This is a genomic window from Klebsiella sp. GL120222-02, assembly GCF_003097195.1.
Classification (GTDB): Bacteria; Pseudomonadota; Gammaproteobacteria; order Enterobacterales; family Enterobacteriaceae; genus Klebsiella; species Klebsiella variicola.
Map to the genome: position 1 here is coordinate 171,007 of NZ_QEQO01000003.1, position 112,849 is coordinate 283,855.

The 112,849-nt window shown below is 60.1% G+C and carries 111 protein-coding genes, 2 tRNA genes and 1 riboswitch (2 of these 114 running past the window's edge); of the genes, 43 read left to right on the forward strand and 70 right to left on the reverse strand.

Annotation, left to right across the window (positions count from 1 at the left end; all coding sequences use genetic code 11):
* On the forward strand, positions 1 to 603 hold the 3' portion of the coding sequence (locus N438_RS10760; RefSeq protein ID WP_032740915.1) for an MFS transporter. The gene continues 600 nt to the left of window position 1, outside the view; only the last 603 of its 1,203 coding nucleotides appear in the window; its start codon lies off the left edge, out of view; its stop codon occupies positions 601 to 603.
* Positions 600 to 977, forward strand: coding sequence for a DUF4440 domain-containing protein (locus tag N438_RS10765; protein ID WP_008806216.1), 378 nt, complete (start codon positions 600 to 602; stop codon positions 975 to 977). Before N438_RS10760 ends, N438_RS10765 begins: the two co-directional genes overlap by 4 nt.
* 52 nt (positions 978 to 1,029) lie before the next feature.
* Here N438_RS10765 and rpoS read toward each other — a convergent pair whose 3' ends face one another.
* From rpoS to cysG, 13 genes are all read right to left on the reverse strand, one after another.
* Positions 1,030 to 2,022, reverse strand: coding sequence for an RNA polymerase sigma factor RpoS (gene rpoS / locus N438_RS10770; RefSeq protein WP_002915106.1), 993 nt, complete (start codon positions 2,020 to 2,022; stop codon positions 1,030 to 1,032).
* 157 nt (positions 2,023 to 2,179) lie between these two features.
* Positions 2,180 to 3,316, reverse strand: coding sequence for a murein hydrolase activator NlpD (nlpD, locus tag N438_RS10775; RefSeq protein ID WP_008806218.1), 1,137 nt, complete (start codon positions 3,314 to 3,316; stop codon positions 2,180 to 2,182).
* Positions 3,317 to 3,441: 125 nt separating this feature from the next.
* Positions 3,442 to 4,068: a protein-L-isoaspartate(D-aspartate) O-methyltransferase gene (locus N438_RS10780; protein WP_008806219.1), complete on the reverse strand. Its 627-nt coding sequence runs from the start codon at positions 4,066 to 4,068 to the stop codon at positions 3,442 to 3,444.
* Positions 4,062 to 4,823, reverse strand: a complete 762-nt coding sequence (surE, locus tag N438_RS10785; protein WP_012540737.1) for a 5'/3'-nucleotidase SurE — start codon at positions 4,821 to 4,823, stop codon at positions 4,062 to 4,064. Before surE ends, N438_RS10780 begins: the two co-directional genes overlap by 7 nt.
* Positions 4,804 to 5,853, reverse strand: a complete 1,050-nt coding sequence (truD, locus tag N438_RS10790; RefSeq protein WP_008806221.1) for a tRNA pseudouridine(13) synthase TruD — start codon at positions 5,851 to 5,853, stop codon at positions 4,804 to 4,806. Before truD ends, surE begins: the two co-directional genes overlap by 20 nt.
* Entirely contained in the window at positions 5,850 to 6,329 is a 480-nt protein-coding gene (ispF, locus tag N438_RS10795) for a 2-C-methyl-D-erythritol 2,4-cyclodiphosphate synthase (protein WP_008806222.1), read from the reverse strand. Before ispF ends, truD begins: the two co-directional genes overlap by 4 nt.
* Positions 6,329 to 7,039, reverse strand: coding sequence for a 2-C-methyl-D-erythritol 4-phosphate cytidylyltransferase (gene ispD, locus N438_RS10800; protein ID WP_008806223.1), 711 nt, complete (start codon positions 7,037 to 7,039; stop codon positions 6,329 to 6,331). The genes ispF and ispD overlap by 1 nt, the downstream gene beginning before the upstream one ends.
* A 19-nt stretch (positions 7,040 to 7,058) precedes the next feature.
* The gene (gene ftsB, locus N438_RS10805; protein ID WP_002915156.1) at positions 7,059 to 7,376 is read right to left on the reverse strand and encodes a cell division protein FtsB; all 318 of its coding nucleotides are present in this window, start codon (positions 7,374 to 7,376) and stop codon (positions 7,059 to 7,061) included.
* A gap of 140 nt (positions 7,377 to 7,516) precedes the next feature.
* The gene (locus N438_RS10810; RefSeq protein WP_008806224.1) at positions 7,517 to 7,843 is read right to left on the reverse strand and encodes a DUF3561 family protein; all 327 of its coding nucleotides are present in this window, start codon (positions 7,841 to 7,843) and stop codon (positions 7,517 to 7,519) included.
* A 50-nt stretch (positions 7,844 to 7,893) separates the two neighbouring features.
* Positions 7,894 to 8,499, reverse strand: a complete 606-nt coding sequence (gene cysC, locus N438_RS10815; protein WP_002915158.1) for an adenylyl-sulfate kinase — start codon at positions 8,497 to 8,499, stop codon at positions 7,894 to 7,896.
* Positions 8,499 to 9,926 carry a sulfate adenylyltransferase subunit CysN gene (gene cysN / locus N438_RS10820; protein ID WP_012967340.1) on the reverse strand — a complete coding sequence of 476 codons (1,428 nt, stop codon included), beginning with the start codon at positions 9,924 to 9,926 and terminating at the stop codon, positions 8,499 to 8,501. Before cysN ends, cysC begins: the two co-directional genes overlap by 1 nt.
* Positions 9,927 to 9,935: 9 nt before the next feature.
* A complete protein-coding gene (gene cysD / locus N438_RS10825) occupies positions 9,936 to 10,844 on the reverse strand; it encodes a sulfate adenylyltransferase subunit CysD (RefSeq protein ID WP_002915160.1) in 909 nt (302 codons plus the stop codon).
* Between the two features lie 9 nt (positions 10,845 to 10,853).
* A complete protein-coding gene (cysG, locus tag N438_RS10830) occupies positions 10,854 to 12,260 on the reverse strand; it encodes a siroheme synthase CysG (RefSeq protein WP_165818800.1) in 1,407 nt (468 codons plus the stop codon).
* Positions 12,261 to 12,506: 246 nt separating this feature from the next.
* Here cysG and N438_RS10835 point away from each other — a divergent pair, with 246 nt between their 5' ends.
* A complete protein-coding gene (locus N438_RS10835) occupies positions 12,507 to 13,553 on the forward strand; it encodes an aminopeptidase (RefSeq protein WP_100781398.1) in 1,047 nt (348 codons plus the stop codon).
* A 72-nt stretch (positions 13,554 to 13,625) separates the two neighbouring features.
* Here N438_RS10835 and cysH read toward each other — a convergent pair whose 3' ends face one another.
* The 3 genes from cysH to cysJ form a co-directional block, all read right to left on the reverse strand.
* Complete coding sequence (gene cysH, locus N438_RS10840) at positions 13,626 to 14,360, reverse strand: phosphoadenosine phosphosulfate reductase (RefSeq protein WP_008806238.1); 735 nt, start codon at positions 14,358 to 14,360, stop codon at positions 13,626 to 13,628.
* A gap of 98 nt (positions 14,361 to 14,458) precedes the next feature.
* Positions 14,459 to 16,171 (reverse strand): assimilatory sulfite reductase (NADPH) hemoprotein subunit, encoded by a 1,713-nt coding sequence (cysI, locus tag N438_RS10845; protein WP_008806239.1) that lies wholly within the window; start codon positions 16,169 to 16,171, stop codon positions 14,459 to 14,461.
* Complete coding sequence (gene cysJ / locus N438_RS10850) at positions 16,171 to 17,970, reverse strand: NADPH-dependent assimilatory sulfite reductase flavoprotein subunit (protein ID WP_012540733.1); 1,800 nt, start codon at positions 17,968 to 17,970, stop codon at positions 16,171 to 16,173. Before cysJ ends, cysI begins: the two co-directional genes overlap by 1 nt.
* A 316-nt stretch (positions 17,971 to 18,286) precedes the next feature.
* Between cysJ and queD the strand changes: the two genes are divergently transcribed.
* Entirely contained in the window at positions 18,287 to 18,652 is a 366-nt protein-coding gene (gene queD / locus N438_RS10855) for a 6-carboxytetrahydropterin synthase QueD (RefSeq protein WP_012967329.1), read from the forward strand.
* Between the two features lie 43 nt (positions 18,653 to 18,695).
* Here the strand turns inward: queD and queE are convergent, their stop codons facing one another.
* Positions 18,696 to 19,367 (reverse strand): 7-carboxy-7-deazaguanine synthase QueE, encoded by a 672-nt coding sequence (gene queE / locus N438_RS10860; protein WP_008806241.1) that lies wholly within the window; start codon positions 19,365 to 19,367, stop codon positions 18,696 to 18,698.
* A 475-nt stretch (positions 19,368 to 19,842) separates the two neighbouring features.
* Here queE and N438_RS10865 point away from each other — a divergent pair, with 475 nt between their 5' ends.
* Positions 19,843 to 20,952: an SDR family oxidoreductase gene (locus N438_RS10865; RefSeq protein WP_008806242.1), complete on the forward strand. Its 1,110-nt coding sequence runs from the start codon at positions 19,843 to 19,845 to the stop codon at positions 20,950 to 20,952.
* A gap of 63 nt (positions 20,953 to 21,015) precedes the next feature.
* Here N438_RS10865 and eno read toward each other — a convergent pair whose 3' ends face one another.
* The 5 genes from eno to rlmD all read right to left on the reverse strand — a co-directional run bounded on the left by eno (position 21,016) and on the right by rlmD (position 29,180).
* Positions 21,016 to 22,314: a phosphopyruvate hydratase gene (gene eno / locus N438_RS10870; RefSeq protein WP_008806243.1), complete on the reverse strand. Its 1,299-nt coding sequence runs from the start codon at positions 22,312 to 22,314 to the stop codon at positions 21,016 to 21,018.
* A gap of 80 nt (positions 22,315 to 22,394) precedes the next feature.
* Positions 22,395 to 24,032, reverse strand: a complete 1,638-nt coding sequence (gene pyrG, locus N438_RS10875) for a CTP synthase (glutamine hydrolyzing) (RefSeq protein WP_008806244.1) — start codon at positions 24,030 to 24,032, stop codon at positions 22,395 to 22,397.
* A 280-nt stretch (positions 24,033 to 24,312) separates the two neighbouring features.
* Positions 24,313 to 25,104, reverse strand: coding sequence for a nucleoside triphosphate pyrophosphohydrolase (gene mazG, locus N438_RS10880; RefSeq protein ID WP_047666880.1), 792 nt, complete (start codon positions 25,102 to 25,104; stop codon positions 24,313 to 24,315).
* Positions 25,105 to 25,516: 412 nt separating this feature from the next.
* The gene (gene relA, locus N438_RS10890; protein WP_008806246.1) at positions 25,517 to 27,754 is read right to left on the reverse strand and encodes a GTP diphosphokinase; all 2,238 of its coding nucleotides are present in this window, start codon (positions 27,752 to 27,754) and stop codon (positions 25,517 to 25,519) included.
* Between the two features lie 121 nt (positions 27,755 to 27,875).
* Positions 27,876 to 29,180, reverse strand: coding sequence for a 23S rRNA (uracil(1939)-C(5))-methyltransferase RlmD (gene rlmD / locus N438_RS10895; protein ID WP_008806247.1), 1,305 nt, complete (start codon positions 29,178 to 29,180; stop codon positions 27,876 to 27,878).
* Between the two features lie 112 nt (positions 29,181 to 29,292).
* On the opposite strand from rlmD, the gene barA reads away from it, so the two are divergent.
* Complete coding sequence (gene barA / locus N438_RS10900) at positions 29,293 to 32,043, forward strand: two-component sensor histidine kinase BarA (RefSeq protein ID WP_116696289.1); 2,751 nt, start codon at positions 29,293 to 29,295, stop codon at positions 32,041 to 32,043.
* 229 nt (positions 32,044 to 32,272) lie between these two features.
* On the opposite strand, the gene N438_RS10905 is transcribed toward barA, so the two are convergent.
* From N438_RS10905 to syd, 8 genes are all read right to left on the reverse strand, one after another.
* Positions 32,273 to 33,412, reverse strand: a complete 1,140-nt coding sequence (locus N438_RS10905; RefSeq protein WP_032731169.1) for a glycerate kinase — start codon at positions 33,410 to 33,412, stop codon at positions 32,273 to 32,275.
* Positions 33,413 to 33,484: 72 nt separating this feature from the next.
* A complete protein-coding gene (gene gudD / locus N438_RS10910) occupies positions 33,485 to 34,825 on the reverse strand; it encodes a glucarate dehydratase (RefSeq protein WP_008806250.1) in 1,341 nt (446 codons plus the stop codon).
* 17 nt (positions 34,826 to 34,842) lie between these two features.
* Positions 34,843 to 36,183, reverse strand: a complete 1,341-nt coding sequence (locus N438_RS10915; protein ID WP_116696290.1) for an enolase C-terminal domain-like protein — start codon at positions 36,181 to 36,183, stop codon at positions 34,843 to 34,845.
* Entirely contained in the window at positions 36,180 to 37,538 is a 1,359-nt protein-coding gene (locus N438_RS10920) for an MFS transporter (protein WP_116696291.1), read from the reverse strand. The genes N438_RS10915 and N438_RS10920 overlap by 4 nt, the downstream gene beginning before the upstream one ends.
* A gap of 471 nt (positions 37,539 to 38,009) precedes the next feature.
* Positions 38,010 to 38,453, reverse strand: a complete 444-nt coding sequence (locus tag N438_RS10925; protein ID WP_008806253.1) for a flavodoxin — start codon at positions 38,451 to 38,453, stop codon at positions 38,010 to 38,012.
* Positions 38,454 to 38,457: 4 nt separating this feature from the next.
* A complete protein-coding gene (gene truC / locus N438_RS10930; protein ID WP_008806254.1) occupies positions 38,458 to 39,252 on the reverse strand; it encodes a tRNA pseudouridine(65) synthase TruC in 795 nt (264 codons plus the stop codon).
* Complete coding sequence (locus N438_RS10935; RefSeq protein ID WP_008806255.1) at positions 39,252 to 39,581, reverse strand: YqcC family protein; 330 nt, start codon at positions 39,579 to 39,581, stop codon at positions 39,252 to 39,254. Before N438_RS10935 ends, truC begins: the two co-directional genes overlap by 1 nt.
* Positions 39,582 to 40,213: 632 nt before the next feature.
* Positions 40,214 to 40,759 (reverse strand): SecY-interacting protein, encoded by a 546-nt coding sequence (gene syd / locus N438_RS10940; RefSeq protein WP_012967324.1) that lies wholly within the window; start codon positions 40,757 to 40,759, stop codon positions 40,214 to 40,216.
* A gap of 68 nt (positions 40,760 to 40,827) precedes the next feature.
* On the opposite strand from syd, the gene queF reads away from it, so the two are divergent.
* The 5 genes from queF to N438_RS10965 all read left to right on the forward strand — a co-directional run bounded on the left by queF (position 40,828) and on the right by N438_RS10965 (position 47,464).
* On the forward strand, positions 40,828 to 41,673 hold the full coding sequence (gene queF / locus N438_RS10945; RefSeq protein WP_008806257.1) for an NADPH-dependent 7-cyano-7-deazaguanine reductase QueF: 846 nt from the start codon (positions 40,828 to 40,830) through the stop codon (positions 41,671 to 41,673).
* Positions 41,674 to 41,784: 111 nt separating this feature from the next.
* The gene (ppnN, locus tag N438_RS10950; RefSeq protein ID WP_008806258.1) at positions 41,785 to 43,152 is read left to right on the forward strand and encodes a nucleotide 5'-monophosphate nucleosidase PpnN; all 1,368 of its coding nucleotides are present in this window, start codon (positions 41,785 to 41,787) and stop codon (positions 43,150 to 43,152) included.
* Between the two features lie 509 nt (positions 43,153 to 43,661).
* A complete protein-coding gene (locus N438_RS10955; RefSeq protein WP_032731171.1) occupies positions 43,662 to 44,951 on the forward strand; it encodes an HAAAP family serine/threonine permease in 1,290 nt (429 codons plus the stop codon).
* Positions 44,952 to 45,016: 65 nt separating this feature from the next.
* Positions 45,017 to 46,384, forward strand: a complete 1,368-nt coding sequence (locus N438_RS10960; protein ID WP_012540721.1) for an L-serine ammonia-lyase — start codon at positions 45,017 to 45,019, stop codon at positions 46,382 to 46,384.
* A 138-nt stretch (positions 46,385 to 46,522) separates the two neighbouring features.
* Positions 46,523 to 47,464, forward strand: coding sequence for an aliphatic sulfonate ABC transporter substrate-binding protein (locus N438_RS10965; protein WP_002915261.1), 942 nt, complete (start codon positions 46,523 to 46,525; stop codon positions 47,462 to 47,464).
* A gap of 45 nt (positions 47,465 to 47,509) precedes the next feature.
* Here N438_RS10965 and N438_RS10970 read toward each other — a convergent pair whose 3' ends face one another.
* From N438_RS10970 to N438_RS27960, 9 genes are all read right to left on the reverse strand, one after another.
* Positions 47,510 to 48,733: an acyl-CoA dehydrogenase family protein gene (locus N438_RS10970; RefSeq protein WP_016161727.1), complete on the reverse strand. Its 1,224-nt coding sequence runs from the start codon at positions 48,731 to 48,733 to the stop codon at positions 47,510 to 47,512.
* Between the two features lie 10 nt (positions 48,734 to 48,743).
* Entirely contained in the window at positions 48,744 to 50,165 is a 1,422-nt protein-coding gene (locus N438_RS10975; protein WP_004151071.1) for an MFS transporter, read from the reverse strand.
* 193 nt (positions 50,166 to 50,358) lie between these two features.
* Entirely contained in the window at positions 50,359 to 51,237 is an 879-nt protein-coding gene (locus N438_RS10985) for a MetQ/NlpA family ABC transporter substrate-binding protein (RefSeq protein WP_008806262.1), read from the reverse strand.
* Positions 51,234 to 51,932 carry a methionine ABC transporter permease gene (locus N438_RS10990; RefSeq protein ID WP_008806263.1) on the reverse strand — a complete coding sequence of 233 codons (699 nt, stop codon included), beginning with the start codon at positions 51,930 to 51,932 and terminating at the stop codon, positions 51,234 to 51,236. Before N438_RS10990 ends, N438_RS10985 begins: the two co-directional genes overlap by 4 nt.
* Positions 51,929 to 52,951 (reverse strand): ATP-binding cassette domain-containing protein, encoded by a 1,023-nt coding sequence (locus N438_RS10995; RefSeq protein WP_116696292.1) that lies wholly within the window; start codon positions 52,949 to 52,951, stop codon positions 51,929 to 51,931. The genes N438_RS10990 and N438_RS10995 overlap by 4 nt, the downstream gene beginning before the upstream one ends.
* Positions 52,948 to 54,354, reverse strand: a complete 1,407-nt coding sequence (locus N438_RS11000) for an LLM class flavin-dependent oxidoreductase (RefSeq protein ID WP_012540717.1) — start codon at positions 54,352 to 54,354, stop codon at positions 52,948 to 52,950. The genes N438_RS10995 and N438_RS11000 overlap by 4 nt, the downstream gene beginning before the upstream one ends.
* A 73-nt stretch (positions 54,355 to 54,427) precedes the next feature.
* On the reverse strand, positions 54,428 to 55,825 hold the full coding sequence (locus tag N438_RS11005; protein ID WP_040968836.1) for an FAD-dependent oxidoreductase: 1,398 nt from the start codon (positions 55,823 to 55,825) through the stop codon (positions 54,428 to 54,430).
* A gap of 46 nt (positions 55,826 to 55,871) precedes the next feature.
* Positions 55,872 to 57,044 (reverse strand): FMNH2-dependent alkanesulfonate monooxygenase, encoded by a 1,173-nt coding sequence (gene ssuD, locus N438_RS11010; protein WP_022065017.1) that lies wholly within the window; start codon positions 57,042 to 57,044, stop codon positions 55,872 to 55,874.
* A 77-nt stretch (positions 57,045 to 57,121) separates the two neighbouring features.
* The gene (locus N438_RS27960; RefSeq protein ID WP_165818798.1) at positions 57,122 to 57,238 is read right to left on the reverse strand and encodes a hypothetical protein; all 117 of its coding nucleotides are present in this window, start codon (positions 57,236 to 57,238) and stop codon (positions 57,122 to 57,124) included.
* Between the two features lie 77 nt (positions 57,239 to 57,315).
* Between N438_RS27960 and N438_RS11015 the strand changes: the two genes are divergently transcribed.
* Together N438_RS11015 and xni are read left to right on the forward strand one after the other, a co-directional pair.
* Positions 57,316 to 59,259: a sigma-54-dependent Fis family transcriptional regulator gene (locus tag N438_RS11015; RefSeq protein WP_008806268.1), complete on the forward strand. Its 1,944-nt coding sequence runs from the start codon at positions 57,316 to 57,318 to the stop codon at positions 59,257 to 59,259.
* 96 nt (positions 59,260 to 59,355) lie between these two features.
* Entirely contained in the window at positions 59,356 to 60,111 is a 756-nt protein-coding gene (gene xni / locus N438_RS11020) for a flap endonuclease Xni (RefSeq protein WP_004142871.1), read from the forward strand.
* 70 nt (positions 60,112 to 60,181) lie between these two features.
* Here the strand turns inward: xni and fucO are convergent, their stop codons facing one another.
* A complete protein-coding gene (fucO, locus tag N438_RS11025; protein ID WP_094917287.1) occupies positions 60,182 to 61,330 on the reverse strand; it encodes a lactaldehyde reductase in 1,149 nt (382 codons plus the stop codon).
* Positions 61,331 to 61,357: 27 nt separating this feature from the next.
* A complete protein-coding gene (gene fucA, locus N438_RS11030; protein WP_008806270.1) occupies positions 61,358 to 62,005 on the reverse strand; it encodes an L-fuculose-phosphate aldolase in 648 nt (215 codons plus the stop codon).
* Positions 62,006 to 62,571: 566 nt separating this feature from the next.
* Here fucA and fucP point away from each other — a divergent pair.
* The 5 genes from fucP to fucR all read left to right on the forward strand — a co-directional run bounded on the left by fucP (position 62,572) and on the right by fucR (position 68,409).
* Positions 62,572 to 63,882, forward strand: coding sequence for an L-fucose:H+ symporter permease (gene fucP / locus N438_RS11035; protein ID WP_008806271.1), 1,311 nt, complete (start codon positions 62,572 to 62,574; stop codon positions 63,880 to 63,882).
* A 32-nt stretch (positions 63,883 to 63,914) separates the two neighbouring features.
* Positions 63,915 to 65,690, forward strand: coding sequence for an L-fucose isomerase (gene fucI / locus N438_RS11040; protein ID WP_116696293.1), 1,776 nt, complete (start codon positions 63,915 to 63,917; stop codon positions 65,688 to 65,690).
* 107 nt (positions 65,691 to 65,797) lie between these two features.
* A complete protein-coding gene (fucK, locus tag N438_RS11045; RefSeq protein ID WP_016161733.1) occupies positions 65,798 to 67,216 on the forward strand; it encodes an L-fuculokinase in 1,419 nt (472 codons plus the stop codon).
* A gap of 1 nt (position 67,217) precedes the next feature.
* On the forward strand, positions 67,218 to 67,640 hold the full coding sequence (fucU, locus tag N438_RS11050; RefSeq protein ID WP_012540710.1) for an L-fucose mutarotase: 423 nt from the start codon (positions 67,218 to 67,220) through the stop codon (positions 67,638 to 67,640).
* 58 nt (positions 67,641 to 67,698) lie between these two features.
* The gene (fucR, locus tag N438_RS11055; RefSeq protein ID WP_004142883.1) at positions 67,699 to 68,409 is read left to right on the forward strand and encodes an L-fucose operon activator; all 711 of its coding nucleotides are present in this window, start codon (positions 67,699 to 67,701) and stop codon (positions 68,407 to 68,409) included.
* 48 nt (positions 68,410 to 68,457) lie between these two features.
* On the opposite strand, the gene rlmM is transcribed toward fucR, so the two are convergent.
* The 4 genes from rlmM to N438_RS11075 all read right to left on the reverse strand — a co-directional run bounded on the left by rlmM (position 68,458) and on the right by N438_RS11075 (position 71,459).
* The gene (gene rlmM / locus N438_RS11060) at positions 68,458 to 69,558 is read right to left on the reverse strand and encodes a 23S rRNA (cytidine(2498)-2'-O)-methyltransferase RlmM (protein WP_008806275.1); all 1,101 of its coding nucleotides are present in this window, start codon (positions 69,556 to 69,558) and stop codon (positions 68,458 to 68,460) included.
* Positions 69,551 to 69,946 (reverse strand): DUF423 domain-containing protein, encoded by a 396-nt coding sequence (locus tag N438_RS11065; protein WP_002915543.1) that lies wholly within the window; start codon positions 69,944 to 69,946, stop codon positions 69,551 to 69,553. Before N438_RS11065 ends, rlmM begins: the two co-directional genes overlap by 8 nt.
* A 19-nt stretch (positions 69,947 to 69,965) precedes the next feature.
* Positions 69,966 to 70,883, reverse strand: a complete 918-nt coding sequence (gene gcvA / locus N438_RS11070; protein WP_002915545.1) for a glycine cleavage system transcriptional regulator GcvA — start codon at positions 70,881 to 70,883, stop codon at positions 69,966 to 69,968.
* Positions 70,884 to 71,234: 351 nt separating this feature from the next.
* Positions 71,235 to 71,459: a YgdI/YgdR family lipoprotein gene (locus N438_RS11075; RefSeq protein ID WP_002915549.1), complete on the reverse strand. Its 225-nt coding sequence runs from the start codon at positions 71,457 to 71,459 to the stop codon at positions 71,235 to 71,237.
* Positions 71,460 to 71,656: 197 nt separating this feature from the next.
* Between N438_RS11075 and csdA the strand changes: the two genes are divergently transcribed.
* Positions 71,657 to 72,862: a cysteine desulfurase CsdA gene (csdA, locus tag N438_RS11080; protein ID WP_008806276.1), complete on the forward strand. Its 1,206-nt coding sequence runs from the start codon at positions 71,657 to 71,659 to the stop codon at positions 72,860 to 72,862.
* Complete coding sequence (gene csdE, locus N438_RS11085; protein ID WP_023287946.1) at positions 72,862 to 73,293, forward strand: cysteine desulfurase sulfur acceptor subunit CsdE; 432 nt, start codon at positions 72,862 to 72,864, stop codon at positions 73,291 to 73,293. The genes csdA and csdE overlap by 1 nt, the downstream gene beginning before the upstream one ends.
* A gap of 42 nt (positions 73,294 to 73,335) precedes the next feature.
* On the opposite strand, the gene tcdA is transcribed toward csdE, so the two are convergent.
* A complete protein-coding gene (gene tcdA / locus N438_RS11090) occupies positions 73,336 to 74,157 on the reverse strand; it encodes a tRNA cyclic N6-threonylcarbamoyladenosine(37) synthase TcdA (protein WP_022064578.1) in 822 nt (273 codons plus the stop codon).
* An 87-nt stretch (positions 74,158 to 74,244) separates the two neighbouring features.
* Positions 74,245 to 75,342 (reverse strand): murein transglycosylase A, encoded by a 1,098-nt coding sequence (mltA, locus tag N438_RS11095; protein WP_074194957.1) that lies wholly within the window; start codon positions 75,340 to 75,342, stop codon positions 74,245 to 74,247.
* 210 nt (positions 75,343 to 75,552) lie between these two features.
* Between mltA and N438_RS11100 the strand changes: the two genes are divergently transcribed.
* Both N438_RS11100 and N438_RS11105 read left to right on the forward strand, forming a co-directional pair.
* Positions 75,553 to 75,629 (forward strand) — tRNA-Met (locus tag N438_RS11100).
* 35 nt (positions 75,630 to 75,664) lie between these two features.
* Positions 75,665 to 75,741 (forward strand) — tRNA-Met (locus tag N438_RS11105).
* 93 nt (positions 75,742 to 75,834) lie between these two features.
* Here the strand turns inward: N438_RS11105 and cobT are convergent.
* The 21 genes from cobT to pduF form a co-directional block, all read right to left on the reverse strand.
* On the reverse strand, positions 75,835 to 76,890 hold the full coding sequence (gene cobT, locus N438_RS11110; protein ID WP_116696294.1) for a nicotinate-nucleotide--dimethylbenzimidazole phosphoribosyltransferase: 1,056 nt from the start codon (positions 76,888 to 76,890) through the stop codon (positions 75,835 to 75,837).
* A 43-nt stretch (positions 76,891 to 76,933) separates the two neighbouring features.
* Positions 76,934 to 77,479 (reverse strand): bifunctional adenosylcobinamide kinase/adenosylcobinamide-phosphate guanylyltransferase, encoded by a 546-nt coding sequence (cobU, locus tag N438_RS11115; RefSeq protein ID WP_016161746.1) that lies wholly within the window; start codon positions 77,477 to 77,479, stop codon positions 76,934 to 76,936.
* Positions 77,473 to 78,996, reverse strand: a complete 1,524-nt coding sequence (locus tag N438_RS11120; RefSeq protein ID WP_012540692.1) for a cobyric acid synthase — start codon at positions 78,994 to 78,996, stop codon at positions 77,473 to 77,475. The genes cobU and N438_RS11120 overlap by 7 nt, the downstream gene beginning before the upstream one ends.
* The gene (locus N438_RS11125) at positions 78,993 to 79,817 is read right to left on the reverse strand and encodes an energy-coupling factor ABC transporter ATP-binding protein (protein WP_046621795.1); all 825 of its coding nucleotides are present in this window, start codon (positions 79,815 to 79,817) and stop codon (positions 78,993 to 78,995) included. The genes N438_RS11120 and N438_RS11125 overlap by 4 nt, the downstream gene beginning before the upstream one ends.
* Before the next feature lie 8 nt (positions 79,818 to 79,825).
* Positions 79,826 to 80,503 (reverse strand): energy-coupling factor ABC transporter transmembrane protein, encoded by a 678-nt coding sequence (locus N438_RS11130; protein ID WP_116696295.1) that lies wholly within the window; start codon positions 80,501 to 80,503, stop codon positions 79,826 to 79,828.
* Positions 80,490 to 80,771: an energy-coupling factor ABC transporter substrate-binding protein gene (locus tag N438_RS11135; RefSeq protein ID WP_008806285.1), complete on the reverse strand. Its 282-nt coding sequence runs from the start codon at positions 80,769 to 80,771 to the stop codon at positions 80,490 to 80,492. The genes N438_RS11130 and N438_RS11135 overlap by 14 nt, the downstream gene beginning before the upstream one ends.
* A gap of 1 nt (position 80,772) precedes the next feature.
* Positions 80,773 to 81,510 carry a cobalt ECF transporter S component CbiM gene (gene cbiM, locus N438_RS11140; protein ID WP_008806286.1) on the reverse strand — a complete coding sequence of 246 codons (738 nt, stop codon included), beginning with the start codon at positions 81,508 to 81,510 and terminating at the stop codon, positions 80,773 to 80,775.
* The gene (locus tag N438_RS11145) at positions 81,510 to 82,220 is read right to left on the reverse strand and encodes a cobalt-factor II C(20)-methyltransferase (RefSeq protein ID WP_012540689.1); all 711 of its coding nucleotides are present in this window, start codon (positions 82,218 to 82,220) and stop codon (positions 81,510 to 81,512) included. The genes cbiM and N438_RS11145 overlap by 1 nt, the downstream gene beginning before the upstream one ends.
* On the reverse strand, positions 82,217 to 83,011 hold the full coding sequence (locus tag N438_RS11150; RefSeq protein ID WP_008806288.1) for a sirohydrochlorin cobaltochelatase: 795 nt from the start codon (positions 83,009 to 83,011) through the stop codon (positions 82,217 to 82,219). Before N438_RS11150 ends, N438_RS11145 begins: the two co-directional genes overlap by 4 nt.
* 10 nt (positions 83,012 to 83,021) lie before the next feature.
* The gene (locus tag N438_RS11155; protein ID WP_094285033.1) at positions 83,022 to 83,807 is read right to left on the reverse strand and encodes a cobalt-precorrin-6A reductase; all 786 of its coding nucleotides are present in this window, start codon (positions 83,805 to 83,807) and stop codon (positions 83,022 to 83,024) included.
* The gene (locus tag N438_RS11160; protein WP_008806290.1) at positions 83,804 to 84,529 is read right to left on the reverse strand and encodes a precorrin-3B C(17)-methyltransferase; all 726 of its coding nucleotides are present in this window, start codon (positions 84,527 to 84,529) and stop codon (positions 83,804 to 83,806) included. Before N438_RS11160 ends, N438_RS11155 begins: the two co-directional genes overlap by 4 nt.
* Positions 84,529 to 85,584: a cobalt-precorrin 5A hydrolase gene (cbiG, locus tag N438_RS11165; RefSeq protein WP_116696296.1), complete on the reverse strand. Its 1,056-nt coding sequence runs from the start codon at positions 85,582 to 85,584 to the stop codon at positions 84,529 to 84,531. Before cbiG ends, N438_RS11160 begins: the two co-directional genes overlap by 1 nt.
* The gene (locus tag N438_RS11170; RefSeq protein WP_110220917.1) at positions 85,565 to 86,338 is read right to left on the reverse strand and encodes a cobalt-precorrin-4 methyltransferase; all 774 of its coding nucleotides are present in this window, start codon (positions 86,336 to 86,338) and stop codon (positions 85,565 to 85,567) included. Before N438_RS11170 ends, cbiG begins: the two co-directional genes overlap by 20 nt.
* Positions 86,331 to 86,900 (reverse strand): decarboxylating cobalt-precorrin-6B (C(15))-methyltransferase, encoded by a 570-nt coding sequence (locus tag N438_RS11175; RefSeq protein ID WP_116696297.1) that lies wholly within the window; start codon positions 86,898 to 86,900, stop codon positions 86,331 to 86,333. The genes N438_RS11170 and N438_RS11175 overlap by 8 nt, the downstream gene beginning before the upstream one ends.
* The gene (locus tag N438_RS11180) at positions 86,890 to 87,495 is read right to left on the reverse strand and encodes a cobalt-precorrin-7 (C(5))-methyltransferase (protein WP_116696298.1); all 606 of its coding nucleotides are present in this window, start codon (positions 87,493 to 87,495) and stop codon (positions 86,890 to 86,892) included. Before N438_RS11180 ends, N438_RS11175 begins: the two co-directional genes overlap by 11 nt.
* Positions 87,489 to 88,628 (reverse strand): cobalt-precorrin-5B (C(1))-methyltransferase CbiD, encoded by a 1,140-nt coding sequence (cbiD, locus tag N438_RS11185; protein WP_077139418.1) that lies wholly within the window; start codon positions 88,626 to 88,628, stop codon positions 87,489 to 87,491. The genes N438_RS11180 and cbiD overlap by 7 nt, the downstream gene beginning before the upstream one ends.
* On the reverse strand, positions 88,625 to 89,260 hold the full coding sequence (locus N438_RS11190) for a cobalt-precorrin-8 methylmutase (RefSeq protein ID WP_012540682.1): 636 nt from the start codon (positions 89,258 to 89,260) through the stop codon (positions 88,625 to 88,627). The genes cbiD and N438_RS11190 overlap by 4 nt, the downstream gene beginning before the upstream one ends.
* 10 nt (positions 89,261 to 89,270) lie before the next feature.
* On the reverse strand, positions 89,271 to 90,230 hold the full coding sequence (cbiB, locus tag N438_RS11195) for an adenosylcobinamide-phosphate synthase CbiB (protein ID WP_008806296.1): 960 nt from the start codon (positions 90,228 to 90,230) through the stop codon (positions 89,271 to 89,273).
* On the reverse strand, positions 90,227 to 91,603 hold the full coding sequence (locus tag N438_RS11200; RefSeq protein WP_032755427.1) for a cobyrinate a,c-diamide synthase: 1,377 nt from the start codon (positions 91,601 to 91,603) through the stop codon (positions 90,227 to 90,229). Before N438_RS11200 ends, cbiB begins: the two co-directional genes overlap by 4 nt.
* A gap of 92 nt (positions 91,604 to 91,695) precedes the next feature.
* Positions 91,696 to 91,874: riboswitch (cobalamin riboswitch) on the reverse strand.
* 280 nt (positions 91,875 to 92,154) lie between these two features.
* Entirely contained in the window at positions 92,155 to 93,066 is a 912-nt protein-coding gene (gene pocR / locus N438_RS11205; RefSeq protein WP_012967304.1) for a regulatory protein PocR, read from the reverse strand.
* Between the two features lie 202 nt (positions 93,067 to 93,268).
* A complete protein-coding gene (gene pduF / locus N438_RS11210) occupies positions 93,269 to 94,078 on the reverse strand; it encodes a propanediol diffusion facilitator PduF (RefSeq protein WP_012967303.1) in 810 nt (269 codons plus the stop codon).
* 524 nt (positions 94,079 to 94,602) lie between these two features.
* On the opposite strand from pduF, the gene pduA reads away from it, so the two are divergent.
* The 21 genes from pduA to N438_RS11315 all read left to right on the forward strand — a co-directional run bounded on the left by pduA (position 94,603) and on the right by N438_RS11315 (position 111,379).
* Complete coding sequence (gene pduA / locus N438_RS11215; RefSeq protein ID WP_002915737.1) at positions 94,603 to 94,887, forward strand: propanediol utilization microcompartment protein PduA; 285 nt, start codon at positions 94,603 to 94,605, stop codon at positions 94,885 to 94,887.
* Complete coding sequence (pduB, locus tag N438_RS11220) at positions 94,884 to 95,696, forward strand: propanediol utilization microcompartment protein PduB (RefSeq protein ID WP_008806300.1); 813 nt, start codon at positions 94,884 to 94,886, stop codon at positions 95,694 to 95,696. Before pduA ends, pduB begins: the two co-directional genes overlap by 4 nt.
* 18 nt (positions 95,697 to 95,714) lie before the next feature.
* On the forward strand, positions 95,715 to 97,379 hold the full coding sequence (pduC, locus tag N438_RS11225) for a propanediol dehydratase large subunit PduC (protein WP_002915744.1): 1,665 nt from the start codon (positions 95,715 to 95,717) through the stop codon (positions 97,377 to 97,379).
* Positions 97,380 to 97,389: 10 nt separating this feature from the next.
* Positions 97,390 to 98,070 (forward strand): propanediol dehydratase medium subunit PduD, encoded by a 681-nt coding sequence (pduD, locus tag N438_RS11230; RefSeq protein WP_016161755.1) that lies wholly within the window; start codon positions 97,390 to 97,392, stop codon positions 98,068 to 98,070.
* Positions 98,071 to 98,084: 14 nt separating this feature from the next.
* Positions 98,085 to 98,609 (forward strand): propanediol dehydratase small subunit PduE, encoded by a 525-nt coding sequence (pduE, locus tag N438_RS11235; protein WP_008806303.1) that lies wholly within the window; start codon positions 98,085 to 98,087, stop codon positions 98,607 to 98,609.
* 12 nt (positions 98,610 to 98,621) lie between these two features.
* Complete coding sequence (locus N438_RS11240; protein WP_016161756.1) at positions 98,622 to 100,454, forward strand: diol dehydratase reactivase subunit alpha; 1,833 nt, start codon at positions 98,622 to 98,624, stop codon at positions 100,452 to 100,454.
* Positions 100,444 to 100,794, forward strand: coding sequence for a glycerol dehydratase reactivase beta/small subunit family protein (locus tag N438_RS11245; protein ID WP_023298162.1), 351 nt, complete (start codon positions 100,444 to 100,446; stop codon positions 100,792 to 100,794). The genes N438_RS11240 and N438_RS11245 overlap by 11 nt, the downstream gene beginning before the upstream one ends.
* An 18-nt stretch (positions 100,795 to 100,812) precedes the next feature.
* Positions 100,813 to 101,088, forward strand: a complete 276-nt coding sequence (gene pduJ / locus N438_RS11250; RefSeq protein ID WP_002915806.1) for a propanediol utilization microcompartment protein PduJ — start codon at positions 100,813 to 100,815, stop codon at positions 101,086 to 101,088.
* A 21-nt stretch (positions 101,089 to 101,109) separates the two neighbouring features.
* The gene (locus N438_RS11255) at positions 101,110 to 101,577 is read left to right on the forward strand and encodes a BMC domain-containing protein (protein ID WP_012967299.1); all 468 of its coding nucleotides are present in this window, start codon (positions 101,110 to 101,112) and stop codon (positions 101,575 to 101,577) included.
* Positions 101,577 to 102,209, forward strand: a complete 633-nt coding sequence (locus N438_RS11260) for a phosphate propanoyltransferase (protein WP_008806307.1) — start codon at positions 101,577 to 101,579, stop codon at positions 102,207 to 102,209. The genes N438_RS11255 and N438_RS11260 overlap by 1 nt, the downstream gene beginning before the upstream one ends.
* Complete coding sequence (gene pduM, locus N438_RS11265) at positions 102,206 to 102,697, forward strand: microcompartment protein PduM (RefSeq protein WP_049139872.1); 492 nt, start codon at positions 102,206 to 102,208, stop codon at positions 102,695 to 102,697. The genes N438_RS11260 and pduM overlap by 4 nt, the downstream gene beginning before the upstream one ends.
* A gap of 3 nt (positions 102,698 to 102,700) precedes the next feature.
* Positions 102,701 to 102,976: a EutN/CcmL family microcompartment protein gene (locus N438_RS11270; protein WP_008806309.1), complete on the forward strand. Its 276-nt coding sequence runs from the start codon at positions 102,701 to 102,703 to the stop codon at positions 102,974 to 102,976.
* A 10-nt stretch (positions 102,977 to 102,986) separates the two neighbouring features.
* Positions 102,987 to 104,003, forward strand: a complete 1,017-nt coding sequence (gene pduO / locus N438_RS11275) for a two-domain cob(I)yrinic acid a,c-diamide adenosyltransferase PduO (RefSeq protein ID WP_049139874.1) — start codon at positions 102,987 to 102,989, stop codon at positions 104,001 to 104,003.
* Entirely contained in the window at positions 104,000 to 105,385 is a 1,386-nt protein-coding gene (pduP, locus tag N438_RS11280) for a CoA-acylating propionaldehyde dehydrogenase PduP (protein WP_032755433.1), read from the forward strand. The genes pduO and pduP overlap by 4 nt, the downstream gene beginning before the upstream one ends.
* A gap of 11 nt (positions 105,386 to 105,396) precedes the next feature.
* Positions 105,397 to 106,509: a 1-propanol dehydrogenase PduQ gene (gene pduQ / locus N438_RS11285; RefSeq protein WP_110199829.1), complete on the forward strand. Its 1,113-nt coding sequence runs from the start codon at positions 105,397 to 105,399 to the stop codon at positions 106,507 to 106,509.
* Positions 106,506 to 107,858, forward strand: a complete 1,353-nt coding sequence (locus N438_RS11290) for a 4Fe-4S dicluster domain-containing protein (protein ID WP_016161760.1) — start codon at positions 106,506 to 106,508, stop codon at positions 107,856 to 107,858. The genes pduQ and N438_RS11290 overlap by 4 nt, the downstream gene beginning before the upstream one ends.
* A gap of 2 nt (positions 107,859 to 107,860) precedes the next feature.
* Positions 107,861 to 108,415 (forward strand): propanediol utilization microcompartment protein PduT, encoded by a 555-nt coding sequence (gene pduT, locus N438_RS11295; protein ID WP_023298168.1) that lies wholly within the window; start codon positions 107,861 to 107,863, stop codon positions 108,413 to 108,415.
* Entirely contained in the window at positions 108,415 to 108,765 is a 351-nt protein-coding gene (gene pduU / locus N438_RS11300; protein ID WP_016161761.1) for a propanediol utilization microcompartment protein PduU, read from the forward strand. Before pduT ends, pduU begins: the two co-directional genes overlap by 1 nt.
* Positions 108,766 to 108,769: 4 nt before the next feature.
* Positions 108,770 to 109,210 (forward strand): propanediol utilization protein PduV, encoded by a 441-nt coding sequence (gene pduV / locus N438_RS11305; protein WP_116696299.1) that lies wholly within the window; start codon positions 108,770 to 108,772, stop codon positions 109,208 to 109,210.
* Positions 109,207 to 110,421 (forward strand): acetate/propionate family kinase, encoded by a 1,215-nt coding sequence (locus N438_RS11310; protein ID WP_046621770.1) that lies wholly within the window; start codon positions 109,207 to 109,209, stop codon positions 110,419 to 110,421. Before pduV ends, N438_RS11310 begins: the two co-directional genes overlap by 4 nt.
* Positions 110,422 to 110,512: 91 nt before the next feature.
* The gene (locus tag N438_RS11315; RefSeq protein ID WP_032691454.1) at positions 110,513 to 111,379 is read left to right on the forward strand and encodes an L-threonine kinase; all 867 of its coding nucleotides are present in this window, start codon (positions 110,513 to 110,515) and stop codon (positions 111,377 to 111,379) included.
* 3 nt (positions 111,380 to 111,382) lie between these two features.
* Here the strand turns inward: N438_RS11315 and cobD are convergent, their stop codons facing one another.
* The gene (gene cobD, locus N438_RS11320) at positions 111,383 to 112,459 is read right to left on the reverse strand and encodes a threonine-phosphate decarboxylase CobD (RefSeq protein ID WP_032733763.1); all 1,077 of its coding nucleotides are present in this window, start codon (positions 112,457 to 112,459) and stop codon (positions 111,383 to 111,385) included.
* Positions 112,460 to 112,476: 17 nt separating this feature from the next.
* On the reverse strand, positions 112,477 to 112,849 hold the 3' portion of the coding sequence (gene amiC / locus N438_RS11325; RefSeq protein WP_008806319.1) for an N-acetylmuramoyl-L-alanine amidase AmiC. Its footprint extends 881 nt past the window's final position; 373 of the gene's 1,254 nt are visible here — the last part of the coding sequence; its start codon lies beyond the right edge, outside the window — the gene reads right to left on this strand; the stop codon is at positions 112,477 to 112,479.

The following is a 112,849-nucleotide window of genomic DNA, read 5'->3' on the forward strand; positions in this document are numbered from 1 at the left end:
GATCCCCTGCTGCGCTTCGCGATGCTGATCTACCTCTGCGTACCGGGGATGTTTATTGGCGTCAACGTGGTCGGGATGTTCTACCTGCAACGCGTCACCGGGATGGCGCCGGGGGCCATCGGTGCCCTGATGGTGCCCTGGTCACTGGCCTCGTTCGCCGCCATCACTTTTACCGGCAGGTATTTCAACCGCTTCGGGCCCCGGCCGCTGGTCGTCATCGGCTGCCTGCTTCAGGCGGCGGGGATCCTGCTGCTGCTGAAGATCGATACGCACAGCCCGCTGGCGCTGTTGATTCTGGCCTTTACGCTGATGGGCGGCGGAGGCAGCTTATGCAGCAGTACTGCGCAAAGCAGCGCCTTCCTGCATATGCCTGCCGAAGAGATGCCTGACGCCAGCGCGCTGTGGAATCTGAACCGCCAGCTCAGCTTCTTTGCCGGCAGCGCGCTGCTCGCCCTGCTGCTGAGGGTGTTCCCGCCGGTCTACGCCTGGCAGGGGGTGTTTATTAGCGCCGCTGCCATCACCCTGTTGCCGCTGCTGTTTTGCCTGCGGCTGAACAATCGGGCGATTATCCATCGCCTGCACACCACTCTGGAGAAGTCATGAACCCTTATCTGCAGGAAGTCCTCGACGCCCATGTCCTTATTGAACGCTGGTTAAGCCAGGGGGAAGGAAGCGCTGAGGCGCTGATGACACGTTTTGCCGCCGAATTCATCATGATCCCTCCGGGCGGCGAGAAGATGGACTACCCGGCGGTGAGCCGTTTTTTCCACCATGCGGGGGCAACCCGTCCGGGATTACACATCGTGGTGGATCAGGCGAAAATCATTAGCGAGTGGCACGACGGCGCCGCAGTGCGATACCGTGAAAGCCAAACGCTGGCGGATGGCAGTGAGAACGTACGCTGGTCGACGGCGATTTTTCAGCAAGCGGAAGGAAAAATGATCTGGCGTCATCTGCAGGAAACCCGCCTCGGCTAGCGCAAAGAAAAAGGCCCCGACTGTCGAGGGGGCCTTTTTGAGAGAAAAGATCTTATTCGCGGAAGAGCGCTTCGATATTCAGCCCCTGTCCCTGCAGAATTTCCCGCAGGCGACGTAGACCTTCCACCTGGATCTGCCGCACACGCTCGCGGGTGAGGCCAATTTCACGGCCCACATCTTCCAGCGTGGCTGCTTCATAACCCAGCAGACCGAAACGACGCGCCAGAACTTCACGCTGCTTGGCGTTCAGTTCGAACAGCCATTTGACGATGCTTTGCTTCATATCATCGTCCTGCGTGGTGTCTTCCGGGCCGTTCTCTTTCTCATCGGCCAGAATATCCAGCAGCGCTTTTTCTGAATCGCCACCCAGCGGAGTATCCACGGAGGTGATGCGCTCGTTCAGACGCAGCATACGGCTGACGTCATCGACCGGTTTGTCCAGCTGTTCGGCAATCTCTTCCGCACTCGGCTCGTGGTCCAGCTTATGGGACAACTCGCGCGCGGTACGCAGATAGACGTTCAGCTCTTTAACAATGTGGATCGGCAAACGGATCGTACGGGTTTGGTTCATGATCGCCCGTTCAATAGTCTGGCGGATCCACCAGGTCGCATAAGTCGAAAAACGGAACCCACGTTCCGGGTCAAACTTTTCAACGGCGCGGATCAGTCCGAGGTTACCTTCTTCAATCAGATCCAGCAGCGCCAGACCACGATTGCTGTAACGACGGGCAATCTTCACCACCAGACGCAGGTTGCTTTCAATCATGCGACGGCGTGAAGCGACATCACCACGCAGTGCGCGACGCGCGAAATAGACTTCCTCTTCCGCGGTCAGCAGTGGGGAATAACCAATCTCTCCAAGATAAAGCTGAGTGGCGTCAAGTACGCGTTGTGTTGCGCCTTGCGACAGCAGCTCTTCCTCAGCCAGATCGCTATCACTGGGTTCCTCTTCTACTAAGGCCTTCTCGTCGAAAACCTCAATTCCGTTCTCATCAAATTCCGCGTCTTCATTTAAATCATGAACTTTCAGCGTATTCTGACTCATAAAGGTGGCTCCTACCCGTGATCCCTGAGCAAAGCACCTTCCACGGCACATCAACAAACGACGCCTGGACGATTTCCCCTGCCCTCTCTGCGAGAGGGACATAGACACCGCCCTGGCGCCTGTTAGCTGATGCTTCGCTTATCCGTACTTTGCCAAATTATCGCTGCGGTAAGTACTGCAGCGGGTTGACGGATTTCCCCTTGTAACGAATTTCAAAATGTAATCTTGTTGAGCTGGTTCCGGTGCTACCCATGGTAGCGATTTTCTGCCCCGCTTTGACTTCCTGTTGCTCCCGAACCAGCATGGTATCGTTATGAGCGTAGGCACTCAGGTAATCATCGTTGTGTTTGATGATAATAAGATTACCGTAGCCGCGCAGTGCGTTACCGGCATAGACGACACGCCCATCGGCGGTCGCGACAATAGCCTGTCCCTTACTGCCTGCAATGTCGATACCTTTATTGCCGCCTTCCGCGCCGCTAAAGTTCTCGATAACCTTGCCATCAGTCGGCCAGCGCCATGATGAGATCGGCGAACTGGTTGACGTACTGCTTGCAGTCGGCTGGGTTGTGCTCACCGTTGTTGGTGCCGTCACCGGCGCGACAACCGTTGTGGTCGTGGTCGCTGGTTTATTATTAGGCAACATCTTGGTAGCACTCTGTTCACCTGAAGATTCAGAATACGTAATAGTCGGTTGTGAAGCAACCACCGCGGTCGATTTTTGTGCAGAAGTTGTGGTGGCTGTCGCACCGCCGCTCGCCCTTGCGCTGGCCTGAGAAACGGCGTTTTCACCAGTGATCGGCTGGCCTGAGGCGTTGCCGACCTGCAGCACCTGACCCACGTTCAGCGCGTACGGGGCCGGGACATTGTTGCGTTGCGCCAGGTCGCGGAAATCGTTGCCGGTGACCCACGCGATATAGAACAGCGTGTCGCCGCGTTTGACCGTATAGGTACTGCCGCCGGTGTAGCTACCTTTCGGAATATCGCCATATTTGCGGTTGTAAACGATCTTACCGTTCACCGTCTGCACCGGCTCCTGCGCCATCGGCGTCGGCTGCGGCTGAATGGTCTGGGTCTGTACCGGCTGGATCGGCTGCGCCTGAGGAGCAGACTTGACGCCGGAGGATGGCGGCGTAATCAGCATGCCGGAGTTGGTGCTGGAAGAGGCGGCACCGCCGGCAGAGCTAACCGGCGCTGGCGGATTATTGGTGTTGGTACACCCGGCCAGCCAGAGTGAAACCAGTGAAAGAGCCGCAATACGGCTGACGGTAAATTTGGTGCTTCCCGCGCTCATTTATCCCCCAGGAATATGTTAACTGCCAATATCTTGCTTACCGGGCGGCGCCCGGCCAGGACACTGAAAAATGCGTCCACCCTACGCCTAAAGTCAGGCAAAAAAAACCTGGAATAATCCGGGTCTCAGGCCAGCTCCCCCTTCACCAGGGGAACAAAGCGAACGGCCTCGACGGTATCAATGATAAATTCGTTGCCCCGGCGACGGATCCGTTTGAGAAACTGATGCTCTTCGCCAACCGGCAGCACCAGCACGCCTTCGTCATCCAGCTGCGCCAGCAGCGCGGTTGGAATCTCCGGCGGCGCCGCCGTCACAATAATGGCATCAAATGGCGCCCGTGCCTGCCAACCTTGCCACCCATCGCCATGACGGGTTGAAACATTATGTAAATCAAGTTGTTTCAGGCGACGACGCGCCTGCCACTGTAAACTCTTAATCCGCTCCACCGAGCAAACGTGATGCACCAGGTGCGCCAGGATGGCCGTCTGGTAGCCGGAACCAGTGCCGATCTCCAGCACGCGCGACTCCGGCGTCAGCGTCAGCAACTCGGTCATCCGCGCCACCATGTAAGGCTGGGAGATGGTCTGCCCCTGGCCAATCGGCAGCGCGGTGTTTTCCCACGCTTTATGTTCAAAGGCTTCATCAACAAATTTTTCGCGCGGGACCCGCGCGATCGCCTCGAGGACACGCTCATCGACGATGCCCTGCGTGCGCAGTTGATTCAACAAACTTTCAACACGTTTACTTACCATTGCCCGTCAACCCCGACACGTTCCAGCCAATCGCTGACTACCTCATGCGCCTGATGGGCGGTTAAATCGACGTGCAATGGCGTCACGGAAACATAGCCTTCATCCACTGCCGCAAAATCGGTGCCCGGCCCGGCATCGCGCTTATCGCCCGGCGGGCCAATCCAGTACAGGGTGTTGCCGCGCGGATCTTTTTGCGGGATCACCTGGTCGGCCGGATGGCGGTTGCCGCAGCGGGTCACGCGAATGCCCTTGATTTGATCAAGCGGGAGATCCGGCACGTTGATGTTAAGGATCCGTCCGGTACGCAGCGGCTCGCGGCTTAAGGCGCGCAGAATGGTGCAGGTTACCGCCGCGGCGGTATCGTAATGCTGATAGCCGTTCAGCGACACGGCCAGCGCGGGGAACCCCAGATGGCGACCTTCCATCGCTGCGGCCACGGTGCCGGAATAGATGACGTCATCGCCCAGGTTGGGACCCGCGTTAATGCCGGAAACGACGATGTCCGGACGCGGGCGCATCAGCGCGTTCACGCCGAGATAGACACAGTCGGTCGGGGTGCCCATCTGGACGGCGATGTCGCCATTTTCAAAGGTAAACGTACGCAGGGATGATTCCAGCGTCAGCGAATTCGAGGCTCCGCTGCGGTTACGATCGGGTGCAACAACCTGGACCTCGGCAAACTCCCTTAAGGCCTTTGCCAGGGTCTGTATCCCCGGCGCATGGATCCCGTCATCGTTACTCAGCAATATTCGCATAGTCACCCGTTGTATTGATAAGCTCCCTGACCACGCTGGTGGCGAAGCTGCCCGCCGGCAGCCAGAAACGCAGTTCAACGGTTACGTCATCCCACCAGTTCCAGCTAAGCTGCTGCGGATAGAGGAGCATCGCCCGGCGCGCCGCCTCAACTTTCTCCCGCACCAACAGCGCCTGCAGCGACGTTTCTTCGGCGATGGCGGCCTGCTCGGCGGCCAGAGCGTCGCGCTGGCTTCCCCAGTCGCCGCTGCCCGGCAGCGCAGCCGTGATCATCAGTTCGCGGTTGTGCACCCGCGCCTGCGAAACCTCGAGTTCTTCCGGTGTGACGACAAACCAGCTCCCACGCCCCGCTAATTGTAGCGCATCGCCATCAACAACCTGATTAAATTCCGTTTTTTTTAATCTAATACTGACTTGCTGATTAAACAACGCACTGCGGGCCGCCGACAACCAAAAACTGCGCTTATTGCGATCGCGCACCGGCGCGTCGCTTTCCGCCCAGCGCAACGCGCCCTGCAGATTACTGCCGCCAATGCCAAAGCGCTGCGCGCCGAAATAGTTCGGTACGCCCCGTTCAGCGATGGCCTGCAGACGCGTCTCCACGTCCTGGCGATCGCTAATCTCGCGCAGGATCACGGTAAACTGGTTGCCTTTCAGCGCGCCTAAACGCAGCTTACGCTTATGGCGGGCATATTCCAGTACCTGGCAGCCCTCGAGCTGAAATTTGCTCAGGTCCGGCATCTCTTTGCCGGGCACCCGCGCGCACAGCCACTGCTCGGTGACGGCGTGCTTATCCTTTTGCCCGGCGAAGCTCACTTCTCGGGCGTGGATCTTGAGGAATTTCGCCAGCGCGTCGGCGACAAAGCGCGTATTGCAGCCGTTTTTCAGGATCCGCACCAGCACATGTTCGCCTTCGCCGTCCGGCGCAAAGCCCAGATCCTCCACTACCAGAAAATCTTCCGGATTGGCTTTCAGCAGCCCGCTGCTCTGCGGCTTGCCGTGCAGCCAGGTCAGTTGGTCAAAGGCGATCATTTTTCGGCCTTACGCAGCAGCGCGACCGCTTCGCAGGCGATCCCTTCCCCGCGGCCGGTGAAGCCCAGCTTCTCGGTGGTGGTCGCTTTCACGTTGACGTCGTCCATATGGCAGCCGAGATCTTCCGCGATAAAGACGCGCATCTGCGGAATATGCGGCAGCATCTTCGGCGCCTGGGCGATAATGGTGACGTCGACGTTGCCGAGCGTATAGCCTTTGGCCTGAATACGACGCCACGCTTCGCGCAGCAGTTCGCGGCTATCGGCGCCTTTAAACGCCGGATCGGTATCGGGGAACAGCTTACCGATATCGCCGAGCGCCGCGGCGCCCAGCAGCGCGTCGGTCAGCGCATGCAGCGCGACGTCGCCGTCGGAGTGGGCCAGCAGCCCTTTTTCATAAGGAATGCGTACCCCGCCAATAATGATTGGGCCTTCACCGCCAAAAGCGTGTACGTCAAAACCATGTCCAATTCGCATTAAGCTTTCTCCTGGTGTCGGGAACGGGTGAGGTAAAATTCAGCCAGCGCCAGGTCTTCCGGGCGCGTCACTTTAATATTATCCGCGCGACCGGCGACCAGTTGCGGATGGAAGCCGCAGTACTCCAGCGCCGAGGCTTCATCAGTGATGGTCGCCCCCTCGTTCAGCGCCCGGGTGAGGCAATCCACCAGCAGCTCGCGAGGGAAAAATTGCGGGGTGAGCGCATGCCACAGGTCATTACGATCGACGGTATGGGCGATAGCGGTTTTGCCCGGCTCGGCGCGCTTCATGGTGTCGCGCACCGGCGCCGCGAGGATCCCGCCGACACGGCTGGTTTCGCTGAGCGCCAGCAGACGGCTGAGGTCGTCCTGATGCAGGCAGGGGCGCGCGGCGTCATGCACCAGCACCCACTGCGCCTCCGGCAACGCCTTCAGGCCCGCGAGCACGGAATCGGCGCGCTCGGCGCCGCCATCCACGACGGTAATTTGCGGGTGCTGCGCCAGCGGTAGCTGGCTGAAGCGCCGATCGCCGGGGCTGACGGCAATCACCACGCGCTGGACGCACGCATTCGCCAGCAGTGCGGCGACGGCATGTTCGAGAATCGTTTTGTTACCGATTGAGAGATATTGTTTCGGGCATTCCGTTTGCATGCGGCGGCCAAAACCGGCTGCCGGCACCACGGCGCAAACGCCCGGAAAAGTGGCTGCCATGTCGTAATCCTGGGCCTGGTTATCGATTGTTCTGCTGTTGCCCCGATGCCTGGTTGCGTTTAGACGCATCCGGTACCAGACGATAGAAGGTTTCGCCCGGGCGGGTCATACTGAGTTCATTGCGCGCACGCTCCTCGATCGCTTCCTGCCCGCCGTTGAGGTCGTCAATTTCGGCAAATAGCTGATCGTTGCGTGCTTTTAATTTGGCGTTAGTCGCCTGCTGGGCGGTGACGTCGTCGTTAACCCGCGTGTAGTCGTGCAGGCCGTTTTTACCGAACCACAGTGAATACTGTAGCCAGACCAGCAAAGCTAATAATAGCAGCGTTAGTTTACCCATCCTGCCCCCTGAAAAACGGCATCATCATCCCAAAACTCGCCCGGGTACGCTACCGGGGCGCGCGGACGATGCCGCGTAACGCGGGGACTGTACCATATTTTTGCTGCCGATACCCATGCTTGATTCATCCCGGAAACGGGTTATCCCAACAGCCAGAGGAAGAGTAGCGCAAACATCAGCCCGACGGTCAGGATAGTCGCGCTGGCGCTATAGAGCAGTTTGCCATTGAGCAGAGAGTGCAGCGCAATACCGACCACTACCGCCACCGGCATCAACGCAAGGAAGAACGGCCAGGTGTAAAGGAGGAAGAAGAGCGTATTACTGCCATAGAGAAGGAAGGGAATACCCAGCGCCAGCAGCCATGAAATAAAGCCCACGGCAGCGCCCGACAGAGACCAGGTGGTCTCGTCGCCGATCGCCGGAGGCGGTTCTGAACGAATAATACTGAGGTTCTGGGTATTGCGCATATCGAATCCTGTAGACCGGGCAACCGGCACCCCTCGATGCCGCTGCCGTTTCAGGATCTGATAATATCGCTCTGTTGCAGCAGGTCTAATAGTTGGTGCACCAAATTTGTTACCAATTGTTCACCATCCAGATGAATTTCCGCCTTTTCCGGTGCCTCATAGACCGAGTCTATGCCGGTGAAATTGCGTAATTCCCCTGCCCGCGCCTTCTTGTATAATCCTTTCGGATCCCGCGCCTCGCAGATGGCCAGCGGGGTATCGACGAACACTTCGATAAAGCGTCCCTCCCCCAGGCGCTCGCGCACCATCTGCCGTTCCGCGCGGTGTGGTGATATAAATGCCGTCAATACCACCAGCCCGGCATCGACCATCAGCCTGGCCACTTCGCCGACGCGGCGAATGTTCTCTTTGCGATCCTCATCACTGAATCCCAGATCGCTGCACAGACCATGGCGCACGTTGTCGCCGTCCAGCAGATAGGTGCTGACGCCGCGCTCATGCAGCGCCTCTTCCAGCGCCCCGGCGACAGTGGATTTACCCGACCCCGAAAGGCCGGTAAACCACAGCACCACGCCGCGATGGCCGTGATGCTGTTCCCGCTGCTGCTGAGTCACAGGATGGGCATGCCAGACGACGTTTTCGTCATGCTGGGCCATTATTGGCCTCCCAGCAGGTCGCGGGCGTCCCAGTGTGGGAAGTGTTTACGGATCAGCTGGTTCAGCTCCAGCTCGAAGGCGCTGTACTGCGATGCCGAGGTCGACGCCTGCAGGTGCGGCTCGTTGACCATCCCGGCGCCCACGGTGACGTTGGTCAGGCGATCGATAAAGATAAGACCGCCGGTCACCGGGTTTTGCTGATACGGATCCAGCACTAAAGGTTCGTCAAAGGTCAGCTCCACCAGCCCAATGCCGTTCAGCGGGAGAGACTCGACTTCACGCTGGGTCAGGTTGTTAATATCGACCTGGTAACGGATAGCGTCGACGCGAGCGCGGGTCTTCTTCCCGGCGATTTTGATGTCGTAGCTCTGGCCCGGGGTCAGCGGCTGCTCAGCCATCCACACCACGTCGATGCTGGCGCTTTGCACCGCCGGCAGCGAGGCTTGCGCGTCAACCAGCAGGTCGCCGCGGCTGATGTCGATTTCATCTTTCAGCACAAGGGTAATGGCTTCGCCGGCGGCGGCTTCCTGCAGGTCGCCGTCGAAGGTGACGATACGCGCCACGCTCGATTCGACGCCCGACGGCAGCACCTTCAGACGCTGGCCAACGGTAACCGTGCCAGAGGCGACCGTGCCGGAGAAGCCGCGGAAATCGAGGTTCGGACGGTTAACATACTGCACCGGGAAGCGCAGCGGCTGGCTCTCGACCACCCGCTGGATCTCCACGGTTTCGAGGACTTCCAGCAGGGTCGGGCCGCTGTACCACGGTATATTCGCGCTCTGGCTGGCGACGTTATCGCCTTCCAGCGCCGACAGCGGTACAAAGCGGATATCGAGGTTGCCCGGCAGCTGCTCGGCGAAAGTCAGATAATCTTCCCGGATCTCGTTGAAGCGCGCTTCGCTAAACTCGACGAGATCCATTTTGTTGACCGCTACCACCAGGTGCTTAATGCCCAGCAGCGTAGAGATAAAGCTGTGACGGCGGGTCTGGTCGAGCACGCCTTTGCGCGCATCGATCAGCAGGATCGCCAGGTCGCAGGTTGACGCGCCGGTGGCCATATTGCGCGTGTACTGCTCGTGCCCCGGGGTGTCGGCGATGATAAATTTGCGTTTTTCGGTCGAGAAGTAGCGGTAAGCGACATCGATGGTGATGCCCTGCTCACGCTCAGCCTGCAGGCCGTCCACCAGCAGCGCCAGGTCCAGTTTTTCGCCCTGGGTACCGTGACGCTTGCTGTCGTTATGCAGAGAAGACAGCTGGTCTTCATAGATCTGGCGCGTATCGTGCAGCAGACGGCCAATTAAGGTGCTTTTGCCATCATCGACGCTGCCGCAGGTCAGAAAACGCAGCAGGCTCTTGTGCTGTTGCGCGTGCAGGTAAGCTTCTACGCCGCCTTCATTAGCAATTTGTTGGGCAATTGTGGTGTTCATGGCGGCTCCTTAGAAATACCCCTGACGTTTCTTCAGCTCCATCGAGCCGGCCTGGTCGCGGTCAATCACGCGGCCCTGACGTTCGCTGGTGGTCGATACCAGCATCTCTTCAATAATTTCCGGCAGCGTCTGCGCTTCAGACTCCACTGCGCCGGTCAGCGGCCAGCAGCCAAGGGTACGGAAACGCACCATCCGTTTTTCAATCACTTCGCCCGGCTGCAGATCGATACGGTCGTCATCGATCATCATCAGCATACCGTCGCGCTCCAGCACCGGGCGCTCAGCGGCCAGATACAGCGGCACGATTTCAATATTTTCCAGATAGATGTACTGCCAGATATCCAGCTCAGTCCAGTTGGAGAGCGGGAAGACGCGGATGCTTTCGCCTTTGTTAATCTGGCCGTTGTAGTTGTGCCACAGCTCCGGACGCTGATTTTTCGGGTCCCAGCGGTGGAAGCGGTCGCGGAAGGAGTAGATGCGCTCTTTCGCGCGGGATTTCTCTTCGTCGCGACGCGCGCCGCCGAACGCGGCGTCAAAGCCGTATTTGTTCAGCGCCTGCTTCAGGCCTTCCGTTTTCATGATATCGGTATGCTTAGCGCTGCCGTGGACAAACGGGTTGATGCCCATCGCCACCCCTTCCGGGTTTTTATGCACCAGCAGCTCACAGCCGTAGGCTTTGGCGGTACGGTCGCGGAACTCATACATCTCACGGAATTTCCAGCCGGTATCGACGTGCAGCAGCGGGAACGGCAGGGTTCCCGGATAAAACGCTTTGCGCGCCAGATGCAGCATTACGCTGGAATCTTTCCCGATGGAGTACATCATCACCGGGTTAGAAAATTCGGCGGCCACCTCACGAATAATATGGATGCTTTCCGCCTCCAGTTGCCGCAGGTGAGTGAGTCGTTTTTGGTCCATAACCGTTCCTTAAGCCAGATTGACCACCGAAGCGTTAAACCCTTCGGCGGATGATGTATGTTGAAACCAGGCGAGCTGCTGATGCAGCTGCACCACTTCGCCGACCACCAGCAGGGCGGGCATCGGGGCGTCTTTCGCCAGGTGTTCGAGTTGTTGCAATGTGCCGGTTATTGTCTGCTGATCGTCGCGGGTACCGCGGGAAATCACCGCGACCGGCGTAGCGCTGTCGCGACCGTGGGCGATCAACTGGGCGCTGATTTCCGCCGCCTTCATGGTGCCCATGTAGATCGCCAGCGTTTGTTGGCTCTTCGCCAGCAGCGACCAGTCGAAGGGGGCGCTGTCCGGCTTGTAGTGGCCGGTGACAAAGACGGCGCTTTGCGCATAGTCGCGATGGGTCAGCGGAATACCGGCGTAGGCCGTCGCCCCGGCAGCAGCAGTGACGCCAGGCACCACCTGGAACGGGATCCCCGCTTCGGCGGCAGCCTGCAGCTCTTCTGCGCCGCGGCCAAAAATAAACGGATCCCCGCCCTTCAGACGCACGACGGTTTTCCCCGCCTTCGCCGCCGCCACCAGCAGCTGATTGGTTTCATGCTGCGGCACCGAGTGCTCGCCGGCGCGTTTGCCGACACAGATCAGCTCGGCATCGCGGCGCACCAGCTCGAGAACCGACGGGGTCACCAGATGGTCGTGGAAAACCACGTCCGCCTGCTGGATCGCCTGCAGACCACGAAGGGTCAGCAGCCCGGCATCGCCCGGCCCGGCGCCCACCAGAATAATTTCTCCCGTCTCGCGTTCGGGCTTATCCAGCTCATCCTGCAGCGCCTTTTCCGCCTCCGCATGATTGCCCGCCACCATCAGGCTGGCAAAGCGGCCGGTAAAGACGCGTTCCCAGAAGCGGCGACGCGCTTCGGTGGTCGTCAGACGGGTTTTCAGATGGTTGCGCCAGTAGCTCGCCGATTCCGCCAGCCGCCCGAGGTTCGTCGGCAGCAGCGCTTCAATTTTCTCGCGCAGAATACGCGACAGCACCGGCGCTTTGCCGCTGGAGGAGATCGCCACCAGCAGCGGCGAACGGTCGACGATAGAAGGGAAGACAAACGAGCACAGCGCCTGGTTATCCACCACGTTGACCAGCCGGTAGCGCGCGTTAGCCGCCGCAAACACCCGCTGATTAAGCGCCTCATCCTCCGTGGCCGCAATCACCAGAAAGACATCATCCACCAGCGACTCGCTAAATTCCGTCGCCCGCCAGCTAAGCGCCTGGCGCGCCGCCAGATCGGCCAGCGCCGGAGAGAGCGTCCCGGCGACCACCTGCACCTGCGCCTGAGCGCGCAGCAGGAATTTAATCTTGCGTTCAGCAATCTCATCGCCGCCGATCACCAGCACGGGCCTTTGTTTCAGTTCGGCAAAAAGGGGCAAGTAATCCACGGCGCAACAACTCTCTTACAATCAGCGATACTGCGACTATAGGGTGCGCCTGAGAGCAAATGAAATTACGAAATGGAATGAGTTGTGACGCAAAGGAATAACGCTGTGGAAATACAAATATCAAAAAGTGCTTAACGCGCTATTTTTCCGCTATTTAAGAGCAATTGAAATTGTTTAACCGCGGTCACAGTTTCATACTGTACGCGTCAAATTGTCTTGTTCGTGTAAGGACCCCTTATGTTTTCCGCGTTGTGCCGCCGTCTGCTTCCTGTGGCGCTCGGCACCGGTTTTGTTTTCGCCGCCGCCCCCGCATTCAGCGCGCTGGGCGACACCGCCAGTAGCCAGGCCCGTCATATCGCCACCGTCTTCCCGGGACGAATGACCGGAACACCAGCCGAGATGTTGTCAGCCGAGTACCTCCGCCAGCAGTTCGCCCAGATGGGTTATCAGAGCGACGTGCGCAGCTTCAATACCCGCTACATCTATACCGATAACAATCAGCGTAAGAACTGGCATAACGCCACCGGCAGTACGGTGATCGCCGCCCATGAAGGCCAGTCCCGCCAGCAAATCATTATTATGGCGCACCTCGATACCTACGCGCCGCAGAGCGATAAAGACGTGGAGAACAACCTTGGCGGCCTGACGCTGCAGGGAATCGACGACAACGCGATGGGGCTCGGCGTGATGCTGGAGCTGGCGGATCATTTAAAGAATATCCCCACCCGCTATGGCATTCGCTTTATCGCCACCAGCGGTGAAGAGGAAGGTCGTCTCGGGGCGCAAAATCTGCTGCAGCGCATGAGTGAGGCGGAAAAGAAAAATACCCTGCTGGTGATCAACCTCGATAATCTGGTGGTGGGCGATAAGCTTTACTTCAACAGTGGCCGCCGCACGCCGGCCTCGGTGCGTAAGCTAACCCGCGACCGTGCGCTGGCTATCGCCCGCAGCAAGGGGATTGTCGCGGCGACCAATCCAGGACTGAACCCAGCATACCCAAAAGGCACCGCCTGCTGTAACGACGCCAGCGTCTTCGACAGCGCGGGGATCCCGGTGCTGTCGGTCGAGGCAACCAACTGGTCACTCGGCAAAAAGGATGGCTATCAGCAACGCCAGAAATCCCGCGCCTTCCCGGACGGCACCAGCTGGCATAGCGTGCAGATTGATAATCAGCAGTATCTCGACCACGCGCTGCCGGGACGCATAGAACGCCGCAGCCGCGAGGTAGTGAAAGTGATGCTGCCGCTGGTGAAAGAGCTGGCGAAGGTGGAGAAGAAAAGCTGATACGCACAAAAGAACGCGCGGTATCACCCGCGTGTTCTTCTTGAATTATCACCCAAAGAAAGCGCTAACAGCTTAACCCTCGTGCAATCCGCACTCGCGTTTAAGCCCGAAGAACCGGGTCTCTTCTTCTGCCATGCCCGGCTCCCATTTGCGCGTGGTGTGGGTATCGCCTACCGACAGATAGCCCTGATCCCACAGCGGGTGGTATTTCAGCCCGTGCTTTTGCAGGTACTGATACACCGTCCGGTTATCCCAGTCGATAATCGGCAGCACCTTGAACACCCCGCGCTGGATAGCCAGCACCGGTAAGGTCGCCCGGCTACCGGACTGCTCGCGGCGCAGACCAGCGAACCAGGTCTGGGTATTGAGCTCTTTCAGCGCCCGGTTCATCGGCTCGACTTTGTTGATCTCATTGTATTTCTCAATGCCCTCAACGCCCTGCTCCCACAGCTTACCGTAACGCGCCTCCTGCCAGGCGGCGCTCTCCTGCGCCCGATAGACCTTCAGGTTCAGCTTGAGCTTGTCGGTTAACTCATCGATAAACTGATAGGTTTCCGGAAACAGATAGCCGGTATCGGTGAGGATCACCGGAATATCCGGGCGCAGCTGGTTCACCAGGTGCAGACTCACCGCCGCCTGAATGCCAAAGCTGGAAGATAAAGCATACTCGCCAGGCAGATTTTCCAGCGCCCACGCTACGCGTTCTTCGGCGCTGAGCTTCTCCAGCTTCGCATTGGTCTCCGCCAGCGCCAGGATACGTTCCACTTTCGGCAATGCATTAAGCGCGTTTAGATCGAGTACGGACATATAAACCTCGTTTGCCTGTTTTACCGGGCGGCACTGCGTTTGCCCGGCCTACGGGTTTTACAGGCCCGGGTCGCTACGCGCCACCGGGCACCAGGATGTTATTCCCAGAAATCGCGGGCTGGGTCGAGCACCGGGCGAATGATGCCCGCACGCACCGTAAAGTCGCCGAAGCCTTCACCCGCTTCGCGCTCTTTCGCCCAGCGCCCTACCAGTTCGTCTAGCGAGTCGAGAATTTCCGACTCGGTAATATTCTCACGGTACATCCGCGGGATGCGGGTGCCGCTGCGGTTACCGCCAAGGTGCAGGTTGTAGCGCCCCGGCGCTTTGCCCACCAGTCCCACTTCCGCCAGCATCGCGCGGCCGCAGCCGTTCGGGCAGCCGGTGACGCGGGTGACGATATGCTCATCGCTCACGCCGTGCTTGTTCATCACCCCTTCCACCTTGTCGATAAACGACGGCAGGAAACGTTCGGCTTCCGCCATTGCCAACGGGCAGGTCGGGAAGGAGACGCAGGCCATCGAGTTTTCGCGCTGCGGAGTAACGGCATTCATCAGACCATGATCCCGCGCCAGCTTCTCGATCCGCGCCTTCTGATCTTCCGGTACGCTGGCAACGATCAGGTTCTGGTTGGCAGTGATGCGGAATTCGCCTTTATGGATCTTAGCAATCTCCAGCAGGCCAGTCTTCAGCGGACGACCCGGATAATCGAGAATGCGGCCGTTTTCAATAAACAGCGTCAGGTGCCATTTGTCATCAATCCCCTTCACCCAGCCGATGCGGTCGCCGCGGCCGGTGAATTCGTACGGGCGGATCGGCTCAAACTTAATGCCGGCCCGGCGCTCCACTTCCGCCTTGAAGGTTTCGACGCCAACGCGCTCAAGGGTGTACTTGGTTTTCGCATTCTTACGGTCGGTACGGTTGCCCCAGTCGCGCTGGGTAGTCACGACCGCTTCCGCCACCGCCAGAGTATGCTCCAGCGGCAGATAACCGAATTCGCTCGCCGTGCGGGCGTAGGTTTTCTTGTTGCCGTGTTCGATAGAGAGACCGCCGCCCACCAGCAGGTTAAAGCCTACCAGCTTGCCATTTTCGGCAATCGCCACGAAGTTCATGTCGTTAGCGTGCAGATCGATATCGTTCTGCGGCGGGATCACCACCGTGGTTTTAAACTTACGCGGCAGATAGGTCTGACCGAGGATCGGCTCTTCGTCAGTAGTGGCGACCTTTTTCTGATCCAGCCAGATCTCGGCATAAGCGCGGGTACGCGGCAGCAGATGCTCGGAGATCTTTTTCGCCCACTCGTAGGCCTCAGCGTGCAGCTGCGACTCGTACGGGTTGGAGGTGCACAGCACATTACGGTTCATATCGTTGGCGGTGGCCAGCGCGTCCAGCCCCACCGAGTGCAGCATCTGATGCACCGGCTTGACGTTCTTTTTCAGAATGCCGTGGAACTGGAACGTCTGCCGGTTGGTCAGACGAATACTGCCGTAAATGGTGTTGTCCGCGGCAAACTTATCGATCGCCTTCCACTGGGTGGTGGTGATCACCCCGCCCGGCAGACGGCAGCGCAGCAGCATCGCATGGCGCGGCTCCAGCTTCTGGGCGGCGCGTTCCGCGCGGATATCGCGATCGTCCTGCTGGTACATGCCGTGGAAACGGATCAGCAGGAAGTTATCGCCTTTAAAACCGCCGGTCAGACCGTCGTTTAAATCTTCCGCAATGGTGCCGCGCAGGTAGTTGCTCTCAAGCTTCATGCGCTCGGCATCGGTCAGTTTACCTTCGACCACTAAAGGCCCCGGATGTTTTTCGCTCATTAGTAGACATCTCGCTGATAACGGCGCTCAACGCGCAGCTCACTTAAAAATTCGTCCGCCGCTTCGGCGTCCATCGCGCCGTATTCGGCAATCACTTCCAGTAACGTATGTTCCACGTCTTTCGCCATACGATTGGCGTCGCCGCAGACATAAATGTGGGCGCCATCATTGATCCAGCGCCACAGCTCGGCTCCCTGCTCGCGCAGTTTGTCCTGCACGTAGACTTTTTGTTGTTGATCGCGGGACCAGGCCAGATCGATACGGGTCAGCAGACCTTCCTTCACATAGCTCTGCCACTCTACCTGATAGAGGAAATCTTCAGTGAAGTGCGGGTTGCCGAAGAACAACCAGTTCTTGCCTTGCGCCCCGTCCGCTGCGCGCTGCTGCATAAAGGCGCGGAACGGCGCAATGCCGGTGCCCGGGCCAATCATGATCACCGGCGTCTCCGGGTTAGCCGGCAGACGGAAGTTGTCATTGTGTTCAATAAAGACGCGGACTTCGCCATCTTCTTCCACGCGGTCGGCGAGGAAGCTGGAGGCACCGCCAGCCCGGGCGCGGCCTTCTATTTCATAGCGCACCACGCCCACGGTGACATGCACTTCGCTCTCCACTTCCGCCTGTGAGGAGGCAATGGAGTACAGGCGCGGCGTCAGCGGACGCAGCAGACCGATTAACGCCTCGGCGTCCAGCTGTGCCGGCGAGAAACGGACCATATCGACGATAGGCGTCGCAGCGGCATACTGCTGCAGCTGAGCTTTATCGCCCACCAGCGGCAGCAGCGATTCGCTGCGGGTCAGGGTGGCGTAGTTTTCGACGATAGTCGCGGTGTTAACCGTCAGCTCAAAATGCCACTCCAGCGCTTCCGCCAGCGGCAGAGTTTTGCCATCAACGGTTACCGGCTCGTCGCCCTTCAGCCACAGCAGCTCCACCAGCTCTTTGACCAGTTGAGGATCGTTTTGATACCAGACGCCCAGCGCGTCGCCCGGCTGATAGCGCAGACCGGAATCACCGAGGTCAATTTCGATATGGCGCACATCTTTTTCGGAATCGCGGCCAGTGATTTTCTGGTTGACCGACAGGGTCGCCGACAGCGGAGCCTCTTTGGTGTACGGGCTGGTATGGATGTCGTTCACCGCGCCGCTGGTGGCCAGCTGGGCGGGCGCGGCAACTGGCGCACGGGCTTTCAGCACCTCAACGACGCGCGCGCGCCATTCCGCAGCCGCGGTCTGATATTCGACGTCGGCATCGACGCGATCGAGCAGGCGTTCCGCGCCGAGCTCGGCCAGCTTGCTGTCGAAATCTTTGCCAGACTGGCAGAAGAATTCATAAGAAGTATCGCCGAGGCCAAAGACAGCGAACGCGGTCCCGTCCAGCTTCGGCGCTTTTTTCGAGAACAGGAACTTATGCAATGCGACCGCTTCTTCCGGCGGCTCACCTTCCCCCTGGGTGGACGTCACGACCACCAGCAGTTTTTCCGCAGCAATTTGTTTGAATTTATAATCGCCTGCATTCACCAGCTTCACGTTCAGCTTCGCTGCCAGCAGATCGTCGCGCAGCGCTTCGGCGACGCGGCGGGCGTTGCCGGTTTGCGAGGCGGAAATCAGCGTGATCGAGGGCACCTCAGCGGCCTGGGCAGGAACGGCCACAGCCGCGCCGGACTGCTGATTCAGCACGCCCCAGAAATAGCCAGACACCCAGGCAAGCTGAGTGGGCGTGAAGTCAGTGGTGGCCGCCTGAAGGCGCGCCAGTTGCTCCGGGTTGAGCGGCAGCAAGTTGGAAGGTGTGGCCTGTGTCGTCATGCGTCGTTTGTTCCAGTAAGCAAAGCTGTTGTTCGCGCCCTGTCAGCGCGACAAAAACAGAAGAGAATAGAAGGGTAACGGTGCTGATAGTAACAATTAAAGAAGGGATGGAAATAATAAATAACCAAATGGACTAACCTGTTTTAGTTGTAGTTATTAACAACAAAATCGATTAAATAACCACATGAAATATAACCATTTAATTCAGATAACCCAGATAAATGTGTCCATTTTCTGTTCAGGGCCGTTTTAGTTAATGCGAAAAAATGTGCTTTCCGGTACCCTACGGCGGTTTTTTTCGTCCTGTTGAGAGTCAATGATGTCCACCACGCTGTTTAAAGATTTCACCTTCGAAGCCGCCCACCACCTGCCGCACGTCCCGGAAGGACACAAATGCGGTCGCCTGCATGGCCACTCCTTTATGGTGCGTCTGGAGATCACCGGTGAAGTCGATCCCCATACCGGGTGGATCATGGATTTTGCCGAGCTGAAGGCCGCCTTCAAGCCGACATACGATCGCCTGGACCACTATTATCTGAACGATATCCCCGGTCTGGAAAACCCCACCAGCGAAGTGCTGGCGAAATGGATCTGGGATGAGATGAAACCGAGGGTACCGCTGCTGAGCGCCGTGATGGTCAAAGAGACCTGCACCGCTGGCTGCATCTATCGCGGCGAGTAAGCGAAAAAAAAGCCCGGTCAGTACGCTGCCGGGCTTTTTTTTATCAGGCAATATTCAAATATTTGTGCGTCTGCATGGACAGGCGCCAGTTACGGGCGATGCAGGTGTCGATACACAGGCGCGTCGCGTCTTCTTTCTGACTGATCGGCTGCAGGGCGATGATCCGCGGTTTGTCATCGCTCAGCGTTTCCAGCAGTTCGTCCAGCGCTTCGATGTCGCGGACGCGCCCTACCGGATGCTTGATCTCATCCGCCCGCTGCAGAGCCTGCGACAGCACATCATACCCACCACGCATATTAACCTTCGGGGATACCGTCACCCAGGTGTTGTGGCTGCAGCGCACTTCATGGGTGCCGCTGGTTTCAATCTGACAGCTAAAGCCGTTTTGTTCCAGAAGCGAGGTTAACGGCGTTAAATCATGAATGCAGGGTTCACCGCCGGTAATGACCACGTGGCGGGCAGTCCACCCCTGGCGCCCAATAATCGCCAGCAGATCCTCGCTGCTTGCCGGCCCCCACTTATCGCTCTCTTTGGTTTTCGCCAGGATGCTGAACAACGACACTTCCCGATCGGCCAGCTTGTCCCAGGTATGCTTAGTGTCGCACCACGCGCATCCTACCGGGCATCCCTGCAGACGAATAAAAATGGCAGGCACGCCGGTGAAGTAACCCTCGCCTTGCAGGGTCTGGAACATCTCGTTAATCGGGTACTGCATAGTCATCTCTGTTTAGGGTCATAAACGTCCATTATCGCAGATTTCAGCGCACAGGTCTTGTCCTGCGCTGCGATCCCTTTTTTACCCCTTCGTCAATATCCGTGTCGGGAATAATATTATTGATTAAAGAAACAATCTTTTCTTTTGGCTTAATTTATTAGCATGATAAGAATTAAAATAATTAATATTCTGACACGTGGACTGAAAATGTGTAACAGAAAATGTTATTCCTGTCATTCAGGATAAAATAAAAGGTCCAGACAGCAAAATAAAAAACCTTAAAATACAGTGATGTACAAACTGATACATGAAAGAGTGAATTATCTGGCCGAGCTGCGAGTCCAATTCAATCCGCCGGTGATAATAACCTTAAACTGGTCTTAATAAATCCCTGATCGGGCCCCTTCTTTATTTAATCGTCGTTTACTTTTGCCCGCCTAGAATCCCGCAGACCAACCATAATGAGATAGCGTTTATGACCACATTATTAATTACCGGCGTTACGGGGTTTCTGGGCGGTGCCGCGTTAGAGAAAATACTCCATCAGGAAACCCGGTTAGATCTGCTACTGCTCGTGCGTGCTGATAGCCCCGAGGCAGGCCTCGAACGGGTCAAAGAGAACATGCGTAAGTTCAACATCGCCGAGGAGAAGCTGGCGATGCTTCACCCGCAGCATATCCTGCTGGGCGATCTCGCTTCTCCGGAGCATTTTCTTAACGATCCGCGCCTCGATCAGGTGACGCATGTCCTCAACTGCGCCGCTGTCGCCTCGTTTGGCAGCAACCCGCTCATCTGGAAGGTTAACGTTGAGGGTACGCTGCGCCTGGCGCAACGGATGGCGCAGGTTGAGGGTCTGCAGCGTTTTCTGCACGTCGGCACAGCGATGTCATGTTCGCCTGAGCCGGATTCACTGGTCGCCGAAAGCGCGGAGTTTCGGGAACGCGCTGAGCACCTGGTGGAATACACCCACTCGAAATCAACCATCGAGCAGTTGATGCAGCAGCATTGCCCTACACTGCCGCTGGTCATTGCCCGCCCTTCTATCGTGGTGGGTCATACCCATCACGGCTGCCGGCCTTCCAGCAGTATTTTCTGGGTGTTCAGCATGGGGCTGATGCTGCAGAAATTTTTATGTTCCATGGAGGACCGAATCGATGTCATCCCGGTGGACTACTGCGCTGATGCCCTGCTGATGCTGCTTAACCAGCCGCTGGCTCACGGCGAAGTGGTGCACATCTCTGCCGGGGAGGAGAATAGCGTGAAGTTTGCCGAAATCGACCGGGCGATGGCTCAGGCCCTCGAACAGGCCCCGGTGGGGGATAAGTACGCCCAGGTCAGCTATGACACGCTGGTCAAAATGCGTCGTGAACTGAAAGGGATATTTGGGCCATGCAATGAACGTCTGATGCTGAAAGCCATGCGCTTATATGGCGCGTTCGCTACGTTGAATGTGCGCTTTAGTAACGACAAGCTGTTGAGCATGGGAATGCCAAAACCACCGCGTTTTACGGATTACATCGACCGCTGCGTGGAGACCACTCGCGGGCTGTCGATCCCCCAGCAAATGGCCGTCGATTTTAAATAATCGCCGACGAGGTAAAAAAAATGCCAGCCCTGAGGCTGGCATTATTATTTCACAAAGACAGGATTATGCCTGGCCTTTGATCTCTTTACGACCGTTGAACGGCGCTTGCTCACCCAGCGCTTCTTCGATACGAATCAGCTGGTTGTATTTAGCAACGCGGTCAGAACGGCTCATAGAACCGGTTTTGATCTGGCCTGCAGCGGTACCGACAGCCAGGTCAGCGATGGTCGCGTCTTCAGTTTCGCCAGAACGGTGAGAGATGACAGCGGTGTAGCCAGCGTCTTTCGCCATCTTGATGGCAGCCAGAGTTTCGGTCAGAGAACCGATCTGGTTGAATTTGATCAGGATGGAGTTAGCGATGCCTTTTTCGATGCCTTCTTTCAGGATCTTGGTGTTGGTTACGAACAGGTCGTCACCAACCAGCTGGATTTTGTCGCCCAGTACTTTGGTCTGGTATGCGAAACCGTCCCAGTCAGATTCGTCCAGGCCATCTTCGATGGAGACGATCGGGTACTGTTTGGTCAGGTCTTCCAGGAAGTGAGTGAACTCTTCAGAGGTGAACGCTTTGTTGCCTTCGCCAGCCAGAACGTATTTACCGTCTTTGTAGAATTCAGATGCTGCGCAGTCCATCGCCAGGGTGATGTCTTTGCCCAGCTCGTAGCCAGCAGCTTTAACCGCTTCAGCGATAACAGCCAGTGCTTCGGCGTTAGAACCCAGGTTCGGCGCGTAGCCGCCTTCGTCACCAACGGCAGTGTTCATGCCTTTGGACTTCAGCACTTTCGCCAGGTGATGGAACACTTCAGAACCCATGCGTACGGCTTCTTTCAGGGTCGGCGCGCCAACCGGCTGAATCATGAATTCCTGGATGTCGACGTTGTTGTCAGCGTGCTCACCACCGTTGATGATGTTCATCATCGGAACCGGCATGGAGTATTTGCCCGGAGTGCCGTTCAGTTCCGCGATGTGCGCGTACAGCGGCAGGCCTTTGGACGCTGCAGCTGCTTTGGCGTTTGCCAGAGAAACAGCCAGGATAGCGTTCGCACCGAAGTTAGATTTGTTTTCAGTACCGTCCAGGTCGATCATGATCTTGTCGATGCCAGCCTGATCTTTAGCATCTTTGCCCAGGATTGCCTGAGCGATCGGGCCGTTTACCGCAGCAACAGCTTTGGTTACGCCTTTACCCAGGAAACGGGATTTGTCGCCATCGCGCAGTTCCAGCGCTTCGCGGGAACCAGTAGAAGCACCTGACGGAGCAGCTGCCATACCGACGAAACCACCTTCCAGGTGTACTTCGGCTTCAACAGTCGGGTTACCACGGGAGTCGATGATTTCACGACCGATGACTTTAACGATTTTGGACATTAGGTTTTCCTCAGTACAAGTTAAACTAAAACTCCAGACAAACAATGCACCCAGTTGGGTGCATTGCCGTTCTAACTCTTTTACTTCGCCTGACGCTTCTGGTACTCGCTCGCGGCTTTCACAAAGCCAGCAAACAGCGGGTGCCCATCACGCGGCGTCGAAGTAAACTCCGGGTGGAACTGGCAGGCAACAAACCACGGATGGTTCGGCACTTCGATGATCTCGACCAACTGATCATCCCCGGAACGGCCCGCAACGCGCAGACCAGCAGCTTCAATCGGTTTCAACAACATGTTGTTGACTTCGTAGCGGTGACGATGGCGCTCGGTGATGGTCGGCTCGCCGTACAGCTGGCGCACCAGAGATTCATCATCCAGCTGGCACTGCTGTGCGCCCAGGCGCATGGTGCCGCCCAGATCGCTCTTCTCGGAGCGGACTTCAACGTTGCCATCTTCGTCACGCCATTCGGTAATCAGGGCCACAACCGGGTATTTACAGTCTGGCACAAATTCCGTCGAGTTGGCGTTTTCCATACCCGCTACGTTGCGCGCGAACTCAATCAGCGCAACCTGCATACCCAGGCAGATGCCCAGATAAGGAATATTGTTCTCACGCGCATAGCGCGCGGTGGCGATCTTACCTTCCACACCGCGGTAGCCGAAGCCGCCCGGGATAAGGATAGCATCTAAATCCTTGAGGATTTCGACGCCGCGCGTTTCCACATCCTGCGAATCGATCAGCTTGATGTTGACGGTCACGCGGTTTTTCAGACCACCGTGTTTCAGCGCTTCAATCACCGACTTGTAGGCATCCGGCAGTTCAATGTACTTACCGACCATACCAATGGTGACTTCGCCTGCCGGATTGGCTTCTTCATAGATTACCTGTTCCCATTCGGCCAAGTTTGCTTCCGGACAAGTTAAGCTGAATCGTTTACAAATATAATCGTCCAGCCCCTGAGATTTCAACAGGCCCGGAATTTTATAAATGGAATCGACGTCTTTCAGAGAAATCACAGCCTTTTCCGGAACGTTACAGAACAAAGCAATTTTGGCTCGTTCGTTGGCCGGAACCGCGCGGTCTGAGCGGCAGATCAGGATATCTGGCTGGATACCGATGGAGAGCAGCTCTTTCACGGAGTGCTGGGTCGGCTTGGTTTTGACTTCGCCCGCAGCGGCCATGTACGGCACCAGGGTCAGGTGCATAAACAGGGTATGCTCGCGGCCGATTTCTACCGCCATCTGACGAATGGCTTCGAGGAACGGCAGGGATTCGATATCGCCTACGGTACCGCCGATTTCCACCAGTACGACGTCATGGCCTTCGCCGCCCGCCAGTACGCGCTCTTTGATAGCGTTGGTGATGTGCGGAATAACCTGAACGGTGGCACCCAGATAGTCGCCACGGCGCTCTTTACGCAGTACGTCGGAGTAGATACGGCCGGTGGTGAAGTTGTTGCGACGCGTCATCTTGGTACGGATGAAACGCTCATAGTGGCCCAGGTCCAGATCGGTTTCTGCGCCGTCTTCAGTAACGAACACTTCCCCATGCTGGATTGGGCTCATGGTGCCCGGATCGACGTTGATATACGGATCCAGTTTCATGATGGTCACGTTGAGACCACGGGCTTCAAGAATGGCTGCCAGGGAGGCTGCGGCAATGCCTTTACCCAGAGAGGATACGACCCCGCCGGTCACAAAAATATAGTTCGTTGTCATGCTGAACCTGAGAAGTTAGGGTAAAACGATGGAATAACCAGGACGGGAAAGTAGTATACCCGAACATGCGTGACGCCACAAACTTTCATTCTTCCCCTCCCCTTCGTTCTTCAAGTTGCACCTGTGTTGCGACTCGAACAACTCGAAGAGGCAGGCTACATGGTGTTTCAACGACATAACGGAAAGAGAAAATAGACGCTTTTGGCGAAATGTTTTTGACGTAAATCAAGCGCTTGTTATTTATAAAATCACACAAATCGCGCTTGATCACGAAAACCCGTTAGAGATCAGTTTCCTGGCGTTTTACTTCCTGCCACACTTCTTCCATGGTATCGAGGTCGATGCCGGTCATTTCCAGGCCGCGGGCGGCGACAATGCGCTCGACCTCGCGGAAGCGACGCTCAAATTTGAGGTTTGCTTTCTGCAGCGCCACCTCGGCTTTGACCCCTAAATGACGGGATAAATTCACCGTGGCGAACAGCAGATCGCCCACTTCCTCTTCCAGTTTTGCTTCATCCACCACCGCCTGCTGCGCTTCATGCATCACTTCATCAATTTCTTCATGCACCTTGTCGAGCACCGGTCCCAGCGAGGTCCAGTCGAAACCGACCGCCGAGCAGCGGCGCTGGATTTTGTGCGCGCGCATTAGCGCCGGCAGGCTATGGGGAATATCGTCCAGCGCCGAGTGCTGGGCTTTTTCCGCTCGCTCCGCGCTTTTGATCTGCTCCCAGCGCGCCAGGACTTCGCTGCTGTTTCCTGCGGTAGCATCAGCGAAAATATGGGGATGGCGACGCTCCAGCTTGTCGCTGATGGCAGCGCAGATATCGTCAAAGTTAAAGCGTCCCTCTTCCTGCGCCATTTGCGCATAGAACACCACCTGGAACAGCAGATCGCCCAGCTCACCGCGCAGGTCGTCAAAATCTTCCCGCTGGATAGCATCGAGGACCTCGTAGGTCTCCTCAAGGGTGTAAGGGGCGATAGTGGCAAAGGTCTGCTCTTTATCCCACGGGCAGCCGTTTTCCGGGTCGCGCAGGCGCTTCATAATGCCGAGCAGGCGGTCGATTTGGGTCATGTGAGGATCCTGGAAATGTAAAAAATGGTAGAAATTGATATCGGTTTGCAACTTTTGAGCCCGGGAAAAGCGTTTTTCACGTGTGACTCCAGCGTACTTTGCGCTCCCGGTAAATGTTCTGCCATATGTCTCCTGTGGTACAGGGAGCGCACAGGAGGCGGCCAGTCGCCGCCGCCCCCTGTACCCCCGGGCTCCGGCCAGCAAAATCGCCACTGCGTGGTACCTTCGACTTATCCCTGCAGGCTTCGGGTCGGGCCGAGGCAGCGTCCCTGCAAAACACGGCCCTCAGCCCGCATCCATGCGGGCTGCCCCTGCCTTCCGGGAACGTCTCAGCGATTTTGAGGCCGCCAACGCCGGCAGTTTCAGCAGCCATTGCCTCAGCGGTCATTCATTGACCTGGCCTGGAGAGGGCTTAACCGCCGTGCAGACGGCGCGCGTCAATGACATCGGGCACCTGGTTCAGCTTACCGAGCACCCGGCCCAGCACCTGCAGGTTGTAAATCTCAATGGTCATATCGATGGTTGCCAGCTGCTGACGGGTATCGCTGCGGCTGGCGACACCCAGCACATTCACCTTCTCATTGGCGAGGATGGTGGTGATATCGCGCAGTAAACCGCTGCGATCGTTCGCCTCCACCCTGACCACCAGCGAGTAGCCCGCCGAGTAGCTTTCACCCCATACCGCATCGACGATGCGCTCCGGAGCATGCGACTGCAGTTCAGCCAGCTGATCGCAGTCGGCGCGATGCACGGAAATCCCGCGCCCCTGGGTGATAAAGCCGACGATCTCATCGCCCGGGATCGGCTGGCAGCAGCGGGCAATATGGTGCATCAGGTTGCCTACCCCTTCCACCACCACCCGGCCATTGTCCTTGGTGCGGTTCTGTGGGGCGTAGGTTTTCTGCTGCAGCTGCTTCAGCGCGGCCGCATCCTGCTCAGCGGCGCTCGGTTTATTGAACTGCGCCTGCAGGAAATTGACCATCTGGTTGAGACGGATATCGCCGCCGCCAATGGCAGCCAGCAGTTCATCGAGCTCGTTGAAGTTGTAGCGCGGCAGCAGGTGTTTTTCCGCATCCTTAAGACTGATGCCCAGATGCTCCAGCTCGTCGTCGAGGATCTGCCGACCAGCGAGAATATTCTTGTCGCGGTCCTGTTTACGGAACCAGGCGTGGATCTTCGAGCGTCCGCGACTGGTGGTCACGTAGCCGAGGTTAGGGTTCAGCCAGTCGCGGCTCGGGTTCGGCTGCTTCTGGGTAATAATTTCAATCTGATCGCCCATCTGCAGCTGATAGGTGAACGGCACGATACGGCCGCCAATTTTGGCGCCGATGCAGCGATGGCCGACGTCGCTGTGGATATGGTAGGCAAAGTCGAGCGGCGTCGACCCCGCTGGCAGGTCCACCACGTCGCCTTTCGGTGTAAAGACATACACCCGATCGTCGAAAACCTGACTGCGCACTTCGTCGAGCATTTCGCCAGAGTCGGCCATCTCTTCCTGCCAGGCAATCAGCTTACGCAGCCAGGCGATGCGGTCCTCATAGCCACGGCCACCGCCGGTGCCCGCTCCCGCCCCCTCTTTGTACTTCCAGTGCGCAGCCACGCCAAGCTCAGCATCTTCATGCATCTGCCGGGTGCGAATTTGAATCTCCACCGTCTTGCCGCTCGGGCCCAGCACCACGGTATGAATAGACTGATAGCCGTTGGGTTTCGGGTTGGCCACGTAGTCATCGAATTCATCCGGCAGGTGGCGATAGTGGGTATGGACGATCCCCAGCGCGGCGTAACAATCCTGCAAACGCTCGGCCACGATGCGCACCGCGCGAACGTCAAACAGCTCGTCAAACGCGAGGTGTTTTTTCTGCATTTTGCGCCAGATGCTGTAGATGTGCTTCGGCCGGCCATAGACTTCCGCCTTGACGCCTTCGGCTTTCATCTCCGAGCGCAGGTGACCGACGAACTCGTCGATGTAATGCTCACGGTCGATACGGCGTTCGTGGAGCAGTTTAGCAATGCGCTTGTATTCTGCCGGATGCAGATAACGGAAGCAGTAATCTTCCAGCTCCCACTTCAGCTGGCCGATACCTAAGCGGTTCGCCAGCGGCGCATAGATATTGGTGCACTCTTTCGCCGCCAGCACGCGTTCATCTTCCGGCGCGTCTTTGACCTCGCGCAGATGCGCGATCCGCTCAGCAAGCTTGATGACCACGCAGCGGAAATCGTCAACCATCGCCAGCAGCATGCGGCGAATGTTATCCACCTGCTCGGAAGATACCGAGTCGTTATGGGTGGCTTTTAGCTGGCGGATAGCGGCCATGTCCCGCACCCCGTGAATCAGGGTCACGACCGATTTACCCACGCTCTCCTGCATGACCTCTTCACTAACGACTTCACCGTCCGCCAGTGGGAACAACAGCGCCGCGCGCAGCGTATCGAGATCCATACTCAGGGTGGACAGAATCTCCACCATTTCGACGCCACGCCACAGCAGCAGGTCTGCCTGCGGGTGTCCTTGCGTTTTTTCGCGACAATAATCCCAGGTTTCGGCTAAGCGCTCACACGACTGCTGGCTGGAAATCCCCAGACTCGCGATCCATTTCTTCGGGTCAAATTCACCAGCTTTATTAAGATGTGCACTTCTTACCGCAACCATTGTCCTCTCCTTAAGGGACCGGCCTGCCGAAGTCGGCAAGCCTCAACTTTCTACATGTCATCCTGCAGGTCGCGTCAGCATTGACGGCCAGGGTGGCTCTTCTGCGACGTTGTGAATGACCTTATGTAAGCCTGCGCTCAAACAACACCATTGATTCCAGATGACCGGTATGCGGGAACATATCCAGCATCGCCAGGCGTTGAATCTGATATCCAGCCTGCAACAGGGTTTCGCTGTCTCGCGCCAGCGTCGCCGGGTTGCAGGAAACATACACCACCCGCCGCGGTGCCAGTTTTATAATATGCGGCATCACGCCCGGCGCGCCGGCGCGGGCCGGGTCCAGCAGCACTTTATCAAAGCCGTGCTTCGCCCAGGCCTGACGGGTGACATCCTCTTCCAGATTTTCATGGAAGAAAGTGACATTTGATAAACCATTGAGGGCGGCGTTTTCCCGCCCCTTTTCTACCAGCGCGGGCACCCCTTCCACCCCCACCACGTGGGCGGCTCGCGTCGCCAGCGGCAGGGTAAAGTTACCCATCCCGCAGAACAGATCCAGTACCCGGTCCTCTGGCTGCAGATCCAGCCATTCCAGCGCAGTACGCACCATCTGCTGATTCACGCCGTCGTTGACCTGGATAAAATCCCGCGGACTGAACACTAAGCGTAGTCCGTCTGAGGTATACCATGGCGCTTCGCCATGAATATGTTCCAGTATCTCGCTTTGCGGCGCGAGGTACAGGGAAAGACCGTGAGTTTGCGAAAAGCGTTCCAGTTTTTCCCTGTCGCCCGCTGGCAGGGCAGCGGTATGGCGCAGCACCATCAGCGGGCCGTTGTCCGCCTGCACCAGCTCGACGTGACCGAGGTGGCGTAATGCGCTCAGCGCGCTTAAGCACTCGCGCACGGCAGGCAGCAATGCCTCAAGTTGGGGCACCAAAACAGGGCATTGCACCACATCGACGATCGCTTTGGCGTTGGCCTGGCGAAAACCCATCTGCAATTGTTGGGTCTTTGGCTGATAATTCAAGCTTAAGCGCGCGCGACGGCGGTAGCCCCACGGCACGCCGGCGATGACCTCATCCACCTCACGCTTCATCAGCCGCGCCAGCGCGGCACGTTTACTTTGCTGCTGAAGCGCGACGCTGGCATGCTGCTGTTGGCAGCCGCCGCAGACGCCAAAATGCGGGCAGCGCGGCGCCTGGCGCTGCGGGCTGTCGGTTAGACGGCGTTTCACCTGGGCGCGGGCGTACTGTTTTTTGTCTTCCACCAGCACCACCTCGGCCTGCTCCTGCGGCAGCACACCGCTCACGAACAGCGCCTTTCCCTGGTGGCGGGCAACGCCCTGACCAAAGGGATCGAGGTCATTGACTGTAACGGTTATGATCTGGCGCGTCGTCACACGCCGTTTTGCAGAGTAGAATTGCGCCATCGTAGAGAGTTGTCTCAATCAAATAAAACGAGCTCGTTCAGGGCGGCAGTGCCACGAAGCGCACCGACGCGCACAGAACGATGATGTCTATATTCTCCCATAATGGAACCGCATGACCAACTACAGCCTGCGTGCTCGCATGATGATTCTGATACTGGCGCCAACCGTCCTGATTGGGCTGTTGCTCAGTATTTTCTTTGTCGCTCATCGTTATAACGACCTGCAACGCCAGCTGGAGGACGCCGGCGCCAGCATTATTGAGCCGCTGGCGGTCTCCAGCGAATATGGGATGAATTTGCAAAACCGCGAATCCATCGGCCAGCTGATCAGCGTCCTGCATCGGCGTCATTCGGAGATCGTGCGGGCCATCTCGGTGTATGATTCGCATAACCGGCTGTTTGTCACCTCCAATTACCAGCTCAACCCCAGCGAACTGCAGATCCCGAAAGGCGAGGCATTTCCCCGCCATCTCAGCGTCATCCGCGACGGCGACATCATGATCCTGCGCACGCCGATCGTCTCGGAAAGCTATTCTCCCGATGAGTCCCCCGAATCTGACGCCAAAATGCCGGGCAATATGCTGGGCTACGTCGCGCTGGAGCTGGATCTGAAATCAGTCCGCCTCCAGCAGTACAAAGAGATTTTCATCTCCAGTGTGATGATGCTGTTCTGCATTGGCATCGCGCTAATCTTCGGCTGGCGCCTGATGCGCGACGTCACCGGGCCTATCCGCAATATGGTCAACACCGTCGACCGTATCCGCCGCGGACAGCTGGACAGCCGGGTCGAGGGTTTTATGCTCGGCGAACTGGATATGTTGAAAAACGGCATTAACTCGATGGCCATGTCGCTGGCGGCCTACCATGAGGAGATGCAGCACAACGTCGACCAGGCGACCTCCGATCTGCGGGAAACCCTTGAGCAGATGGAGATCCAGAACGTTGAGCTGGACCTGGCGAAAAAGCGCGCCCAGGAGGCGGCGCGCATTAAGTCTGAGTTCCTGGCCAATATGTCCCACGAACTGCGCACCCCGCTCAATGGGGTGATCGGCTTTACCCGCCTGACGCTGAAAACCGATCTCAACGCCACGCAGCGCGACCACCTGACCACCATCGAACGTTCGGCCAATAATCTGCTGGCGATCATCAATGACGTGCTCGACTTTTCCAAGCTGGAAGCCGGGAAGCTGATTCTGGAGAGTATTCCGTTCCTGCTGCGCACCTCGCTTGATGAAGTGGTCACCCTGCTGGCGCATTCCGCGCACGATAAAGGGCTGGAGCTGACGCTGAACATTAAGAACAATGTGCCGGATAACGTCATTGGCGATCCGCTCCGTCTGCAGCAGATTGTGACCAACCTCGTGGGCAATGCGATTAAATTCACCGAGCACGGCAATATCGACGTGCTGGTGGAGCAGCGGGCCATCAGCAACTCGCGGGTACAGATCGAAATTCAGATCCACGATACCGGCATCGGCATCCCCGAGCGCGACCAGTCCCGACTGTTCCAGGCCTTCCGTCAGGCCGATGCCAGCATTTCACGCCGGCACGGCGGCACCGGGCTTGGGCTGGTGATCACCCAGCGTCTGGTCAAAGAGATGGGCGGCGATATTTCGTTCCACAGTCAGCCGAACCGCGGCTCCACCTTCTGGTTCCATATCAGCCTTGATCTCAACCCGAACGCCATTCCGGATATGCTGAACACCGACGGGCTGACGGGCAAACGTCTGGCCTATGTGGAAGCCAACGCGACGGCGGCGCAATGTACGCTGGAGATGCTGGCCGCCACGCCGCTGGAGGTGATCTACAGCCCTACCTTCTCCTCGCTGGCGGAAGCGCAGTACGACATTCTGCTGGTCGGCATCCCGGTCTCAATGCGCGATTTGTCGCCGCATCGGGAAAAATTAGTCAAAGCCTGCGCGATGTCTGACAACGTACTGCTTGCTCTGCCATGTCATGCCCAGGTCAGCGCCGAAGCCCTGAAGCGCGATGGCGTCGCTGCCTGCCTGTTGAAACCGCTCACTACCACCCGCCTGCTGCCGGCGCTGGTGGCCACCAATCATGCGCCAGCTTCCGCGCCGTTGACGCAGGCCGACAGTCATAAGCTGCCGATGACCGTGATGGCCGTCGACGACAATCCGGCTAACCTGAAGCTGATCGGCGCCCTGCTGGACGACCTTGTGCAGCAGGTGATCCTCTGCGACAGCGGCCAGCAGGCCGTGGACCAGGCCAAGCGGCTGCAGATGGATCTGATCCTGATGGATATTCAGATGCCGGATATGGACGGCATCCGCGCCTGCGAGCTGATTCATCATCTGTCGCATCATCAGCAAACCCCGGTGATTGCGGTCACCGCGCACGCCCTGGAGGGCCAGCGGGAGAAGCTGTTGAGCGCCGGCATGAACGATTATCTGGCGAAGCCAATCGAAGAAGAGAAACTGCACGCTCTGCTGCTGCGCTATCAGCCCAGCCTGCTCAGCGTCGCTCCGGCGGCGCTACCGCCCGCAGAGCCGGTCATCGACCATAACCTGACGCTTGACTGGCAGCTGGCGCTGCGTCAGGCCGCCATGAAGCCGGATCTGGCGCGGGAGATGCTGCAGATGCTGATCGCCTTTATGCCGGAGGTGCGTAATAAAGTGGAAGAGCAGCTGGTGGGCGAGCAGCCGGAAGGGCTGGTGGATCTGATCCACAAGCTGCACGGCAGCTGCAGCTACAGCGGCGTGCCGCGGTTGAAAAAGCTGTGCCACACCCTGGAGAGCCAGCTGCGGTCGGGTACCGCCGCCGAGGACCTGGAGCCGGAGCTGCTCGAGCTGTTAGACGAGATGGATAATGTGGCCCGCGAAGCGTGCCGGATGGGCGTGTAAACCCCGGATAGCGGCGCTACGCGCCTCATCCAGGCTACGCCCTACGGTCCAGTACTCGGTTGGTAGCCCCGGTAAGCGTAAGCGCCACCGGGGACGGTTCCCGGATCGCAGTGTTACGGTCCAGTACCCGATTGGTAGCCCCGGTAAGCGTAAGCGCCACCGGGGATGGTTCCCGGATCGCGGTGCTACGCACCTTATCCGGGCTACAAATACCACTGCGCCAACCGGGTTACCGCTTACCGCCCATCTGCAAAACCGCGGCGACGTTACGCGCCGTCATCCGCAGGTTGGCGGCGGCATTGGCCAGCGCTTCATCCAGGGTACAGATGGTATATAACACGCTGAATACCGCATCCAGTCCGTGCTGATGCACCACCCCGACATCGGCGGTAAGGCTGCCGGCAATCCCAATCACCGGGACGTTAAAACGCTTCGCCACCTTCGCTACCCCCACCGGCACTTTGCCGTGGATCGTCTGGCTATCGATACGCCCTTCGCCGGTGATCACTAAATCGGCATCCGCCACCCGCGTCGCCAGCTGCAGCGCATCGGTGACGATCTCAATGCCCGGGCGCAGCGTTGCGCCACAAAACGCATACAGCGCCGCCCCCATGCCGCCCGCCGCGCCACCGCCTTCCAGGCTCAGCACATCGATATCTAAATCACGGGCGATTATCCGGGCATAGTGCAGCAGGCCGCTGTCGAGGCGGTCGATCATCTGCGTCGTCGCCCCTTTTTGCGGGCCAAACACCGCGCTGGCCCCCTGCGGGCCGGTTAGCGGGTTGGTGACGTCGCAGGCAACCTCAATCCGGCAATCTGCCAGCCGCGGATCGAGTTCGCTAAGGTCGATACGCGCCAGCGTCTCCAGCGCGCCGCCCCCGGAGGCGATTTGCTGGCCGTCGGCGGTCAACAGTTTCGCCCCCAGCGCCTGCGCCATCCCGGCGCCACCGTCATTGGTCGCACTGCCGCCAATGCCAATAATGATCTGCCTCACGCCGGCGTCCAGCGCGTGGCGAATCAGCTCCCCGGTCCCCCAGGAGGTGGTCAGCAGTGGATTACGCTGCGCCGGGGGGACGCTCTCCAGCCCGCTGGCTGCCGCCATTTCGATAAAGGCGCACTGGCGATCGCCGGACAGCCCATAAAATGCCTCAACCGGTTCACCCAGCGGCCCGGTGACCGTCAGCGGAACCTGATGCCCGCCGGTCGCCGCCACCATGGCTTCCACCGTCCCTTCACCACCGTCGGCAACCGGCAGCTTGACGTACTCCGCGTCAGGATAAATCTCGCGAAAGCCTTGCTCTATCGCCGTGGCAACTTCCAGCGCGCTCAGACTCTCCTTCCAGGAATCCGGTGCGATCACTATTTTCATGTGCTGTCCTTACTCTGAGCCAACCCCTGGCGCTGTCGCGCAATGCCAGCCCCCGCAGAGGCCGGCGGCCATTTAGCGCACCATGCATGGACGCTTGTTGTCAAAGGTCCAGCCCGGGATCAGATACTGCATCGCCATCGCATCGTCGCGGGCGCCAAGACCATGTTTCTTATATAGCTCATTTGCCTGCATCACGCGGTCCATATCCAGCTCAACCCCCAGGCCCGGGGTACTCGGTACCTGCACCATACCGCCTTTGATTTCAAAAGGTTGTTTGGTCAGACGCTGATTGCCCTCCTGCCAAATCCAGTGGGTATCAATCGCGGTGATTTTGCCCGGCGCCGCTGCCGCGACATGGGTGAACATCGCCAGCGACACGTCGAAGTGGTTATTGGAGTGCGATCCCCAGGTCAGGCCGAACTCATGGCACATCTGCGCCACACGCACCGACCCCTGCATGGTCCAGAAGTGCGGGTCCGCCAGCGGGATATCCACCGACTGCAGGGACAAGGTATGGCCCATCTGTCGCCAGTCGGTGGCGATCATATTGGTCGCGGTCGGCAGGCCCGTCGCGCGGCGGAACTCGGCCATCACTTCGCGGCCAGAGAAACCTTGTTCGGCGCCGCATGGGTCTTCCGCATAGGCCAGCACGCCCTTCAGCTGTTTACCAATCTGGATGGCTTCCTCCAGCAGCCAGGCGCCGTTCGGGTCGAGAGTGACGCGGGCATTCGGGAAGCGTTTCGCCAGGGCGCTGATCGCCTCAGCTTCTTCAAAACCGGCCAGCACGCCGCCCTTCAGCTTAAAGTCGTTGAAGCCATATTTTTCATACGCCGCTTCCGCCAGGCGGACCACCGCATCCGGCGTCATCGCCTCTTCATGGCGCAGGCGATACCACTCGCACTGCTCATCCGGCTGGCTCTGATAGGCCAGCGGCGTGGCGTGGCGGTTGCCGACAAAGAACAGATAGCCCAGCATTTCGACTTCGCTGCGCTGCTGGCCATCGCCAAGCAGGGAAGCGACATTGACGCCAAGGTGCTGGCCCAGCAGGTCCAGCAGCGCCGCTTCAATCCCGGTTACCACGTGAATGGTGGTACGCAGGTCGAAGGTCTGCAGGCCGCGGCCCCCGGCGTCGCGGTCGGCAAACTGATTGCGCACCGCGCCCAGCACATTCTTGTACTCGCCCAGCGTTTTGCCCACCACCAGCGGCGCGGCATCTTCCAGGGTCTGGCGGATTTTTTCGCCGCCGGGGATTTCGCCGACGCCGGTATGCCCGGCGTTATCTTTGATAATCACAATATTGCGGGTGAAGTACGGGGCGTGCGCGCCGCTCAGGTTCATCAGCATGCTGTCATGGCCGGCAACCGGGATCACCTGCATGGTCGTAACAACGGGCGTTGAAGTGAAAGTCGTCATAGCATCATCCTTTTTAATTAGTGGCGGCCGAAAACGGGACGTTTGCGGTCGAATGTCCAGCCGGGGATCAGGTACTGCATCGGGCCTGCGTCGTTGCGCGCGCCGCCCGGCAGCGCTTTATAGGCCTCATGGGCTTTGCGCACCTGCTCCCAGTCAAGTTCCACGCCGAGTCCCGGCGCGTCTGGCACGGCAATCTTGCCGTGAATAATCTGCAGCGGATTTTTGGTCAGGCGCGCGTCGCCCTCCTGCCAGATCCAGTGGGTGTCAATGGCGGTGGGGTTGCCCGGCGCGGCGGCGCCGACGTGGGTAAACATCGCCAGGGAAATATCAAAGTGGTTGTTGGAATGGCAGCCCCAGGTGAGCCCCCAGTCGTCACACAGTTGCGCCACCCGTACCGCGCCGGAGAGCGTCCAGAAATGCGGGTCCGCCAGCGGGATGTCGACGGCATTGAGCATCACCGCATGGCCCATTTCACGCCAGTTGGTGGCGATCATATTGGTGGCGACCGGCAGCCCGGTGGCACGACGGAACTCGGCCATCACCTCCCGGCCGGAGAAACCTTGCTCGGCACCGCACGGATCTTCGGCATAAGTCAGGACATCCTGCAGCCCTTTGCACAGCGCGATGGCCTCATCCAGCAGCCAGGCGCCGTTCGGGTCGACGGTGATGCGCGCCTCCGGAAAACGCTTTTTCAGCGCCCACGCGGTGTCGATCTCCTGCTCGCCGGGCAGTACGCCGCCCTTCAGCTTAAAGTCTTTGAAACCGTAGCGATCCTGGGCGGCTTCCGCCAGACGCACTACCGCCTCGCTGCTCAACGCCTGCTGATGGCGCAGGCGGTACCATTCATGATCGCCCGGCGTATGGTCCAGATAGCCAAGGTCGGTTTTCTGCCGATCGCCAATATAGAACAGGTAGCCCAGCACGGTGACGGCATCACGCTGCTTACCCGGCCCCAGCAGCTCGCAGACCGGCACCTTCAGCACCTGGCCGAGCAGGTCGAGCAGCGCCGCTTCCAGCGCCGCCACCGCGTTAACCTTCAGTTCGAAGGTCCATGCCCCTTTGCCGAAGGTATCGAAATCCGCCGCCTGATTGCCTTTGTGCACCTGCTGCACTACGCGATTGAGTCGGGCGACCTCCTGGCCCACCACCTGCGGGATCGCCGCCAGCAGCGTCTGGTAGATAACCTCCCCGCCGGGCGCTTCGCCAACGCCGGTGTGGCCGGCGTTATCGGTCAATACCACGATATTGCGGGTAAACCAGGCGTTGTGCGCCCCGCCGATGTTCAGCAGCATGCTGTCGTGCCCGGCCACCGGAATGACCTTCATCTCTGTGATAATCGGGCTGGATTGGGTAGTCATGATGAGCGCTCCACCACAGGTTTCAGTTCGATGCGTTTGATATCGCCCACCAGCACCAGGTAGCTCAGCACCGCCACCAGGGCATGGATGCCGACGTAGATCAGCGCGCCGTTGAACGAGCCGGTGGTGCCAACGATATAGCCGATGGCGATGGGAGTGACGATACCGGAGATATTGCCGAACATGTTGAACAGGCCGCCGGAGAGACCGCTAATTTCTTTCGGCGCGGTATCCGCCATCACCGCCCAGCCGAGCGCCCCGATCCCTTTGCCGAAGAAGGCCATTGCCATAAAGCCGATCACCATCCACTCCACGTTGACATAGTTACACATCAGCATGGTCATGGAGAGCAGCATCCCCAGCACGATCGGCGTTTTGCGCGCGATGTTCAGCGAGCCGGTGCGGCGCATTAACCAGTCGGAAATCACCCCGCCCAGCACCCCGCCGACAAAGCCGCACACCGCCGGAACGGAGGCGACAAAGCCGGCTTTGAGGATCGACATGCCGCGCGCCTGCACCAGATAAACCGGGAACCAGGTGATAAAGAAGTAGGTTAAGGCGTTGATGCAATACTGACCGATATAGATGCCGATCATCATCCGCGATCCGATCAGCTGTCTGATCTGTCCCATTTTGACGCTAAACGGCACTTTCTGCGCGCTACTCTTCTGATCCATGTTGATCAGCGCCCCGCCTTCGGCGATATAGTCCAGCTCTTTCTGGTTCACGCCCGGATGGTTGTTCGGATCGTGGATCACTTTCAACCACACAAAGCTGATCACAATCCCCAGGCCGCCCATAAAGAAGAACACGTGCGACCAACCCACCTCATGCGTCAGCCAGCCCATGATCGGCGCGAAGATAACGGTGGCAAAGTACTGGGCGGAGTTAAAAATCGATACCGCCGTCCCCCTCTCCTGCGCCGGGAACCAGGCGGCGACGATACGGCTGTTGCCCGGGAATGACGGCGACTCGGCAAGGCCGACGAGGAAACGCAGAGTGAACAGCGCGATGATAATGCCAAAGCCGCTGAAGATATCGACGAAGCCCTGCAGCAGGGTAAACATCGACCAGATGAAGATCGACCAGAAATAGACGCGCTTCGAACCGAAGCGGTCAAGCAGCCAGCCGCCCGGGATCTGGCCGATGACATACGCCCATGAGAACGCGGAGAACACATACCCCATGCCAACAGGATCGAGGCCGATATCTTTGGCCATTTCCGAACCGGCGATCGACAGCGTCGCCCGGTCACCATAGTTAAAAGAAGTGACGATAAACAGCATCACCACTATCCAGTAGCGGGCGTTGGTGCGCTTTTCAGCCGCCGTCGCCGCCTGACTTAATGAACTCATTGTTGTACTCCTGAATCATAGCGTTTAGCTACGTTCATTCTGAACAGCACAACCTGTAGGGTAATCAGAATGACGTGGTCGTGTTTTGATAGTTGTCGTTATATCTGGCACTGCATTTATCACTGGCTGGAGCAGTATATGAAGAGGCACACCGCGGCTCACCGTGCATCTACACAGCTTTTACGCCGCTATTGCAGGTGGTTTGTGGCGAATGCCTGAAAGAATGGGGGGAAGTTCACGGAAATGAAAAACCAGCGCCGCTGGAGCCGCAAAGCACAGCAAAAAGGGCCGGAGTGTGAAATACCTCACTTGACCCGGTGAAACTGGCTGGCTTAAGCCATGATATTGCTAAGGATATTGTGGCGTTTGCCTAAAGGCGTGGCGCCAGGAACGCGCTACCATTTTGACGTCCGCGTATCTGGCCGCGACGTATTGAAAGAGCGCCCTCTGCGTAGGGAGAGGGCAGCGCTTTTATTCGAGCAGGGTGGCCCACTGCTCAACCCACGGATTGGAGACGCTCTCCGGCTCCGGGTCTTCGCTGGCGTCAATCTTCAGCATCTCGCCGATGCGCTTCGCGCCCTGCTCCTGCAGTAGCTGGTCGAACTTCAGCCCGCCGCCGCAAAAGTTAGCATAGGTGCTGTCGCCGAGCGCGATAATGCCGTAGCGCAGATGGGGCTGATACATATCTTTCATCCCCTCATACAGCGGAACAATGCTGTCCGGCAGATCGCCCTGCCCGGTGGTGGAGGTGACCACCAGCACATATTTACCCGTATAGGATTCCCAGTCGTTGACCTGCGGATCCTCGTACACGGTTGCCTTGTGTCCCAGTCCGCTGAGGATCGCTTCCGCTTCTTCCGCGACCAGCAGCGAGTTGCCGTACATGGTGCCGACAAAAATTCCGACTTCCGCCATGCTATTATCTCCCTGGATTGACCTTATTCCCTTCATCCTGACCGCAGTCGTCGGCAAACTCAACCCTTTCATTTAGCGGGAGAAGCCCGCGCCAGCCAAACTGCGACAGGGCGCGCATCCAGACCTCGTCAAAACCAGCGCGCAGGGTCAGAGGCTCGCCGGTAAAAGGATGGGTCAACGACAGCTCGCTGGCGTGCAGCATCAGGCGGTGACAGCCGAAATGTTCTGCGGCGCTGCGGTTTTGCCGCAGATCGCCGTGCTTGCTGTCGCCAAGGATCGGATGACGCAGATGAGCAAGATGGCGGCGCAGCTGGTGCTTGCGGCCGGTTTTCGGCTCCAGTTCCACCAGCCCGTAGCGAGTGGTGGGATAACGCCCGGTTGCCACCGGCATCTCCACCGTCGCCAGGCCGCGGTAGTGGGTCACCGCCGGCTGCGGATCTTTGTCCTCACGAGCAAATTTATCGGCGATTTTATCCAGCTCTTCCACCAGCGGGTAATCCAGCAGCGCTTCGTCCATCAGCCAGCCGCGGACGATCGCATGGTAGCGCTTCTGGATCTGATGCTGTTCAAATTGCTGCGCCAGCAGGCGGCCCGCCTCGCTCGACAGCCCCATCAGCAGGACGCCGGAGGTGGGCCGGTCGAGACGATGAGCGGTAAAAACGTGCTGGCCAATCTGGTCGCGCACGGTCTGCATCACCACCACTTTCTCGTCGCGATCGAGCCAGCTGCGATGCACCAGCCAGCCCGAGGGTTTATTGACCGCCACCAGCCAGTCGTCCTGGTAGATAATCTCCAGCATCAGGCCTGCTCACCGGCAAACAGCGCGTCTAACAGCAGAAGTTCCGCCAGCATGGATTCGCGGACCGGGTGGGCCTGATCCAGAGCCATCTCGTAATAAGGCGCAACGGCAAAATTTTGCGGCAGCGGCTGACCGCTCTCCAGCAGCTGGTGCATACGCGGGATCAGGACCCACTGCAGCCACTCCAGCGGCTCCAGGGTATCCAGGCAAAACGGCTTATCGCTGGCGAAGGCGCTGCTGTCCGGCGCCGTCGCCTGCCAGTGCTCTGTTTCGCGCAGCAGGGCTTCAATGGCGCGCAGGCGATCGCGCACGCTATCGTGAAGAGTCATGGGGAAACCTCGATGAGTTAAAAACCGGGCGCAGGATAGCAAATCCGCAGAAGAAATAAAAAAAGGGAGCACTGTATAAACAGTGCTCCCGGTTCGTTTTGCAGCATTCCCGCTACATTGGTGCTCCCTGCTCGTCCTTGAAAACTTTTCCTGAGGTCTCCTGACCAATGTTCATCCATAAACTCGCGCATCCTGCTTTCACACCACCCCGATGCGAAATGACTTATCCTTAAGTTTGTCCCGATCTTCCTGATCCACCGTTCATCCTGAGCGGCTCTCGTTCTCCATCCTGGAGGTGTCCATTACGCGTTCCTGCGTTATCCTTGCTTCATCCTGAAGCCTGTCCTTGCAACGCCATCCTGGCGGGTCCTGCAGAAGCGCCATCATCCTGATGTTCGCTTCATTTCGCGACTTCCTGTCGACAGACATAGGATCACTGATTCTGCCTCGTCTTACAACCCTTCTTGAGACAATCTCTTAAGATTAGTCCCCACTCAAAAGGACGAAAAAATTAAGATCTGATTTGATACCAATGACTTATAAAAAAAAGAAGGGATTAAATTTGCCTTAAATGATGACGATCTCTTACAGGTTTTGTAAGAGATCTCTCACAAACGACCAGGTAGACTGGATTACAGAACCGGCTCAAGGTGGTTGAGGAAACTCGCAAGCGAGGGGGAAAGCGTGATGCGTTTGGCGGTGCCGAGGGTCTCTTTGATCACCTCGCCGCTGAGATTACAGACGGAAATCACATCCCGTTCACTCTCGAGGGTGGCGATAAACAGCGTCGGCGCCAGCTTCAAGCGCTTCTGTACCACCAGGTGCCCGATTAAGTTTTCCTGCACCCGCTGGAAATCCTCTTCACTCCAGGTCTGCAGCAGCGTCAGCGTTTCGTCGGCAAACCGGCCGGTCATGTCGCCGGCAAACTGAGTGGTATAATAAGAATGAAGCGGCTGTTGTACCACAATATCCAGGGCGCGTTCAACCGCGCTGATATTTTGCGCCAGCGAAAACGGCTGCGGCTGCCAGAATACGGCCTCGCCTTGGGTATCAACGACGCAAGGCGACGGAACGCCGTAAAGCTCTTCACTGCGCGGCAGGCTGTTGCGCTGTTGCTGCCAGGCGGCGCAGTAACGTTGGGTAAAAGCGCGCAGCGCTTCTGCGGTCTGATGGTCCACCGGTTTCTCTCTTCACGTTAGACAGGATACACTGGAGAGATAGTGTACCCGCTTTACTATGGTGAAACATGTCTTCTTACGATAATCATCAGGCGCTGGCCGGCCTGACGCTCGGTAAATCAACCGATTACCGCGATACTTATGACGCCTCGCTGCTGCAGGGTGTCCCGCGCAGCCTTAACCGCGATCCGCTGGGCCTGCATGCCGATAACCTGCCGTTCCACGGCGCCGATATCTGGACGCTGTACGAACTCTCCTGGCTGAACGGCAAAGGCCTGCCGCAGGTGGCCGTCGGCCACGTCGAACTCCCCGACACCAGCGTCAATCTGGTGGAGTCAAAAAGCTTTAAGCTCTATCTCAACAGCTTTAACCAGACGCGTTTCGCCAGCTGGCAGGACGTTGCAGAGACGCTGACCCGCGATCTGAGCGCCTGCGCGCAGGGCGAGGTCAAGGTGGCGCTGTATCGGCTGGATGAACTGGAAGGCCAGCCGATTGCCCACCTGCACGGCGCCTGCATCGACGATCAGGATATCGAGATCGATAACTATCAGTTCAGCACCGACTATCTGCAGGGCGCCGCCAGCGGCAAAATCGTGGAAGAGACGCTGGTCAGCCATCTGCTGAAATCCAACTGCCTGATCACCCACCAGCCGGACTGGGGCTCGGTACAGATCCAGTATCGGGGGGCGAAAATCGACCGCGAGCAGCTCCTGCGCTATCTGGTCTCATTCCGCCATCATAACGAATTCCATGAGCAGTGCGTCGAGCGCATCTTTAACGATATTCTCCGTTTCTGCCAGCCGGAATCGCTTTCCGTTTACGCCCGCTATACGCGACGCGGCGGTCTGGATATCAACCCCTGGCGCAGCAACGGCGACTTTTCCCCCGCCACTGGCCGCCTCGCCCGACAATAATAAATAATTTCACAATATGCGTGCGTTTAGGCGCGCGCAAGGTTGTGGAAACGCCGCTCGCAGGGCTATTGTAATCACAGGAAGACCATAAGCGTCCTGTAAGGAGTTCACTTGATTACACATGTTAGCCCGCTTGGTTCAATGGATATGCTGTCGCAGCTGGAAGTGGATATGCTTAAGCGCACCGCCAGCAGTGACCTGTATCAACTCTTTCGCAACTGCTCGCTTGCTGTGCTCAACTCGGGGAGCCTGACCGATAACAGCAAGGAGCTGCTCTCCCGTTTTGAAAACTTCGATATTAACGTGCTGCGTCGCGAACGTGGCGTGAAGCTGGAACTGATCAACCCGCCGGAAGAGGCTTTCGTTGACGGGCGTATTATCCGTTCCCTGCAGGCCAACCTGTTCGCCGTGCTGCGCGATATCCTGTTCGTTTACGGCCAGATCCACAATACCGTTCGCTTCCCGAACCTCGATCTGGAAAGTTCGGTCCATATCACCAACCTGGTGTTTTCGATCCTGCGCAACGCCCGCGCGCTGCACGTCGGCGAAGCACCGAACATGATCGTCTGCTGGGGCGGTCACTCCATTAATGAAAACGAATATCTCTACGCCCGCCGCGTCGGTACGCAGTTGGGACTGCGCGAACTGAACATCTGCACCGGCTGCGGGCCTGGCGCAATGGAGGCCCCGATGAAAGGCGCCGCCGTCGGCCACGCGCAGCAGCGCTACAAAGACAGCCGCTTTATCGGCATGACCGAACCGTCCATCATTGCCGCAGAACCGCCGAACCCGCTGGTCAACGAACTGATCATCATGCCGGATATCGAAAAGCGTCTGGAAGCCTTCGTGCGCATCGCCCACGGGATCATTATCTTCCCGGGCGGCGTCGGCACTGCCGAAGAGCTGCTCTATCTGCTGGGTATTCTGATGCATCCGGAGAACAAAGCGCAGGTGCTGCCGCTGATCCTCACCGGACCGAAAGAGAGCGCCGACTACTTCCGCGTGCTGGACGAGTTTATCACCCATACTCTGGGCGAGTCCGCCCGTCGTCACTATCGGATCATCATCGACGATCCGGCGGAAGTGGCGCGGCAGATGAAAAAAGCGATGCCGCTGGTGAAAGAGAGCCGTCGCGAGACCGATGACGCCTACAGCTTCAACTGGTCGATTCGCATCTCGCCGGACCTGCAGATGCCGTTTGATCCGACCCATGAAAACATGGCCAATCTCAAGCTCTCCCCGGACCAACCGGTGGAAGTGCTGGCCGCCGACCTGCGTCGCGCCTTCTCCGGGATTGTCGCGGGTAACGTCAAAGAGGTGGGCATCCAGGCCATTGAGCAGTACGGTCCTTACAAGCTGCATGGCGATCCGGAGATGATGCGCCGCATGGACGATCTGCTGCAGGGCTTCGTCGCCCAGCATCGTATGAAACTGCCGGGCGGCACCGCCTATATTCCTTGCTACGAAATCATCGCCTGATTTCTCACTCTCCCGCCGGGGTATCTTCTGCAGCCTGCCCCCGGCGGGCTCTCTTCCTCTGACTTCCAGAACGCGCTAAAAACCTTTCTGTTATTATTCAGTCACCTGAATCATTTCTACATAGCCAATCGTTTGCGTTGGTAAAAACTGCGACAATTATCACTGCAAAAAATGGTTTTAAGCGCAAAAACGTCGACTACATCTCTTTTTTACAGTAAATCCCTCGTTATTACGCCGCTCCGCTTTTATCTCATATGCTGCAAATGGTAGCCTGCGCGCCACAAATCGCTGGCTGATCACCAGAAACAGGCTGTTGGACTAAAAATACGCACATTGAAAGTGGATTATTGCATTTGAGATCGCGATCACTGATGCATAAACCATATAAATGTATCTTTCCGGCCCAATTATTACGGAGAAAATTTCTAAAAAAACCGTAATTAAACGAATTTCATGTTACGCAATTGTATTTGTTCATTAGATTTTGTTGATTCCTCCAGGAGATACAGATGGAAACCACTCAAACCAGCACCATCGTTTCGGGCGAAACCCGCAGCGGATGGCGTAAAACCGACACCATGTGGATGCTGGGCCTGTACGGTACAGCGATCGGCGCGGGCGTCTTGTTCCTGCCGATCAACGCCGGCGTCGGCGGCATGATCCCCCTGATTATCATGGCGATTCTGGCCTTCCCGATGACCTTCTTCGCTCACCGGGGTATGACTCGCTTCGTCCTCTCCGGGAAAAACCCGGGCGAAGACATCACCGAAGTGGTGGAAGAACACTTCGGCGTAGGCGCAGGGAAGCTGATTACCCTGCTCTACTTCTTCGCTATCTACCCGATCCTGCTGGTGTACAGCGTGGCGATCACTAACACCGTCGAAACCTTCATGTCGCACCAGCTGCACATGACGCCGCCGCCGCGCGCCATTCTGTCGCTGATCCTGATCGTCGGTATGATGACCATCGTGCGTTTCGGTGAGCAGATGATTGTGAAAGCGATGAGCATCCTGGTGTTCCCGTTCGTTATCGCCCTGATGATTCTGGCGCTGTACCTGATCCCGCAGTGGAACGGCGCGGCGCTGGAGACGCTCTCCCTGAGCAGCGCCTCCGCAACCGGCAATGGCCTGCTGATGACCCTGTGGCTGGCGATCCCGGTGATGGTCTTCTCCTTCAACCACTCGCCGATCATCTCCTCCTTCGCGGTGGCCAAGCGTGAAGAGTACGGCGCAGGCGCCGAGAAGAAATGCTCCAGCATCCTGGCCCGCGCTCACATTATGATGGTGCTGACCGTGATGTTCTTCGTATTCAGCTGCGTCCTGAGCCTCTCTCCGGCGGACCTGGCGGCGGCGAAAGAGCAGAACATCTCGATTCTGTCTTACCTGGCAAACCACTTTAACGCGCCGGTTATCGCCTGGATGGCACCGATCATCGCGATGATCGCCATCACCAAATCCTTCCTCGGCCACTATCTGGGCGCCCGCGAAGGCTTTAACGGCATGGTGATTAAATCCCTGCGCAGTAAAGGCAAATCTATCGAAGTCAACAAACTGAACAAGCTGACCGCGCTGTTCATGCTGGTGACCACCTGGATTGTGGCGACGCTGAACCCGAGCATCCTCGGGATGATCGAGACCCTTGGCGGCCCGATTATCGCGATGATCCTGTTCCTGATGCCGATGTACGCGATTCAGAAAGTGCCGGCGATGCGTAAATACAGCGGCCATATCAGCAACGTCTTCGTGGTGATTATGGGTCTGATTGCCATCTCCGCGATCTTCTACTCGCTGTTCAGCTAATTCAGTCAATACCTCCCCCCGCGCCGCTTAACGGCGGCGCGCTTTCCGACAGCACGGGAATACATATGATCAGCGTATTCGATATCTTTAAAATCGGCATTGGCCCTTCCAGCTCCCATACCGTTGGACCGATGAAAGCGGGCAAACAATTCACTGACGATCTGATCGCACGCGGCCTGCTGGCCGACGTCAGCAAAGTCGTCGTCGACGTCTATGGCTCCCTCTCCCTGACCGGTAAAGGCCACCATACCGACATCGCGATTATCATGGGACTCGCCGGCAACCTGCCGGACACCGTCGACATCGACGCCATTCCGGGCTTTATTCAGGACGTTAACACCCATGGCCGCCTGATGCTGGCCAACGGTCAGCACGAAGTGGACTTCCCGGTCGATCAGTGCATGAATTTCCATGCCGACAACCTGTCGCTGCATGAGAACGGCATGCGCATTACCGCCCTGGCCGGTGACAAGGTGATCTACAGCCAGACGTATTACTCTATCGGCGGCGGCTTTATCGTCGACGAAGCGCACTTCGGCCAGATCGCCGATGCGCCGGTTGCGGTTCCTTACCCTTATAAAAACGCCGCCGACCTGCAGCGTCACTGCCGTGAAACCGGGCTGTCGCTCTCTGGGCTGATGATGCAGAACGAACTGGCGCTGCACAGCAAAGAAGCGCTGGAGCAACACTTTGCCGCGGTATGGGAAGTGATGAGCGCCGGTATCGAACGCGGCATCACCACCGAAGGCGTTCTGCCGGGCAAACTGCGCGTGCCGCGCCGGGCCGCCGCGCTGCGCCGCATGCTGGTGAGTCAGGACACCACCAACAGCGATCCGATGGCGGTGGTCGACTGGATCAATATGTTCGCCCTGGCGGTGAACGAAGAGAACGCCGCCGGTGGCCGGGTCGTTACCGCGCCAACCAACGGCGCCTGCGGTATCGTGCCGGCGGTGCTGGCCTACTATGACAAGTTTATCCGCAAGGTGAACAGCAACTCTCTGGCCCGCTATATGCTGGTCGCCAGCGCGATTGGTTCGCTGTATAAGATGAACGCGTCAATCTCCGGCGCCGAAGTCGGCTGTCAGGGTGAAGTGGGCGTCGCCTGCTCGATGGCGGCGGCCGGTCTGGCGGAACTGCTGGGCGGTAGCCCGGGTCAGGTGTGCATCGCGGCAGAGATCGCCATGGAGCATAACCTCGGCCTGACCTGCGACCCGGTTGCCGGCCAGGTGCAGGTACCGTGCATCGAACGCAACGCTATCGCCGCCGTGAAAGCGGTCAACGCCGCGCGAATGGCGCTGCGCCGGACCAGCGAGCCGCGCGTCTGCCTCGATAAAGTGATCGAGACCATGTACGAAACCGGTAAAGACATGAACGCCAAGTACCGGGAAACCTCTCGCGGTGGCCTGGCGATGAAGATCGTCGCCTGCGATTAATCCTCAGACCCGGCACGCGTCGGCGTGTCGGGTCATCGTCCTGAATAACTCTTTTTGTTATATCAATAAAATTTTAGTTATTTAATGGTTATAAGCGCTGTTTGTTACCTTACGCAAAACCGCTAAGGAGAACAGACAATGTCCAACCGATTCCGCCCTGCCTGGCTGCTGGTCCTCGCCGCCCTCTCTACCTCCGCGCTGGCCAAAGCGCCGGAAACCGTCAACATCGGCTATCAAAAGGCGAATATCTTCGCGCTGCTGAAGTATCGCGGCACGCTGGATGAGAGCCTGAAAAAACAGGGTATTGCCGTACGCTGGGTCGAATTCCCCGCCGGACCGCAAATGCTGGAGGGGCTGAACGTCGGTAGTATCGATCTGGCCGCGACCGGCGATGCGCCTCCGGCCTTTGCCCAGGCGGCGCAAGCCGATCTGGTCTACCTTGCCCATTCCCCCGCTAACCCGAAAACGGAAGCGATTGTGGTGCCTGAACAGTCGGCAATCCACAGCGTGGCCGACCTGAAGGGCAAGCGCGTGGGGTTGAACAAGGGGTCTGACGTCAACTACCTGCTGGTTGCCGCACTGGAAAAAGCGGGCCTCAGCTATAAAGACATCACCCCGGTCTATCTGCCGCCGGCGGATGCCCGCGCCGCTTTCCAGCGCGGGGCGATTGATGCGTGGGTGATCTGGGATCCGTTCCTCGCAGAAGTGGAAACCAACGCGAAAGCCCGACAGATCCGCAATGCCGAGGGGCTGGTGCCGCACTACACCTTCTATCTCGCCAGCCGCAAGTTTGCAGATACCTACCCGGAGACAGCAAAGCAGGTGGTGGATGAACTGGGTAAACTCAGCGCGTGGGCGAACAGCCATCAGGACGAGGCCGCCGGGCTGCTGTCGACCTCAACCGGACTGGATAAAGCCATCTGGCTGAAGACCCTGGCCCGCCTGCCCTACGGTGCCGAACGCATGACCCCGGCGGTGTATAACGAACAGCAGGCGCTGGCGGATACCTTTACGCGCATCGGCCTGCTGCCGGTGAAAGTCGACGTGCGCAGCGCCACCTGGTCGCTGGATAAACCTTGATTTTCCTGACGACGGGAAGCACTGCGCCTCCCGTCGCCGACAGGCTTACCCCGCCGTTTTCTCACCATTGCCTATCTGCCAGATAAAGGTGGGCGCTTCACCGTTCACCAGCCAGTTACCGATATTACGTGCCTTATAAATCACCGGATTATGCGAGGCGACCGTCCGCGCATTGCGCCAGTGGCGATCCAGCGCAAGGCGAGTTCGCGTATCCGACGCCCCGAGGGCATTAAACAGCTCCGTCGCCGCCCGCGGGATCCAGTCGCTGGCGATCACCTGCGCCTGCGCTGCTTCCACTTCCGCCAGCTGGTTACGCCGGGCAATCAATGCTTCGTCGTCGCTGACGTGCGCCACATAGGCCTGCTGCAGCGATTCCGCGGCCTGCAGGACCGCGGCCCGGGTCGCCCATGCCCAGCTGCTGATCTGCCCAACGACCTGCAGAACCTGAGCGTCATCGCGCGGCACGGCGGCGTTGCCGTGGCTGTACATCCGGGAGCGATGTTTGACGCCCTGCGCGGCATCCCGCTCAACCGCCAGGCCAATGCCCGCGAGGGTCGCCAGCAGCACATGCTGGTAGAAGGCGGTCTGATAGCGAAAGCGCTGGGCAAAATCATAGACATGTTCGGTTTCCACCCGAGCGCCGGTAAAGCGGGTGGTCCCGCTGCCGGTCAGCCGCTGGCCAAAGCCATCCCAGTCATCTTCCCGCGCCACGCCGGTCTGCTGGGTGCTGACCAGGGCTATCACATCGCCGGCGGTATCACTGCGTCGGGCAAACACATCGATCCAGTCGGCGTACAGCGCGCCGGTGCTGTAAAACTTCTCGCCGTCGAGTCGCCAGCCGCCCTCTGTCGGCGTCACTCTGGTGTTCACCTCTCCCAGCTTAACCGCGCCGATCTCGGTCCAGCCGCTGCCCACCAGCTCACCGTCGAGGAAGCGACGAAACCAGCGGTCGCGCCCGGCGGAATCCGGCTGATTCAGCTGATCTTCCACAAAGGCAAAGTGCGCACGCAGGGCCTGCGGCAGGTTAGAGTCCGCTTGCGCCAGCTCGATCAGCAGCGCGCTGAGCTGCGGCAGCGAAGCGCCCCAGCCGCCCTTCTCGCGCGGGATACGCAGCGTGCCGAAGCCCGCTTCTTTCAGCCAGCGGATCGGCTCATCGGGCAGAATGCGCTGCTGTTCGCGCTCCGCAGCGCCCTGGGCGATACGGGTGAATATCGGGCGGAAGGCGGCCGCCAGCGCGTCATAATCGGTGCCAGTGGAGAGCAGGGTCATTGTCAGTTCCTTATTCATGGAGTGCGTCGATATCTTCTCGCGTCGGTTCATGACGGACCGCCAGCAGGAAGAAAATGGGAATAATGGCGGCAAGCGAGACCACCCAGAACATCTGCGTGCCGAGGGAGGCCTGCAGCAGCGGCAGAATAAACAACGCCAGCGCGCTGCCGATCCCGGAGAGCGCCCGGCTGAAACCGACCCCAGTGGCGCGAATGGCAGTAGGATAGGAGAGCGCCGGGTAGATCATCAGCTGCGCCCCCGGGCCAAACCCTTCGGCGAACAGCCACAGCCCCAGCATCGCGATAGCCAGCACGATACCTGCCGTCGCGTGCGGTTGCCCCACCAGCGCCAGCACAATCAGCGCCACAAACTGCAGGGCGAAGCCGGCTATCGCCACATGACGCGAAGGATATTTCCACGCCAGATGCATACCGAGCAGCCCGCCGGTAAAAGCAAACAGGGCGTTCAGCCCCAGCGATGCCGAAATAGTTTCGAAGACGCCAGCCCCGAGGAACTGGGCAAGAATTGACGGCAGGAAAAAGGCAATCGCCGTGTACTCGAAGGAGATACAGATATTCATCACCCCGGCGACGATAGTCCGCTCGCGGTAGGGTTTTTCGAACAGCACGCGGAAGCTCACTTTCGGCGCGGGCGCGGGCTTCGCCGCCGGGACCTCATGGGCATGGATCCCCCAGGAGTCGCGTAAAATACGCACTGCAGAGGTCAGATCGCCCTGGTTCGCCGCCCACAGCGGGGATTCATTCATAAATCGACTGCGGACGGCAATAATCAGCAGTGCCGGCACGGCGCCGAACAGCAGGGAGGCGCGCCACAGCCAGTCAAGATGCTCCTGCGGCAGCAGGAAATAGAGGCCGAAGATAATGAGAAAGCAGACGGTTGAGGCGGCGTACCACATCGGGCACCACGCCGCGAGGCGAGCCGCTTTGTTGCCTTTGCCGGCAAAGCGGGAAAACTCGGCCAGATAGGACATCGCTACCGGCAGGTCGATGCCAACGCCGATGCCCATCAGGAAGCGGGCGCCAATCAACACCCAGACGTTCGGCGCCAGCCCGGCGGCGATAGCCGAAATCACGAAAAAGAACATATCGGCCATAAAAACCGAATAGCGACCATATTTATCGGTCAGCCAGCCGCCGATAATATTGCCGACGATAGTCCCGACCATAATGGACGAAGTCACCAGGCCGGTCAGCAGCGGTGAGAGCTGAAATTCACGTACAACGTCATCAATACCGTAGGAGAGCGTGGTTAAGTCATATGCGTCGAGAAAAACGCCCCCCAGCGCGAGGAAGACAATCATCCGCGCATATTTCGCTTGTTCCTTGCCGGAATTAATTAGCCGCGCCACATCCCCGACGCTACTGACCGGTACCGAAGCGATACCGGGATTATCCACTGGTAATGTACTCATTTTTTCACCTTATTATTTTGTGCAGGTCATCAGCGGTTATAGACCGCGCGCGACGAGAATCAAAACAACAAATCATTCTATAAAAATCAATATAATCAATAAGTTAATAAATATTACCAGCACAAAAAGGACGCGCTTTCGCGCATCCTCAAGGGAAATAAATAACAACGAAAATAGACGTCGTGCAGGACGCTTATTCCGCGGACACTGGAACTAATACGTCTTTTACCAGCGGGTCATCGGTGGTTTGTAACCACGTCTGGATCCGCGGGTCAGAAAAAGCCTGTTTTAATTTGACGATATTTTCCTGCGATAAATACGGTGTACCAATCACTAATTGCGAAGCAAAGGTGCGCGGCGCCGGCGGGAATAATATGCCTTTCTCACGCGGCACTTTCCCGGCGTCAAATTGCGAGACATAGCCGATGGCGGCATCCACCGAATTTAACGCCCGCGGCATGGTCAGCAGATCCAGCTCTTTAAAGACAAACTGATGCGGGTTACCGACAATATTTTTCAGCTTCGCCGTACGCGGCTCCACCGCCGGGTCGAGCGAGATCAACCCAATGCGCTGGAGCAGCCACAGGGCCTGCCCCTGATTGGCGCCATCGTCAGGCACGACAATGGTCGCGCCGTTGGGCAACGCCTGTACCGACGAGTAGCGGTCGGAATAGATGCCAAACGCCCACTGGAACACCGGCACCGTGGTCGACAGCGCAAAGCCGTTAGCGTCCACCACCTGTTTAAGCCACCACTGATGCTGATAGATCGTCCCGGCATACTGTCCTTCCGCTACCGCGCGGTCAGCCTGGACCGGATCCTGCACCCCCACCGCCTCCAGTTTCAGACCGTAATCGGGCGCAATATGCTGATTAATATACTCAATGATCCGCTGCTCGCCGGCCATCGCCGGCTCGTAGTGAATTTTTAACGTGCTGCCGAAGACCACCTGCTGGCTTTGGGTATGTCCCCGCCACCACCAGAAGGCGATGGCGAGCAGGATAATCACCGCCAGCGCCGCCAGCCAGGGCCAGCGCCGCGCTTTACGTAACTCAAATTGCTCTGTTGTCATACAAGGTTCCCCTGCGTGTGGCGTAAACGGTTGACCAGACGGTCACCCAAAAATTGAATCAACTGGATCGTGGCGATCAGGGCAACGATCGTCGCGATCATGATGTGGTTGTCGAAGCGCTGATAGCCGTACACCACGGCCAGGTAGCCGATGCCGCCGGCGCCGATGGTCCCGGCGATAGCCGAATACTCAATCATCGAGACCAGGTTTAGCGTCACCGCCGCCACCAGCGCGGGCAAAGCTTCACTGAGCTGCGCGCTGGCAATGATTTGCCAGCGCGACCCGCCGCAGACGACACCCACTGCGGTGACCTCCGCCGGCAACTCGCGCAGCGCGTTCTCCACCAGACGGCCAAAGAACGGGACGCCGGCGGCGATCATCGGCACTACCGCGGCGGGGATGCCAATCGTGGTGCCGGTCAGCCAGTAAGTGAACGGGATAATAGCGGCCATCAGCACCAGAAACGGCAGCGAACGTCCCATATTGACCACCCAGTTCAGCAGGCGGTACAGCAGCGCGTGCGGAAATAAGCCCCGCGGCGAGGCGTTAAACAACACCACCCCCACCAGCCCCCCCAGCGTGACGACAAACAGCATCACAATGGCCACCATCAGCCAGGTTTCGCCATAGGCGGGGAGCAGCAGCGAAGGGATTTCGCCCCAGGGGGTATCCTGACTGATGACTGTCGGTTTCATACCGCCTCCCTGAGCAACGGCGCGCTGTCGAGGATCTCCGCCGTTATGCCGAGCTGCGCCAGCAGGCCCTGCAGTCGCGCGGGCGACAGGCGTTCGCCCTGAAAGCGCACTCCGGCCTGCAGGCGACCGGCCAGCCGACCATTGATCACCTCGACGTGACCGCCAAGGAGATCGATCTGCAGCGCCCACTGCTGGCTCAGGCGGCTGATCCAGTCGGTGGCCACCGGCACATCCCAGCGGTAGCTCAGACGCAGCAGCAGATCGCTGTGGGTCGCTGCCGCCGGCGTCAGCGGCAACAGCTGCTGGCCGAGCAGAGAATCGGGGCGCGCCAGCAGATCTTCGATCCGCCCGTACTGGACGATCGTCCCGTCGCGGATCTCCGCCACCGCATCCGCCGCCGTGCGCACCGCGTCCATTTCATGGGTGATCAGGACGATCGCCAGCTGGTACTCGTCACGCAGCCGCTTGAGCAGAGCCAGCACCGAGGCCGTGGCCTGAGGATCGAGGCCGGAGGTGGCTTCATCCGCCAGCAGAACGGACGGGCGCAGCGCCAGCGCGCGGGCAATGCCGATCCGCTGGCGCTGGCCGCCTGAGAGCTGGGCCGGCCAGGCATCCGCTTTGTGGCTCAGGCCGACGCTCTCCAGCAGCTCGCCAACCCGAGCCTTGATATCGCGATCCACCACACCCAGCCACGCCAGCGGTAGGGCGACATTCTCCCAGGCGGTCCTGCGGCTCAACAGCGCCGAAGACTGGAAAACGGTGCCAATCGCCCGCCGTTCCCGGCGCAGCGCCTCGCCGGACAGCGCCGACAGATCCTGGCCATTGATACGAATGCTGCCGCTGTCCGGTTGCTCCAGCAGGCTGATGCAGCGCGCCAGGGTTGATTTACCGGCGCCGCTCGGCCCCACCACCGCGGTGATGGAGCGCTCAGGCACCTGCAGCGACAGCCCTTTCAGCACCGCGCTGAGCCGGCCATCCGCCGTGCGGTAACTTTTATGCAGGTCATCGATAGCGATCATGTCACCTTCTCCTCTACCGATGCCGCCGTGCGCGCATCGCGGCGGTAGCTGGCGCCCGGGTGAGGCGCGGCCAGACGCGGGCCGGCGCCGAACAGTTTTTCGCGCAGGGTCCCCTCGCGGTACTCCTGCTTAAAGACGCCGCGCTTTTGCAGCTCAGGCACCAGCAGCTCGACGACGTCGCGGAAGGTTTCGTGAGTGACGGCATAGGCGAGGTTAAAGCCATCGACGTCCGTCTCTTCGACCCAGGACTGCAGTTCGTCCGCCACGGTTTGCGCGCTGCCAACCACCAGCGGACCGAAGCCGCCGATCCCCGCCCAATCGGCCAGGGCCTGCACCGTCCACTGGCGGTTCGGATCAGCGGTCGAAAAGGCCTCCACCGCCGACTGAATGGCGTTGGTGTGCAGATACTTCAGCACCTGATCCGGCTGATACTGGCCGAAATCGATCCCCGTCCAGCCGGAGAGCAGCGCCAGCGCGCCTTCATAGCTGACGTACTGCTTATATTCCTGCCACTTCGCCTGCGCCTCGCGGTCGGTGTCGCCGACAATCACCGTCTGCAGGTTGAAGATCAGGATGCTGTGCGGATCGCGCCCCGCCTCAACTGCCCGGCGGCGAATATCCGCCACCGTCTTCTTCAGCAGCACCTTCGACGGCGCTGCGACGAAGACGCATTCGGCATGGCCGGCGGCGAACTGTTTGCCGCGGCTGGACGCCCCCGCCTGATACAGCACCGGCGTGCGCTGCGGGGATGGCTCGCAGAGGTGGATCCCCGGCACGGAAAAGAACTGTCCCTGATGGTTAATGGGATGGATTTTCCGCGGATCGCTGAAGATCTTCCGCTCTCTGTCGCGCAGCACCGCCCCGTCCTCCCAGCTTCCCTCCAGCAGTTTGTAGATCACCTGCAAATACTCATCGGCATAGTCATAGCGGGTGTCATGATCGGTCTGAGTCTGCTGGCCGATATTGCGCGCCCCGCTCTCCAGATAGGAGGTGACGATATTCCAGCCCACCCGCCCTTTGGTCAGATGATCGAGCGTCGACAGACGACGAGCGAAGGGGTAAGGATGCTCAAACGACAGCGAGGCGGTCAGGCCGAAGCCCAGATGCTCCGTCACCAGCGCCATCGGGGTGATCAGTGCCAGCGGATCGTTGACCGGAACCTGCGTCGCCTGGCGGATCGCCGCGTCGCCGCTGCCGTTCAGTACGTCATAGATCCCCAGCACGTCGGCGATAAACAGCCCGTCGAACTTGCCGCGCTCCAGCAGCCGCGCCAGATCCACCCAGTACTCCAGATCTTTATACTGCCAGGAGCGATCCCGGGGATGCGCCCACAGGCCCGGCGACTGATGGCCGACGCAGTTCATATCGAAAGCGTTAAGACGAATTTCACGTTGTGATGACATAGCTATCTCCATAGCGCGGCCCGTCGCCGGGGCGCACGCGGCAAAATGAATCAGGGAAAATAAAGGGAGGTATTCAGTACGCAGGACATCGGGAGTCCTGCGGGATCCCGAGCGTGAGTAACGCTTGCGCCGCCACGTCAGCGGCATGGTCGGCTACCTGCGGCAGGCCCATCAGTTCGCCAAAACGCCCGCGGGCGGCCGGACCGGCCACCAGCACCGGCGGCGCCTCAACGTGCGGCTCAGCCACTGCCCGGGAACGGCTGTCCACCTCCAGGCCCATGCCGAGGGCATCGGCGCGAATCAGGCCGCGGCGGGCGAGGTCCTGTAAAAATGGCTGGCTGTCGGTCAGGGCGCGGTGTGCGGGTCCGGTGGTCAGGATCAGATGATCGACGCTCAGGGTCTGCACACCGCCGCCGCGCCGCGCCAGCGTCAGACGCAGCGTTTCGCCTTCACCGCTTATCGACAGTAGCCTGGCCGCCTGCACCTGCAGACTGCCCGTGCGCTGGCGCGCCTCCAGCACCTCGGCGACCTGCGGCGCCACGCGGTAGCGGTGGACATCCCAGTAATGGCGCAGATGGCGCAGAAAACGCTGGCGATCGGCGACGCTGAGCGCCTGCCAGATCCGCTGCCCCTGCTGACGAACCGCATCCAGCACCACCTGCCAGCTCAGGCCCTGCTGCGCCGCATACGCGACGTCGAGGCGGATCTGACGCAGGCGCTGACGCAGGTTGCCCTGCTGATAGTCGCCGGGCCAGGTTGTCCCCGCGCCGCTAAGGTTGCCGCGCGACAGCAGGCCATGGCGCGAAAAGGCGACGATACTGCCGCGGTGGCCCAGCCGGTCCAGCGTCGCGACCGTATCGGCCATGGTTAATCCGGTGCCCATCACCGCCACCCGGGCGTGCGGGGCGATGGCATCGAGCGCGCCGGGCTGCCACGGGTTGGCAATCAGCGCCGGATGATGACGCCAGGCTTCGGCCTGCGGCGGCAGCGAAGGCGGTGGATGACTGATCGCCAGCACCAGCAGATCGGCCTTAAGCTGCAGGCCGCCGTCGGTGGTCACCGTCCCCTGATGAAAAGCGAGCGCCCGATCGCGCAGGTGGCGAAGCCGTCCGCCGCTGGACGCCACGGCGTCGGCAAAACGCTGCGCCACATAGCGACCAAACTGGCCGCGCTGAGGGTAGACGGAACCGTCCGGGCGCAGCGCCTGCACATCGACGGCAAAGGCAGGCTGATGGCGGTACCAATGATCGAAGGCGCCCTCTTCGTCGCCGGCCAGCTGCATGCGAGCGGCCGGGACGTTAATCCGGTGCGTCGGCTCCGCAGTGGAGTAGGCCACCCCTGCCCCGGGGGACTGGCGCGGCTCCAGCAGTGTCACGCGCACCCCGTTCGGCGCCAGGCGCAGCAGCTCAATCGCCACCGCCGCGCCGCTAAAGCCGCCGCCGATAATCACGATATGCGGTTCTGCACTCATCGCTGCCCTCCTCCGGTATGCTGTCTCATGGTCGCGCTCCGGGCCATCAGCTGGCGCTAACCTGGCGCACCGGGCGCTTATCGCCGCCGATGGTTTCGCCAAACGGACCGGTGTTCACGCTACGCGCCTTCGACGAGGCCGCGTTTTCCAGCGGCAACAGAGGCATCACCAGCTCAGCAAAGCGGTGCGCTTCTTCCAGATGTGGGTAGCCGGAGAAGATAAAGTTGCTGATGCCGAGCGCCTGATATTCGCGGATGCGTTCCGCTACCTGCTGCGGATTACCTACCAGCGCGGTACCCGCGCCGCCGCGCACCAGTCCGACGCCGGCCCACAGATTGGGCGCAATGCGCAGATTATCGCGCGACCCCTGATGCAGGGCGCTCATCCGCGCCTGGCCGGCCGAGTCCATGCGGGCGAAGATCTTTTGCGCCTGGGCAATGGTATCGTCGTCAAGATGGGCGATCAGCCGGTCGGCGGCGGCCCATGCCTCTTCTTCCGTTTCGCGCACAATGACGTGCAGACGAATGCCGTACTGCAGGGTGCGTCCGCGGGCCGCGGCGCGCTCGCGCACCACCGCCAGCTTCTCCGCCACCAGTTCCGGGGGTTCGCCCCACGTCAGATAGCTGTCGATCTGCTCGGCCGCCACATCAATGGCCGCATCAGAAGAGCCGCCGAAATAGAGCGGCGGGCCATTCTCCTGTACCGGCGGGAACAGCACTTCAGCGCCTTCCACGTGAATATGCTCGCCGTGATAGTCCACTTTTTCCCCGCGAAGCAGGCGGGTGTAAACATCAAGAAATTCGCGGGTCACCTGATAGCGCTCGCTGTGGCTGAGGAAGATACCGTCGCCTTTGTTTTCCACCGGGTCGCCGCCGGTAACGACGTTGATCAGCAGCCGACCTTCCGATAAACGGTCGAGGGTGGCCGCCATCCGTGCCGCCAGGGTTGGCGGCTGCAGGCCCGGCCTGACCGCCACCAGATAGCGCAGACGGCGGGTCAACGGCGCCAGCGCCGAGGCCACCAGCCACGAATCTTCACAGCTTTTACCGGTGGGGATCAGCACGCCGTAGTAGCCCAGACTGTCGGCCGCCAACGCCACCTGCTGCAGATAAGGTAAATCGACCGGGCGTCCACCCTCGGTGGTACCCAGATAACGGCCATCGCCATGGGTAGGTAAGAACCAGAAGACATTGATCTTGTCGGGAGCTTGCTGCGTCATTATCTATTTCCTATATAACCATATCCGATATTTATCGAAGAGATGTTTTAATTTGGTTATATGGGTGTTAGCGATAATCATGCCAATGGTGAATAAAAAATTAATCTTTTAAAATCAAGGCACTGAAAACAGCTTCGCCGCGCCACGCTGTTGCAAATCGCGCAGCCGCCGCGCATCCGCTGGCGCATTTGCAACAGCCGCGGGCCTTCCCCCTCTGGTTTCTGCGGCCGCCGCAGGATAAGTTCAGAGCGTCAACGATCGGAGGCCCGCTATGCTGAACCCAGAATCCCCTTCCACCGCTCCCGCGCTGATCGACCCGGCGTCGAAGGCCTTCCAGAGCCTGCTGGACAAGCTCGCGCCAACGGAGGCGACCGTGCTGATCGTGGGCGAAACCGGCACCGGCAAGGAGGTGGTGGCCCGCTATCTCCATCATCACAGCGCCCGTCGCCAGCAACCGTTTCTGGCCGTTAACTGCGGCGCGCTGACCGAGAGCCTCGCCGAAGCCGAACTGTTTGGCCATGAGAAAGGCGCCTTCACCGGCGCGCAGCAGGGACAGCCCGGCTGGTTTGAAGCCGCGGAAGGGGGGACGCTGCTGTTGGACGAGATCGGCGAATTAAGCCTGCCGCTGCAGGTCAAGCTGCTGCGAGTGCTGCAGGAGCGTGAAATTACCCGCGTCGGCTCACGCAAAGCGATTAAAGTGAATGTCCGGGTGATTGCCGCCACCCACGTCGACCTGGCCCAGGCGATCCGCGAGCGCCGCTTTCGCGAGGATCTCTACTATCGACTGAATATCGCGGTGGTGCCGCTGCCGCCGCTGCGCCAGCGTCGGCAGGATATCCCGCTGCTGGCGCACCACTTTTTATCACTCTATGCCCGGCGCCTCGGGCGGCCAACCCTGCGTCTGGCGCCGGAATCACTGGCCCGGCTGATGGACTATTCGTGGCCGGGCAATATTCGCGAGCTGGAAAACACCCTGCACAACGCGGTGCTCCTCAGTAAAGAAGAGGAGATCAGTCCTGCCCAGCTGCGCCTGGCGACGCTCAACGACGCCCCGGCGCCGGCGAGCGATCATGAACTGGACGACTTTATTCGCCACCAGCTGGCGCTTCCCGGCGAGCCGCTGTGGCAGCGAGTGACCAGCGCCCTGATTCGCCACGCCATGGCGCATTGCGACGATAACCAGAGCCAGGCGGCCGCGCTGTTGGGGATCAGCCGGCATACCTTGCGCACCCAGCTCGCTAACCTCGGGCTGATCAAAAGCCGCCGCCGCCCGCCTGCACCGCCGCGGGCGTTCGCCAACGCAGCCGGGGCCGATCGCGAACTGCGCATTGGCTACCAGCGCTTCGGCAGCCTCGGGATCCTGAAAGCCCGTCAGAGTCTGGAAACCGCCTTCGCCAGCCTCGGCGTCAACGTGCTGTGGAGTGAGTTTCCTGCCGGACCGCAGCTCCTCCACGCCCTCGCCTGCAACGAGATCGACTTCGGCACCACCGGAGAAGCGCCGCCGGTGTTTGCCCAGGCCAGCAATAGCGAACTGATGTACGTGGCGTGGGAGCCGCCGGCGCCGCGCAGCGTGGCGATGGTCGTCCCGCAGGAGAGCGACATTCGCCAGCTCAGCGATCTGCGCGGTAAACGCATCGCCCTCAATAAAGGGTCGAATGTCCACTGGCTGCTGCTGCAGATCCTCGAGGACGCCGGCCTGGGTCTGAACGACGTGCGGGTGGTCTATACCCCGCCGAAATATCCGCTGACCGCCAGCGACTACCTGGCGGTTGACGCCTGGATGATGTGGGACCCGCTGCTCAGCGACGCCGAACACACCGGCGAGCTGCGGGTGGTCGCCAGCGGCGAAGGTCGAGTCAACAACCATCAGTTTTATCTTTCGCGACGGGACTACCTCGCTCAGCATGGCGATATCATGCGCCGTCTGTTGACGGAGCTGACCCACACCGGGCAGTTTATCGACTCGCATCGTGGCGAAGCGGCCCGCTTACTCTCGGCAGAGCTGGGGATTGACGCCCGGTCGCTGAGCATGGCCCTCGCCCGCCGCAGCCATCGCCCGCGGCCGATGGATCTGTCGGTGATCCGCGCCCAGCAGACCATCGCCGATCGCTTTTACGCCCTCGGGCTTATCGCCAAACCGGTCCCGGTGCGCGAAGCGGTGTGGTACGGCGAACCCGCGCCGGGCGTCATCAGCCCGCTGATGGCGGTCAGTTAGCGAAATTTGCGCGTTATCTTCCTGATTGTTCAGGCGCAGATAGCCTCGATCCGATGGCGATGTTACCCTAAAGACGCTGAGAATAAGGGGGTATCTGTGGCTGTTCATCTGTTAATCGTCGACGCGTTAAATCTGATCCGCCGCATCCATGCGGTGCAGGGTTCGCCCTGCGTCGATACCTGCCTGCATGCGCTGGAGCAGCTGATCGTCCACAGTCAGCCCACCCACGCGGTGGCGGTGTTCGATGATGAGGATCGTGCCCACGGCTGGCGCCACCAGCGCCTGCCAGAGTACAAAGCCGGCCGCGCGCCGATGCCGGAGACGCTGGTGGCCGAGATGCCAGCGCTGCGGGCCGCCTTCGAACAGCGGGGGATCCGCTGCTGGGCCTCGCCGGGCAGCGAAGCGGACGACCTCGCCGCCACTCTGGCGGTGAAGGTGGCTCAGGCGGGTCATCAGGCCACCATCGTCTCCACTGACAAAGGCTACTGTCAGCTGCTGTCGCCCACCATCCGCATCCGCGACTACTTTCAGAAGCGCTGGCTGGACGCGCCCTTTATCGCCAGCGAGTTCGGCGTCACCCCAGAGCAACTGGCGGATTACTGGGGGCTGGCGGGGATCAGCAGCTCGAAGGTGCCGGGCGTGGCGGGCATTGGACCCAAAAGCGCCGCCCAGCTGTTGAACGAGTTTCAGGACCTGGAGGGGCTGTACGCCCGTCTGGCCGAGGTCCCGGAGAAGTGGCGCAAAAAGCTGGCCGCGCATCAGGAGATGGCCTTCACCTGCCGGGAAGTGGCCCGCCTGCAGACCGACCTCCAGCTGGATGGCAATCTGCAGCAGCTGCGGCTGACGCGCTAACTATCGTTAAGAGGTGCGCCGGTGCAGGGTAACTGCCTCCGGCACTGCCTGCTTTACCCGGGCCAGGCAATCACCAGGCCGCCTGATATAACCCGACGATATCGGCCAGGCTCGCCTCACGCGGGTTACCGCCGGTACACACATCCTCCAGCGCCGCCTGCGCCAGCGCCGGAATATCCTCTTTCCTGACGCCCACCTCGCGCAGATGGCCGGGAATACCGACATCGCGGTTTAGCTGGCAGACCGCCTCCACTGCCGCCTGGCGCGCGGCAGTCAGGCTTAACGCTTCCACCCTGACGCCCATCGCCCGGGCGATATCGCGATATTTTTCCCCCGTCGCCTCAGCATTAAAGCGCATCACGTGCGGCAAAAGGATGGCATTCGCCACGCCGTGCGGCGTGTTGTAAAAAGCGCCGAGCGGATGCGCCATGCCGTGCACCAGCCCGAGCCCGACGTTGGAAAATCCCATCCCCGCGACGTACTGGCCGAGCGCCATGGCTTCGCCCGCGCCGGCATCCCCGGCAACCGAGCCGCGCAGCGCCCCGGCAATGATCTCGACGGCCTTGAGGTGCAGCGCATCAGTCAAAGCCCAGGCGCCGCGGGTGAGATATCCTTCGATAGCGTGCGTCAGGGCGTCCACGCCGGTGGCCGCCTTCAGCGCCGGCGGCATGGCGTCCATCATATCGGCATCGATAAAGGCCACCTGCGGGATATCATGCGGATCGACGCAGACGAACTTACGCCGCTGTTCTTCATCGGTGATGACATAGTTAATCGTCACCTCCGCCGCGGTACCCGCGGTGGTCGGCACCGCGAAGATCGGCACGCTGGGCTGACGGGTGGGCGACAGCCCCTCGAGGCTACGGACATCGGCGAATTCCGGGTTACGCTGAATAATACCGATCGCCTTACAGGTATCCTGCGGCGAACCGCCGCCGATGGCGATCAGGTAATCCGCCCCGCTGCGCTGAAAGGTCTGCAGCCCCTGCTGGACCACGGCAATGGTCGGGTTTGGGATCACGTCGCTGAACATATCCCATGCCAGCCCGGCGGCATCCAGTTTGTCGGTGACTTTCGCCGCCACGCCGCAGCGGGCGAGGGTGCTGTCGGTGACGATCAATGCTTTGCGATAGCCGCGCCGCGCTACTTCATCGGTTAATGCGTTTATCGCCCCCCGGCCAAACCACGCCGTTTCGTTGAGGATCATTCGGTTTGCCATCGCGTCTCTCCTGTTAGCGTTGCGGCATCACTCTTCAATACGTAATCCGTAGGTTTTGAACTTCTCCAGCACGATGGCGATCGCCTCGTCATCCAGCACCGGTACCGGGTCGATAATCGCCAGGGTGCTGAGGTAGAGCTGGGCCAGGACTTCCACTTCATGCGCCAGCCAGAGCGCTTTCTCCAGGCTGGCCTCGCAGGCGATCAGGCCATGATGCTGCAGCAGCGTGGCTTTGCGGTGCTTCAGCGCTACCGCGACATGCTCAGACAGCTCGCGGGTGCCGAAGGTGGCATAGGGCGCGCAGGGGATCGAATTCCCGCCGGCCGCGGCGATCATATAGTGGATGGCCGGGATGGGCCGGTTGAGGATCGACACCGCCGTACAATGGACAGCGTGATTGTGGACCACCGCCTGGGCATCGGGCCGCGTCTGGTAGGCCGCCTGATGAAAACGCCATTCGCTGGAGGGCAGTTTTCCCTGCTCATGCTGGCCGTCGGCATCAATAAAGACGATCTTGTCTTCCGTCAGCTTTTCATACGGGATACCGGTGGGGGTGATCAACATTCCTCCCTGATAGCGCACGCTGACATTGCCGGCGGTCCCCTGATTTAACCCCAGGCGGGTCATTTCCAGGCAGGTATCGATAATCTGCCGGGCCAGTCTGTTTCTTTCCATTGCGTTCCTCTTGTGGTGACTCATCATCCGTCAACGGCAGGGCAACAGAAATATCGTCGGCTACCGTGGGATAGGGTGAATAATGGTCTTCATCATCAACCTGAATAATCAAAGGGGAATTTTCATGACTATATTTTGTGAACCGCGTCAATAATTCCGCCATGAATAAAGCAACCATGCCCATTAAGAGAGTGTTTAAAATGCCCGTTCTTAATAATATTTCATCAAGCGGGCATTTTATTTCTTTGTAACATTTGCCCGTTTTCCACGATATACATTCATTCGGTCATTAGCGTTGTGGTTTTGTGAATTTATTTTCTCAAACGGTCAGCGTTTTTGAAAAATTAAAGTGACAATTATCACATAAAATGGCCCGCAGCGCGTTAAGTGTGACCATCATCATATTAACAGGCGGTTTTTATTTGAAAATGAAGTCATGAGTTCCGCCGTGACTTTCATTTCACTCACCGGCGCGTCACCTGAGCTCACTTAATTTTGCGGTCTGCTGCAGCACCAGACTGCGCCCTGAATGCTGTTGTAAATGCTTCTGAACTGATGAGGACGCTATGGGAAACACAACGATACCAACGCAAAGTTACCGCGCCATGGAGAGCGGGCAGAGTAAGAGCTACATTATTCCTTTTGCTCTGCTGTGCTCCCTCTTTTTTCTGTGGGCGGTGGCTAATAATCTGAATGATATTTTATTACCGCAATTTCAACAGGCCTTTACCCTGACTAATTTCCAGGCCGGATTAATTCAGTCGGCCTTTTATTTTGGCTATTTTATTATTCCCATCCCCGCCGGGATGCTGATGAAAAAATTCAGCTATAAAGCAGGCATTCTTACGGGTCTGTTTTTATATGCCTGCGGCGCCGCGCTGTTCTGGCCTGCCGCCGAAGTGATGAACTACACTTTATTCCTGATTGGATTATTTATTATCGCCGCCGGGCTTGGCTGCCTGGAAACGGCGGCCAACCCGTTTGTGACCGTTCTCGGTCCGGAAAGCGGCGGTCACTTCCGCCTTAATCTGGCCCAGACCTTTAACTCATTTGGCGCCATTATTGCCGTGGTATTTGGCCAGAGTCTTATTTTGTCTAACGTCCCGCATCAGCCGCAGGATGTGCTGGATAAAATGACGCCAGAACAGCTCAGCGCCTGGAAGCACAGCCTGGTCCTGTCGGTACAAACCCCCTATATGATTATCGTGGCCATCGTCCTGCTGGTTGCCCTGCTGATCGTCTGTACCCGCTTCCCCTCCCTGCAGAGCGATGACCACAGCGACAGCGCGCAGAGCACCTTCCTCGCCTCGCTGACGCGCCTGATGCGCATCCGTCACTGGCGCTGGGCGGTGCTGGCCCAGTTCTGCTACGTCGGCGCGCAAACCGCCTGCTGGAGCTACCTGATTCGCTACGCTATCGAAGAGATCCCGGGCATGACGGCCGGTTTCGCCGCCAACTACCTGACCGCCACCATGGTCTGCTTCTTTATTGGCCGTTTCACCGGCACCTGGCTTATCCGCCGCTTTGCGCCGCATAACGTGCTCGCTATCTATGCGTTTATCGCCATGCTGCTCTGTTTGCTCTCCGCCTTCAGCGGCGGCCACGTCGGTCTGCTGGCCCTGACCCTGTGCAGCGCCTTTATGTCCATTCAGTACCCGACCATCTTCTCGCTGGGGATTAAGCATCTGGGCCAGGACACCAAATATGGCTCGTCCTTTATCGTCATGACCATTATCGGCGGCGGGATCGTCACCCCGGTGATGGGCTTTGTCAGCGACGCCGCCGGCAATATCCCGACCGCCGAACTGGTCCCGGCGCTGTGCTTCGCCATCATCTTTATTTTTGCCCGTTTCCGTTCACAAGCGGCGACGAACTAAACCTTTTATCCGCATAACCTGAGGGATCTGTAATGAAAAAAATCAGCTTACCGAAGATCGGTATCCGCCCGGTAATCGATGGTCGTCGCATGGGGGTCCGCGAGTCGCTGGAAGCGCAAACCATGAACATGGCGAAAGCCACCGCCGCGCTTATCAGCGAGAAACTGCGCCACGCCTGCGGCGCCCAGGTGGAGTGCGTGATTGCCGATACCTGCATCGCCGGCATGGCCGAGTCGGCCGCCTGTGAAGAGAAATTCAGCAGCCAGAACGTCGGCGTCACCATCACCGTCACCCCCTGCTGGTGCTACGGCAGCGAAACCATCGACATGGATCCGCTGCGCCCGAAGGCCATCTGGGGCTTTAACGGCACCGAACGTCCGGGGGCGGTCTATCTGGCCGCCGCCCTGGCGGCCCATAGCCAGAAAGGGATCCCGGCGTTCTCCATCTACGGACATGACGTGCAGGATGCCGATGACACCTCGATCCCGGCGGATGTCGAAGAAAAACTGTTGCGCTTCGCGCGCGCCGGCCTGGCCGTCGCCAGTATGAAAGGGAAAAGCTATCTGTCGCTGGGCGGCGTCTCAATGGGCATCGCCGGCTCCATCGTCGACCATAACTTTTTTGAGTCCTGGCTCGGCATGAAGGTCCAGGCTGTCGACATGACGGAGCTGCGCCGGCGAATCGATCACAAAATCTATGATGAAACCGAGCTGGAAATGGCGCTGGCGTGGGCGGATAAACACTTCCGCTACGGCGAAGATCAGAACGCCGAGCAGTATAAGCGCAATGAGGCGCAGAGCCGCGCGGTGCTGAAAGAGAGCCTGCTGATGGCGATGTGCATCCGCGACATGATGCAGGGCAACCCGAAGCTGGCGGAAAAAGGACTGGTGGAGGAGTCGCTGGGCTACAACGCCATCGCCGCCGGTTTCCAGGGTCAGCGCCACTGGACCGATCAATACCCCAATGGCGATACCGCTGAAGCGCTGCTCAACAGCTCTTTTGACTGGAACGGGGTGCGCGAGCCATTTGTCGTCGCTACCGAAAACGACAGCCTCAACGGCGTGGCCATGCTGATGGGTCATCAGCTCACCGGCACCGCCCAGGTGTTTGCCGACGTGCGCACCTACTGGTCGCCGGACGCCGTTGAGCGGGTCACCGGGCAGCCGCTCACCGGGCGGGCGGAGCACGGCATCATTCACCTGATTAACTCCGGCTCTGCGGCGCTGGACGGCTCCTGCCAGCAGCGCGACGCGCAGGGCAACCCGACGATGAAACCTCACTGGGAGATTGAGCAGAACGAGGCGGATGCCTGCCTCGCGGCGACCGAATGGTGCCCGGCGATCCACGAATACTTCCGCGGCGGCGGCTTCTCTTCCCGCTTCCTGACCGAAGGCGGCGTACCGTTCACCATGACCCGGGTAAACATCATCAAAGGCCTGGGGCCGGTGCTGCAAATTGCCGAAGGCTGGAGCGTGGCGCTGCCCAAAACGATGCACGACCAGCTCGACGCCCGTACCAACTCCACCTGGCCCACCACCTGGTTTGCCCCACGCCTGACCGGCAAGGGTCCGTTCAGCGATGTGTACTCGGTGATGGCTAACTGGGGCGCCAACCACGGCGTGCTGACCATCGGCCACGTTGGCGCGGATTTCATTACCCTCGCCGCCATGCTGCGCATTCCGGTCTGCATGCACAACGTGGAAGCGGCGAAAATCTACCGCCCCTCCGCCTGGGCTGCGCATGGCATGGATATCGAGGGCCAGGACTACCGCGCCTGCCAGAACTACGGGCCGCTGTATAAGCGTTAACAGGTTGGTTTCGCCCGGTGGCGCAGGCTTACCGGGCCTACAGATGCGCGCGGTCTGTAGGCCGGATAAGCGCCGCGCCATCCGGCGATGTTGTTTCGGGAGTCACTATGAAGCAAGACGTTATCCTGGTCCTCGACTGCGGCGCCACCAACGTGCGGGCGATGGCCGTTGACCGACAGGGAAACATTATCGCCCGCGCCGCAACGGCGAACGCCAGCGACATCGCGGCGGAGAACAGCGACTGGCACCAGTGGTCGCTGGAGGCCATTATGCAGCGCTTTGCCGACTGCTGTCGGCAGATCCATGACCAGCTGGCCTCCTGCACGGTGCGCGGCATCACCGTCACGACCTTTGGCGTCGATGGCGCGCTGGTGGATGAGCAGGGTGCCCTGCTGTATCCGATCATCAGCTGGAAATGCCCGCGCACCGCGGCGGTGATGGAGAATATCAGCCAGTATATGCCAGCACACCAGCTGCAGCAGATTGCCGGCGTCGGCGCGTTTGCGTTCAACACCCTGTATAAGCTGATCTGGCTGAAAGAGTGCCACCCGCAGCTGCTGGCGCAGGCCCATGCCTGGCTGTTTATTTCGTCGCTGATCAACCATCGGCTGACCGGGGAGTTCACCACCGACCTCACCATGGCGGGCACCAGCCAGATGCTCGATCTCCGGCAGCGCGATTTCAGCGCGCCAATCCTGCAGGCGACCGGCCTGCCGCGCCGCCTGTTCCCGCGGCTGGTTGAAGCAGGCCAGCCGATCGGCGCCCTGCTGCCGGAGGCCGCTGCGCTGCTGGGCCTTCCCGTCGGGATCCCGGTTATCTCGGCCGGGCATGACACCCAGTTCGCTCTGTTTGGCGCCGGCGCCGGGCAGGATGAGCCGGTGCTCTCCTCCGGGACCTGGGAGATCCTGATGGTGCGCAGCGCCCAGGTCGACACTTCGCTGCTCTGCGACTACAGCGGCTCCACCTGCGAGCTGGACAGCCAGCCGGGCCGCTATAACCCGGGAATGCAGTGGCTGGCCTCCGGCGTGCTCGAATGGGTGCGCAAGCTGTTGTGGAGCGCTGACACGCCGTGGCAGACGCTGATTGCCGAAGCGCAGGCGATCCCGCCCGGCGCCCAGGGCGTCAGGATGCAGTGCGACCTGCTCGCCAGCCAGCACGCCGGCTGGCAGGGCGTCACGCTCAACACCACCCGCGGCCATTTTTACCGCGCCGCGCTGGAGGGGTTAAGCGACCAGCTGGCGCAGCATCTGCAAACCCTGGAAAACATCGGCCGCTTCAGGGCGAAAGAGCTGCTGCTGGTGGGCGGCGGCAGCCGCAACGCGCTGTGGAACCAGATCAAGGCCGACCGGCTTGGAATACCGATCAAAGTTCTCGATGATGCCGAAACCACGGTGGCCGGCGCGGCGATGTTTGGCTGGTATGGCGTGGGCGAGTTCTCTTCGCCGGAACAGGCCAGAGCGCAGGTCGCGTACCGCTACCGCTATTTTTGGCCGCAAACTGAACCTGAATTAACAGAGGAAGCCTGAGATGCTCAAAACCATTTCCCCGCTGATATCGCCGGAGCTGCTGAAAGTGCTGGCCGAAATGGGCCATGGGGATGAAATCATTTTTTCCGATGCCCATTTCCCGGCGCACAGCATGGGGCCACAGGTGATCCGCGCCGATGGCCTGCGGGTCAGCGATCTGCTGCAGGCGATTATCCCGCTGTTCGAGTTAGACAGCTACGCGCCGCCGCTGGTGATGATGGCCGCCGTCGAAGGCGATGCGCTGGACCCGACGGTGGAACAGTGCTATCGGCAGGCGCTATCGGCGCAGGCCCCCTGCCCGGATATCGTGCGGATTGACCGCTTTGCCTTCTACGACCGGGCGCAAAAAGCCTTTGCGATCGTTATCACAGGAGAGCGTGCTAAGTACGGAAATATCCTTTTAAAAAAAGGAGTCACGCCGTAATCTCATGCCGGAGCGTCTGCCTGATGCAGACGCTCAATCAATGATGGGATGAGAATAAATGAAAGCAGCCCGCCAGCAGGCGATCGTCGATCTCCTGATCACCCACAGCAGCCTGACCACCGAAACCTTGTCAAAACAGCTCAACGTCAGCAGGGAAACCATTCGCCGCGATCTGAGCGAGCTGCAGGCGCAGGGCAAAGTGCTGCGCAACCACGGCCGGGCCAAAGTGATCCATCAGCGCAGCCAGGACAGCGGCGACCCTTTTCACATGCGGCTGAAAAGCCATTACGCGCATAAAGCCGATATCGCCCGCGAAGCGCTGGCCTGGATTGACGAAGGGATGGTGATCGCCCTCGATGCCAGCTCCACTTGCTGGTATCTCGCCCGCCAGCTGCCGGACCGCCCGCTGCACGTCTTTACCAACAGCCAGCCCATCTGCCAGGAGCTGGCCAAACGCGACCAAATCACGCTCACCTGCTCCGGCGGCACTCTGCAGCGGAAATATGGCTGCTACGTGAACCCGGCGCTGATTTCCCAGCTGAAATCGCTGGAGATCGATCTGTTTATTTTTTCCTGCGAAGGCATCGACCCGCAGGGCGCGCTATGGGACTCCAATGCGTTCAATGCCGACTTTAAATCGATCCTGCTTAAGCGCGCGGCGCAGTCGCTACTGCTGATCGACAAAAGCAAGTTCAACCGTTCCGGCGAGGCGAGAATTGGTCATCTGGATGACGTGACGCATATTGTGTCGGATGCGCCGCAGCCTTAAGGGGAAGGCCGGAGGACACGCACGCGTCTCCGGCCTGAGGGGGAAGGATTAACGCTCGTCGCGACGTCCGCCGACGGCGGCCCACAGGCGACGCACGTGAACGGTCACCTCTTCACGATCGTGATACAGCTGACGCGCCTGGATCTGGGCGTTGATGCCGTGCTCGTCCAGTTGGGCCTGAATATAGGCCAGATTCTGCGACACCTCTTCATAGCGCTTTTTCATCGGCAGCTTGAGGTTGAAGATGGTCTCCCGGCACCAGCCGTTGACCAGCCACTGCGCCATCAGCGCCGCCACCTTCGCCGGTTTCTCCACCATATCGCAGACCATCCACGAGATGTTGTTGCGGTTCGGACGATAGCGGAAGCCATCTTCGCGCAGCCAGGTCACCTGGCCGGTATCCATCAGGCTCTGGGCCATCGGGCCGTTATCGACCGAAGAGACCCACATGTTGCGCTTCACCAGCTGATAGGTCCAGCCGCCCGGGCAGGCGCCGAGATCGACGGCATACATGCCGTTCGCCAGGCGCTCGTCCCACTCGTCCGCCGGAATAAAGACGTGGAACGCCTCTTCCAGCTTGAGGGTGGAACGGCTCGGGGCATCGGACGGAAACTTCAGCCGCGGAATGCCCATATAGAACGGTGAGTTGTTGTTGCTGTACGAGTAGCCGGTATAGCAGCAGCCGGGTGCGATAAAGAACACATGCACCACCGGTCGCTTTGGCGTTTCATAGTTGGTCAGCACGCCCGCCTCGCGCAGCGCCGCGCGTAACGGCACCGTGAACTTGCGGCAGAACTTCATCAGCTCTTTGCTTTCGTTGGTATCCGCCACTTCCACACGCAGCTCGCCACCCTTCTCCACCACGCCCTGCAGCATGCCGACGATCGGGGTAATGCGATCCTCCGGCGGCAGGTCGCGCAGCAGTTCGCCGACCACGAACATCTGACGGGCGAAAATCAGCGAGCTGAACGGCAGATCGCGTACCAGCTTCTCACCGTCGTCTTGCTGATAACCTTCAAAAATCACATAACCAGAGTCTTCTTTGACCCGGGCAAAACCAAACACCTCAAGGCGGGCGGCCTTATCGGTAATTTCTGCTGCGCACTCTTTCTCAAACCCAGGGCGACAATAGAGGACAACCTTATTCATGAACAACGCCCTTACGTTTCAGACGAATTGCACCAATTAACATTAAAACCCAACCGGCGAGGAAGCTTACGCCGCCCACCGGGGTCACGAACGCCCACAGACGTAAATGAGACAGCGCCAGACAATAGAGGCTGCCGCTGAACAGCACGGTCCCTAACGCCAGAAACACGCTGCTCCAGTAGAACCAGATACTGATCCGACGCTGCATCGCCACCGCCAGACCAAAAATCGCCAGGGTATGGAAGGCCTGATACTCCAGGCCGGTATGGATCCAGGCCATCTCCGCCGCGCCGAGCGATTGACTTAATACATGCGCGCCAAAGGCACCCAGAGCCACAAAGATAAAGCCGCTAATCGCGGCGAATATCAGCATAAAACGGCTGGTCATGTTTTTACCCTACAAGTATTTATTGTTCATAACGAAAGCGGAATTTTTCTTGCTCACTTGCCGCTTTCGCCAGGATCCATTGCCGAAAAGCGGCTATTTTACCCAGTTCTGCCTGACTGTCATGGCAAACAAGGTAAAACGCATTCTTACTGACCAGAACATCATTAAACGGACACACCAGACGACCGGCTTCAATTTCGGACTGCGCCATCACGTTGTTGGCCAGCGCCACGCCCTGCCCGTGAATGGCCGCCTGCAGCACCATCGCGCTATGGCTGAAAATCGGCCCCTGTTGCACATTAATATGGCTTAGACCAAGCTGGCGGGTATAAGTTTGCCAGTCGCGGCGGGACGCATCGTGAAGCAGCGTATGTTGCGCCAGATCGGCAGGCGTTTTCAATGCTTTGTCGCCGGTGAGCAAGAGCGGGGAACAGACCGGCAGCAGATACTCGGCGTACAATTTTTCCACACGCAGGCCCGGCCAGTTGCCGCGGCCGTAAAAAATCGCCACATCGACATCGTCCGCCAGCTTATCCTCCTGGCGGTCCACCGCCTGGATCCTGACGTCGATTCCCGGATAAGCTGAGTTAAAGCTTGTCAGTCTCGGCACCAGCCACTGGATGGCAAAACTTGGCAATAAACTGACCGTTAATGCCCCTTTGGCGCTGCGCGCCTGAAGTTTACGCGTCGCTTCCGTCAGTTGCGAAAAAATCTCTTTAATATCCTGAAAATAGCTCTGCCCTTCTTCCGTTAACAGCAGCGAACGATTGCGCCGCCGGAACAGCTTAAGGCCCAGAAAATCCTCGAGAGACTTGATTTGATGGCTGACTGCGGCCTGCGTCACAAAAAGCTCATCGGCTGCCCGAGTGAAGCTGAGATGACGTGCGGCTGCATCAAAAACACGTAATGCATTCAGAGGTGGTAATCGCTTCGACATGGTTATTCTGGCTTAGATGTTAACTCAATTTAACAAATAGGAAACAATGATTAACCTATTAGTTTTTTTTATCTGAGCCATTATAAATTGTCCGTTGAGGTTCTACCAGCAAATACCTATAGTGGCGGCACTTCCTGAGCCGGAACGAGAAGCTTTTTTTGGAATGCGTGTTCCATCAAGCTTTTGGCTTACGGTTGTGATGTTGTGTTGTTGTGTTTGCAATTGGTCTGTCTTTGCAGACCCTGGTAGCAAAGCTACCCCTTTTCACTTCCTGTACATTTACCCTGTCTGTCCATAGTGATTTAATGTAGCACCGCAACGCGCGGTGCTTTTTTTTGCCTTTTTACTGCCTTACTCGTCCAGCTCACCCAGCTGTTTCACGTCAGAGCGATTGATCTGCTGTTTGTTGCCCCACGCGTCCTTATACGAGATCATGCCAGTATCATTATCGGTTTGCGGTTTCCCGTCGGTAACGATGGTTCGCCCATCATTGGTATGCATCACATAGTTAGAGGAACAGGCGCTCAGGCCTAAAGTCAGCATACAGGCAGAGATAATCGCAGCGGCCTTAGTCATTTTCATTTTTCTCTCCTTACGGCTATTTATACTATTCGTGACTCGTTAAGTAATAGGTTAAAACACAAACCCAACACTTTTCAGCATAACCCTCTTTGACCCACCTGGAGTCACATTCGGACAATTCCACAGGGCGCAGAGGCCTTGTCACGCCCGGCAAATTGCGCGACGATCGCGGGATTGATACGAGGAATTCCATGAACGCATTCAACCCGGCGCACTTTCGCGCGCAGTTTCCGGCTCTGGCCGATGCCGGCGTCTATCTCGACAGCGCGGCGACCGCGCTCAAACCGCAGGCGGTGATCGACGCCAGCGACCAGTTTTATCGCCTGAGCGCCGGCAACGTCCATCGCAGCCAGTTCGCCGCCGCCCAGCGGCTGACCGAGCGCTACGAGGCGGCCCGCGAGCGCGTGGCGGCGTGGCTTAACGCCCCGTCCGGCAAAGATATCGTCTGGACGCGGGGAACCACCGAGGCCATCAATATGGTGGCGCAGAGCTACGTCCGGCCGCGCCTGCAGCCTGGCGATGAAATTATCGTTAGCGAAGCCGAGCATCATGCCAACCTCGTGCCCTGGCTGATGGTAGCCGGGCAGACCGGCGCCCGAGTCGTCAAACTGCCGCTTGGCGCCGACCGCCTGCCGGATATCGCCAGCCTCAGCGCGCTCATCACCCCGCGCAGCCGGGTGCTGGCCATCGGTCAGATGTCCAACGTCACCGGCGGCTGCCCGGACCTGGCGCAGGCTATCCGCCTTGCTCACGCCGCCGGGATGGTAGTGATGGTCGATGGCGCCCAGGGCGCGGTGCATTTCCCCGCTGACGTGCAGGCGCTGGATATCGATTTTTACGCCTTTTCCGGCCATAAGCTGTATGGCCCGACCGGGATCGGCGCCCTGTACGGCAAAAGCGAGCTGCTGGCGGCGATGTCGCCCTGGCTCGGCGGCGGGAAAATGATCGCCGAGGTCAGCTTTGACGGCTTTACGCCGCAGCCGGCCCCTTATGGTCTCGAGGCCGGCACGCCGAATGTCGCCGGGGTAATCGGCCTTAGCGCCGCCCTGGAGTGGCTGGCGCAAAGCGATATCGGCCAGGCGGAAAACTGGAGCCGCAGTCTGGCGAGTCTGGCGGAAGAGGCGCTGGCGAAACGGCCGGGCTTCCGCTCTTTCCGCTGCCAGCAGTCAAGCCTGCTGGCCTTTGAGTTCGACGGTGTTCATCACAGCGATCTGGTGACGCTGCTGGCGGAGTCCGGCATTGCCCTGCGCGCCGGGCAACACTGCGCCCAACCGCTGCTGGCGGCCTTAGGGGTCAGCGGCACGCTGCGGGCCTCTTTCGCCCCCTACAATACCCAAGACGATGTTGCGGCGCTGGTCCACGCGGTGGATCGCGCTCTGGAAATTCTGGTGGATTAATGACAACTCTGCACCCCTTCGGCACAACCATTACCGACGCCACGCTGCGCCAGACCTTCGCCCCGCTGAACCAGTGGGAGGATAAATATCGTCAGCTGATTTTATTGGGCAAAAAGCTGCCGACGCTGACCGATGAGCGCAAAGCGCAGGCCCGGGAGATTGCCGGGTGTGAAAACCGCGTCTGGCTGGGCTATGAGGAGGATGCCGAGGGCAGGCTGCACTTCTTTGGCGACAGCGAAGGCCGGATTGTGCGCGGTCTGCTGGCGGTGCTGTTGACCGCCGTGGAAGGAAAAACCCGCGCCGGGATCCTGGCGCAGGATCCGCTGGCGCTGTTCGACGAGTTGGGGCTACGCGGCCAGCTCAGCGCCTCGCGCAGCCAGGGCCTCAGCGCCCTGAGCGAGGCAGTGCTCGCCGCCGCCCGCGAGAGGTAATCTTACGGTTTCGCTTACCCGCCGCCGCGCCCGGCGGGGAAACTACTTGTCAGAAGCCGCAGCGTCACGCTGCGCCTTCGCCAGCATCTTCTTCAGAGCATGCGATACCGCGACGAAGCCAAAGGTCGCGGTCACCATGGTGGCCGCGCCAAAGCCGGAAGCGCAGTCCATCCGTTTCGGCCCTTCCGCCGTGCTCTTCATCGCGCAGACGCTGCCGTCCGCTTGCGGGTAGACCAGCGCTTCCGTAGAGAAGACGCAGTCCACGCCGAGCTTACCTTTACTGTTTTTCACCACTCCAAACTGACTTTTCAGCCGCTCGCGCAGTTTAGCCGCCAACGGATCCTGGATGGTCTTCGCCAGGTCAGCGACCTGGATCTGCGTTGGGTCAATCTGACCGCCCGCCCCGCCGGTGGTGACCAGCGGCACTTTGTAGCGGCGACACCAGGCGATAAGCGCCGCTTTCGGCCGGACGCTATCGATCGCGTCGATAACATAGCTAAAGCCGACGCCAAGATATTCCGCCACGTTTTCCGGGGTCACGAAATCATCCACCACCGTCACCCGACACTCCGGGTTGATGAGACGAATACGCTCTGCCATCACTTCCGCTTTCGCCAGCCCGACGTTGCCGCTCAGGGCGTGGATCTGACGATTGGTGTTGGTGACGCAGACATCGTCCATATCGATAAGGGTGATCGCCCCGATGCCGGTTCGCGCCAGCGCTTCCGCCGCCCAGGAGCCGACCCCGCCGATCCCGACCACGCAGACGTGGGCATCGGCAAAACATTGCAGCGCTTTTTCACCATATAAACGTGCCGTACCGCCAAAACGCTGGCGCCAGGCATCGCTGATAACAACAGACATAGAACCTCAGAACAAAATGACAGCGCCCGGAGGCCGCCGTAAACGGCGTCATCCGGGCGCCCTGGTCAACAGGCATGGCCAGGGGAGTTAGCCGCTAAAAACATTCCCCGCGCCCGGGGCGTTTTTCAGCACCCATACGCGGCCATAGTGGTTATACCAGCCGGCACGGTGGCCTGCGTCAGGCCCAATGCCCTGATAGATGTCGAAATGCTGGCCTTTGATGGCCCCGCCGACGTCGAGAGCGACCATCAGGCGCAGTTCGTACTGGCCGTTAAACTTGCCGTTATTATCCAGCAGAGGCACCTCGGCCAGCAAGGTGGTTCCCGGCGGAATAATCGACCGGTCAGAGGCCACCGAGGCGCGGCCGATCAGCGGCACAGCGCTGGCCCCTTTCACCGGCGCGAAAGACTGCGGTTTAAAGAACACGAACGACGGGTTCTGCTCCAGCAGCTCGCGCACTTCCGCTTCGCTGTGCTTTTCACCCCACTCGCGGATCGCCTGCATCGACATATCTTCTTTCTTCACTTCCCCGCGGTCGATCAGCACTTTGCCGATGCTGCGATAGGGCCAGCCGTTTTTCCCGGCATAGCTAAAGAAATTGAGCGGCGAACCATCGCCAAAGTCGATATAGCCGCTGCCCTGCACGTCCATGATGAAGTTATCCATCAGCGAATTGCTGTACGCCAGCACATAGTTATCGCTCAGCGCGCCGGCATAGATGCTGGCGCGGGACGGCAGCTTACCGCGTTTCGGCGGCATCCGGTAAATGGGGTACTGGAATTCGCCCTGACGGGTGTGGCGCGCCTGCACTACCGGCGTGTAATAGCCGGTAAACTGGACGTTGCCATAGTTGTCGGTGCCCTGCATCTGCCAGGCGTCGATGCCGAACTGGCGCAGCGTGCGGGTGTCGCCGCCGGCGCGCAGCCACTCCTGCAGCGCGTTATAGACGTTGCTCTGGCTATTATAGAGGCGCGGCGAGGCGTTACGAATTTGATTAACCTGCTCGGAGAAGTCGCCGGCGTTGATCGGCGCCCCGACGGCATCCGGCTGGTTTACCAGTGAAAACGGCTGGGTGAACTTGCCATCGCTATATTGCTGACCGCGGTCGGTCGGTTTTGAGGAACAGGCGGCGAGCATGGCCAGCATTGCCCCCGTCGCTACATATTTTACCCAACGTCCTTTCATGGTGTCTCATCTTTTGCTGCGAAGCCTTAGTGCGTGTTGAAGATAACAAAGCGCCGGGGCTATTGAAATGCGCGATCTCATCGATGGCACAGATTTGTGTAAAAAAAGACCACAAGATGGCGTTTTATAAGCCAATTCTTACAAAAATGTCGATTTGGTCGAAAAAAGGTTGCATCATCTCGCTAGCGGAGTATAGTGCGCTTCCACGGACGCGGGGTGGAGCAGCCTGGTAGCTCGTCGGGCTCATAACCCGAAGGTCGTCGGTTCAAATCCGGCCCCCGCAACCAATTAAAATTTGATGAAGTACAAAGCAGTACGGTGACGCGGGGTGGAGCAGCCTGGTAGCTCGTCGGGCTCATAACCCGAAGGTCGTCGGTTCAAATCCGGCCCCCGCAACCAACATCATAAACACCCTCAAGGGTGTTTTTTTGTTTCTGCCCCGGCAAACCTCTGCCGAAAACGGGAACGGCCGTTGCCGCCCCCATCTCCTGCTTACCCCTTAGGTAACACAATATTGCTTGCCGCCAGCATGCCCATGCGATGGTACATCGCGCAGGCTGCCTCGACGATCGGCATCGCCAGCGCCGCGCCGCTGCCTTCTCCCAGACGCATGCCCATATTGAGATACGGTTCGAGGCCCAGGTGCGCCAGCGCGATACGCGCCCCCTTCTCCGCCGAATAGTGGGACGGGATCAGATACGGTTTTACCTCCGGCGCTATCTGGCACGCCGCCAGCGCTGCGGCGTAGGAAAGAAAGCCATCCAGCACCACCGGCAGTCCGCAGGCCGCCGCCCCCAGCATCACCCCCGCCATCCCCAGCAGATCGAAACCACCGACTTTGCTCAGCACATCGAGACCATCATTCGGGTCGGGCTGATTGACGGCGATAGCCCGCCGCACCACCTCCACCTTGTTGCCAACCTTCGCCAACGGCAGATTGGCGCCAATCCCGACCACCTCCTGCGCATCGCTGCCGGTCAGAACGCTGACGATCGCCGCCGCCGGCGTGGTATTGGCCATCCCCAGCTCGCCGACACCAAACAGAGTAACCCCCTCCTGGGCCAGCGCGCGGGTGTAGCGCATCACCTCCAGCAGCAATTCCTGCCCCTGCTCGCGGGTCATGGCCGGGCCGCGGGCAATATTGCCGCAGCCCCGCGCCACCCGCATATTCACCACCCCGGGGAGCGGTTCGCTATCGATACCGACATCAATTACATACACTTGCGCCCCGGCCTGGGCGGCGAGCACGCAGACGCCGGTGGTGCCGCGGGTCATATTTGCCGCCTGGATGGCGGTGACCGCTTTCGGCGAAATCGCCACCCCTTCGTCCCACACCCCATGGTCGGCGCACATCACCAGCAGCGCCTTTTTCGCCACCTGCGGCTGGCCGCCCAGGCCGGGCATTCCCGCCAGCTGAACCGCCAGCGCCTCCAGACGGCCGAGGCTGCCGGGGGGCTTAAGCAAGCCGTCGATATGGTGTTGTGCCCGCACCATGGCGTCAGCGTCCGGCGCGGGGATCGCCCGCAGAACCGTGTTTAAATTTTCCATACAGAATCCCTGCCAGGGCTGGCCCGGTCAGCCAGCGATTGAGTTATTTGATTTTGACGCCGATGCCGGAGACCACCAGCCAGACCGCATCCGCCGCGGCCGCCAGGCGCTGATTGACCCGCCCGGCGATATCGCGAAAATGCCGCGCCAGGCGGTTCTCCGGCACAATGCCCATCCCCACCTCGTTGGTCACCAGCACGACGTGCGCCGGGCAGCGCTGACAGGCGGCAATCAGCACGCCAATTTCGTCATCAATAGCCCGCTCCATGGCGGCGTAATCCCAGCCGTCGGGATCGCTGTCGCCGCCGAGCGCGAACAGCAGGTTGGTGACCATGGTGGTGATACACTCCAGCAGAATCGCCTCCGCTGGGGCGATATCCGGGGTGATCAGTTCATCAAGCTGCTGCCAGCGCTCGGCGGTGCGCCAGTGGGCGGGCCTGCCGTCGCGATGGTGCTGGATCCTTGCGGCCATCTCGTCGTCAAAGATTTGCGAGGTGGCGATATATAACACCTGCGGCGCATCGGCAATCAGCGCCTCGGCATGGCGGCTTTTGCCGCTGCGCGCGCCGCCGGTAACCAGAGTCAGCATAGGGGCTCCTGATGTTGGCGCATGATGGCGTAAATTTTATCGATGGCGATATGTTCGCGCATGGCGTCCGCCAGCCGATCAAACTGCCGGGTTTTATAGCGGGCATACTCCAGGGCGCTATCCAGCGGCGCCAGCCCTTTGCGCTGGCGCAGGCCGTTGAGCAGCGCCCGGGTAAAGGCATCGCTGTCGAACAGGCCATGGAGATAGGTGCCGAATGCCAGGCCGTCGTCGCTTATCGCCCCGTCCTCTACTGACTGTCCCGCTTTATGCAGCTGCAGCAGCGGCGGGCTGCCGGCCTCACGGCGCGTCTCGCCCATATGAATTTCGTAGCCACTGACATGCAGACCTGCCGCGTCGGCTAACCATTCCGGGAGGTTAGTTCCCAGGGTCGCCTGCACCTGGGTGGTGGTTTTGTGCTGGGCGAAGTGGGTCACGGTCTTCAACACCCCCAGTCCGGGCTGGGTGCCAAGGCCAGACTCCACCTCATCGATAATGGTTTCGCCGAGCATCTGATAGCCGCCGCAGATCCCCAGCAGCGGCACCTTGCGCTGCCGGGCCTGCTCGACTGCATGCGCCATGCCGCTCTCGCGCAGCCAGCACAGATCGCCGAGGGTATTTTTACTGCCCGGGAGAATGACCAGGTCGGCGTCGGCCAGCGCCTGCGGATCGCGGACATAGCGCACCCGGACGTCTGGCTGCGCCGCCAGGGCGTTAAAGTCGGTAAAATTGGCGATATGCGGCAGGTGAACCACGGCGATGTCGATGTCGCGCCGGTCGGTGCGATGGTATTTCCCGGCCTGCAGCGCGACGCCGTCCTCATCCTCGAGATCCACGTCAAGCCACGGCATAACGCCCAGCACCGGCACCCCGGTCAACGCCTCGATTTGCTCTATCCCCGAGCGCAGGAGCGCCACATCGCCGCGGAATTTATTGATGATCACCCCTTTCACCCGCGCCCGCTCCTGAGGCTGCAGTAGCGCCAGCGTACCGTAAATCGCGGCAAACACCCCACCGCGGTCGATATCGGCCACCAGGATCACCGGACATTGCGCCATCTCGGCCATGCCCATATTGACGATATCGCGGTCGCGCAGGTTAATCTCCGCCGGACTGCCGGCCCCTTCCAGCACCAGCGCCTCATACTCTCCGGCCAGGCTCTGGTAGACCGCGAGGATCTGCTCGCGCAGGCGCGGCTTGTACTGGTGATAGCTCACCGCGTCCATGCTGGTCGCCACCTGCCCCATCAGGACCACCTGCGCCTGACGGTCGCTGGTGGGCTTGAGCAAAATCGGGTTCATGCGGACATCCGGCGCGATCCCTGCCGCTTCGGCCTGGAAAATCTGCGCCCGGCCCATCTCTTTGCCATCCGGCGTAATGCCGGAGTTCAGCGCCATATTCTGGGATTTAAACGGCGCGGTGCGCAGCCCATCCTGATGAAAAATGCGGCACAGTCCCGCCACCAGTACGCTTTTCCCCACGTCGGAAGCCGTGCCCTGCAACATCACTGCCAGCGTCATGACGCCTCCTTTATCGCGCCTATCGCGTTGTTGTGCATCCGCTGAAAAAACTCCGCTTCGGTTTTACACAGCGGCAATCCCAGTTCGCTATGAAGTTTCACCAGCCACGGCTGCGTCAATCCCGCCTGGGCCATGATCGCCGCGCAGGCAAAGACCTCGCCGGGATCCCCCGCGGCCAGCACTTCGCCGTGACGCAGAACGTAAACGGCGTCGCTCACCTCATAGATCAGATCGATATCGTGGCTGGAGATCACCACGCGCCGCCCCTGCCCGACAATGCGCCGGATGATGGCGATCATCTGCGCCCGCCCCCGGGGATCGAGGCCCGCGGTGGGCTCGTCAAGCAGCAGGTAGCGCGCCTGCAGCACCAGCGCCCCGGCGATCGCCACCCGTTTTTTCTGTCCATGGCTGAGGCACTGGATCGGCTGCTGGCGAAACCCCTGGGCATCGACGAGGGTCAACGCTTCATCCACCCGGCGGGCGATCTCCTCTTCCGCCACCCCGAGGTTGCGCAGACTAAAAGCGATATCGCTGTCGATATCGGTATAGAAGATTTGCTGATCCGGATCCTGAAACACCGTCGCCACCTGCTGGCGCAACGCCAGCAGACCGCGCTTGCTGTAATTCAGCGCCTCTCCCTGCCACAGCACCGCCCCCTGCTGCGGGCGCAGCAGGCCGCTCAGGTTCATAAACAGCGTCGACTTTCCGCAGCCGTTGGACCCCACCAGGCCGGTCACCGCGTGGCGGGAAAAATCCAGCGTCAGCCCTTTGAGTACCGGCTCATCCTGATAGCGAAACCAGAGATCGGTTGTGGCAAGCATACTTATCCTTAGAGGTGAAAATCACCCTGGTACAATTTGATATCCAGCGCCGTGCTCATCTGCTGATAGCGCAGGAGGACGCGGGTGAACAGCAGTCCCACCAGCATCGCCAGCGAGCGATAGCCCTGCGGCACGCTACCATAGCCAAAACGCAAAGTTTGCGCGCGGTGAATCGCCATCGCCTCGTCTAACAGAATAAAAATGAAGCGCCAGGTCAGCAGGATCTGCTCCGTCAACAGACGCGGTACGCGACCGCGCTTGAGCAAGATAATCAGCTGTGGGAAAGGCATATTAAGCACCAGCCAGAGCGTGGCCGCCATCGCCGCCAGGCTGCGCCAGAAGGTCTCCCCGGCCACGGCCAGCCCCTGGGCGGAAATCCCTATCGAGAAAGCGCCCAGCCGCAAGCTCGCTAACAGCATCTGCGGGTCGCGGCTGATGCTGAACAGAATGGTCAGCACGCCGACCAGCAAAAAGCCAAAGGGCAGCGCCATCCAGCGGCACCAGCGCCAGAATGAGACCCGCAGCAGCCAGCAGGTCAGCGCGGCGGTCAGCGCCAGCGTCAGCGCCTGGCCCCACGCCGGCAGCGTAAAGGCCAACACCATCAGCAGCAGCCAGAGCAGAAACTTCCGCTCTGGCGCCACGTGCAACCAGCGGCTCTGGTAGCTGAGTCGGTCAAACCCGGTCATCACGGCGCTGTCTGCCCCTCGCATACCCGAGAATGTAAAAAATCACCGCCGCGCCCAGCGAGCCCTGCAGGGTAAACAGCAGACTCTCAATCTCACCGCTCGCCGGTTCGTACAGCGGCTGGAACCAGGGTTGATAATCCGGCGCCACCACCTGGATCTGGCTCTCCGCTTCACCGTCCGAGCCGCCAAACTCACCGCCGTGGTTAATAAAAAAGGGCAGGATCATCAGGGCAACCACCATCGCCAACAAGATCAGGGGCTTTTTCATATTAATGTCCCTCCGCGGCGATCAGCCGCCGTTTGGTCAGTTGATCGTAGATCATCACGGTAAGCAATCCTTCCGCGATGGCGATCGGGATCTGCGTCAGGCAGAAGATCCCCATAAACTTCAGGATCGATCCACCTGCCCCGGTGGCCGGATCGGGAAAGGCCACCCCGAGCTGGACGGAGGTGACAAAATAGGTCATCAGATCCGCCAGCATGGCGCAGAGAAAGACCCCGACATCGCGACGGATCCCCGCCCGGCAGGCCAGCTTCCACACCAGATAGCCGACCATCGGGCCGATCACCGCCATCGACATCCCGTTAGCGCCAAGGGTGGTCAGGCCGCCATGCGCCAGCAGCAGCGCCTGGAACAGCAGAACGATCGCCCCCAGCACCGCCACCACGCCCGGCCCGAAGAGGATCACCGCCAGACCAACGCCGGTCGGGTGCGAGCAACTGCCGGTCACCGACGGGATCTTCAGCGCCGAAAGAACAAAAATAAACGCCCCGCAGAGGGCCAGCAGCACCTTCTGATTGCTCTCCTCCTGGACGATACGCCGCAGGCGCACCAGGCCGTACCACAGGCAGGGTAAAAACAGCAGCCACCACGCCAGCGCCCACATAGGCGGTAAAAAACCCTCCATGATATGCATGGCGAACGCCTCCTGCGGGACGATGATCAGCAGAACAGCCGCTGCCAGCCCCCCGTACGAAAGCTGCTTCAGCGATTTCACCTGATTCATTACGCCTCCTCCCACTGTTTGTTAACCAGGATGGTCGAGAAATAGGGCAGCGGCTGGTCATCGCTGACCTCGCGCAGACGGCGCCAGCACTGCTCGCCCGGCAGGGTGGCCTCTGACATCATCAGCGCCGCATCCAGCAGCCCCGCCTGCGCCAGCAGCGCCTTAATGCGGGCGAAGCGGCCGTAGACTTTCATCAGCACCAGGCTGTCATGCTGGCGCAGCGCCGCGGCAATGTCCGCTTCCGGCGCGGTACAGGAGATCACCGCCAGCGACTGCTGCTCCATAGCCAGCGGGGTTTTCGCCCGCGCGGCAATGGCGGCGAAGGAGGTAACGCCAGGGACAATCTCCAGCCAGTCCGGGCAGCCAATCCGCTGCAGCAGAAAGACCCAGGTGCTGAACAACATGGCGTCGCCGAGGGTGATAAATCCGACCTGCCTGCCCGCCGCCACCTCCTGGGCCAGCGCCGCGGCAACGTCGTTCCACACCGCCTCTTTTTCCGCGCTGTCGGCGCTCATCGGAAAATGGCAGCAGCGGACCTCCGTGTGTGCGCCAAGGTACTCGCGCACGATGGAGAGCGCGAGGCTGTCGCCGCCTTTGCGGCCGGCTGGCGCATACAGCACATCCAGTTGGCCGAGGATCCGCGCCGCACGCACGGTGATCAGATCGGCCGCCCCCGGCCCGGTGCTCAGGGCGTAGAGTTTGCCGCTCATGCTGCTTTCTCCATCGCGTTATTCAGCGCCTGCTGCAGATGGGCGACAAACATCGCCCGCACCGCCGGATTTTCCCCTAACCCGTTCAGCCACGGCGTGGCAGGAATACCGGCGGCATTAAAGCGGGTTTTCCACGAATCGTCTTCGTCGGAGGCCATATCATTAATGGCATGATCGCCGGCCACCAGCATCAGGGGCATCAGATGCACGCCGGTCACGCCCTGGCGGGAGAGTTCGTTAATGACGATGTCCACTTCGGGATAGCTTTCCACCGCCCCCACCCGCGCCGGAAAACCCTGCACCGCCATCATATGATCCAGACAAGCGTAGGCCGCGAAGGCGTGGTGGCTGGCGCCGTGCCCCATAAACACCACTCGCTCCGTCGCCGCCAGCGGCGGCATCTGCTGGCGCAGGGCCTGCATCAGCTGAACATAATCGCCATGACCGCTCAGCAGCGGCACGCCCAGCGTCAGGCGCTGAAAGCGCGGGCGCAGGCTCTGCACTTCGCGAACGATCTTCTCGTACTCGTCGCCGTTGATAATGTGCAGGGACTGGATCGCCACATCCTGGTACCCCTGCTCAGCCAGCTTTTGCAGGGCCTGCAGCGGGGTATCGATATGGATACCGTCGCGCTGCCGCAGTTTGCGAATAATCATCCCCGAGGTGAAGGCGCGGAACAGCGTGCGATCCGGACAGCTGGCGGCAAGATCGCGCTCGCAGGCGGTAATGTTCTTCTCGCGGGTGTCGTGATAGCTGGTGCCGAAGCTCACCACCAGAAGTGCTTTTTTCATATCCTGTTCCTCAAGTCGCCGACAGCCAGCGCGTCAGCCGCGTAGCGAAATCGGCCTGGCTTTCCAGTAATTCATCGCCCTTCACCAGCGGCGCCGGGCGGGTAATGACGATGCAGGGGATCCCCGCATCAAGACAGGGTTGTACTTTTTCCTGATAGCCCCCTTCCGCGCCCGAGGCTTTCGTGACCACAACATCAGCCCGGCACTGGCGATAAAAGGCGGCGTTAAATTCGGCGCTGAACGGCCCGCAGAGGGCAAAGATTTCCCCGACGCCAAACCCCAGATCGCTACAGTGCTGAACCACCTCCGGCACCGGCAGCACCCGGGCGAGCAGCGTTTTCTCCGCCAGTCCCGCCCGCCAGGCCGCCAGATCTTTGCTGCCGGTGGTCAGCAGGATCCGCTCCCCGAGGCGACGGGCCAGCACGCAGGCCTCGTTCAGATCGCCGACCACGTGAAGTAGCGGATGGCGCAGATCGCTCAGCTGCTCCGGCCTTTGATAGCGGCTGAGCAGGACCCCGACGCTGGCGCAGGCGCGCACAATATTCTGGCTGACCGCCTCGGCGTAGGGGTGAGAGGCGTCAATCACCCAGCGGGTGCGCTGCGCCCTGAGCCACTCCGCCATCTGCTGCCACTCCATGCGCCCGCAGCGTATCCGCCCGCGGATATCGCCGGCCAGCCGCTCGCCGGTGGGGGTCGCCACCGACAGGGTGTAGCGCACGCCGGCGGCGTCCAGCTGCTGGCAGATCGCCCGCGCATCGCTGGTGCCCCCGATAACCAGCACGTCGCCGTGGTTCACAGCGCGTAGCCTCGCGGGGTGATCATCAGACCGTTGTCGATGTAAGTCGCTTTGTTGCCGACGATGACCAGACTGGTCATATCCACCGGGGCAAAATCCATCTCTCCGAGGGTGGTCAGCCATTTCTCCTGCTTTTTGCGCCCGGCGGATTTGACTACGCCGACCGGCGTGTCCGGGCTTTTGCTGGCCGCCAGCAGCGCAAAGGCGCGCGCCAGATGCCCTTCGCGGCCGCGGCTGCGGGGGTTGTAAAAACAGATAACGAAGTCTGCTTCCCCTGCGGCGACAATGCGTTTTTCAATCACTGGCCACGGCGTCAGCAGATCGCTGAGGCTGATATGGCAGAAATCATGCATCAGCGGCGCGCCGAGCAGCGAGGCGGCGGCGATACTCGCCGTCATCCCTGGGATCAGACGGACCTCAATGTCCAGCTGCTGCTTATTGACCAGCTCCAGCACCAGCCCCGCCATGCCGTAGATGCCGGCGTCGCCGCTGCTGATCAGCGCAACGTTGTTCCCGGCCTGCGCCAGCTCAATGGCGGCCTGGCAGCGTTCAATCTCTTTGCACATGCCGGTTTTGATCACCTGCTTGTCACCGGTAAAGGCTTTTACCAGGTGGGTGTAGGTCTTGTAGCCCACCACAATCTCTGCCGCCTGCAGGGCCTCCACGGCTTCCATGGTCATCATCGCCTGCGAGCCAGGGCCAATTCCGATTACGCTTAACATCAGTGTGTTACTCCCAAAGTAATGGTCACGCCCTGCTCGCGCAGGGTTTCGCCGGACAGGTTTCCCTGACTCAGCAGCCAGGCCACCGGACCGGAGACGCTGCCGACGCCGACCGTCTCCCGGACAAAAGACGAGGCCGGAAAGCGGTGCTCGTGCTCGCGCAGCGCCTCGGCGCTGAAGGTTTCGAACGGCACCCGGCAGCGGTGAGCCAACTGGCGCAACCCCGGCTCGTTTGCCTTCAGGCTCACGCTGCCGATCGCTTTCAGCGCCAGCGGGTCAAGACGCTGAGCGGCAAGCTGGCGATCCAGCAACGTACAGAGCAAGGAACAGGGGGTGTCGCGCCGACAGCCGATGCCCGCCACCACCCGCTGGGGCACCAGCTTCCAGTGAGGTACCGGCAGCGACGGCAGCGACCGGCGCAGGGTGACGCAGATCAGCGCGTCGAGCGCCGGCAAGCGCGCCAGGTCGCTTACCGGGATAAAGCCGCGTTGGTCGCACCGGCTTAGCGCCTCGGTGAATTCGCCGTCGCACCACAGCCCCACCCGCATACCGCTCACCAGCATCTGGTTGACGGTTTTCACCGCCGCGCGAAAATCGGTCATCCGGGCGTTCAGCTGGAAGGCCAACGTGTCGAGGGCGGCCAGCTCGTTGACATCGGTGGCGGTGGTGATCACCGGGTCGGCGTCGAGCATCCCGGCCAGATATCGGGTCAGCGCATTCGCCCCCCCGGCATGGCCGGAGAGCAGGCTGATGACGTGCCGGGCGCGCTCATCAATCACCACCACCGCCGGGTCGCTGAACTTGTCATTCACCAGCGGGGCCAGCACCCGCACGGCAATCCCGGTGGCGCCGATAAAAATCAGCGCCGAGAAGCTGCTGAATGCCTCGCGGGCTGCGCTGGCAAAGCCGCCGTTGAAGGGGATAAACCCCGCTTCCTGCAGCGCTTCGCTGGTGTAGCAGGTGAGCGGCAGCATGGCCGCCAGCCGTTTTGCCAACCGCACGCCGCCGGGCGTCAGGCAAAACAGGGCAATGGATTCAGGCTTTACGGTATTCATGGCTAAAATCCGCTGCGTACAGTTTTGAGTAGTGATACTCATCGCCGAGGAAGGGGCCGACCAGGATCAGCGCCGTTTTGCGGATCCCGGCGTCGCGTACTTTGTCGCCGATGTCCGCGAGGGTACCGCGGACGGTCTGGCTTTCCGGCCAGGTGGCCTTGTAAATCACCGCGACCGGGGTGGTCGCGGGGTAGCCGCCCTCCACCAGCCGCTCCGCCACCCGGTGAATACGTTGCACCGACAGGTAAATCGCCATCGAGGTTTGATGGCTGGCAAAGGCCTCCAGCTGTTCGCGCGCGGGAACCGGCGTGCGCCCTTCCAGACGGGTAATAATCAGACTCTGCGAGACTTCGGGCACCGTATACTCCACCCCCAGCTCCGCCGCCGCGCCGAGGAAAGCGCTGACGCCCGGCACCACCTGCCAGCGGATCCCGCGGCGGGTCAACTCTTCGCCCTGCTCGCGCACCGAGCCGTACAGCGAAACATCGCCCGTCTGCAGACGCACCACCGTTTTTCCCGCCTTCACCCCCGCCTCCATCAGGTCGAGGATCTGCTCCAGATGCAGCGCGGCGCTGTCGTGGCACTCCGCCTGTGGCGGACAGTAGACCAGCAGCTCGGTGTTGATCAGCGACCCGGCGTAGATCACCACCTGCGCCTGCTGCAGCAGACGGTAGCCTTTGAGAGTAATCAGTTCGCGATCGCCAGGACCGGCGCCGACGAACCACACGCAATGGGGATCAAAAGTCTCAGCCATGGTTTTCTTCCTTCTGACAGGCGATGACAAAAACGGGATTATGGGGTTTGAAATAGTGGCCGCTGCCCAGCGTGGCCAGGGTGGAGACCGCCAGCTGCTGACAGTCCACCTCGGGAATGCCGCACTGCCACAGGTGCCCCAGGGCGCTATGAAGGTTTTCCTGCAAAATAAAAGTCATCACCAGCCGGCCGCCAGGATGCAGCTGCGCCAGCGACCAGTCGATCAGCGCCGTCAGGTGGCCGCCGCTGCCGCCCATAAAGATCGCGTCGGCTTTGTCGGCGACCGCCAGCGGCGCAACGCCCGCCACGATAGCGATGTTGTCGCAGCCAAAGCGCTGCCGGTTGTCCGCCAGCAGGCGCAGCGCGTCGGCCTGACGCTCAATCGCCGTCACCCGTAGCGCCGGGTTCTGCAGGGCGGCCTCAATGCTGACGCTGCCGGTGCCCGCGCCGATATCAATCAGGTGGCGCGCCCGGTGCAGCTCCAGCTTCGCCAGCGCCAGCGCGCGCACGGCCTCTTTGGTCATCGGCACCTGGGCGCCGCGCAAAAACAGCTCATCTTTCATCGAGGATCACCACCGCATTCATCTCATATTCGTCCTCCACGGCGCTGACCGGCAGCCAGTGGATCCGCTCGTTTTCCATCGCCAGATTTTCGCCGATCACCATCCAGCGGTGGCCTTTGCCGCGGGCCGTCAGCTGGGCGGCAATCTCCCGCGGACCACAGCGGCCGTCGGTCACCATGGCGACTTTCCGGTGGGCGGCCAGCGCATCGAAGCTCACCGCCCGGCCATGGCTGCTGGTCAGCCACATGTCGTTCATGTCGATGCCCGCCCGGGCGCAGAGGTACTGCACCGCGCTGATGCCGGGGATCACCTGCACCCGTTCCCGGCCAAAGTGGGCAATCAGCCGGGTGCCAATGCCATAGAACAGCGGATCGCCGGAGGCCAGCACCACGACGTGGCGCCCGGCGCGGGCCTCGATCCACGCCAGCAGCGCCGGCATATCGGCCCCCAGCGCAAAGCGCTCGCCGGCGAAGGCGGGAAACTGCTGGAGATGGCGGCTGCCGCCCACCAGCGCCTCGGCGGCGGCGATCGCCTCGCGCGCGGCCGGGGTCAGCCACTGCAGCCCCGCCGGGCCCATCCCCACGACCGTCAACATGCCAGCTCCCGGGCAATCGCCTCCAGCGGACGGCTGCTGCCCAGCACCTGGTTATCAAAAGAAAACAGAACCGCGTCGCAGGTGGGCGGGTGCTGAGTGAAGCGCAGCATCTCAAGAACACGCTGGCAGATTCGCTCAGCCAGATGGTTATAGAGGCGCTGGTATCCCCAGGCGTCGATATGCTCCATTGCCGCTTCGGTGGTGTCGCACTCGCTGACCAGCGTCAGCAGCGGCAACGGCGCGCCAAGCAGCGCCAGATGGGCGACGAGGGTTTCCATCCGCGCATCGGCGATATGGCTGTGGGTATGAAAGATCCCGGCGGCGATTTTGATCAGTTTGCCGGGGTGGCCGATGAGCACAATCTGGCGGAAACCGAGCCGGACCGCCTCTTCAATCATGTAGCCGACGAAGTTGCTCATGGTGACGACTATCTGCGGGTCGATGCCCATCTGTTCGCGGACAAAGCGCTCACCGTGGTTGCCCGGCACCAGCACTACGCGATCCAGCCCGGCGGCGCGTTTTATCTCCAGCTCGAGGGAGAGCGAGCGCTTCCAGCTCTCTTCCGACATCGGGGTGACGATCCCGGTGGTGCCGATAATCGAGATCCCGCCGAGGATCCCCAGCCGCGCGTTATAGGTTTTTTGCGCGCGAAGTACACCTTCCGGGGCAAAGATCTCCACCTGCGCGCCACGGGAAGGGCCAATCGCTTCGCGAACGGCGGTCTCGATGGTGTGCCGCGGAGTACGGTTTATCGCCGGGCTGCCTGTCGGCAGACCGATCCCTTTGCGGGTCACCGTGCCGATGCCCTCGCCGCCCTGCAGGCTAATCTCTCCGCTGTCATTGAGGGTCACCCGGGCAAAAATCAGCATGCCGTGGGTGGCGTCGACATCATCGCCGCCGTCTTTACGGATCGCGGCGACCGCCTGCTGCCCTTCGACGTGCGGAGACTCGACGTTCAGGCACAGGGTGACGCCGGAGGGGGTGACGATCGAGACCTGGTGGATCAGATGCTGGCGCATCACCATCAGCGCCGCCACTTTTGCCGCCGCCGTGGCGCAGGAGCCGGTGGTGTAGCCCTTGCGCAGCGCTTTGCCGTGATGCCACACCGGGGCGTCAAAGGTCTGATCGCTCATTGCGCCTCCCGCAGGTGGTAAAGCAGAGCGTTCACAATCGCTGCCGCCACGTTGCTTCCCCCCTTGCGGCCGAGCGCGGCGATGGCCGGCAGGCCGCTCTCGCTGAGCGCCGCTTTCGACTCCGCGGCGCCGACGAACCCGACCGGCACCCCCACCACGCCGCCGATGGCCGTCTCGCGATGTTCCAGCAGGCGAAACAGTGCGGTTGGCGCATTGCCGAAGACGAACACTTTCTCCCCGGGCTCCTGCACCGCAATATCCACCGCCGCCATCGAGCGGGTCATCCCCCGGCTTTGCGCCTCGCGCACCACCCGTGGGTCGCTGATATAGCAGCGGCATTCGCCGCCAAAGCGGGCCAGCAGGTTTTTGTTGATCCCGGACAACGCCATGGTGGTATCGGTATACAGCGTGCAGGGCCGGCTCAACGCCTCGCTCAGCGCGATCAGGGCATCCGGAGAAAACCACAGAATATCCAGCCAGTCGAAGTCAGCGGTGGTGTGGATCACCCGCTTGATAATCGCCTCGTGCAGCGGGCTGGCGAAACGGTAGTCCGGTCGCGTTTCGGCGATGATCTCGCTGATGATGTCGAAGCTTTTCGCCTCGATCGCCTGCGGTTGTTGGATGTACTGCATCAGGTTCTCCTCAGGCCGCGCCGACCAGCCAGTAGCGCACGCCGATAAATAGCGCCAGCGCCAGGCTTGACGCCACCCACATTAATCGAATGGTTCGGGAAATATCGTCCACCGCGATGTCGCGGACGGCGTCGCCTATCCAGGGCTTTTCAACGCGCTGGCCGAAGTAATCGTTCGGGCCGCCAAGGCGGATCCCCAGCGCGCCGGCGACGGTCGCTTCCGGCCAGGCGCAGTTAGGACTGCTGTGCTGATAACGATCGCGCCAGCCCGTACGCAGCGCCCGGGCGCCATCTTCCCGGCATAGCACTGCGGCAAGGCTGAGCAGCAGCCAGCTCAGCCGGGCGGGAAGGAAGTTGGCTACATCATCAAGACGGGCGCTGACCATGCCGATCGCCCGGTATTTTTCGTGTTTATAGCCGACCATGGAATCGAGGGTGTTGACCGCTTTATAGGCCATGGCCAGCGGCGCGCCGCCCAGCAGCAGGAAAAAGAGCGGCGCGATAATGCCATCCACCGTGTTTTCCGCCACGGTCTCCACCACCGCACGGTTGATCTGCGCTGGCTGGAGCTGAGAGGTGTCGCGCCCGACAATCCAGGAGAGCTTATGCCGGCTTTCGGCGAGATCCCCGGCCTGCAGCGGCCGGGCCACCGCCATCGCCGACTGTGCCAGACAGCGTCCCGCCAGCACGGTGAAGATCATCCACACCTCCACCAGCCATCCCAGCCAGGGATGGAGCCCGTGCGCCAGCGCCAGTGCGCCCCAGGCCACGCCCCATGTCAGGCCGGTCACCACCAGCCACATTACCCCGCCGCCGATGCGCAGCGCCCGGTCGCTATGGCAGACGCGCCGCACCACACGCTGGCTGACGGTGATCAGGCGACCTATCCAGCGCACCGGATGCGGCCAGTGCGGCGGATCGCCAATGAGCACATCAAGTATCCAGGCCACACACCAGGCGAGAAGAGTCATTGCGCCCTCCTTGCCGCTCGCAGCCAGTGGTTGAGCATGGTGGGGCGCTGGGCAAAGTGGACATGGAGATAGCTGGCAAAGGCGCTGCCGGACTGCCATCCTCCCGGCCACTGCTGGAGCGTCTTACCGTCTCGCTGTTTACGGCAGGCCAGTACGGCAGGGGTGGCGGGCGAAAAATCGGAGTAATGAAATTCATGGCCGCGCAGCCACTCGCCAGGAGCGGCCAGCAGCGTCTGCTGCTGCGCCTGCGCTTCGCAGTAGCCGAACCGGGTCAGACGCGTCCCCATTCGGCTGTGTCCAGGAATAATATCCGCCATGGCGTAGCGCTCGCCGCCGGTGACTTCCAGGGTCGTGCCCAGATACATCAGACCGCCGCACTCGGCGTAGATCGCCACCCCGCGCCGGTGCGCCGCGCGAAGCTGCGCCAGCATCTCATGGTTGGCGGACAGCCCGGCCGCATGCAGCTCCGGGTAGCCGCCGCCGAGCCAGATCATCTGGCAGGCCGGCAACTGGCGATCGCGCAGCGGGCTAAAGCGCACCATCTTCACGCCGCAGCGCGCCAGCAGCGCCAGGTTATCGGGGTAATAAAAATTGAAGGCCTCATCGTCGGCGAGGGCCAGCGTCAGTCCTTCGCCGGCGTCGGCGGCAAGCTGTTCCCCCCACTCGCCGGCCGGCATGGCGGCCAGTTCGCTGAGGGCCAGTAGCCGGTCTATGTCGAGGGTGCGCCCCAGCAGGCTGGCAAAATCCCGCCATGCCTGCTGATTGACCACCGACTCGCGGGCGGTCACCAGCCCCAGATGCCGTTCGGGCAGCGCCACGCCTTCCACGCGCGGCACATAGCCGAGCACTGGCACCTGACAGTAGCGCTCAATGGCGCTTTTCAGCAGCTGGAAGTGCGCGTCGCTGTTAACCCGATTGACGATAACGCCAGCGATGTTGAGGGCCGGATCAAAGTGTTGAAAGCCCATCACCGTGGCGGCGACGGAAGTCGACACCGCTTTGCCATCCACCAGCAAAATCACCGGGCAGCCAAGCTGTTTGGCCATGGCCGCGCTGCTGCAGTAGTTGGGGTCGATGCCGTACCCGTCATACAGGCCCATCACCCCTTCGATAACCGCGATGTCGGCCTGCTGCAGTTGTTCGGCAAACAGCGCGTTGAGTATCGGGGCGGGAAGCATAAAGCTGTCGAGATTGCGGGAGGCGATGCCGCTGATGGCGGTGTGCCAGGCGGTGTCCAGGTAGTCTGGCCCCACTTTACAGGGTTGCACCCGCAAACCGCGCTGTTGGAGCAAGCTGAGCAGGCCAAGCGTAACGGTGGTTTTGCCACAACCGCTGCCGGTACCCGCAAGAATAAACGCACGCCTGGTTGCCATACCCTGTCCTGTTCAGGTGGTCGGGGTATAGCTGCGCGCATGCCTGGTCCTGCGACCACGCACCGCTAAGCCATCCACTTCCCACCGAAGTTGTTGGTCAGTTACCGGCAGGCAGGTCTTCTGGCTTAGCCTCGTTCTCGCCCGCCCTTCCCAATCTTTCGATCAGTGGTTTTTGCGGGGTCGTCAGCATTACAGCAGCGGGGGCTGCGGGGGATTTACACCCCCTTCCCTGACACCAAACTAGTGTCGAACCTGTCGGTTGTATTCGCCGATGCGCCATGCATCCGCGGTTAATGTTTCACGCTTACTTTTACCGCCTCATCGCCTGCAAAATGACGTCCGCGAGGTGAAACGGTGTTGTGATATTCATCAGTCTCGTATTAACGGACACTCTATCCCATCACAAAAATAAAAACTGGTGTAGTTTATCCCTCGAATATCACTATTTTGTTGCGCTATGACAATTTATTGCTCTACTGTCGTTTTTTTCATTTTATAATGATGAAGATACTCCGGGATATCAAAAATCGGCAATAGCAAAATATTGTCATTTAAAAAGACTCAGTTTGTGATCCGGCATTAATTTGCTGACGAAATGCCTGCGGCGTTACCTGATAGGTCTGGCGAAACACTTTGCAAAAATAGCTGGTTTGCGAAAAACCTAAATTCCGCGCGATGCTGGCAATGCTCCAGTCGCTGTGGCATAGCAGCTCTTTTGCGCTCGCCATCCGCTGCTGATTGACCCAGGCGTTAAAGCCGATCCCCTGATACTTTTTAAACAGTTTGCTGAAGTAGTACGGGCTGAGATAGACGTGCGCCGCCACGTCCTCCAGACGCAGCTCATCGGAGAGATGCGCGTCGATATAGCGCAGCGCCTTCTTCATTTTGCCATCGTGCGGCGAGGCCGCCCGGCAGGCCTGCGCCGGGTCGTTCTGCGGCGGGTTATCTTTGATAACCACAAAGTTGAGCTGTTTTTTCAGGCAATTCTCGACGATCAGCTTCAGCAGATCCGCCGAAGCGATAACCCGCGAATAGTCCATCTCAGGCACATCGCGAAATGCCTGGACCAGCGCCGGATCGTCCTGCCAGCGGTCATCCACGTTCAGAATATCAACCAGTTCAATATCATTGCTCAGACGCACCTGGCCGCACAGCACGAAGCCAACGAGGTGGCCGGCGATCACCAGCGGGATGGAAAAATCAGTTAACCCCGCGTGACAGCGGTAGATACACAGCTGGTCATTTTTCGAGGCTTCCAGCCCGCCGCAGCGGTCGCTCATGCGACAGCGTCCGCTGTGCTCCGGGTGCTGACGCATGAGTTGGCAAAACGGCGTGAAATTAAACAGTTCAGAAATCTCATCACCGTGAATATTGACGACCACAACCGCCAGACTGGTGGCTTGCGCAAAATCCTGTGCGATTTTATTGATGAGTTCTGAGTTCAGGGTACTCGCAGAAATCATGATAAAACCCCTCAGTTAATTTTTTGTTATAAATAAAACATATTATTCATATTTCCCTTTTTTAGCATCAGATCCCGTCGACGATAAAAAAGTGCATTGACAATAACAAAAGTCTCCCAACCCGGGGAGACTTTTTGAGCGGTTCGTGATATCGGTTCATGAAATAGTTTTGCTATTTCAGTAATACATTTTTCACTGGATGCTAACGCGTATTTTTCTCCTCAACGCAGGTATGACAGGGAAGATTATTGGCGATGAGAAAACGATAAATTGCGGCGCCGAGGCAGGCGCCCAGCAATGGCGCGATGATGGGCACGATAAAATAGGGAATATCCCTTCCGCCAGTCATCGCGATGTCGCCCCACCCGGCGAGCCAGGCAAATAATTTCGGGCCAAAATCGCGCGCCGGGTTCATCGCAAAACCGGTAAGCGGCCCGGTCGAGGCGCCGATCACCGCTACCAGAATGCCAATCAACAGCGGCGCCAGCGGGCCCTTGGGTACGCCATTGCCATCATCGGTGAGCGCCATGATCATCCCCATCAACATCGAGGTGATCACCACCTCCACCAGCGCCGCATGCCAGATGCTGAGCTCAGGCGCCGGGTAGGTACTGAAGATACTGGCCAGCTGCAGGCTTTCCAGGCTGCCACGCACCATATGATGTACCGTTTCAAATTGCGTAAACAGGGTGCTGTAAAGTATCCAGGCCAACACGGCGCCGCCAAACGCGCCGGCGACCTGGGCCACGATATAGGGCAACACTTTTCTGCCCGGGAAGCAGGCAAACAGCCACAGGGCGACGGTGACGGCGGGGTTCAGATGCCCCCCCGAAATGCCGGCCGTCAGGTACACCGCCAGAGAAATACCCAGTCCCCAGATAATACAGATCTCCCACAGCCCCAGGCTGGCGCCAGCCAGCTTCAGAGCGCTCAGGCAGCAGATACCAAAAAACAGAAATAGCCCGGTGCCTAAAAACTCGGCGATACATTGCGCGCGTAAAGAACCATTCATTGTGACACCTCTTGACGAAGTTCGTGTCCAGGCCAGCCAACCATCCGCTGGCTCGTTGGGTACGGCGAGGCCCACTATAGAAACCGGCGGCAGCAAAGTGTTGGCATCCTGCGGAAAACGGGCGGCGTAAAGTCGCTGAAGAAGAGCAATTTATTGCTATTTGCTCGCGAATCCATGCAGCAATGGCGGGCGTTCAGGGGATATTTTTATTTCCAACTCAATAATAAAAAATTGCAAAAGCGCAGTGCTTATTTTCCAACAAATATCACACCACGCAAAATATCGCATAGCAAAAACAATTTAAAAAATCACGCCCAAAAATGTAAATACGGAACAGCATCCGCAAGATAATCACATTAATAAGTAAAATAAAAACCAATAAAAACAACAATATAAAATAAATCATGACTATTTATTATTATATAAAAACCACTATTTTTTCGTTCTACACCATCAACTCAGCCATTCTTTTTCGCCGCCCCGCCATATAGTTCCCTCACTGGAACATACCCTGCGAGGTCTTTATGCAACAAGAAGCATTAGGAATGGTAGAAACCAAAGGCTTAACCGCAGCCATAGAGGCCGCTGACGCAATGGTTAAGTCGGCCAATGTTTTATTAGTTGGCTATGAAAGGATCGGTTCAGGCCTGGTGACCGTCATCGTGCGTGGCGACGTGGGGGCAGTTAAAGCTGCTACCGACGCCGGTGCCGCCGCAGCCCGCCACGTGGGCGAGGTGAAAGCCGTACACGTCATTCCCCGCCCCCATACCGATGTTGAAAAAATCTTACCGAAGGGGAATAGCCAATGAGCAGCAATGAGCTGGTTGAACAGATCATGGCGCAAGTCATAGCGCGTGTGGCGACGCCAGAGCAGCAGGCGCTTCCCGATACCCCCCATCCCACAGGAGAGACGGCTATGGCAGAGAAAAGCTGCAGCTTAACGGAATTTGTCGGGACCGCCATTGGCGACACCCTCGGGCTGGTCATCGCCAACGTGGATGCCGCATTGCTGGAAGCCATGAAGCTTGAAAAACGCTATCGCTCTATCGGCATCCTCGGTGCGCGCACCGGCGCCGGGCCGCACATTATGGCCGCCGATGAAGCGGTCAAAGCCACCAACACCGAAGTGGTCAGCATTGAGCTTCCTCGCGACACCAAAGGCGGCGCCGGCCATGGCTCGCTGATTGTGCTGGGCGGGAACGATGTTTCCGACGTCAAACGCGGGATTGAGGTCGCGCTGAAAGAGCTGGACCGTACTTTCGGCGATGTCTACGGCAACGAGGCGGGTCATATCGAGCTGCAGTATACCGCGCGCGCCAGCTACGCCCTGGAAAAAGCCTTCGGCGCTCCGCTGGGCCGCGCCTGCGGGATTATCGTCGGCGCGCCGGCGTCCGTTGGCGTGCTGATGGCCGATACCGCGCTGAAATCAGCCAACGTCGAAGTGGTGGCTTACAGCTCACCGGCCCACGGCACCAGCTTCAGCAACGAAGCCATCCTGGTGATTTCCGGCGACTCCGGCGCGGTGCGCCAGGCGGTGATCTCCGCCCGGGAGATCGGCAAAACCGTACTGGGGACGCTGGGCGCCGAACCGAAAAACGATCGCCCCTCCTACATTTAATACCCGCGAGGCTGATTCATGAGATCGAAAAGATTTGAAGCACTGGCGAAACGCCCTGTGAATCAGGATGGTTTCGTTAAGGAGTGGATCGAAGAGGGCTTTATCGCGATGGAAAGCCCTAACGATCCCAAACCCTCTATCCGCATCGTCAACGGCGCGGTGACCGAACTCGACGGCAAACCGGTTGAGCAGTTCGACCTGATTGACCACTTTATCGCGCGCTACGGTATCAATCTGGCGCGTGCCGAAGAAGTGATGGCCATGGATTCGGTCAAGCTCGCCAATATGCTCTGCGACCCGAACGTTAAACGCAGCGACATCGTGCCGCTCACCACCGCGATGACCCCGGCGAAAATCGTCGAAGTGGTGTCGCATATGAACGTGGTCGAGATGATGATGGCGATGCAAAAAATGCGCGCCCGCCGCACGCCGTCCCAGCAGGCGCATGTCACTAATATCAAAGATAATCCGGTACAGATTGCCGCCGACGCCGCTGAAGGCGCATGGCGCGGCTTTGACGAGCAGGAGACCACCGTCGCCGTGGCGCGCTACGCGCCGTTCAACGCCATCGCCCTGCTGGTCGGTTCACAGGTGGGCCGCCCCGGCGTCCTCACCCAGTGTTCGCTGGAAGAAGCCACCGAGCTGAAACTGGGCATGCTGGGCCATACCTGCTATGCCGAAACCATTTCGGTCTACGGTACGGAACCGGTGTTTACCGATGGCGATGACACCCCATGGTCAAAAGGCTTCCTCGCCTCCTCCTACGCCTCGCGCGGCCTGAAAATGCGCTTTACCTCCGGCTCCGGCTCTGAAGTGCAGATGGGTTATGCCGAAGGCAAATCGATGCTGTATCTCGAAGCGCGCTGCATCTACATCACCAAAGCCGCCGGGGTGCAAGGCCTGCAGAATGGCTCCGTCAGCTGTATCGGCGTGCCGTCCGCCGTACCGTCGGGTATCCGCGCCGTACTGGCGGAAAACCTGATTTGCTCAGCGCTGGATCTGGAGTGCGCCTCAAGTAACGATCAAACCTTTACCCACTCGGATATGCGGCGTACCGCGCGCCTGCTGATGCAGTTCCTGCCAGGCACCGACTTTATCTCCTCCGGTTACTCGGCGGTGCCGAACTACGACAACATGTTCGCCGGTTCCAACGAAGATGCCGAAGACTTCGACGACTACAACGTGATCCAGCGCGATCTGAAGGTCGATGGCGGCCTGCGGCCGGTGCGTGAAGAGGACGTGATCGCCATTCGTAATAAAGCCGCCCGCGCGCTGCAAGCGGTATTTGCCGGCATGGGTTTGCCGCCAATTACGGATGAAGAGGTGGAGGCCGCCACTTACGCCCACGGTTCAAAAGATATGCCTGAGCGCAACATCGTTGAGGACATCAAGTTTGCCCAGGAGATCATCAACAAGAACCGCAACGGCCTGGAGGTGGTGAAAGCCCTGGCGAAAGGCGGCTTCCCCGATGTCGCCCAGGACATGCTCAATATTCAGAAAGCCAAGCTCACCGGCGACTACCTGCACACCTCCGCCATCATCGTCGGCGAAGGCCAGGTGCTCTCGGCCGTGAATGACGTGAACGATTATGCCGGTCCGGCAACAGGCTACCGCCTGCAAGGCGAGCGCTGGGAAGAGATTAAAAATATCCCGGGCGCGCTCGATCCCAATGAACTTGGCTAAGGGGTGAAAAATGGAAATTAACGAAACGCTGCTGCGCCAGATTATCGAAGAGGTGCTGTCGGAGATGAAATCAGGCGCAGATAAGCCAGTCTCCTTTAGCGCGCCTGCCGCTTCCGTCGCGTCGGCCGCTGTTGCGCCTGTGTCCAGCGACAGCTTCCTGACGGAAATCGGCGAAGCCAAACCCGGCACGCAGCAGGATGAAGTCATCATTGCCGTCGGGCCCGCCTTTGGCCTGGCGCAAACCGCCAATATCGTCGGCATTCCGCATAAAAATATCCTGCGCGAAGTGATCGCCGGCATTGAGGAAGAAGGCATCAAAGCCCGGGTGATCCGCTGCTTTAAATCTTCTGACGTCGCCTTCGTGGCGGTGGAAGGCAACCGCCTGAGCGGCTCCGGCATCTCGATCGGTATTCAGTCGAAAGGCACCACCGTCATCCACCAGCGGGGCCTGCCGCCGCTTTCCAATCTGGAACTCTTCCCGCAGGCGCCGCTGCTGACCCTGGAAACCTACCGCCAGATTGGCAAAAACGCCGCGCGCTACGCCAAACGCGAGTCGCCACAGCCAGTGCCGACGCTCAACGATCAGATGGCTCGTCCCAAATACCAGGCGAAGTCGGCCATTTTGCACATTAAAGAGACCAAATACGTAGTGACCGGCAAAAACCCGCAGGAACTGCGCATGGCGCTTTAACAAAGGATATCCCGATGAATACCGACGCAATTGAATCCATGGTACGCGACGTGCTGAGCCGGATGAACAGCCTACAGGACGGGGCAACGCCCGCGCCAGCCGCACCGACAAACGACACCGCTCGCCAGCCTAAAGTCAGCGACTACCCGTTAGCCACCCGCCATCCGGAGTGGGTCAAAACCGCTACCAATAAAACGCTCGATGACCTGACGCTGGAGAACGTATTAAGCGATCGCGTTACGGCGCAGGACATGCGCATTACCCCGGAAACGCTGCGGATGCAGGCGGCGATCGCCCAGGATGCCGGACGCGATCGGCTGGCGATGAACTTTGAGCGGGCCGCCGAGCTCACCGCGGTTCCCGACGACCGGATCCTTGAGATCTACAACGCCCTGCGCCCATACCGTTCCACCCAGGCGGAGCTACTGGCGATCGCTGACGACCTGGAGCATCGCTACCAGGCCCGGATCTGTGCCGCCTTTGTTCGGGAAGCGGCCGGGCTGTACGTCGAGCGTAAGAAACTGAAAGGCGACGATTAACAGGGGGCAAGCATGCGCTATATCGCTGGCATTGATATTGGCAACTCATCGACAGAGGTCGCCCTGGCGACGGTCGATGACGCAGGTGTGCTGAACATCCGCCACAGCGCGCTGGCTGAAACCACCGGTATTAAAGGCACATTACGTAATGTGTTCGGTATTCAGGAGGCGCTAACACAGGCGGCAAAAGCGGCAGGCATTCAGGTCAGCGATATCTCGCTTATTCGCATTAACGAAGCCACGCCGGTCATTGGCGATGTGGCGATGGAGACCATCACGGAAACCATCATCACCGAGTCCACCATGATCGGCCACAACCCGAAGACACCCGGCGGCGTCGGACTGGGGGTCGGCATCACCATCACACCGGAGGCGCTGCTGTCCTGCGCTGCGGACGCCCCCTATATTCTGGTGGTCTCCTCAGCCTTTGACTTTGCCGATGTCGCTGCGATGGTCAATGCGGCGACGGCAGCGGGCTATCAGATTTCCGGCATTATTTTGCAGCAGGATGACGGCGTGCTGGTCAATAACCGGCTACAGCAACCGCTGCCGGTGATCGATGAAGTTCAGCATATCGACCGTATTCCACTTGGCATGCTGGCGGCCGTCGAGGTCGCTTTACCCGGCAAGATTATCGAAACGCTCTCCAACCCCTATGGTATTGCCACCGTTTTCAATCTCAACGCCGAAGAGACCAAAAATATCGTGCCAATGGCGCGGGCGCTGATTGGCAATCGTTCGGCCGTAGTGGTGAAAACCCCCTCCGGCGACGTCAAGGCACGGACTATTCCGGCGGGGAATCTGCTGCTCATCGCTCAGGGGCGCAGCGTACAGGTTGATGTGGCCGCCGGGGCGGAAGCCATCATGAAGGCGGTTGACGGCTGCGGCAAACTGGACAACGTCGCGGGAGAAGCGGGCACCAATATCGGCGGCATGCTTGAGCATGTGCGCCAGACCATGGCTGAGCTTACCAATAAGCCAGCTCAGGAGATCCGCATTCAGGATCTGCTGGCCGTTGATACGGCGGTGCCAGTCAGCGTGACCGGTGGCCTGGCGGGGGAGTTCTCGCTGGAGCAGGCGGTGGGTATCGCCTCGATGGTCAAGTCGGATCGCCTGCAGATGGCCCTGATCGCCCGTGAAATTGAGCACAAACTGCAGATTGCGGTTCAGGTGGGTGGCGCTGAGGCGGAAGCGGCCATTCTCGGGGCGCTCACCACTCCCGGCACCACGCGCCCGCTGGCGATCCTCGATCTGGGCGCCGGGTCGACCGACGCCTCCATTATCAATGCGCAAGGAGAGATCAGCGCCACTCACCTGGCCGGCGCCGGCGATATGGTCACGATGATCATCGCCCGCGAGCTGGGGCTTGAGGACCGCTACCTGGCGGAAGAGATCAAAAAATATCCGCTGGCAAAAGTCGAAAGCCTGTTTCATCTGCGTCATGAAGACGGCAGCGTCCAGTTTTTTCCGTCGGCCTTACCACCGGCGGTATTTGCCCGCGTCTGCGTGGTGAAACCGGATGAACTGGTTCCCCTGCCCGGCGATCTGCCGCTGGAGAAAGTGCGCGCCATTCGCCGTAGCGCCAAATCACGCGTCTTTGTCACCAACGCCCTGCGGGCGTTACGCCAGGTGAGCCCTACCGGCAACATTCGCGACATCCCGTTCGTAGTGCTGGTGGGCGGCTCGTCCCTCGATTTCGAGATCCCCCAGCTGGTCACCGACGCGCTGGCGCACTACCGGCTGGTTGCCGGGCGCGGCAACATCCGCGGCAGTGAAGGCCCGCGCAATGCGGTCGCCAGCGGATTACTCCTTGCCTGGCAAAAAGGAGGTACGCATGGAGAGTAGCCTCGTCACCCCCGCCATCGTCATTGCGGTCACTGACGAATGCAGCGAACAGTGGCGCGATGTCCTGCTGGGCATTGAAGAGGAAGGCATTCCTTTCGTTCTGCAACCGCGGACCGGCGGCGATCTTGTCCATCACGCCTGGCAGGCGGCGCAGCGTTCGCCGCTGCTGGTGGGCATCGCCTGCGACCGGGAACAGCTCATCGTGCACTACAAAAATTTACCCGCATCAACTCCGCTGTTTTCGCTGAGGTATCACCAGGACAGGCTGGCCCGGCGAAACACTGGCAACAATGCGGCTCGTCTCGTCAAAGGGATCCCATTTCGGGATCGCCATGCTTAATCCACAGGAGAACACAATATGAATAACGCACTAGGACTGGTTGAAACGAAAGGCCTGGTTGGCGCCATTGAAGCCGCTGATGCAATGGTGAAATCCGCCAACGTGCAGTTGATTGGTTACGAAAAAATTGGCTCCGGGCTGATTACCGTGATGGTCCGCGGAGACGTCGGTGCAGTGAAAGCCGCCGTTGACGCCGGGAGCGCGGCGGCCAGCGTGGTCGGCGAGGTCAAGTCCAGCCATGTGATCCCACGCCCGCACAGCGATGTTGAGGCCATTCTGCCGAAATCCGTCTGACCTTGAAACAAGGAGCACTGCGTGAAGCAATCACTGGGATTACTTGAGGTCAGCGGCCTGGCCCTGGCCATCACCTGCGCCGACGCCATGGCGAAAGCGGCCGCCATCACGCTGCTCGCCCTGGAAAAGACCAACGGCTCCGGCTGGATGGTGGTGAAGATCGCCGGTGATGTGGCCTCTGTCCAGGCGGCGGTGATGACCGGGGCCGAACTCGCCGACCGGCAGCAGGGGCTGGTGGCGCAGAAGGTTATCGCCAGGCCCGGCGCAGGCCTGCTGCCAGCCCGCGTCGAAGCGCCTTCACCAGCACCTGACGCTGCTCTGGAAGAGGAGAACGCCACCGTAATGGATGAGCGCAGAGATCCCGCAGACACCCTCCCCCGCCCTGCGGAGCAGGTGACCTGCAACCTGTGCCTGGACCCGCACTGTCCACGGCAAAAAGGCGAACCTCGCTCGCAGTGCCTGCACGCCGGTAAACGAGGTGACGCGTAATGGATAAACAACAGCTGGCTTCAACAGTCAACAAAGTGCTGGATGAGATGCGCCAGCGTCCCATCCCTATCGGTATCTCCAGTCGCCATATCCATTTAGCGGCGGCTGACTACGCCAGGCTCTTTCCCGCTCAGCCTATCCAGCCGAAAAAAGCGCTGCTGCAGCCCGGACAGTATGCTGCAGAGCAGACGGTGACCCTGGTTGGCCCCAAAGGACGATTAAACAACGTGCGCCTGCTCGGCCCTTTGCGCCAGACCAGCCAGGTGGAAATCTCACGCACCGACGCCCGGACCCTCGGTATCGCCGCGCCGCTGCGCATGTCCGGCAATCTGCAGGACACGCCGGGGATCCGCCTGATAAGCCCCTTTGCCGAACTGGAGCTGAGCAGCGGGACGATCGTCGCCCAACGACATATTCATATGTCCCCGCTCGATGCCCTGATCCTGCGCGTCGCCCATGGCGATAGCGTCGCGGTGGCGATCGAAGGCAGCGACAGGCGGCTTATCTTCGACAATGTAGCGGTCCGCGTAGCCCCGGATATGCGTCTTGAGATGCACATCGATACTGACGAAGCCAATGCGGCAGGCGCTGACGCTGCGCAGGCCTGGGCTACGCTGGTGACGAAGCCATGAACCACGCGATGCTGCAGCGTATCGTCGAAGAGGTCGCCGCCCGCCTGCGTCGTCGCGCCCGGAGTACGGCCACGCTCAGCGTGGCCCAGCTCGGCGAAGCGGATATCCACAGCCTGCTGTGCCAGCACGCTTCGCTGCGCATCGTGCAGGTGGATTTACCGCTGCTGGAGCAGCTTACCGGCCAGCGCGCACTGACGGCCGCCGGTTGCGCGTTGCATGAGGCGATGGCCTGGGGCGTTCGGGTACAGCTAACGCTGCTTCCCGCCCTGCTCCCCGCGCTGGCGGTAAAAAAACTCGCCCGTTTGCCGCTGACGTTCAGCGACCCGCCTGGCCAGCCCGTCAGACTTCACGCCGCGTCGGTGCTCACCTACGCCGATGTAGCCCGCCTCCACGGAGGTTATCTGGTGCTGCGCCGCCGCCCCATTATCACCGCCCTCGCCCGCGAAGCGGCCGTCGCGCGGCATGTTCAATTGATTACGCAGGAGTGAACTATGCATCTGGCACGCGTGACCGGCGCCGTCGTCTCGACGCAAAAATCGCCCTCTCTGAACGGCAAAAAACTGCTGCTGGTACGCCGGGTAAGCACAGACGACGAACATCCATTTCCGCCCGCGAGCGGCGATGAAGTGGCGGTAGATTCGGTTGGCGCTGGCGTCGGCGAGCTGGTGCTGCTCTGCAGCGGCTCGAGCGCACGCCACGTCTTTAGCGGCCCGAATGAGGCTATCGATCTTGCCGTTGTGGGCATTGTTGACTCACTTTCACGCTAAGGGGGCGCCTGTGGCTATTTATACCCGAACCGGCGATGCCGGCAGTACATCACTCTTTACCGGCCAGCGGGTCAGCAAGACGCATCCGCGCGTCGAAGCCTACGGCACCCTGGATGAACTGAACGCGGTGCTGAGCCTGTGCGTCTGCGCCGTCGCTGAAGAGGAACATCGCGTCCTGCTCGAAGCCCTGCAGCAACATATTTTCTGGTTCAGCGCGGAGCTCGCCAGCGACAGCGAACAGCCATCACCGGGTAAGCGCTATATCAGCAGCGAAGAGATTGCCCTGCTGGAGCAGACCATCGATCGCGAGATGGCCCGCGTGCCGGCGCTGCACCAGTTTGTGTTGCCCGGACGGTGCGAAGCCGCCAGTCGTCTGCACCTGGCCCGCACCGTTTCCCGTCGGGCGGAGCGCCGGCTGGTCGAGCTGGCGGCAGAGGTCACTATCCGTCAGATACTGCTGCGTTATCTGAACCGCTTATCTGACTGCCTGTATGCCCTGGCGCGCAGCGAGGATCAGGCCGATCACCAGCGCCGCCTCGTGGCGGAGATTGCCGCCCGCTACCTGGCCGCCAGCGGGTCGCCTGCGTCCGACGCGCCCAAAGCCCAGGCCGGGTCGCTCTCCTTTCACGAGCTGCATCAGCTTACCCGTCAGGCTATCGAACACGCCCGCCAGCTGCAGGTGCCGGTGGTGGTGAGCATCGTTGACGCACACGGTACCGAAACCGTGACCTGGCGAATGCCCGATGCGCTGCTGGTCAGCAGCGAGCTGGCGCCGAAAAAAGCCTGGACCGCCGTCGCCATGAAAACCGCCACCCACGAGCTCGCGACGACCGTACAGCCAGGCGCTGCGCTGTACGGTCTGGAGAGCCATCTGCAGGGCAAAGTCGTCACCTTTGGCGGCGGATATCCGCTGTGGCGCGATGGCCAGCTAATAGCCGGCCTCGGGATTAGCGGCGGCAGCATCGAGCAGGATATGGCTATTGCACAGGCTGCTATGGCGGCCATTAACGTGAGAACACATCAATGAATACAGCAGAACTGGAAACCCTTATCCGCACCATTCTCAGCGAAAAGCTCGCGCCCGCCCCCGTTTCTCAGGAACAGCAGGGCATTTTCCGCGACGTCGGCAGCGCCATCGACGCCGCCCATCAGGCTTTTCTCCGCTATCAGCAGTGTCCGCTAAAAACCCGCAGCGCCATTATCAGCGCGCTGCGGGAGACGCTGGCCCCCGAGCTGGCGACGCTGGCGGAGGAGAGCGCCACGGAAACCGGCATGGGCAACAAAGAAGATAAATATCTGAAAAATAAAGCTGCCCTTGAGAACACACCGGGCATTGAGGATCTCACTACCAGCGCCCTCACCGGCGATGGCGGGATGGTGCTGTTTGAGTACTCACCGTTCGGGGTTATTGGCGCCGTGGCGCCCAGCACCAACCCAACGGAAACCATTATCAACAACAGTATCAGCATGCTGGCGGCGGGTAACAGCGTCTATTTCAGCCCCCATCCCGGCGCGAAAAAGGTCTCGTTAACGCTTATCGCCAGGATCGAAGAGATCGCCTACCGCTGCAGCGGGATCCGTAACCTGGTGGTGACCGTTGCCGAGCCGACCTTTGAAGCCACCCAGCAAATGATGGCCCACCCGCTGATTGCCGTTCTGGCTATCACCGGCGGCCCTGGCATTGTGGCGATGGGCATGAAAAGCGGTAAAAAAGTGATCGGCGCTGGCGCCGGCAATCCGCCGTGCATCGTTGATGAAACGGCCGATCTCGTCAAAGCCGCCGAAGATATCATCAGCGGCGCCGCCTTCGATTACAACCTGCCCTGTATCGCCGAAAAAAGCCTGATCGTCGTCGCCTCCGTCGCTGACCGCCTGATCCAGCAGATGCAGGATTTTGACGCGCTGCTGTTGAGCCCGCAGGAGACCGATACCCTGCGCGCCGTCTGCCTGCCCGACGGCGCGGCGAATAAAAAACTGGTTGGTAAGAGCCCGGCTGAGCTGCTGGCGGCCGCCGGTCTCGCCGTCCCTTCCCGCCCCCCTCGCCTGCTGATAGCCGAGGTGCAGGCGAACGACCCCTGGGTGACCTGCGAGCAACTGATGCCGGTGCTGCCGATCGTCCGGGTCGCCGATTTTGATAGCGCCCTGGCCCTGGCCCTGCGCGTTGAGGAGGGTCTGCACCACACCGCCATTATGCACTCGCAGAATGTCTCGCGGCTCAATCTGGCGGCACGCACGCTGCAGACCTCCATTTTTGTCAAAAATGGTCCGTCTTACGCGGGTATCGGCGTCGGCGGCGAAGGGTTTACCACCTTCACCATCGCCACGCCAACCGGAGAAGGCACCACCTCCGCGCGGACGTTCGCCCGCCTGCGGCGCTGCGTGTTGACCAACGGTTTTTCCATTCGCTAGCCGGGGGCGCCATGCACACCTTTTCTCTGCAAACGCGCCTCTACAGCGGCCCGGGCAGCCTGGCCGCGCTGCAGCGCTTTAGCCATCAGCACATCTGGATCGTCTGCGACGGCTTCCTGGCGCGCTCGCCGCTGTTCGAGCGGCTGCGCGCCGCGCTGCCCGCCAGCAACCGCGTCAGCGTGTTCAGTGATATTACACCGGATCCGACCATTCACACCGTGGCGAAAGGGATAGCGCAGATGCAGGCCCTGCGTCCGCAGGTGGTGATCGGCTTCGGCGGCGGCTCGGCGATGGACGCCGCCAAGGCGATCGTCTGGTTCAGCCAGCAGGGCGGGCTGCCTGTCGACACCTGCGTGGCGATCCCCACCACCAGCGGTACCGGGTCGGAAGTGACCAGCGCCTGCGTCATCAGCGACCCGGAAAAAGGGATCAAGTATCCGCTGTTCCATGAGGCGCTCTGTCCCGACATGGCGATCCTTGACCCAACGCTGGTGGTCAGCGTACCGCCCACCATCACAGCCCATACCGGGCTGGACGTCCTGACCCACGCCCTTGAGGCATGGGTATCGCCGCAGGCCACCGATTTTACCGATGCACTGGCGGAAAAAGCCGCCAGGCTGGTATTTCGCGCCCTGCCCGTTGCGGTTCGCCAGGGCGACTGCGTTGCGACCCGCAGCAAAATGCACAATGCTTCAACCCTTGCCGGCATGGCCTTTAGCCAGGCTGGCCTTGGGCTCAATCATGCTATCGCCCATCAGCTTGGCGGCCAGTTTCACCTCCCCCATGGCCTGGCCAACGCGCTGCTGCTGACCGCGGTGATCCGCTTTAACGCCGGCGAGCCGCGAGCGGCGAAGCGCTATGCGCGCCTGGCCAGGGCCTGCCGGTTCTGCCCGCCGGAAGCTGGCGAACAGGAGGCTCTCCAGGCGCTGATTGCCGCGGTGGAAACACTGAAACAGCAGTGCGCCATTCCCACCCTCAAGGGCGCCTTGCAGGAAAAATATCCCCTTTTCTTATCGCGAATTCCCGCCATGGTGCCGGCCGCGCTGGCCGACGCCACCCTGCGCACCAACCCGCGTCCGGCCGATGGCGCGGCCATCGCGCAACTGCTGGAGAGCCTGCAATGAGTGAAGCGATAGTGCCACTACCAGACATTGACGCGGCGGAGATCCGCGAGCGCGTCCGGGCCGCCGGCGTGGTGGGCGCCGGTGGGGCGGGCTTTCCGACCCACATCAAACTGCAGGCCCGGGTAGACACCGTGCTGGTGAACGCCGCTGAATGCGAACCGATGCTGAAGGTTGATCAACAGCTGATGGCGCAGCAGGCTGACCGGCTGATTCGCGGCCTGGGTTACGCAATGACCGCCACCGGCGCCCGGGAAGGGATCATTGCCCTGAAGGCGAAATATACTCCGGCGATTGCGGCGTTAACCCCGCGACTACCGGAATGGGCCCGGCTGCATATTCTGCCTGATGTCTATCCGGCCGGGGATGAGGTGCTCACTATCTGGCTGGCGACGGGGCGTCGCGTGCCGCCTGCCGCGCTGCCGGTCAGCGTCGGCGTAGTGGTCAATAACGTGCAGACGGTGCTCAATATCGCCAGAGCCGTGGAGCAGGGCTATCCGGTGACCCGCCGGACGTTGACCGTCAATGGCGCTGTCGCCCGTCCGCTGACGCTGACTGTCCCGCTGGGCATGTCGCTGCGCGAGGTGCTGGCCCTGGCCGGCGGCGCGACGGTTGCCGAACCGGGGTTTATCAACGGCGGTCCGATGATGGGCGCACTCATCACCTCCCTCGAGACACCGGTCACCAAAACCACCGGCGGCCTGCTGGTGCTTCCGGGCAACCATCCGTTGATCCAGCGGCGGCGGCAGGATGAGCACACCCTGCTCGCCATCGCCCGCACCGTCTGTGAGCAGTGCCGCTTATGCACGGATTTATGCCCCCGGCACCTGATCGGCCATGAGCTTTCTCCCCACCTGCTGGTGCGGGCGGTGAACTATCGCCAGGCGGCCACCCCGTCGCTGCTGCTCAGCGCCCTGACCTGCTCGGAGTGCAACGTTTGCGAGAGCGTCGCCTGCCCGGTGGGGATTTCCCCCATGCGCATCAACCGTCTGCTGAAACGTGAGCTGAGGGCGAAAAACCTGCGCTACGAGGGACCGCTACGTCCGGCGGACGAGATGGCGAAGCACCGCCTGGTGCCGGTCAAACGGCTCATCAGCAAACTGGGGCTTGATCCCTGGTATCAGGAGGCGCCGCTGACGGCGGTGGAGCCGGAGGTGGGCTGCGTCACCCTGCCGCTGCGCCAGCATATCGGCATCAGCGCCGTGCCCTGCGTCGCACCGGGAGAGCGAGTAACGCGCGGCCAGCTGCTGGCAGACATCCCTGCCGACGCCCTCGGTGCGCCGGTACACGCCAGTATTGACGGCCAGGTCTCCGCCATCACGGAGCAGGCCATTACGCTTGTAAGAGGTTAATCATGACCCAGGCTATCGGAATTTTAGAACTGACCAGTATCGCCAGGGGAATGGAGCTGGGCGACGTCATGCTGAAAAGCGCGAACGTACAGCTCCTGCTCTGCAGAACCCTTTGTCCCGGGAAATTCCTGCTGATGCTCGGCGGCGACGTCGGCGCCGTGCAACAGGCAATCGCCGCCGGCACGGCGCGCGCCGGGGAGATGCTGGTGGACAGCCTGGTGCTGGCCAACATTCACCCCAGCGTACTGCCGGCGATCAGCGGACTCAACGTGGTCGAGCAGCGGCAGGCGGCGGGGATCGTCGAAACCTGGAGCGTGGCAGCGTGCATCAGCGCCGCCGACCGCGCGGTGAAAGCGGCCAACGTCACCCTGGTGCGCATCCATATGGCGTTTGGTATCGGCGGCAAGTGTTACATGGTGGTGGCTGGCGATATCGCCGATGTCGACAACGCCGTCACGGTGGCCAGCGACAGCGCAGGCGAGAAAGGATTACTGGTTTACCGGGCAGTGATCCCGCGACCGCACGACGCGCTGTGGCAACAGCTGATGGAGGGATAATGGAACCGCAAACCCCTACCGAACGCATGATCCAGGAGTATGTCCCGGGTAAACAGGTCACTCTGGCGCATCTCATCGCCAATCCGGGCAAAGATCTGTTCAAAAAGCTGGGCCTGCCGGACGCGGTCTCCGCCATCGGCATTCTCACCATTACCCCCAGTGAGGCATCAATTATCGCCTGCGACATCGCCACCAAGTCTGGCGCGGTGGAGATCGGCTTTCTCGATCGCTTCACCGGCGCGGTGGTGCTGACCGGCGATGTCTCCGCGGTGGAGTACGCGCTAAAGCAGGTTACGCGCACGCTCGGTGAGCTGATGCGCTTCACCGCCTGCCCGATCACACGGACCTGAGCCCATGAAACGCCTGATGCTTATCGGACCCAGCCAGTGCGGCAAAACCTCGCTGACCCAGGTATTGCATGGCGAAACCCTGCGTTATCAGAAAACGCAGGCCATCGTCTGGACGCCGACCGCCATCGACACCCCGGGGGAATATCTGGAAAACCGCTGCCTGTACAGCGCGCTGCTCACCAGCGCCTGCGAGGCCGATGTCATCGCGCTGGTACTGAATGCCGATGCGCCCTGGTCACCCTTTTCTCCGGGGTTTACCGCTCCGATGAACCGCCCGGTCATCGGGGTGATCACCAAAGCCGATTTGGCCGCCCCGCCCCGTCTGCAACAGGTCCGGGCATGGCTCGAGGCGGCAGGCGCCGAACATATCTTTATCACCAGCGCGTTAACCGGCGACGGGCTTGATGACCTGCTCGCCTGCCTGAACGTAGAGGAATATCAATGACCTATAAAATCATGGCGATCAACGCCGGCAGCTCCTCCCTGAAATTTCAGCTGCTTAACATGCCGCAGGGAGCGTTGCTCTGCCAGGGGCTGATCGAACGTATTGGCCTGCCCGAGGCCCGCTTCACGCTGAAAACGCCGACGCAGAAATGGCAGGAGACGCTGCCCATCGCCGATCACCATGAGGCAGTGACCCTGCTGCTGGAGGCGCTGACCGGCCGCGGGATCCTGAGCAGCCTGCAGGAAATAGACGGCGTTGGCCACCGCGTCGCCCACGGCGGCGAACGCTTCAAAGACGCCGCGCTGGTCTGCGACGACACCCTGCGGGAGATCGAACGCCTGGCGGAGCTGGCGCCGTTGCATAACCCGGTCAATGCGCTGGGCATTCGTCTTTTTCGCCAGCTGTTACCCGCGGTACCGGCGGTGGCAGTTTTTGATACCGCCTTTCACCAGACCCTGGCGCCGGAGGCCTGGCTCTATCCCCTGCCCTGGCGCTATTACGCCGAGCTGGGCATTCGCCGCTACGGTTTTCACGGCACCAGCCATCACTATGTCAGCAGCGCGCTGGCGGAAAAGCTGGGCGTACCGCTGAGCGCCCTGCGGGTAGTGAGCTGCCACCTGGGCAATGGCTGTAGCGTCTGCGCCATCAAAGGCGGGCAGTCGGTGAATACCTCAATGGGCTTTACTCCCCAGTCCGGGGTGATGATGGGCACCCGCAGCGGCGATATCGATCCGTCGATTCTTCCCTGGCTGGTGGAGAAAGAGGGGAAATCCGCCCTGCAGCTCAGCCAGTTGCTGAATAATGAATCCGGGCTGCTGGGCGTCTCCGGCGTGTCTTCTGATTACCGCGACGTCGAACAGGCAGCCGACGCCGGCAACGAAAGGGCGGCTCTGGCGCTGTCGCTGTTTGCCGAACGCATTCGCGCAACTATCGGCAGCTATATCATGCAGATGGGAGGTCTGGACGCGCTGATCTTTACCGGCGGCATAGGCGAGCATTCCGCCCGGGCGCGGGCGACGATCTGCCGCAATTTGCATTTTCTCGGCCTCGCACTGGACGACGAGAAAAACCAGCGGAGCGCGACCTTTATTCAGGCGGATAATGCGCTGGTCAAAGTGGCGGTGATCAACACCAATGAAGAGCTGATGATTGCCCGCGACGTCATGCGTCTTGCCTTGCCGCAGGCGCGCGAGCTGGCGGTGTCGGCCTAAACGACGTACCTCCTCTTGCGGAGAATCATGGTAACCGGCGGGTCGCCATGCCACTATGCGCCATGGCGAAGGTAAGCGGAAAGGTGAAAACGTGGCTGTTGCACAATGTCCCGCCTCGTGCGGAGAACTTATCCAGGGCTGGATCCTCGGCAGCGAGAAACTGGTCTCCTGCCCGGTGGACTGGTACAGCACCGTCGAGGTCGAGACCGGGGTGCCGCGAAAAGATGAGCGGCCGCTGTCACGGGCGATGGTCGACCAGTTGCTGGCCCACTGGGGCTACCCCCCAGCGCTGAGCCAGCAGATCCGCATCACCCTGCACTCAACGATCCCGGTGGCCAAAGGGATGGCCAGCAGCACCGCCGATATCGCTGCCACCGCCGTCGCCACCGCCCATCATCTGGGCCATCTACTGGATGAGCCGACGCTGGCGCGCCTGTGCGTCGCGCTGGAGCCTACCGACAGCACCCTGTTTCGCCAGCTGACGCTGTTCGACCATAATACCGCCGCCACGCAAATCGCCTGTCCCCCTCCGCCAGCGCTCGACCTGTTAGTACTGGAGAGCCCGCTGACGCTGCGCACCACCGACTACCACCAGCTGCCGCGCGAGGCGGGTCTGTTGGCTAACGCCTCCCGACTGCAGCTGGCGTGGGAGAAAGTGCAGCAGGCCTGCCACTGCGGCAGCCCACAGCTGCTGGGCGAAGCGGCGACCATCAGCGCCATCGCCAGCCAGCAGCTGTTGCCCAAACCGGGGTTTGACGCGCTACTGCAACTGGTGGAAAGCGCAGGATTGTATGGCCTTAATGTAGCGCACAGCGGCAGCGTCGTCGGCCTGCTGCTGGACCGCCGTCGTCATGACGTCGAATTTCTGCAATGGCGGCTGGCAGAGAGCGACATCGCCGCCCACTGGCCGCAGCAGCATCTGCTGGCGATGGTGCCCGGGGGCGTCACCCTGCAGTAGGCCTCAGGCCAGCGCCCGGCGCAGCGCCGCCAGCAGCTGGTCGTTTTCGCTGGCGCTACGGATCGCCACCCGGAAATAACGGCTATCCAACCCCGGGTAGTTGGCGCAGCTGCGGATCAGCACATGCTGGCGCAACAGGGCGTATTGCAGGTCAAGCCCTTGCCTGTCGCAGCGCAAGAACAGGTAGTTAGCACGCCCGGGCCACACGGTCAGCCCGGTAATCTCTTTCAGTCGTGAATAGAAACGCGCCCCCTCCTCCTGCAGCCACTGCCAGGTGGCCCGCTGATACGCCCGGTCCTGGAGAATAATTTCCCCGGCCAGGGCGGCATAGGCATTGATGGACCACGGCATTTGTCGCTCGCGCAGTCGGGCCACTGCCTGGGCGTCAGCGTTGAGCAGATAGCCGAGACGCAGCCCAGGAATGGCATAAAATTTGGTGAGAGAACGCAGAACCCAGACGTGCGGGTGCTGCGCCAGCAGAGGAATAAACCCCGGCTGGTCGGGGATAAAGTCGAGGAAGGCCTCATCGAGGATCAGGCTGATGTTCAGCGCCCGACAGCGCTGCGCAATGGCTTCCAGCAGGCCCCGCTCCGGCAGCAGGCCGGTGGGGTTATTCGGGGTGCAAAGAAACAGGCAGTCCAGCGCCGGAGTCAGGGCATCGAGGATGGCGTCAGTCAGCTGCCAGCCATCGCACTCCCTGAGGGCATACTCCACCACCTCGCAGTCCACCGTCTGCAGCGCCCGCCGGTACTCCGCGAAACCAGGAATGACGATCATCGCCCGCCGCGGCTTAAGGCCGTGGACGAGGGTGAAGATCGATTCAGTTTCGCCGTTGCCGGCAAGGATATGCGCCGCCGGCAGCTGATGGTGGGCAGCCAGCGCCTGATGCAGCTGTTGATATTCAACGTCAGGGTAGCGCTCGGCGCAGCCTGGGTTGTCGACGATCGCCTGCCTGAGCGAAGCTGGCATCCCCAGCGGATTGATGTTGGCGCTAAAATCCAGCAGCTCGCCGGGCGCAATACCCAGCAGGGCGGCGGCCTCGCGGATGTTACCGCCATGGGCGCTTTTCAGTAAGGCCATATCCCTTTCCTGTGTGGTTATCCGCGACGGGCCAGCGTCGCGCCGTCGGCGAAGTAGGCTTTAATCCCGGCGAGGATCGACTCGGCTACCTCCTGCTGGAATTTGGCCGTTTTCAGCTTCCGCTCTTCTTCCACGTTACTGATAAACGCCGTCTCCACCAGAATGGAGGGGATATCAGGCGCCTTCAGCACCGCAAAGCCCGCCTGCTCTACCCGATTCTTGTGCAGGTTATTGATATTGCCCATTTTCTCCAGCACCGCCTTGCCAAATTTGAGGCTGTCGGCGATGGTCAGGGACTGCACCATATCGAACATGGTGTGGTCGACATAGCGGTCGCCGCTCTTGCTGACCCCACCGATCAGATCCGAGGCATTCTGCGTCTGGGCGAGA

What these genes read in the sequence shown, in the direction of transcription:
- N438_RS10765 (WP_008806216.1), top strand. Translation starts at nt 600, where the DNA reads ATGAACCCTTATCTGCAGGAAGTCCTCGACGCCCATGTCCTTATTGAA.
- rpoS (WP_002915106.1), bottom strand. Translation starts at nt 2,022, where the DNA reads ATGAGTCAGAATACGCTGAAAGTTCATGATTTAAATGAAGACGCGGAA.
- nlpD (WP_008806218.1), bottom strand. Translation starts at nt 3,316, where the DNA reads ATGAGCGCGGGAAGCACCAAATTTACCGTCAGCCGTATTGCGGCTCTT.
- N438_RS10780 (WP_008806219.1), bottom strand. Translation starts at nt 4,068, where the DNA reads ATGGTAAGTAAACGTGTTGAAAGTTTGTTGAATCAACTGCGCACGCAG.
- surE (WP_012540737.1), bottom strand. Translation starts at nt 4,823, where the DNA reads ATGCGAATATTGCTGAGTAACGATGACGGGATCCATGCGCCGGGGATA.
- truD (WP_008806221.1), bottom strand. Translation starts at nt 5,853, where the DNA reads ATGATCGCCTTTGACCAACTGACCTGGCTGCACGGCAAGCCGCAGAGC.
- ispF (WP_008806222.1), bottom strand. Translation starts at nt 6,329, where the DNA reads ATGCGAATTGGACATGGTTTTGACGTACACGCTTTTGGCGGTGAAGGC.
- ispD (WP_008806223.1), bottom strand. Translation starts at nt 7,039, where the DNA reads ATGGCAGCCACTTTTCCGGGCGTTTGCGCCGTGGTGCCGGCAGCCGGT.
- ftsB (WP_002915156.1), bottom strand. Translation starts at nt 7,376, where the DNA reads ATGGGTAAACTAACGCTGCTATTATTAGCTTTGCTGGTCTGGCTACAG.
- N438_RS10810 (WP_008806224.1), bottom strand. Translation starts at nt 7,843, where the DNA reads ATGCGCAATACCCAGAACCTCAGTATTATTCGTTCAGAACCGCCTCCG.
- cysC (WP_002915158.1), bottom strand. Translation starts at nt 8,499, where the DNA reads ATGGCCCAGCATGACGAAAACGTCGTCTGGCATGCCCATCCTGTGACT.
- cysN (WP_012967340.1), bottom strand. Translation starts at nt 9,926, where the DNA reads ATGAACACCACAATTGCCCAACAAATTGCTAATGAAGGCGGCGTAGAA.
- cysD (WP_002915160.1), bottom strand. Translation starts at nt 10,844, where the DNA reads ATGGACCAAAAACGACTCACTCACCTGCGGCAACTGGAGGCGGAAAGC.
- N438_RS10835 (WP_100781398.1), top strand. Translation starts at nt 12,507, where the DNA reads ATGTTTTCCGCGTTGTGCCGCCGTCTGCTTCCTGTGGCGCTCGGCACC.
- cysH (WP_008806238.1), bottom strand. Translation starts at nt 14,360, where the DNA reads ATGTCCGTACTCGATCTAAACGCGCTTAATGCATTGCCGAAAGTGGAA.
- cysI (WP_008806239.1), bottom strand. Translation starts at nt 16,171, where the DNA reads ATGAGCGAAAAACATCCGGGGCCTTTAGTGGTCGAAGGTAAACTGACC.
- cysJ (WP_012540733.1), bottom strand. Translation starts at nt 17,970, where the DNA reads ATGACGACACAGGCCACACCTTCCAACTTGCTGCCGCTCAACCCGGAG.
- queD (WP_012967329.1), top strand. Translation starts at nt 18,287, where the DNA reads ATGATGTCCACCACGCTGTTTAAAGATTTCACCTTCGAAGCCGCCCAC.
- queE (WP_008806241.1), bottom strand. Translation starts at nt 19,367, where the DNA reads ATGCAGTACCCGATTAACGAGATGTTCCAGACCCTGCAAGGCGAGGGT.
- N438_RS10865 (WP_008806242.1), top strand. Translation starts at nt 19,843, where the DNA reads ATGACCACATTATTAATTACCGGCGTTACGGGGTTTCTGGGCGGTGCC.
- eno (WP_008806243.1), bottom strand. Translation starts at nt 22,314, where the DNA reads ATGTCCAAAATCGTTAAAGTCATCGGTCGTGAAATCATCGACTCCCGT.
- pyrG (WP_008806244.1), bottom strand. Translation starts at nt 24,032, where the DNA reads ATGACAACGAACTATATTTTTGTGACCGGCGGGGTCGTATCCTCTCTG.
- mazG (WP_047666880.1), bottom strand. Translation starts at nt 25,104, where the DNA reads ATGACCCAAATCGACCGCCTGCTCGGCATTATGAAGCGCCTGCGCGAC.
- relA (WP_008806246.1), bottom strand. Translation starts at nt 27,754, where the DNA reads ATGGTTGCGGTAAGAAGTGCACATCTTAATAAAGCTGGTGAATTTGAC.
- rlmD (WP_008806247.1), bottom strand. Translation starts at nt 29,180, where the DNA reads ATGGCGCAATTCTACTCTGCAAAACGGCGTGTGACGACGCGCCAGATC.
- barA (WP_116696289.1), top strand. Translation starts at nt 29,293, where the DNA reads ATGACCAACTACAGCCTGCGTGCTCGCATGATGATTCTGATACTGGCG.
- N438_RS10905 (WP_032731169.1), bottom strand. Translation starts at nt 33,412, where the DNA reads ATGAAAATAGTGATCGCACCGGATTCCTGGAAGGAGAGTCTGAGCGCG.
- gudD (WP_008806250.1), bottom strand. Translation starts at nt 34,825, where the DNA reads ATGACGACTTTCACTTCAACGCCCGTTGTTACGACCATGCAGGTGATC.
- N438_RS10915 (WP_116696290.1), bottom strand. Translation starts at nt 36,183, where the DNA reads ATGACTACCCAATCCAGCCCGATTATCACAGAGATGAAGGTCATTCCG.
- N438_RS10920 (WP_116696291.1), bottom strand. Translation starts at nt 37,538, where the DNA reads ATGAGTTCATTAAGTCAGGCGGCGACGGCGGCTGAAAAGCGCACCAAC.
- N438_RS10925 (WP_008806253.1), bottom strand. Translation starts at nt 38,453, where the DNA reads ATGGCGGAAGTCGGAATTTTTGTCGGCACCATGTACGGCAACTCGCTG.
- truC (WP_008806254.1), bottom strand. Translation starts at nt 39,252, where the DNA reads ATGCTGGAGATTATCTACCAGGACGACTGGCTGGTGGCGGTCAATAAA.
- N438_RS10935 (WP_008806255.1), bottom strand. Translation starts at nt 39,581, where the DNA reads ATGACTCTTCACGATAGCGTGCGCGATCGCCTGCGCGCCATTGAAGCC.
- queF (WP_008806257.1), top strand. Translation starts at nt 40,828, where the DNA reads ATGTCTTCTTACGATAATCATCAGGCGCTGGCCGGCCTGACGCTCGGT.
- N438_RS10955 (WP_032731171.1), top strand. Translation starts at nt 43,662, where the DNA reads ATGGAAACCACTCAAACCAGCACCATCGTTTCGGGCGAAACCCGCAGC.
- N438_RS10960 (WP_012540721.1), top strand. Translation starts at nt 45,017, where the DNA reads ATGATCAGCGTATTCGATATCTTTAAAATCGGCATTGGCCCTTCCAGC.
- N438_RS10965 (WP_002915261.1), top strand. Translation starts at nt 46,523, where the DNA reads ATGTCCAACCGATTCCGCCCTGCCTGGCTGCTGGTCCTCGCCGCCCTC.
- N438_RS10970 (WP_016161727.1), bottom strand. Translation starts at nt 48,733, where the DNA reads ATGACCCTGCTCTCCACTGGCACCGATTATGACGCGCTGGCGGCCGCC.
- N438_RS10975 (WP_004151071.1), bottom strand. Translation starts at nt 50,165, where the DNA reads ATGAGTACATTACCAGTGGATAATCCCGGTATCGCTTCGGTACCGGTC.
- N438_RS10985 (WP_008806262.1), bottom strand. Translation starts at nt 51,237, where the DNA reads ATGACAACAGAGCAATTTGAGTTACGTAAAGCGCGGCGCTGGCCCTGG.
- N438_RS10990 (WP_008806263.1), bottom strand. Translation starts at nt 51,932, where the DNA reads ATGAAACCGACAGTCATCAGTCAGGATACCCCCTGGGGCGAAATCCCT.
- N438_RS10995 (WP_116696292.1), bottom strand. Translation starts at nt 52,951, where the DNA reads ATGATCGCTATCGATGACCTGCATAAAAGTTACCGCACGGCGGATGGC.
- N438_RS11000 (WP_012540717.1), bottom strand. Translation starts at nt 54,354, where the DNA reads ATGTCATCACAACGTGAAATTCGTCTTAACGCTTTCGATATGAACTGC.
- N438_RS11005 (WP_040968836.1), bottom strand. Translation starts at nt 55,825, where the DNA reads ATGAGTGCAGAACCGCATATCGTGATTATCGGCGGCGGCTTTAGCGGC.
- ssuD (WP_022065017.1), bottom strand. Translation starts at nt 57,044, where the DNA reads ATGACGCAGCAAGCTCCCGACAAGATCAATGTCTTCTGGTTCTTACCT.
- N438_RS11015 (WP_008806268.1), top strand. Translation starts at nt 57,316, where the DNA reads ATGCTGAACCCAGAATCCCCTTCCACCGCTCCCGCGCTGATCGACCCG.
- fucO (WP_094917287.1), bottom strand. Translation starts at nt 61,330, where the DNA reads ATGGCAAACCGAATGATCCTCAACGAAACGGCGTGGTTTGGCCGGGGG.
- fucA (WP_008806270.1), bottom strand. Translation starts at nt 62,005, where the DNA reads ATGGAAAGAAACAGACTGGCCCGGCAGATTATCGATACCTGCCTGGAA.
- fucP (WP_008806271.1), top strand. Translation starts at nt 62,572, where the DNA reads ATGGGAAACACAACGATACCAACGCAAAGTTACCGCGCCATGGAGAGC.
- fucI (WP_116696293.1), top strand. Translation starts at nt 63,915, where the DNA reads ATGAAAAAAATCAGCTTACCGAAGATCGGTATCCGCCCGGTAATCGAT.
- fucK (WP_016161733.1), top strand. Translation starts at nt 65,798, where the DNA reads ATGAAGCAAGACGTTATCCTGGTCCTCGACTGCGGCGCCACCAACGTG.
- fucU (WP_012540710.1), top strand. Translation starts at nt 67,218, where the DNA reads ATGCTCAAAACCATTTCCCCGCTGATATCGCCGGAGCTGCTGAAAGTG.
- fucR (WP_004142883.1), top strand. Translation starts at nt 67,699, where the DNA reads ATGAAAGCAGCCCGCCAGCAGGCGATCGTCGATCTCCTGATCACCCAC.
- rlmM (WP_008806275.1), bottom strand. Translation starts at nt 69,558, where the DNA reads ATGAATAAGGTTGTCCTCTATTGTCGCCCTGGGTTTGAGAAAGAGTGC.
- N438_RS11065 (WP_002915543.1), bottom strand. Translation starts at nt 69,946, where the DNA reads ATGACCAGCCGTTTTATGCTGATATTCGCCGCGATTAGCGGCTTTATC.
- gcvA (WP_002915545.1), bottom strand. Translation starts at nt 70,883, where the DNA reads ATGTCGAAGCGATTACCACCTCTGAATGCATTACGTGTTTTTGATGCA.
- N438_RS11075 (WP_002915549.1), bottom strand. Translation starts at nt 71,459, where the DNA reads ATGACTAAGGCCGCTGCGATTATCTCTGCCTGTATGCTGACTTTAGGC.
- csdA (WP_008806276.1), top strand. Translation starts at nt 71,657, where the DNA reads ATGAACGCATTCAACCCGGCGCACTTTCGCGCGCAGTTTCCGGCTCTG.
- csdE (WP_023287946.1), top strand. Translation starts at nt 72,862, where the DNA reads ATGACAACTCTGCACCCCTTCGGCACAACCATTACCGACGCCACGCTG.
- tcdA (WP_022064578.1), bottom strand. Translation starts at nt 74,157, where the DNA reads ATGTCTGTTGTTATCAGCGATGCCTGGCGCCAGCGTTTTGGCGGTACG.
- mltA (WP_074194957.1), bottom strand. Translation starts at nt 75,342, where the DNA reads ATGAAAGGACGTTGGGTAAAATATGTAGCGACGGGGGCAATGCTGGCC.
- cobT (WP_116696294.1), bottom strand. Translation starts at nt 76,890, where the DNA reads ATGGAAAATTTAAACACGGTTCTGCGGGCGATCCCCGCGCCGGACGCT.
- cobU (WP_016161746.1), bottom strand. Translation starts at nt 77,479, where the DNA reads ATGCTGACTCTGGTTACCGGCGGCGCGCGCAGCGGCAAAAGCCGCCAT.
- N438_RS11120 (WP_012540692.1), bottom strand. Translation starts at nt 78,996, where the DNA reads ATGACGCTGGCAGTGATGTTGCAGGGCACGGCTTCCGACGTGGGGAAA.
- N438_RS11125 (WP_046621795.1), bottom strand. Translation starts at nt 79,817, where the DNA reads ATGCTTGCCACAACCGATCTCTGGTTTCGCTATCAGGATGAGCCGGTA.
- N438_RS11130 (WP_116696295.1), bottom strand. Translation starts at nt 80,503, where the DNA reads ATGACCGGGTTTGACCGACTCAGCTACCAGAGCCGCTGGTTGCACGTG.
- N438_RS11135 (WP_008806285.1), bottom strand. Translation starts at nt 80,771, where the DNA reads ATGAAAAAGCCCCTGATCTTGTTGGCGATGGTGGTTGCCCTGATGATC.
- cbiM (WP_008806286.1), bottom strand. Translation starts at nt 81,510, where the DNA reads ATGAATCAGGTGAAATCGCTGAAGCAGCTTTCGTACGGGGGGCTGGCA.
- N438_RS11145 (WP_012540689.1), bottom strand. Translation starts at nt 82,220, where the DNA reads ATGAGCGGCAAACTCTACGCCCTGAGCACCGGGCCGGGGGCGGCCGAT.
- N438_RS11150 (WP_008806288.1), bottom strand. Translation starts at nt 83,011, where the DNA reads ATGAAAAAAGCACTTCTGGTGGTGAGCTTCGGCACCAGCTATCACGAC.
- N438_RS11160 (WP_008806290.1), bottom strand. Translation starts at nt 84,529, where the DNA reads ATGTTAAGCGTAATCGGAATTGGCCCTGGCTCGCAGGCGATGATGACC.
- cbiG (WP_116696296.1), bottom strand. Translation starts at nt 85,584, where the DNA reads ATGAATACCGTAAAGCCTGAATCCATTGCCCTGTTTTGCCTGACGCCC.
- N438_RS11170 (WP_110220917.1), bottom strand. Translation starts at nt 86,338, where the DNA reads ATGGCTGAGACTTTTGATCCCCATTGCGTGTGGTTCGTCGGCGCCGGT.
- N438_RS11175 (WP_116696297.1), bottom strand. Translation starts at nt 86,900, where the DNA reads ATGAAAGATGAGCTGTTTTTGCGCGGCGCCCAGGTGCCGATGACCAAA.
- N438_RS11180 (WP_116696298.1), bottom strand. Translation starts at nt 87,495, where the DNA reads ATGTTGACGGTCGTGGGGATGGGCCCGGCGGGGCTGCAGTGGCTGACC.
- cbiD (WP_077139418.1), bottom strand. Translation starts at nt 88,628, where the DNA reads ATGAGCGATCAGACCTTTGACGCCCCGGTGTGGCATCACGGCAAAGCG.
- N438_RS11190 (WP_012540682.1), bottom strand. Translation starts at nt 89,260, where the DNA reads ATGCAGTACATCCAACAACCGCAGGCGATCGAGGCGAAAAGCTTCGAC.
- cbiB (WP_008806296.1), bottom strand. Translation starts at nt 90,230, where the DNA reads ATGACTCTTCTCGCCTGGTGTGTGGCCTGGATACTTGATGTGCTCATT.
- N438_RS11200 (WP_032755427.1), bottom strand. Translation starts at nt 91,603, where the DNA reads ATGGCAACCAGGCGTGCGTTTATTCTTGCGGGTACCGGCAGCGGTTGT.
- pocR (WP_012967304.1), bottom strand. Translation starts at nt 93,066, where the DNA reads ATGATTTCTGCGAGTACCCTGAACTCAGAACTCATCAATAAAATCGCA.
- pduF (WP_012967303.1), bottom strand. Translation starts at nt 94,078, where the DNA reads ATGAATGGTTCTTTACGCGCGCAATGTATCGCCGAGTTTTTAGGCACC.
- pduA (WP_002915737.1), top strand. Translation starts at nt 94,603, where the DNA reads ATGCAACAAGAAGCATTAGGAATGGTAGAAACCAAAGGCTTAACCGCA.
- pduB (WP_008806300.1), top strand. Translation starts at nt 94,884, where the DNA reads ATGAGCAGCAATGAGCTGGTTGAACAGATCATGGCGCAAGTCATAGCG.
- pduC (WP_002915744.1), top strand. Translation starts at nt 95,715, where the DNA reads ATGAGATCGAAAAGATTTGAAGCACTGGCGAAACGCCCTGTGAATCAG.
- pduD (WP_016161755.1), top strand. Translation starts at nt 97,390, where the DNA reads ATGGAAATTAACGAAACGCTGCTGCGCCAGATTATCGAAGAGGTGCTG.
- pduE (WP_008806303.1), top strand. Translation starts at nt 98,085, where the DNA reads ATGAATACCGACGCAATTGAATCCATGGTACGCGACGTGCTGAGCCGG.
- N438_RS11240 (WP_016161756.1), top strand. Translation starts at nt 98,622, where the DNA reads ATGCGCTATATCGCTGGCATTGATATTGGCAACTCATCGACAGAGGTC.
- N438_RS11245 (WP_023298162.1), top strand. Translation starts at nt 100,444, where the DNA reads ATGGAGAGTAGCCTCGTCACCCCCGCCATCGTCATTGCGGTCACTGAC.
- pduJ (WP_002915806.1), top strand. Translation starts at nt 100,813, where the DNA reads ATGAATAACGCACTAGGACTGGTTGAAACGAAAGGCCTGGTTGGCGCC.
- N438_RS11260 (WP_008806307.1), top strand. Translation starts at nt 101,577, where the DNA reads ATGGATAAACAACAGCTGGCTTCAACAGTCAACAAAGTGCTGGATGAG.
- pduM (WP_049139872.1), top strand. Translation starts at nt 102,206, where the DNA reads ATGAACCACGCGATGCTGCAGCGTATCGTCGAAGAGGTCGCCGCCCGC.
- N438_RS11270 (WP_008806309.1), top strand. Translation starts at nt 102,701, where the DNA reads ATGCATCTGGCACGCGTGACCGGCGCCGTCGTCTCGACGCAAAAATCG.
- pduP (WP_032755433.1), top strand. Translation starts at nt 104,000, where the DNA reads ATGAATACAGCAGAACTGGAAACCCTTATCCGCACCATTCTCAGCGAA.
- pduQ (WP_110199829.1), top strand. Translation starts at nt 105,397, where the DNA reads ATGCACACCTTTTCTCTGCAAACGCGCCTCTACAGCGGCCCGGGCAGC.
- N438_RS11290 (WP_016161760.1), top strand. Translation starts at nt 106,506, where the DNA reads ATGAGTGAAGCGATAGTGCCACTACCAGACATTGACGCGGCGGAGATC.
- pduT (WP_023298168.1), top strand. Translation starts at nt 107,861, where the DNA reads ATGACCCAGGCTATCGGAATTTTAGAACTGACCAGTATCGCCAGGGGA.
- pduU (WP_016161761.1), top strand. Translation starts at nt 108,415, where the DNA reads ATGGAACCGCAAACCCCTACCGAACGCATGATCCAGGAGTATGTCCCG.
- pduV (WP_116696299.1), top strand. Translation starts at nt 108,770, where the DNA reads ATGAAACGCCTGATGCTTATCGGACCCAGCCAGTGCGGCAAAACCTCG.
- N438_RS11310 (WP_046621770.1), top strand. Translation starts at nt 109,207, where the DNA reads ATGACCTATAAAATCATGGCGATCAACGCCGGCAGCTCCTCCCTGAAA.
- cobD (WP_032733763.1), bottom strand. Translation starts at nt 112,459, where the DNA reads ATGGCCTTACTGAAAAGCGCCCATGGCGGTAACATCCGCGAGGCCGCC.